Annotated in this window: 101 protein-coding genes, 1 tRNA gene, 1 pseudogene and 1 riboswitch; of the genes and pseudogenes, 66 read left to right on the top strand and 37 right to left on the bottom strand. The window is 71.2% G+C overall.

The genetic code is table 11. The features are described from left to right. Nucleotides 1-226, top strand: a 226-nt coding sequence (locus tag ADK54_RS17170) for a hypothetical protein (RefSeq protein ID WP_420717322.1), incomplete at its 5' end; no start/stop codon positions are given. 82 nt (nt 227-308) lie between these two features. Here ADK54_RS17170 and ADK54_RS17165 read toward each other — a convergent pair. From ADK54_RS17165 to ADK54_RS17150, 4 genes are read right to left on the bottom strand one after another with little or no spacing between them, the layout of a single operon-like run. After that, nucleotides 309-1220, bottom strand: coding sequence for a hypothetical protein (locus ADK54_RS17165; protein ID WP_053726508.1), 912 nt, complete (start codon nt 1218-1220; stop codon nt 309-311). Between the two features lie 27 nt (nt 1221-1247). Continuing rightward, the gene (locus ADK54_RS17160; RefSeq protein ID WP_159047796.1) at nt 1248-1478 is read right to left on the bottom strand and encodes a hypothetical protein; all 231 of its coding nucleotides are present in this window, start codon (nt 1476-1478) and stop codon (nt 1248-1250) included. Nucleotides 1479-1503: 25 nt separating this feature from the next. Then, complete coding sequence (locus ADK54_RS17155) at nt 1504-1830, bottom strand: DUF397 domain-containing protein (RefSeq protein ID WP_078966439.1); 327 nt, start codon at nt 1828-1830, stop codon at nt 1504-1506. After that, the gene (locus tag ADK54_RS17150; RefSeq protein ID WP_053726505.1) at nt 1827-2654 is read right to left on the bottom strand and encodes a helix-turn-helix domain-containing protein; all 828 of its coding nucleotides are present in this window, start codon (nt 2652-2654) and stop codon (nt 1827-1829) included. The genes ADK54_RS17155 and ADK54_RS17150 overlap by 4 nt, the downstream gene beginning before the upstream one ends. A 167-nt stretch (nt 2655-2821) precedes the next feature. Here ADK54_RS17150 and ADK54_RS17145 point away from each other — a divergent pair, with 167 nt between their 5' ends. The 5 genes from ADK54_RS17145 (at nt 2822) to ADK54_RS17125 (ending at nt 9093) form a co-directional block, all read left to right on the top strand. Further along, on the top strand, nt 2822-4753 hold the full coding sequence (locus ADK54_RS17145; RefSeq protein ID WP_053726504.1) for an APC family permease: 1932 nt from the start codon (nt 2822-2824) through the stop codon (nt 4751-4753). Between the two features lie 205 nt (nt 4754-4958). Beyond that, complete coding sequence (locus ADK54_RS17140) at nt 4959-5954, top strand: alpha/beta hydrolase (protein ID WP_053726521.1); 996 nt, start codon at nt 4959-4961, stop codon at nt 5952-5954. Further along, complete coding sequence (locus ADK54_RS17135) at nt 5947-7119, top strand: acyltransferase family protein (protein WP_053726503.1); 1173 nt, start codon at nt 5947-5949, stop codon at nt 7117-7119. Before ADK54_RS17140 ends, ADK54_RS17135 begins: the two co-directional genes overlap by 8 nt. 10 nt (nt 7120-7129) lie before the next feature. After that, nucleotides 7130-8434 (top strand): sensor histidine kinase, encoded by a 1305-nt coding sequence (locus ADK54_RS17130; RefSeq protein WP_234392107.1) that lies wholly within the window; start codon nt 7130-7132, stop codon nt 8432-8434. A 29-nt stretch (nt 8435-8463) separates the two neighbouring features. Continuing rightward, nucleotides 8464-9093 (top strand): response regulator, encoded by a 630-nt coding sequence (locus ADK54_RS17125; protein ID WP_053726519.1) that lies wholly within the window; start codon nt 8464-8466, stop codon nt 9091-9093. Nucleotides 9094-9172: 79 nt separating this feature from the next. On the opposite strand, the gene mgtA is transcribed toward ADK54_RS17125, so the two are convergent. Beyond that, on the bottom strand, nt 9173-11899 hold the full coding sequence (gene mgtA, locus ADK54_RS17120; RefSeq protein ID WP_053726502.1) for a magnesium-translocating P-type ATPase: 2727 nt from the start codon (nt 11897-11899) through the stop codon (nt 9173-9175). 401 nt (nt 11900-12300) lie between these two features. Here mgtA and ADK54_RS17115 point away from each other — a divergent pair, with 401 nt between their 5' ends. Then, nucleotides 12301-12537 carry a hypothetical protein gene (locus ADK54_RS17115; protein WP_159047795.1) on the top strand — a complete coding sequence of 79 codons (237 nt, stop codon included), beginning with the start codon at nt 12301-12303 and terminating at the stop codon, nt 12535-12537. A gap of 70 nt (nt 12538-12607) precedes the next feature. Next, nucleotides 12608-13393 carry a trimeric intracellular cation channel family protein gene (locus ADK54_RS17110; protein ID WP_078966437.1) on the top strand — a complete coding sequence of 262 codons (786 nt, stop codon included), beginning with the start codon at nt 12608-12610 and terminating at the stop codon, nt 13391-13393. On the opposite strand, the gene ADK54_RS17105 is transcribed toward ADK54_RS17110, so the two are convergent. After that, the gene (locus tag ADK54_RS17105) at nt 13289-14143 is read right to left on the bottom strand and encodes a lytic polysaccharide monooxygenase auxiliary activity family 9 protein (protein ID WP_053726500.1); all 855 of its coding nucleotides are present in this window, start codon (nt 14141-14143) and stop codon (nt 13289-13291) included. The two genes, ADK54_RS17110 and ADK54_RS17105, sit on opposite strands and share 105 nt — an antisense overlap. A 375-nt stretch (nt 14144-14518) precedes the next feature. Between ADK54_RS17105 and ADK54_RS17100 the strand changes: the two genes are divergently transcribed. Then, nucleotides 14519-15796, top strand: a complete 1278-nt coding sequence (locus ADK54_RS17100; protein WP_053726499.1) for a bifunctional cobalt-precorrin-7 (C(5))-methyltransferase/cobalt-precorrin-6B (C(15))-methyltransferase — start codon at nt 14519-14521, stop codon at nt 15794-15796. Then, on the top strand, nt 15793-16536 hold the full coding sequence (gene cobM, locus ADK54_RS17095) for a precorrin-4 C(11)-methyltransferase (protein WP_053726498.1): 744 nt from the start codon (nt 15793-15795) through the stop codon (nt 16534-16536). Before ADK54_RS17100 ends, cobM begins: the two co-directional genes overlap by 4 nt. Before the next feature lie 319 nt (nt 16537-16855). Here cobM and ADK54_RS17090 read toward each other — a convergent pair whose 3' ends face one another. Continuing rightward, complete coding sequence (locus tag ADK54_RS17090; protein WP_053726497.1) at nt 16856-17977, bottom strand: cobalt-precorrin-5B (C(1))-methyltransferase; 1122 nt, start codon at nt 17975-17977, stop codon at nt 16856-16858. A 63-nt stretch (nt 17978-18040) separates the two neighbouring features. Here ADK54_RS17090 and ADK54_RS17085 point away from each other — a divergent pair, with 63 nt between their 5' ends. After that, nucleotides 18041-18787, top strand: a complete 747-nt coding sequence (locus ADK54_RS17085) for a cobalt-precorrin-6A reductase (protein WP_053726496.1) — start codon at nt 18041-18043, stop codon at nt 18785-18787. On the opposite strand, the gene ADK54_RS17080 is transcribed toward ADK54_RS17085, so the two are convergent. The 3 genes from ADK54_RS17080 to ADK54_RS17070 form a co-directional block, all read right to left on the bottom strand. Further along, nucleotides 18772-20277 carry a precorrin-2 C(20)-methyltransferase gene (locus ADK54_RS17080; RefSeq protein WP_053726495.1) on the bottom strand — a complete coding sequence of 502 codons (1506 nt, stop codon included), beginning with the start codon at nt 20275-20277 and terminating at the stop codon, nt 18772-18774. The genes ADK54_RS17085 and ADK54_RS17080 overlap by 16 nt on opposite strands. Continuing rightward, nucleotides 20274-20915: a precorrin-8X methylmutase gene (locus ADK54_RS17075; protein WP_053726494.1), complete on the bottom strand. Its 642-nt coding sequence runs from the start codon at nt 20913-20915 to the stop codon at nt 20274-20276. The genes ADK54_RS17080 and ADK54_RS17075 overlap by 4 nt, the downstream gene beginning before the upstream one ends. Nucleotides 20916-21000: 85 nt before the next feature. Next, nucleotides 21001-22359, bottom strand: coding sequence for a cobalamin biosynthesis protein CobG (locus ADK54_RS17070; RefSeq protein ID WP_053726518.1), 1359 nt, complete (start codon nt 22357-22359; stop codon nt 21001-21003). Between the two features lie 505 nt (nt 22360-22864). Beyond that, nucleotides 22865-22958, top strand: a riboswitch (cobalamin riboswitch). A 73-nt stretch (nt 22959-23031) separates the two neighbouring features. Here ADK54_RS17070 and cobN point away from each other — a divergent pair. Next, nucleotides 23032-26661, top strand: a complete 3630-nt coding sequence (cobN, locus tag ADK54_RS17065; protein WP_053726493.1) for a cobaltochelatase subunit CobN — start codon at nt 23032-23034, stop codon at nt 26659-26661. A gap of 59 nt (nt 26662-26720) precedes the next feature. Here cobN and ADK54_RS17060 read toward each other — a convergent pair whose 3' ends face one another. The 3 genes from ADK54_RS17060 to ADK54_RS17050 form a co-directional block, all read right to left on the bottom strand. Further along, on the bottom strand, nt 26721-28373 hold the full coding sequence (locus ADK54_RS17060; protein WP_053726492.1) for a sigma-70 family RNA polymerase sigma factor: 1653 nt from the start codon (nt 28371-28373) through the stop codon (nt 26721-26723). A gap of 509 nt (nt 28374-28882) precedes the next feature. Further along, entirely contained in the window at nt 28883-29707 is an 825-nt protein-coding gene (locus ADK54_RS17055) for a class I SAM-dependent methyltransferase (RefSeq protein WP_053726491.1), read from the bottom strand. Nucleotides 29708-29726: 19 nt separating this feature from the next. Then, nucleotides 29727-31079 (bottom strand): hypothetical protein, encoded by a 1353-nt coding sequence (locus ADK54_RS17050; RefSeq protein WP_053726490.1) that lies wholly within the window; start codon nt 31077-31079, stop codon nt 29727-29729. Nucleotides 31080-31235: 156 nt separating this feature from the next. Between ADK54_RS17050 and ADK54_RS17045 the strand changes: the two genes are divergently transcribed. The 4 genes from ADK54_RS17045 to ADK54_RS17030 all read left to right on the top strand — a co-directional run bounded on the left by ADK54_RS17045 (nt 31236) and on the right by ADK54_RS17030 (nt 34702). Beyond that, nucleotides 31236-31586: a DUF6415 family natural product biosynthesis protein gene (locus ADK54_RS17045; RefSeq protein WP_053726489.1), complete on the top strand. Its 351-nt coding sequence runs from the start codon at nt 31236-31238 to the stop codon at nt 31584-31586. A gap of 232 nt (nt 31587-31818) precedes the next feature. Beyond that, the gene (locus ADK54_RS17040; protein WP_053726488.1) at nt 31819-32922 is read left to right on the top strand and encodes a hypothetical protein; all 1104 of its coding nucleotides are present in this window, start codon (nt 31819-31821) and stop codon (nt 32920-32922) included. Between the two features lie 50 nt (nt 32923-32972). Then, complete coding sequence (locus ADK54_RS17035; protein ID WP_053726517.1) at nt 32973-33215, top strand: hypothetical protein; 243 nt, start codon at nt 32973-32975, stop codon at nt 33213-33215. Nucleotides 33216-33712: 497 nt separating this feature from the next. Then, a complete protein-coding gene (locus ADK54_RS17030; protein ID WP_053726487.1) occupies nt 33713-34702 on the top strand; it encodes a Dyp-type peroxidase in 990 nt (329 codons plus the stop codon). A gap of 327 nt (nt 34703-35029) precedes the next feature. Here the strand turns inward: ADK54_RS17030 and ADK54_RS17025 are convergent, their stop codons facing one another. The 5 genes from ADK54_RS17025 to ADK54_RS17005 are packed head-to-tail and all read right to left on the bottom strand — an operon-like array spanning nt 35030 to nt 40748. Then, nucleotides 35030-36055 (bottom strand): ABC transporter ATP-binding protein, encoded by a 1026-nt coding sequence (locus ADK54_RS17025; protein WP_053726486.1) that lies wholly within the window; start codon nt 36053-36055, stop codon nt 35030-35032. Beyond that, nucleotides 36052-37068 (bottom strand): ABC transporter ATP-binding protein, encoded by a 1017-nt coding sequence (locus ADK54_RS17020; RefSeq protein WP_053726485.1) that lies wholly within the window; start codon nt 37066-37068, stop codon nt 36052-36054. Before ADK54_RS17020 ends, ADK54_RS17025 begins: the two co-directional genes overlap by 4 nt. After that, on the bottom strand, nt 37065-38054 hold the full coding sequence (locus ADK54_RS17015) for an ABC transporter permease (protein WP_053726484.1): 990 nt from the start codon (nt 38052-38054) through the stop codon (nt 37065-37067). Before ADK54_RS17015 ends, ADK54_RS17020 begins: the two co-directional genes overlap by 4 nt. Next, the gene (locus ADK54_RS17010) at nt 38051-38986 is read right to left on the bottom strand and encodes an ABC transporter permease (RefSeq protein ID WP_053726483.1); all 936 of its coding nucleotides are present in this window, start codon (nt 38984-38986) and stop codon (nt 38051-38053) included. The genes ADK54_RS17015 and ADK54_RS17010 overlap by 4 nt, the downstream gene beginning before the upstream one ends. A gap of 13 nt (nt 38987-38999) precedes the next feature. Further along, nucleotides 39000-40748, bottom strand: coding sequence for an ABC transporter substrate-binding protein (locus ADK54_RS17005; protein WP_053726482.1), 1749 nt, complete (start codon nt 40746-40748; stop codon nt 39000-39002). Between the two features lie 176 nt (nt 40749-40924). On the opposite strand from ADK54_RS17005, the gene ADK54_RS17000 reads away from it, so the two are divergent. From ADK54_RS17000 to ADK54_RS16985, 4 genes are all read left to right on the top strand, one after another. Beyond that, on the top strand, nt 40925-42109 hold the full coding sequence (locus ADK54_RS17000; RefSeq protein ID WP_053726481.1) for an NAD(P)/FAD-dependent oxidoreductase: 1185 nt from the start codon (nt 40925-40927) through the stop codon (nt 42107-42109). A gap of 81 nt (nt 42110-42190) precedes the next feature. Continuing rightward, on the top strand, nt 42191-42505 hold the full coding sequence (locus tag ADK54_RS16995; protein ID WP_053726480.1) for a (2Fe-2S)-binding protein: 315 nt from the start codon (nt 42191-42193) through the stop codon (nt 42503-42505). Next, nucleotides 42486-43967 carry an NAD(P)/FAD-dependent oxidoreductase gene (locus tag ADK54_RS16990; RefSeq protein ID WP_053726479.1) on the top strand — a complete coding sequence of 494 codons (1482 nt, stop codon included), beginning with the start codon at nt 42486-42488 and terminating at the stop codon, nt 43965-43967. Before ADK54_RS16995 ends, ADK54_RS16990 begins: the two co-directional genes overlap by 20 nt. A gap of 53 nt (nt 43968-44020) precedes the next feature. Continuing rightward, on the top strand, nt 44021-44728 hold the full coding sequence (locus tag ADK54_RS16985; RefSeq protein ID WP_053726478.1) for a GntR family transcriptional regulator: 708 nt from the start codon (nt 44021-44023) through the stop codon (nt 44726-44728). An 11-nt stretch (nt 44729-44739) separates the two neighbouring features. Here ADK54_RS16985 and ADK54_RS16980 read toward each other — a convergent pair whose 3' ends face one another. Then, a complete protein-coding gene (locus tag ADK54_RS16980) occupies nt 44740-45618 on the bottom strand; it encodes an AraC family transcriptional regulator (protein ID WP_053726477.1) in 879 nt (292 codons plus the stop codon). A 184-nt stretch (nt 45619-45802) separates the two neighbouring features. On the opposite strand from ADK54_RS16980, the gene ADK54_RS16975 reads away from it, so the two are divergent. Beyond that, on the top strand, nt 45803-48961 hold the full coding sequence (locus tag ADK54_RS16975; RefSeq protein ID WP_053726476.1) for an ATP-binding protein: 3159 nt from the start codon (nt 45803-45805) through the stop codon (nt 48959-48961). On the opposite strand, the gene ADK54_RS16970 is transcribed toward ADK54_RS16975, so the two are convergent. From ADK54_RS16970 to ADK54_RS16950, 6 genes are all read right to left on the bottom strand, one after another. Continuing rightward, nucleotides 48939-49733: an ABC transporter permease gene (locus ADK54_RS16970; RefSeq protein WP_053726475.1), complete on the bottom strand. Its 795-nt coding sequence runs from the start codon at nt 49731-49733 to the stop codon at nt 48939-48941. The two genes, ADK54_RS16975 and ADK54_RS16970, sit on opposite strands and share 23 nt — an antisense overlap. Continuing rightward, on the bottom strand, nt 49730-50725 hold the full coding sequence (locus ADK54_RS16965; protein WP_053726516.1) for an ATP-binding cassette domain-containing protein: 996 nt from the start codon (nt 50723-50725) through the stop codon (nt 49730-49732). The genes ADK54_RS16970 and ADK54_RS16965 overlap by 4 nt, the downstream gene beginning before the upstream one ends. A 171-nt stretch (nt 50726-50896) precedes the next feature. Continuing rightward, entirely contained in the window at nt 50897-51316 is a 420-nt protein-coding gene (locus ADK54_RS16960) for a TOBE domain-containing protein (RefSeq protein ID WP_053726474.1), read from the bottom strand. 277 nt (nt 51317-51593) lie between these two features. Beyond that, entirely contained in the window at nt 51594-52235 is a 642-nt protein-coding gene (locus ADK54_RS16955; RefSeq protein WP_053726473.1) for a disulfide bond formation protein B, read from the bottom strand. 14 nt (nt 52236-52249) lie between these two features. Beyond that, complete coding sequence (locus ADK54_RS46015) at nt 52250-52411, bottom strand: hypothetical protein (RefSeq protein ID WP_159047794.1); 162 nt, start codon at nt 52409-52411, stop codon at nt 52250-52252. 107 nt (nt 52412-52518) lie between these two features. Next, nucleotides 52519-53445: a LysR family transcriptional regulator gene (locus ADK54_RS16950; RefSeq protein ID WP_053726472.1), complete on the bottom strand. Its 927-nt coding sequence runs from the start codon at nt 53443-53445 to the stop codon at nt 52519-52521. A 240-nt stretch (nt 53446-53685) separates the two neighbouring features. Between ADK54_RS16950 and ADK54_RS16945 the strand changes: the two genes are divergently transcribed. Further along, complete coding sequence (locus ADK54_RS16945) at nt 53686-53934, top strand: hypothetical protein (RefSeq protein ID WP_053726471.1); 249 nt, start codon at nt 53686-53688, stop codon at nt 53932-53934. A 160-nt stretch (nt 53935-54094) separates the two neighbouring features. On the opposite strand, the gene ADK54_RS16940 is transcribed toward ADK54_RS16945, so the two are convergent. Continuing rightward, complete coding sequence (locus tag ADK54_RS16940) at nt 54095-54721, bottom strand: TetR/AcrR family transcriptional regulator (RefSeq protein WP_078966436.1); 627 nt, start codon at nt 54719-54721, stop codon at nt 54095-54097. A 90-nt stretch (nt 54722-54811) separates the two neighbouring features. On the opposite strand from ADK54_RS16940, the gene ADK54_RS16935 reads away from it, so the two are divergent. Continuing rightward, nucleotides 54812-56026: an alpha/beta hydrolase family protein gene (locus ADK54_RS16935; RefSeq protein ID WP_053726470.1), complete on the top strand. Its 1215-nt coding sequence runs from the start codon at nt 54812-54814 to the stop codon at nt 56024-56026. A gap of 341 nt (nt 56027-56367) precedes the next feature. Further along, nucleotides 56368-57036: a DUF4232 domain-containing protein gene (locus ADK54_RS16930; protein WP_053726469.1), complete on the top strand. Its 669-nt coding sequence runs from the start codon at nt 56368-56370 to the stop codon at nt 57034-57036. A 94-nt stretch (nt 57037-57130) separates the two neighbouring features. Here ADK54_RS16930 and ADK54_RS16925 read toward each other — a convergent pair whose 3' ends face one another. Next, a complete protein-coding gene (locus ADK54_RS16925) occupies nt 57131-57622 on the bottom strand; it encodes a hypothetical protein (protein WP_053726468.1) in 492 nt (163 codons plus the stop codon). 236 nt (nt 57623-57858) lie between these two features. Here ADK54_RS16925 and ADK54_RS16920 point away from each other — a divergent pair, with 236 nt between their 5' ends. Continuing rightward, a complete protein-coding gene (locus tag ADK54_RS16920; RefSeq protein ID WP_053726467.1) occupies nt 57859-58182 on the top strand; it encodes a glycosyltransferase in 324 nt (107 codons plus the stop codon). Nucleotides 58183-58213: 31 nt separating this feature from the next. Beyond that, complete coding sequence (locus ADK54_RS46010) at nt 58214-58369, top strand: hypothetical protein (protein ID WP_159047793.1); 156 nt, start codon at nt 58214-58216, stop codon at nt 58367-58369. 113 nt (nt 58370-58482) lie between these two features. Here the strand turns inward: ADK54_RS46010 and ADK54_RS16915 are convergent, their stop codons facing one another. After that, the gene (locus ADK54_RS16915; protein WP_053726466.1) at nt 58483-58752 is read right to left on the bottom strand and encodes a hypothetical protein; all 270 of its coding nucleotides are present in this window, start codon (nt 58750-58752) and stop codon (nt 58483-58485) included. Between the two features lie 289 nt (nt 58753-59041). Here ADK54_RS16915 and ADK54_RS16910 point away from each other — a divergent pair, with 289 nt between their 5' ends. The 7 genes and pseudogenes from ADK54_RS16910 to ADK54_RS16885 all read left to right on the top strand — a co-directional run bounded on the left by ADK54_RS16910 (nt 59042) and on the right by ADK54_RS16885 (nt 63643). Further along, on the top strand, nt 59042-59491 hold the full coding sequence (locus tag ADK54_RS16910) for a BlaI/MecI/CopY family transcriptional regulator (RefSeq protein ID WP_078966435.1): 450 nt from the start codon (nt 59042-59044) through the stop codon (nt 59489-59491). Nucleotides 59492-59782: 291 nt separating this feature from the next. After that, nucleotides 59783-60421: a hypothetical protein gene (locus ADK54_RS16905; protein WP_159047792.1), complete on the top strand. Its 639-nt coding sequence runs from the start codon at nt 59783-59785 to the stop codon at nt 60419-60421. Between the two features lie 147 nt (nt 60422-60568). Further along, nucleotides 60569-60988 (top strand): annotated as a pseudogene (locus ADK54_RS48805) (ATP-binding cassette domain-containing protein); the annotation flags it as partial. Between the two features lie 52 nt (nt 60989-61040). Beyond that, the gene (locus tag ADK54_RS47540; RefSeq protein WP_234392105.1) at nt 61041-61331 is read left to right on the top strand and encodes an AAA family ATPase; all 291 of its coding nucleotides are present in this window, start codon (nt 61041-61043) and stop codon (nt 61329-61331) included. Next, nucleotides 61328-62827: a hypothetical protein gene (locus ADK54_RS16895; RefSeq protein ID WP_159047791.1), complete on the top strand. Its 1500-nt coding sequence runs from the start codon at nt 61328-61330 to the stop codon at nt 62825-62827. Before ADK54_RS47540 ends, ADK54_RS16895 begins: the two co-directional genes overlap by 4 nt. Next, nucleotides 62824-63249: a hypothetical protein gene (locus ADK54_RS16890; RefSeq protein WP_159047790.1), complete on the top strand. Its 426-nt coding sequence runs from the start codon at nt 62824-62826 to the stop codon at nt 63247-63249. Before ADK54_RS16895 ends, ADK54_RS16890 begins: the two co-directional genes overlap by 4 nt. Nucleotides 63250-63322: 73 nt before the next feature. After that, nucleotides 63323-63643: a hypothetical protein gene (locus ADK54_RS16885; RefSeq protein WP_053726461.1), complete on the top strand. Its 321-nt coding sequence runs from the start codon at nt 63323-63325 to the stop codon at nt 63641-63643. Nucleotides 63644-63734: 91 nt separating this feature from the next. Here ADK54_RS16885 and ADK54_RS16880 read toward each other — a convergent pair. Continuing rightward, nucleotides 63735-63808 (bottom strand) — tRNA-Gly (locus ADK54_RS16880). A gap of 229 nt (nt 63809-64037) precedes the next feature. Here ADK54_RS16880 and ADK54_RS46005 point away from each other — a divergent pair. The 3 genes from ADK54_RS46005 to ADK54_RS16870 all read left to right on the top strand — a co-directional run bounded on the left by ADK54_RS46005 (nt 64038) and on the right by ADK54_RS16870 (nt 65387). Then, on the top strand, nt 64038-64223 hold the full coding sequence (locus ADK54_RS46005; protein ID WP_159047789.1) for a hypothetical protein: 186 nt from the start codon (nt 64038-64040) through the stop codon (nt 64221-64223). 79 nt (nt 64224-64302) lie between these two features. After that, the gene (gene dcd / locus ADK54_RS16875) at nt 64303-64878 is read left to right on the top strand and encodes a dCTP deaminase (RefSeq protein WP_053726460.1); all 576 of its coding nucleotides are present in this window, start codon (nt 64303-64305) and stop codon (nt 64876-64878) included. Nucleotides 64879-64880: 2 nt separating this feature from the next. Next, nucleotides 64881-65387, top strand: a complete 507-nt coding sequence (locus ADK54_RS16870) for a phosphoribosyltransferase (protein ID WP_199826980.1) — start codon at nt 64881-64883, stop codon at nt 65385-65387. A 72-nt stretch (nt 65388-65459) separates the two neighbouring features. Here ADK54_RS16870 and ADK54_RS16865 read toward each other — a convergent pair whose 3' ends face one another. Further along, nucleotides 65460-66422 carry a Yip1 family protein gene (locus ADK54_RS16865; protein ID WP_053726459.1) on the bottom strand — a complete coding sequence of 321 codons (963 nt, stop codon included), beginning with the start codon at nt 66420-66422 and terminating at the stop codon, nt 65460-65462. A 349-nt stretch (nt 66423-66771) separates the two neighbouring features. Here ADK54_RS16865 and ADK54_RS46000 point away from each other — a divergent pair, with 349 nt between their 5' ends. Beyond that, entirely contained in the window at nt 66772-67893 is a 1122-nt protein-coding gene (locus ADK54_RS46000; RefSeq protein WP_053726458.1) for a DNA-directed RNA polymerase I subunit RPA34, read from the top strand. A 124-nt stretch (nt 67894-68017) separates the two neighbouring features. Here ADK54_RS46000 and ADK54_RS16855 read toward each other — a convergent pair whose 3' ends face one another. Further along, nucleotides 68018-70285 (bottom strand): (Fe-S)-binding protein, encoded by a 2268-nt coding sequence (locus ADK54_RS16855; RefSeq protein ID WP_053726457.1) that lies wholly within the window; start codon nt 70283-70285, stop codon nt 68018-68020. 249 nt (nt 70286-70534) lie between these two features. Between ADK54_RS16855 and ADK54_RS16850 the strand changes: the two genes are divergently transcribed. The 9 genes from ADK54_RS16850 to ADK54_RS16810 all read left to right on the top strand — a co-directional run bounded on the left by ADK54_RS16850 (nt 70535) and on the right by ADK54_RS16810 (nt 79713). Next, complete coding sequence (locus ADK54_RS16850) at nt 70535-71389, top strand: NAD-dependent epimerase/dehydratase family protein (protein ID WP_053726456.1); 855 nt, start codon at nt 70535-70537, stop codon at nt 71387-71389. Nucleotides 71390-71402: 13 nt separating this feature from the next. Continuing rightward, nucleotides 71403-72440: an MraY family glycosyltransferase gene (locus ADK54_RS16845; protein ID WP_053726455.1), complete on the top strand. Its 1038-nt coding sequence runs from the start codon at nt 71403-71405 to the stop codon at nt 72438-72440. 37 nt (nt 72441-72477) lie between these two features. Next, nucleotides 72478-73239: an FkbM family methyltransferase gene (locus tag ADK54_RS16840; protein WP_053726454.1), complete on the top strand. Its 762-nt coding sequence runs from the start codon at nt 72478-72480 to the stop codon at nt 73237-73239. 157 nt (nt 73240-73396) lie between these two features. After that, complete coding sequence (gene dnaK, locus ADK54_RS16835; protein ID WP_053726453.1) at nt 73397-75259, top strand: molecular chaperone DnaK; 1863 nt, start codon at nt 73397-73399, stop codon at nt 75257-75259. Further along, on the top strand, nt 75259-75897 hold the full coding sequence (gene grpE, locus ADK54_RS16830; protein WP_053726452.1) for a nucleotide exchange factor GrpE: 639 nt from the start codon (nt 75259-75261) through the stop codon (nt 75895-75897). The genes dnaK and grpE overlap by 1 nt, the downstream gene beginning before the upstream one ends. 45 nt (nt 75898-75942) lie before the next feature. Continuing rightward, the gene (gene dnaJ, locus ADK54_RS16825) at nt 75943-77124 is read left to right on the top strand and encodes a molecular chaperone DnaJ (RefSeq protein WP_053726451.1); all 1182 of its coding nucleotides are present in this window, start codon (nt 75943-75945) and stop codon (nt 77122-77124) included. Nucleotide 77125: 1 nt separating this feature from the next. Beyond that, on the top strand, nt 77126-77593 hold the full coding sequence (locus tag ADK54_RS16820) for a heat shock protein transcriptional repressor HspR (protein WP_053726450.1): 468 nt from the start codon (nt 77126-77128) through the stop codon (nt 77591-77593). 182 nt (nt 77594-77775) lie between these two features. Continuing rightward, on the top strand, nt 77776-78750 hold the full coding sequence (locus ADK54_RS16815) for a LuxR C-terminal-related transcriptional regulator (protein ID WP_053726449.1): 975 nt from the start codon (nt 77776-77778) through the stop codon (nt 78748-78750). 114 nt (nt 78751-78864) lie between these two features. Continuing rightward, nucleotides 78865-79713 (top strand): helix-turn-helix transcriptional regulator, encoded by an 849-nt coding sequence (locus ADK54_RS16810; protein ID WP_053726448.1) that lies wholly within the window; start codon nt 78865-78867, stop codon nt 79711-79713. 5 nt (nt 79714-79718) lie between these two features. On the opposite strand, the gene ADK54_RS16805 is transcribed toward ADK54_RS16810, so the two are convergent. Then, on the bottom strand, nt 79719-80696 hold the full coding sequence (locus tag ADK54_RS16805) for a helix-turn-helix transcriptional regulator (RefSeq protein ID WP_234392104.1): 978 nt from the start codon (nt 80694-80696) through the stop codon (nt 79719-79721). A 340-nt stretch (nt 80697-81036) separates the two neighbouring features. Here ADK54_RS16805 and ADK54_RS16800 point away from each other — a divergent pair, with 340 nt between their 5' ends. Further along, complete coding sequence (locus ADK54_RS16800) at nt 81037-81369, top strand: (2Fe-2S)-binding protein (protein WP_053726447.1); 333 nt, start codon at nt 81037-81039, stop codon at nt 81367-81369. A 112-nt stretch (nt 81370-81481) separates the two neighbouring features. On the opposite strand, the gene ADK54_RS16795 is transcribed toward ADK54_RS16800, so the two are convergent. Further along, entirely contained in the window at nt 81482-81895 is a 414-nt protein-coding gene (locus ADK54_RS16795) for a pyridoxamine 5'-phosphate oxidase family protein (protein WP_053726446.1), read from the bottom strand. Between the two features lie 131 nt (nt 81896-82026). On the opposite strand from ADK54_RS16795, the gene clpB reads away from it, so the two are divergent. Together clpB and ADK54_RS16785 are read left to right on the top strand one after the other, a co-directional pair. Continuing rightward, on the top strand, nt 82027-84618 hold the full coding sequence (gene clpB, locus ADK54_RS16790) for an ATP-dependent chaperone ClpB (RefSeq protein WP_053726445.1): 2592 nt from the start codon (nt 82027-82029) through the stop codon (nt 84616-84618). 122 nt (nt 84619-84740) lie between these two features. After that, a complete protein-coding gene (locus ADK54_RS16785) occupies nt 84741-85283 on the top strand; it encodes a YbjN domain-containing protein (protein ID WP_053726444.1) in 543 nt (180 codons plus the stop codon). 13 nt (nt 85284-85296) lie between these two features. Here the strand turns inward: ADK54_RS16785 and ADK54_RS16780 are convergent, their stop codons facing one another. Both ADK54_RS16780 and ADK54_RS16775 read right to left on the bottom strand, forming a co-directional pair. After that, entirely contained in the window at nt 85297-86589 is a 1293-nt protein-coding gene (locus tag ADK54_RS16780) for a hypothetical protein (protein WP_234392103.1), read from the bottom strand. Between the two features lie 18 nt (nt 86590-86607). Beyond that, complete coding sequence (locus ADK54_RS16775; RefSeq protein WP_053726443.1) at nt 86608-87822, bottom strand: pyridoxal phosphate-dependent aminotransferase; 1215 nt, start codon at nt 87820-87822, stop codon at nt 86608-86610. A gap of 113 nt (nt 87823-87935) precedes the next feature. On the opposite strand from ADK54_RS16775, the gene ADK54_RS16770 reads away from it, so the two are divergent. The 14 genes from ADK54_RS16770 to ADK54_RS16705 all read left to right on the top strand — a co-directional run bounded on the left by ADK54_RS16770 (nt 87936) and on the right by ADK54_RS16705 (nt 102572). Continuing rightward, nucleotides 87936-88256 (top strand): hypothetical protein, encoded by a 321-nt coding sequence (locus tag ADK54_RS16770; protein WP_159047788.1) that lies wholly within the window; start codon nt 87936-87938, stop codon nt 88254-88256. Nucleotides 88257-88646: 390 nt separating this feature from the next. Further along, a complete protein-coding gene (locus ADK54_RS16765; RefSeq protein ID WP_053726442.1) occupies nt 88647-89171 on the top strand; it encodes a DUF2617 family protein in 525 nt (174 codons plus the stop codon). Between the two features lie 84 nt (nt 89172-89255). Next, nucleotides 89256-90833 (top strand): polyamine aminopropyltransferase, encoded by a 1578-nt coding sequence (locus tag ADK54_RS16760; RefSeq protein ID WP_053726441.1) that lies wholly within the window; start codon nt 89256-89258, stop codon nt 90831-90833. Between the two features lie 118 nt (nt 90834-90951). Continuing rightward, on the top strand, nt 90952-91818 hold the full coding sequence (locus tag ADK54_RS16755; RefSeq protein ID WP_053726440.1) for an SRPBCC domain-containing protein: 867 nt from the start codon (nt 90952-90954) through the stop codon (nt 91816-91818). A 77-nt stretch (nt 91819-91895) separates the two neighbouring features. Next, a complete protein-coding gene (locus ADK54_RS16750) occupies nt 91896-92684 on the top strand; it encodes an aldose epimerase (RefSeq protein WP_053726439.1) in 789 nt (262 codons plus the stop codon). 23 nt (nt 92685-92707) lie between these two features. Beyond that, nucleotides 92708-93256, top strand: coding sequence for an orotate phosphoribosyltransferase (gene pyrE / locus ADK54_RS16745; RefSeq protein WP_053726438.1), 549 nt, complete (start codon nt 92708-92710; stop codon nt 93254-93256). A 251-nt stretch (nt 93257-93507) separates the two neighbouring features. Beyond that, on the top strand, nt 93508-94530 hold the full coding sequence (gene fbaA, locus ADK54_RS16740; RefSeq protein WP_053726437.1) for a class II fructose-bisphosphate aldolase: 1023 nt from the start codon (nt 93508-93510) through the stop codon (nt 94528-94530). A 90-nt stretch (nt 94531-94620) separates the two neighbouring features. Beyond that, a complete protein-coding gene (locus ADK54_RS16735) occupies nt 94621-95769 on the top strand; it encodes a MalY/PatB family protein (protein ID WP_053726436.1) in 1149 nt (382 codons plus the stop codon). Between the two features lie 58 nt (nt 95770-95827). Then, nucleotides 95828-97282 carry a DHA2 family efflux MFS transporter permease subunit gene (locus ADK54_RS16730; protein ID WP_053726510.1) on the top strand — a complete coding sequence of 485 codons (1455 nt, stop codon included), beginning with the start codon at nt 95828-95830 and terminating at the stop codon, nt 97280-97282. 385 nt (nt 97283-97667) lie between these two features. Next, nucleotides 97668-98081 (top strand): DUF3151 domain-containing protein, encoded by a 414-nt coding sequence (locus ADK54_RS16725; protein WP_053726435.1) that lies wholly within the window; start codon nt 97668-97670, stop codon nt 98079-98081. A gap of 189 nt (nt 98082-98270) precedes the next feature. Beyond that, entirely contained in the window at nt 98271-99128 is an 858-nt protein-coding gene (locus ADK54_RS16720; RefSeq protein WP_063801992.1) for a DUF3152 domain-containing protein, read from the top strand. Nucleotides 99129-99230: 102 nt separating this feature from the next. Then, nucleotides 99231-100091, top strand: coding sequence for a tryptophan 2,3-dioxygenase family protein (locus ADK54_RS16715; protein ID WP_053726434.1), 861 nt, complete (start codon nt 99231-99233; stop codon nt 100089-100091). Beyond that, on the top strand, nt 100084-101274 hold the full coding sequence (gene kynU, locus ADK54_RS16710) for a kynureninase (protein WP_053726433.1): 1191 nt from the start codon (nt 100084-100086) through the stop codon (nt 101272-101274). Before ADK54_RS16715 ends, kynU begins: the two co-directional genes overlap by 8 nt. A gap of 428 nt (nt 101275-101702) precedes the next feature. After that, nucleotides 101703-102572 carry an alpha/beta hydrolase gene (locus tag ADK54_RS16705; protein ID WP_053726432.1) on the top strand — a complete coding sequence of 290 codons (870 nt, stop codon included), beginning with the start codon at nt 101703-101705 and terminating at the stop codon, nt 102570-102572. Nucleotides 102573-102672: 100 nt separating this feature from the next. On the opposite strand, the gene ADK54_RS16700 is transcribed toward ADK54_RS16705, so the two are convergent. Together ADK54_RS16700 and ADK54_RS16695 are read right to left on the bottom strand one after the other, a co-directional pair. Beyond that, on the bottom strand, nt 102673-103839 hold the full coding sequence (locus ADK54_RS16700) for a GDSL-type esterase/lipase family protein (protein WP_053726431.1): 1167 nt from the start codon (nt 103837-103839) through the stop codon (nt 102673-102675). Beyond that, entirely contained in the window at nt 103836-104405 is a 570-nt protein-coding gene (locus ADK54_RS16695; protein WP_053726430.1) for a TetR/AcrR family transcriptional regulator, read from the bottom strand. Before ADK54_RS16695 ends, ADK54_RS16700 begins: the two co-directional genes overlap by 4 nt. Before the next feature lie 120 nt (nt 104406-104525). On the opposite strand from ADK54_RS16695, the gene ADK54_RS16690 reads away from it, so the two are divergent. The 3 genes from ADK54_RS16690 (at nt 104526) to ADK54_RS16680 (ending at nt 107161) form a co-directional block, all read left to right on the top strand. After that, nucleotides 104526-105020 (top strand): FBP domain-containing protein, encoded by a 495-nt coding sequence (locus ADK54_RS16690; protein ID WP_053726429.1) that lies wholly within the window; start codon nt 104526-104528, stop codon nt 105018-105020. Between the two features lie 189 nt (nt 105021-105209). Next, nucleotides 105210-106496 (top strand): sensor histidine kinase, encoded by a 1287-nt coding sequence (locus tag ADK54_RS16685; RefSeq protein ID WP_053726428.1) that lies wholly within the window; start codon nt 105210-105212, stop codon nt 106494-106496. Then, entirely contained in the window at nt 106493-107161 is a 669-nt protein-coding gene (locus ADK54_RS16680) for a response regulator (protein WP_053726427.1), read from the top strand. Before ADK54_RS16685 ends, ADK54_RS16680 begins: the two co-directional genes overlap by 4 nt. Nucleotides 107162-107306: the final 145 nt, after the last annotated feature.

The following is a 107306-nucleotide window of genomic DNA, read 5'->3' as shown; positions in this document are numbered from 1 at the left end:
GTCGCTGTGGAAGAACAAGCGGACCCGGTTCCTGGCGCTCGGTCTGCTGGCCGTTCGCTTCGTCATCCGGTACGGGCTCGGTGTCGCCGGTCTCGCGCTGGGCGCGGCGGCTGGTCAGCTCACGCTGGGCATCGTGATGGCGGTCATCGGTACGGCGATGGCCTGGGGCGACCAGTGGCTGATCCTGCGCACCCTCAAGCACGCCCAGGCCGCCCAGGCCGCCTAATCACTTCCCCCGCGCCAGTGCCCCCGCTCCTCCAGCCCCCAGGAGGACGGGGGCACTGGCATGTCTCAGTGCTGCTCGGGCTTCAGGCTTCTTCCCAGGGGGCGGGGTCAGGTCGGCGGTGCCACCACCATCCGGTGGGCCGTTGTTCGGAGGCCGGACCCAACAACTGCCTCTGAAGGCCTCCCGCGCTGTCCTCGGCGGTAGCAGCGACGAATCGCCTGTCCAGCTGGTCCAGAGCCTCGTTCAACAAAACGGCCACGTCATGAGGCAGTCGGCCGACGAGGTCCACGAGAGCGTCGCGGGCCTCCAGCCGTTCCCGGTAGAGACCGGCGGGATACCAGCCCGATGGCGCCCACCTCGATTCCATCTGCGTAATGACCCTCTCCCACACCGCCAAGTTGTTCTGCGCGGTCCAGATGGGGCTGCCGGTTTCCTCATCGAGGGAAAGCTGCGCCAGATATGAAGCCGACTCCCGCACTCTCCCCAAGGATGCCTTGAAGCGGTCGGTGACGGGACTGTCGGGCCGCTGCTCCCGCACGATCTCCTCGAAGTGTTCCACCGTGGCCTGCGGGAGCTGGGGCACCGGTGCCTCGACGGCCGTGACCGTGTAGACGGGCGGCTCGTCCTCGGAGGGTTCGAGCCTCGCGCGGGTGATCAGCCCTTGCGGTGTCGCCACCCAGTACGCGCTGGGTGGTGCTTCCTCTGCGGGGAACAGGACGGTCGTGTTCACGGCCTTCGCGAACCTCGCGGCGAGTTCTGATTCGAGCGGTTGGTCGACGACCGTCTCCTGGACGTAGATGTCCAGTGACCACGTCAAGTCGCCGAGAAGCGGCTGGAGTTCGCACGACACGGCCGCGTCCCAGTATCGGAGATCGGGATCTGTGCCGGGGGCTCCGACATCCACCTCGTCCACCGCGACGTCGAGACATTCGGCAAGGGCGACGGTCACGGCGCCGGGGTTGAGGGAGTCGAGGGTAAGGAGGTTGTATGTCACGGATACGTCCCTGAACCCGGCCCGGGGCTACTTCCCCGGTGCCACGATTCCGCGGTTCTCCAGGAACATCAGCACGTGCCCGCATTCACGACAGGCCAGCGACGTCAGGTAGGTCTTGCTGGCGAACATCTTGTCCGGCCGATAGAACTTCGCCGAGACGGGGGCCGCGTTGGACGCGTACAGCTCGACGGTCTCAAGCCCCCCGCCGCACAAAGGACATGACTCCGGGGGCACGGGGGGAAGCTGCGGTATCGCCATGGCGGGATCTTACGTACGACCCCGCTCAGGACGTCTTGACCGTGCTCACGAACTGCGTCCACGCGGCGACGCCCACCACGAGTACTGGCCCGCCCGGGTTCTTGCTGTCCCGGACTGGGACTACCGTCCCGAAGCCGTCCGCCACTTCGAGGCAGTCGCCGCCCTCGTCATTGCTGTACGAGGACTTGCGCCAGGATCCGTCGGCCACCTCGACGCAGTCCCCGCCCTCCGCATTGCTGTAGGACGACCTGCGCCACGCGCCCTCCGCCACTTCGACGCAGCTCCCGCCCTCCGCGTTGCTGTACGAGGATTTCCTCCAGCGGGCAGTGGCCAGGGGGCGCGTTATGTTCATGCTGCGAAGTCCTCCATTGCCGCCCGGATCAAGGACAGGGACGCGTCCGGCGACAATGCCACGGCCCTGCCCAGATCGTAGGTCTTTGCATAGCGGGCTACCAGGGTAGGAGCGTCCAACAGCTGGCCCGAGTGGGAGTTTTCGGTGTATACGGCCGGGGGTGCATCGGTGAAGGACATGAGGGCGAACATGCCGTTCATCAAGGGATGCGCGCCGACGGCCAACGGAAGAACCTGGACCAGGATGCGGTTCCGCTCCGCCAACTCGGCGATGTGGGTTAGTTGTTCGCGCATGACCCTGCTTCCGCCAACCGGAGTGCGCAGCACGATCTCGTGCAGGATGAACCACAGCTCCGGGCACGTTGGATCGTCCAGGAGCCGGGCTCGTTCCTGCCGTGTGGTGACGTTCTTGTCGATGTCCTCTTCGGTGGCCAGCGGCCTCGCAGCTCGGGTGTACGCCCGCGTGTACTCCGGGATCTGAAGCAACCCCGGCACGATCATCGGCGCGTACTCGCAGATCGCGGAGGCCATCGACTCCAGCTCGGCCGCAAGCTGGAAATACTCCGCATGCTGCGAAGCCTGCTCCATCGCGACGCACATCCGGGTCAGGATCCCGTCCGTATTCAGCGCCGCGTCGAGCAGCTTGGCCATTTCCCTCGTCGGGCGCCGGGTCGCCGACTCCATCTGGCCGATGTACGTGCCCGAGCAGAAGACCAGCGCCCCCAGCTCCTCCTGGGACAGCCCCGCCTCCTCGCGTTTGCGGCGCAGCTCGGTGCCGTAGAAGGCGCGGGGCGAGTCCCACGGGTTGAGGTCCTTGGGTCGCATGGGCAACTCCCTTGTGCCACACCAGTGTTGAATGGGTCGGGCGTACCGCCCATCGAGGGTGGCTCCGTACGGTGACCATTCGCGCACGGAACGTGAAATCACCCGTACGGCCCCAGCCGGTGCGGCAAACCATTAGATATGCGGCATTGCGGCTACTTTCCTCAGTTATGGGAGTTTCGAGTTCTGCCAAGCGGATGCTGGTCGGACGGCCGCTGGACACCAGTCGGCTCGGTGAGACGCTGCTGCCCAAGCGGCTCGCGCTGCCGATCTTCTGTAGCGACCCGCTCTCCTCGGTCGCGTACGCCACCGAGGAGATCCTGCTGATCCTCGCGCTCGGCGGAGCCACCCTGCTGCACCTCACCTGGTATGCGGCGGCGGCGATCATTTTTCTGTTGGTGGTCGTGGTGGCCTCGTACCGGCAGACCTGTTACGCCTATCCGGGTGGTGGCGGCGCCTACATCGTCAGCGCCGAGAACCTCGGGCCCACCGCCGCGCTCACCGCGGCCAGCGCGCTGCTCGTCGACTACGTGCTCACCGTCGCCGTGTCCGTGGTGTCCGGTGTTGCTGCCATTACGTCGGCCATCCCCTCGCTCGCCGATCACCAAGTCGCCCTGTCCGTCACGTTCGTGGTGATCCTCACCGTCATGAACCTGCGCGGGGTGAGGGAGTCGGGGCGGGTGTTCGCGATTCCCACGTACGGCTTCGTGTTCGTGATCTACGTGATGTTCGCGTTCGCCGCCGTACGGCTCGCCACCGGCACCACCATCCGTGCCGAGTCCGCCGCGCTGCCCATCCACGCGGCCGGGACGTACGCCGGGATCGCCGTCGTGCTGCTCGCCATGCGAGCCTTCGCCTCCGGGTGTACGGCCCTGACGGGGGTGGAGGCGATCAGCAACGGCGTACCCGCGTTTCAGAAGCCGAAGAGCCGCAACGCCGCCAACACCCTCGCCGCGATGGGCCTGTTGTCGGTCACCATGTTCGCCGGGATCACCGCGCTCGCCATGGTCTACAAGGTCCATGTGGCCGCCGATCCAACGGAGTTGGGGCTGCCGGCCGGGACTGCCATGTCCACCGCGCTCGCGCAGATCGCGCGGGCCACGTTCGGGCACGTGGACATCATGTTCTACCTGGTGCAGGCCTTCACCGCGGGCGTGCTGATCCTTGCCGCGAACACCGCGTTCAACGGGTTCCCGATGCTCGCCTCGATCCTGGCCCGCGACCGGTACGCGCCGCGCCAGCTCTACAACCGGGGCGACCGGCTCGTCTACTCCAACGGTGTCGTGCTGCTCGCGCTCGCCGCGATCGCGCTGATCGTGATGTTCGACGCGGAGCTGTCCCGGCTGATCCAGCTGTACATCATCGGCGTCTTCGTCTCGTTCACGCTGTCGCAGGCCGGCATGGTCAAGCACTGGCGCAAGGAGCTCGCGACCCCGGCGGGCCAGGAGAACCGGCGGCACATCCACCGCTCGCTCGCCATCAACTCGGTCGGCGCGACCATGACCGCGATCGTCCTCGTCATCGTGCTGATCACCAAGTTCACGCACGGGGCATGGCTGGTGATCATCGCGATGCCGCTCCTGTTCGTCGGGATGAAGGGCGTACGGCGGCACTACGACCAGGTGGCCAGGGAGGTCGCCGTCGAGCCGGACGCCAAGCCGCGCAGGCCGTCCCGTCACCACGCGTTCGTCCTCGTCTCCAGCGTGCACGCACCCACCCTGAAGGCGATCGGCTTCGCCCAGGCGCTGCGGCCCGACACCCTGACCGCGCTCACGGCCGCCGCCGACGACGACGCGGTCAAGCTGCGCGAACAGTGGGCCACGCACGACCTGGGCGTACCGCTGAAGATCATCAACTCGCCGTACCGGGAAGTCGTCGGGCCGGTCCTCGCCCATGTGAAGGAGACGGCGGACTCGGATCCGGGCGCGATGGTGTCCGTGGTCATCCCCGAGTACATCGTGGGCCACTGGTGGGAGCAGCCGCTGCACAACCAGAACGCGCTGCGGCTGAAGGCCCGGCTGCTGTTCATGCCGGGGGTGACCGTGATCGACGTGCCGTACCGGTTGCACTCCGCGCGGAAGGACGAGCCGGTCAAGCAGTGAATCCGTAGTGCTCCCGTAGTACTGGGGAGCCACCCCGTAGCACTCGGGAGCTACCCGCGAAGTGGGCTCTCCAGCGCGACGCCGATGACATCGTCCGATTCATAACTTCCTTACCGACAGCGGTGATTCATCGCTGCACTTCACCGGTAAGGAAGGGTCCCTCATGGCGCCGCCCCGCTCTCCGCACGGCCGGCAACCGCACGGCATGCATCCCCGTACCGGCCGGATGCGCCGGACCCTGATCGCGCTGCTCGTCGCCGCGTCGGTGGCGGTGCCGCTGTCGGGTGCGGCTCGGCCGGCCGCGGTGCCCGCCCCCGCTCCGGCCGCGCTCGCCCCGCTGTCGGTGGCCGGTCTCGACGCCCGGTACGCGGCCAACCGCGGCAACATCCTGGCAGCCGAGAAGATGGCCGAGGACTCCGGAAACCGGCGCAGGGCGCGGGCGCTGGACGACATGGCCGGCCCCGGCCGTACCTTCCTCTCCTTCGACGGGCGCGACGGCGGGCGCACGGCAGAGGTCTTCGGCGACCTGGCCCACGCCGAGCGGATCGCGGTCCTGGTCCCGGGCTCGGACACCAACCTCGACCTGTACGCGCGGCTCAGGGACGGCGCGCTGGCCCTGTCGAAGCAGCTCGGCCCGGGCGCGGCGGTCATCGCCTGGATGGGGTACGAGACCCCGGCGACGGTGAGCCCCGAGATCCTCACGCCGGGGCGGGCGGATGACGCTGCATCTCAACTTGCCTTATTTGTAAGAGGGTTGCGATCGGCCAAGCCCTCAGCCCGTACCGCTCTCCTCTGCCACTCCTACGGCTCGGTGGTCTGCGCGAAGGCCGCGTCCGGCGTGGATGTCGCCGACATCGTCCTGTACGGCAGCCCCGGTACGGGCTTCGACACGGCGGCTGCCCTGCACACCCGGGCCACGGTGTGGGCGGGCCGGGGCGGGGCCGACTGGATCGGCGACGTGCCGCACGTCAGCCTCCAACTCCCCTTCATGACGCTCGGGTTCGGAACCGATCCCGTCTCCCGTCACTTCGGGGCCCGTCTCTTCGACGCGGGGCCCGGTGGCCACAGCGACTACTTGAAACCCGGCTCCGTACCGCTGAAGAACATCGCCCGGATCGTGAACGGCCGGCCGCCGGTCGGCCCGCCCCGGATCGGCCAGACCCCGATCGGACCGTCATCGCAGGAGGATCGCCATGCGTGAACTCATCCAGCGCATCGAGGAGGCGACCCCGGCCGGCCGCGACCGTGCCGTGGACGCGCTGCGCGCCTTCGCCATCCTCGGGGTGGTGCTCGGCCACTGGCTGGTCACCGCGCTCGTCTTCGACAGCGGGACGGTGCACGGCGCGAGTCCGCTCCAGCACATGCCCCAACTGGCGCCCATATCCTGGGTGTTCCAGACACTGGCCGTCTTCTTCCTGGTGGGCGGGCAGGTCGCGACGAAGAGTTACGCGTCCGCCCGCGCCCGGGGTGTGACGTACGGGCAGTGGCTGAGAGCACGGCTCGGCAGGCTCTTCCGGCCGGTGGCGGCGGTGCTCGTGGTGTGGCTGGTCGCGGCGGGCGGGATGCTCGCGTCGGGCGTGGGGCTCGACACGCTGCACACCCTGTTCAAGCTGGTCCTGTCGCCGCTGTGGTTCCTGCTCGTCTTCGCGGCCCTGACGGCGGCGACGCCGCTGGTGTCCCGGGTGCATCCGCTGTGGCCGCTCGCGGTCGTCATGTACGTGGACGTGTACCGCTTCGGGAACGGCGGGGCACAGTGGACGGGGTGGCTCAACCTGCCGGCGGGGTGGCTGGTGCCGTACTGCCTGGGGGCGCTGTGGGCCCGGCGGGGCGCGGGCACGTCGCTGCGGACGACGGGGTGGGTGCTGCTGGTCGGGGGTTCCGTGGTCACCGCGCTGCTCGTGCTGTTCGCGGGGTATCCCGCCTCGATGGTCGGGGTGCCGGGGGCCGCGATATCCAACCTGAACCCGCCGACGCTGGCCGCCGTCACGTTCGGGCTCGCGCAGTGCGGCGCCGCGCTGCTGCTGCTCGGCCCGTTGCGCCGGGCGCTGCGGCGGCCGACGCTGTGGGCGGCGGTGGCGCTGGTGAACCTGTCCGCGATGACGATTTTCCTGTGGCACCAGACGTCGATGATCGCGGTCACTTGCCTGGGTCTGCTCGCGGGCGGCGACCTGGCCGGACTGCACACCGTGCCTGACGGCAGTGCCTGGGTGCTGGCCCGGCTGGCCTGGCTGCCGGTGTTCGCGGTGATGCTGGTGGTGTGCTGGGTGACGTTCCGCGCGTACGAACAACCGAGGCGCGGGCGCGGGGGGTCGAGGGTGGTGCGCGCGGGGCGGCCCGCTCGGACGGGGGAGATGGGGCGTGCCTAGGGTGAGCTTCGTGAAACAGGGGGACGGGGAACGGGCGCGGCAGGTGGGGCGGCGGGGCGCGGCGCGACTGCGGGCGGTGCCGCGCGCCCTGCGCGAGGACCTGATTCCGGTCTCGGAGTCGTCGCCGCCCCGGTCGCAGCCGGAGTGGATGATGTGGCGGCCCGCGCTCATGGTTCCGCTGCTGTTCGGCGCGGTGTTCGCGGTCGCCGCCGGCACCGACCAGTATGCCCACCGCTTCCACCTGGGGGTGGAGACGGGTGTGGTGCTGGCCGGGATCCAGGCCGGGGCACTGATCCTCGCGCTCTACCGGCCGCTGGCGGCCTGGTGGGCGGCGACCACCGTCATGCTCGTGGCCGCGTTGTGGGCGGAGTCCCGGGTCGACCTGGACGCCGTGTATCCGTGGAGCGGGCCCGGGATCGCGGTCCAGACCGCGGTGCTCCTCTTCGTCGCGCTGCGACACCGGCCCCGGGTCGCGGTCGAGACGCTGGCGATCAGCCTGGGTACGGGCGTGCTCTGCTCGGTCCTCCACACCCGGCCGCACAGCTCGCCGAGCGCCGGGCTCGCGTTCGTGTTCTTCTCGATCGCCGTCGTGGTCGGGGCGGCGCTGCGCGGCCGCCGGGTGGCCCGTACGCAGCTCGTCGTACAGGAGGAGATCACCGCCGAGGAGCGGGCCCGGCGCACGCTGCTTGAGGAGCGCAGCCGGATCGCGCGCGAGCTGCACGATGTGGTGGCCCACCACATGTCGGTCATCTCCATCCAGGCGCAGGTTGCCCCGCACCTTGTGGAGAACCCGTCGGACGAGCTGAAGGAGAATTTGGCGGGGATACGGCAGAACGCGGTCGAGGCGCTCACCGAGCTGCGGCGGGTGCTGGGCGTACTGCGCTCCGAGGATCCGGCGGCGGAGGGCGCTCGCCATGCCCCTCAGCCGTCGCTCGATCGTCTTGATGAGCTGGTGGCGAACGTGCGGGGGGCGGGGGTGTCGGTGACCGCCGATGTGGTGGGTACGCCGCGCGCGCTCTCGCCCGGGGCGGAACTGTCCGCCTTCCGCATCGTGCAGGAGGCGCTGAGCAATGCGATGCGGCATGCGCCGGGGGCGGCGGTGCGGGTGCTGATCGCGTACCACCGGTCGGGCTTGGTCGTACGGGTCACCAACACCGCGCCGGACCGCCCGGTCGCCCCGTCGCCCGGAGCGGGGCACGGGTTGCTGGGGATGCGGGAGCGGACTGCGATGCTGGGGGGCGAGCTTGCCGCGGGGGCAACGCCGGACGGGGGGTACGAAGTGAGCGCGACGCTTCCGCTGGAGGGCAGGCCGTGACGATCCGGGTGCTGATAGCGGACGACCAGATGATGGTCCGTCAGGGATTCACGGTGCTGCTCAACGCGGAGCCGGACATCGAGGTGGTGGGGCAGGCGGTCAACGGCCTCGAAGCGGTGGCGCTCGCGGCCGAACTCGCCCCCGACGTCGTCCTGATGGACATCCGCATGCCGGAACTGGGCGGCATCGAGGCGACCCGTCGCGTTACGGGGGAGGCCGGGTCGGAGGTGAGGGTGCTTGTTCTCACCACCTTCGACCTCGACGAGTACGTGTACGAGGCGCTGCGCGCGGGGGCGTCGGGGTTCTTGCTGAAGGATGCCTCCGCCGATGAACTCGCCCATGCGGTACGGGTGGTGGCGTCCGGGGATGCCCTGCTCGCCCCGAACATCACCAAGCGCCTGATCGCGGAGTTCTCGCGGCTGACGGAGTCGCCTCGGGCTCCGCTGAAGGAGCGGGTGGGTGTCTTGACGGAGCGCGAGACGGAGGTGCTGTCCCTGATCGCGCAGGGCCTGTCCAACGCGGAGATCGCGGCGGGGCTGGTGCTGGCCGAGCAGACGGTGAAGACGCATGTCAGCCGGGTGCTGGTGAAGCTGGGGTTGCGGGACCGTACGCAGGCGGCGGTGTACGCGTACGAGTCCCGCCTGGTAACCCCGGGCTGACCAACCCCCTGGGAGCTTTCCCACCCTCCCCTCCCTGCTCCTCAAGAGCTTGGGGGAGGGTGGGGAAGAAGGGGCGGGGCTACAGCCACCCGAACCGCCGCGCGTACCACCCCTTCACCACCTGCGTAAGCGTGCAGTACGCCAGCAGCACTCCCACCAGCCACGGGAAGTAGCTCATCGGTACCGGTACGAAGCCGAGCGTCGGGGCCAGTGGGGAGAAGGGGAGGTACAGGCCCGTCGCCACTGCCAGGATCGTCATCACCATCACCGGCCACGTCGCCCGGGACTGGATGAACGGGATCTTACGAGTGCGGATCATGTGGACTATCAGGGTCTGCGACAGCAGGCCCTCGATGAACCAACCCGACTGGAACAGCGCCTGGTTGGATTCGGAATTCGCTCCGAAGACGTTCCACATGATCACGAACATCGCTATGTCGAAGATCGAGCTGATGGGCCCGATCGTCACCATGTAGCGCCCGATCCCCTTCGCGTCCCAGTTGCGCGGCTTGCGCAGGTACTCCTCGTCCATGCGGTCCCACGGCGTGGCCAGCTGGGCGATGTCGTACACCAGGTTCTGGACCAGGAGCATGATCGCGAGCATCGGCTGGAAGGGGATGAAGGCGGAGGCGACCAGGACCGAGAAGACGTTGCCGAAGTTCGACGACGCCGTCATCTTGACGTACTTGATCGTGTTGCCGAAGGTGGTGCGGCCCTGGACCACGCCCTGCTCAAGGACCGTGAGGTCCTTCTCAAGCAGGATGATGTCCGCCGACTCCTTGGCGATGTCGACGGCCGTGTCGACGGAGATGCCGACGTCCGCGTCCCGCAGCGCCGCCGCGTCGTTGATGCCGTCCCCGAGGAAGCCGACCGTGTGCCCGTCGGCCTGCAGAGCCCGTACGATGCGGGCCTTCTGCACCGGGTTGATCTTCGCGAACACCGCGGTGTGCGCGGCCAGTTGGCGCAGGGCCGCGTCGTTCAGGGCGTCCACCTCCGGGCCCGTCACGACCGTGCCGACCTCGATGCCGACGTCCGCGCAGACCCGGGCCGCGACCAGCTCGTTGTCACCGGTGACGACCTTCACCGCGATGCCCTTGTCCGCGAGGCCGCGCAGCGCCGCGGCCGCGTCCGCCTTCGGCGGGTCGAGGAAGGCGAGGAAGCCGACGAGGGTGAGGCCGGACTCGTCCGCGACGGTGTACGTGTCGCGCGCGGTCGGCATCGTGCGGGTGGCGACGGCCAGGACCCTGAGCCCCTGGCGGTTGTTGTCCTCGGCGGTGCGGGTGACGTGCCACCGGAGCTGGTCGGTGAGCTCCACGCGCTCGCCGCGGTCCATCATGTGCGTGCACAGGGCGACGACTTCCTCTACCGCGCCCTTGGTGATGAGTACGTGATCCGCTCGGCCCGCGCCGCCCAGCAGGCCGTTGCGATTGAGAACGACGGACATCCGGCGTCGGGCGAAGTCGAAGGGGATCTCGTCGACCATCGAGAACCGTGCGTCGACGACAACCTCCTCGGCCTCGCCGACGCGGTCGATGACCGCCTGGTCCATGAGGTTGCGCAGGCCGGTCTGGAAGTGGGCGTTCAAGTACCCGTACTCCAGAACCTCGTTGTCCGCCGCGCCGTGCACGTCGAGGTAGCGGTCGAGGACGATGCGGTCCTCGGTGAGGGTGCCCGTCTTGTCGGTGCACAGGACGTCCATCGCGCCCAGGTTCTGGATCGCGTTGAGCCGCTTGACGACGACCTTCTTCTTCGCCATCGCGACGGCGCCGCGCGCGAGGTTCGCCGAGACGACCATCGGCAGCATCTCGGGCGTGAGCCCGACCGCGACGGCGATGGCGAACAGGAACGCCTCGTCCCAGTCGCCCTTCGTGAACCCGTTGATCGCGAACACGACGGGGACCATCACCAGCATGAAGCGGATGAGCAGGAAGCTGACGTTGCGGACCCCGTGGTCGAAGTTGGTCTGCGGCCGCTCCCCGACGAGCGAGCCCGCCATCGACCCGAAGTAGGTGTCCGCGCCGGTGGCGACCACAACTCCCGTCGCCGTACCGGACGTTACGGACGTGCCCATGAGGCAGAGGTTCCCCGCCTCGACGGGGTCGGCCCCCGGGGCGTTCCGGTTGTCCTCCCCGGGGCGTACGTCCGTCTTGGCCACCGGCAGCGACTCGCCCGACAGGGCGGCCTGACTGACCATCAGGTCCTTGGCGGTGACGAGTCGCAGGTCCGCCGGGATCAGGTCGCCGGCCCCGAGCTTGACCATGTCACCCGGGACGACCTGGTCCATCGGGATCTCGACGGTGGTCGTCAGCGCGCCGCGACCGGCCCGGCGCTGAACGGCGGTGGTCGTGGTGACGAGCTTCTTCAGCGCGTCGGCGGCCCGCCCGGAGCGGAACTCCTGCCAGAACCGCAGCAGCCCGCTGATGGCCACCATCACGGACAGGATGATCACGCCGGGGTCGGCCGGGTCCTGCCAGTACATGACTGCGGCGAGGAAGACGAGTACGGCGATGAACGGGTTCGCGTACGCCCTGGCGAGCTGCGCGTACCAGCGCGGGGCGCGCTCCTGGGCGACGGCGTTGAGCCCGTGCCGCTCCTGGCGGTCGAGCGCCTCGGCCTGGCAGAGCCCGTCGCGGTCGACGCCGTACTCCTTGAGGACCTGCGCGGTGGGCTGCGCGGCGATGGCGCCGAGCCGCTCGCCCACGGTGCGGGTGCGGGCCTCCAGCTCGGCGGCCCGCCGCTCGCGACGCCCGCGCCGGCCCGGCGGTGCGAGCTTCTCGGGGGTGGGGGTAGGGGTGAGCGTGGTCATGACGAGACCTCCCTGGGGTCGTCAGAGGTGGCGCCCCCGCGACATGCGGGCACGCGGACATGGGAAAGGCGTGCGCGAAGGGCGCACGCCGCGAGAGGGAGAGGGGCCGGTCGGGTCAGCCGACGGGCAGGGCGCGGCGAGGACTTCGGTCGGGACTCATTCCCGAACACCTCCTCGCTGCGGGCACGGCGGCGCCGAGAAGACGGCGACCGTGCGGTGTGGGCACGGTGATGACGGCTACCGTCATGACGGCCGTGCGGGTATTTGCGTCGATATGAAAGTAACATACTTGCGCGGACGCGAAAGTACTGGTTCCGGGTGCGGGGCTCGTACTTTCGGCGGACCGGGGTCCGGCTCTATGGGCGATCCGAGGCGCCCGCGCGGCCCGGCACGATCGTGGAATGCAATTCTCCCGTCGTACCGCGGTGGGGGCCGCGGTGGGAGTCGCGGTGGCGGGAGCCCTCGCCGTTCCGGCCCTGTGTACCGGACCGGCGCTCGCGGCCGCGCCCGTCGAGCAGCCCCATCCCGTGTCCCGCGCGGCCGAGCAGGCCGACCCGGCGCTCGACGTCGTCGCCGTCTCGATCGCGGCCGTCGCCTCGGCCGGCGGCCTGCTGTACGCCCGCCGCCGCCCGCGCTGACCTTCCGCCGTCTTCGGCGCTTCTTCTGCTTCTTCTTCCGCTTCCTCTGCTCCACCCCGGGGGTGTCCTCATGCTGCACGTGCTGTACCTGATCGGTGTCGCCGCGTTCGCGGCCAGCGGTGTCCTGGCCGCGAACCGGGCGAACATGGACCCCTTCGGCGGTCTGGTCCTGGCCTTCGCCGCGTCGGTGTCCGGCGGCACCCTGCGCGACCTGATCCTCGACCGTCACCCGCTGTACTGGACGCACGACTGGGTCCTGCTGACCGTCATCGCCTGCACGGCCGTCTCCACGATGCTGTACCTGCGGCGCTGGGAGCTGCCGCAGCGTTCCCTGATGGTGGTGGACGCGGTCGGCCTCGCCGTGGTCACGGTGATGGGCGCCCACGCCGCGGTGGACGCCGGGGTCACCCCGGCCGCGGTGGTGATCCTCGCCGTGCTGACCGGCGTCACGGGCGAGGTCGTACGCGACGTACTGTGCGGCCAGTTCCCGCCGCTGCTGCTCCGCGAGGAGGTGTACGCGACCGCCGCGTTGGCCGGCGCGCTCTGCTACCAGCTCCTGCACTGGCTGGAGGCGGGCCCGACCCCGACGACGGTCGTCGCCGCCGGGGTCGTCCTGTCACTGCGGTTGACGGCGGTCTTCCGGGACCTGCACCTGCCGAGGTTGCAGGGCGTGCGTCGAGGCGCGTCCGGTGGCGCCGAGTGCCCTGCCGCACATGCCGGACGCACCGAACACGCCGGACGGGCGCTCCGGTCAGCCGCGGCGGCGGCGCAGGAGGAGGAAGCCGCCGGCCGCGACGCCTGCGGTGGAGACCGCGGCCAGGGCTTGCGGGGCGACGGAGTTGCCGGACGGCGTTGACGGGGCGGGGGTCGGGGTTGCCGGGTCGCCGCCGTGGCCGTGGTGGCTCACCGTGGAGCGGGGTGCGTCCGCGGCGATCTTCTGCTCCGACGGCGCCGCGGCGGCCTTCGCGGTGCTGCCGTACACCACGTCCGAGCAGCTGTAGAAGGCCTCCGGGCTGTCGTCGCGCTGCCAGACCTTGTAGATGATGTGGCGGCCGGTGCGGGCGGGCAGCGTACCGGTGAAGTCGTAGTAGCCGTCCGTCGCCGTTCTGGAGGTCTGGTAGGTGGCTACGGGGGTGTCGTCCAGGTCGGACCACTTCAACGGCTTGGTCGGGTCGAAGCCCTGCTTGGTGATGTACACCGTCATCGTGCCCGAATGGGCCGCCGTGACACGGAACTTGAAGTCGAACTGCCCCGCCGCGACGCTGGTGGACGGCCAGTCGGTACGGGCCCAGTCAAGGGCCCGGTACTTGTCCCGGTTCGCCGAGCACAGCTTGCCGTCCGGGATGAGCTGACGGGACTGGCCGTTGGCGTTGGCGATGTTCACCTCGTTCCAGTCGTACAGCGGCTGGGTGCCCGAGTCCGCGACGAGGTCCTTGCACACCTGCGACACCGGGTGCTCCGGGCCCTCGGCGTAACAGGCGGCGATCCGGCTGACCGGGTTGAACATGGCTCCGTGCGCGGAGGCGGGCGTCGGGGCGAGGCTGAGGAGCGTCAGGGAGGTCGCCCCGAGGACACCCAGGGACGCTGCGGTACGCCGTGCGGACATGCGAGTGCTCCTTGATCGTGGGGAGGCGGGGCGGCTGCGGCGGTTCGCGGGCGCGCCAAGTCGCCCTCTGGTAGCGGTACTTGAGAGACTGGCATTGGTCTGGACCAAGTCGCAAGAGGTGTGCGGGCACCTGTCGGGAGCGGTTGGTGCCGGGAGGCTGGTGGTCGGCGCCGGGGTCGTGGAGGGCGGCGGCGATCCGTGCGAGCGGCCGTCCGACGACGGTGACGGCCTCGGTCTCCTCGACGGCCCAGCCGAGGCGGGCGCAGGGGCAGGAGGGGGGGGGGGGGGGCGCCCGGGCCCCGGTCCCCCCCCCGCCGGCCCGGACAGTAGAGTGCGGCTCCGTCCCCCGCGCGCTCACACCGAGGTACCCACACCGTGACCCCCCACTCTCCGAACCCCCTCCCCGACGTCACCGTCACCGTCATCGGGATCGGGGCCGACGGGTGGGCCGGGCTCGCCCCCCGGTCGCGGGACGCGCTCACCCGTGCCGATGTCGTCATCGGCGGGGCGCGCCAGCTCTCGCTGCTGCCCGACGCGTGCGGCGCGGAACGAGTTCCCTGGCCCAGCCCGCTCCGCCCCGCCGTCCCCGCACTCCTCGAAGCCCACCGCGGGCGTCGCATCGCCGTGCTGGCCAGCGGTGACCCCATGTTCTACGGGATCGGGCGGACCCTCACCGAGCTCCTCGAAACCCCGCCACTCGTCCTGCCGCACCCCTCCTCCCTCTCCTACGCCTGCGCCCGCCTCGGCTGGGCCGTCGAGGAGACCGAGGCCGTCACCGTCGTCGGACGGCCGCTCGCACGGATCGCCGCCGCCCTCCACGACGGGCGCCGGCTGCTCGTGCTCAGCGCCGGTGCCGACACCCCCGCCGACGTCGCAGCCCTCCTGCGCGACCGGGGGTTCGGGCCCAGCCGGATGCGAGTCCTCGAACAGTTGGGGTCCGAGGGCGAAGGCTGCGTCGAAGGGAGCGCCGACGGGTGGGACCTGCCGCCCGGCGACGCCCTCAACGTCATCGCCGTCGACTGCCGCCGCGCCCCCGACACCCTCCGCCTCGGCGGCGTGCCGGGACTCCCCGACGACGCGTACGAGCACGACGGGCAGCTCACCAAGCGGCACGTCCGCGCCGCCACCCTCGGCGCGCTCGCGCCCGCGCCCGGCGAACTGCTCTGGGACATCGGCGGCGGCTCCGGCTCCATCGCGGTCGAGTGGATGCGCACGCACCCCTCCTGCCGGGCCCTCACCGTCGAGCGCGACCCGGTACGGGCCGACCGCATCGCCCGCAACGCCGACCGGCTCGGCGTGCCCGCGCTGCGCGTCGTCACCGGCCCCGCCCCGGCCGCACTGGCTCAACTCCCCACCCCCGACGCCGTGTTCATCGGCGGCGGCCTCACCGCGCCCGGGCTGCTCGCGGCCTGCTGGGACGCGCTTCCCGCCGGCGGACGGCTCGTCGCCAACACCGTCACCCTGGAGTCCGAGGCGCTGCTCGCCGAGTGGTACCGGCGGCACGGCGGCGAACTCGTACGGCTCGCGGTCGCGCACGCCGTGCCGGTCGGCGGGTTCACGGGGTGGCGACAGGCCATGCCCGTCACGCAGTGGTGCGTAACCAAGTCCGATCCTTCGCCGATCAACCACCCCTCATCTGGAGCAGTCACATGACCGTGTACTTCATCGGCGCGGGCCCCGGTGCCGCCGACCTGATCACGGTGCGCGGCGCCCGTACGCTCGCCTCCTGCCAGGTCTGCCTGTACGCGGGGAGCCTCGTCCCGCGCGAGCTCCTCGCGGAATGCCCCGAGGGCGCCCGCCTCGTGGACACCGCGCAGCTCAACCTGGACGAGATCATCGGGGAGTTGGTACGCGCCCACGAGGCGGGGCAGGACGTGGCCCGGCTGCACTCCGGCGACCCTTCGGTGTTCAGCGCCGTTGCCGAGCAGATGCGGCGGCTCGATGCGGCCGGGGTGCCCTACGAGGTCGTGCCGGGGGTGCCCGCGTTCGCCGCGGCCGCGGCCGCCCTCAAGCGGGAGCTCACCGTGCCCACGGTCGGCCAGACCGTCATCCTGACCCGCATCGCCCAGCGCGCCACGGCCATGCCGGAGGGCGAGGACCTCGCGACGCTGGGGCGCAGCGGGGCGCTTCTTGTTCTGCACCTGGCTACGGGGTACGTCGACCGTGTCGTCGAGGAGTTGCTGCCGCACTATGGCGCGGACTGCCCTGCGGCGGTGGTCGCCTTCGCCTCCCGGCCCGATGAGCTCGTCCTGCGCGGGACGCTCGCCGACATCGCGGGGCAGGTCAAGGAGGCGGGTGTCGTGCGTACGGCTGTGATTCTGGTGGGGCGGGTGCTGGGGGCGTCCGAGTTCAGGGACAGCCACCTGTACTCGGCCGACCGGCACCGCTGCTAGGGGGCTGCCCCTGACCCGGGGTTGCTGGGGGCGCTGCCCCCCGCCCCCCGCTCCTCAAACGCCGGAGGGGCTGGTTCGGTTGGCTGCGGGCCGTCGCGGGCTGGCCGCGCCCACGCGGCGGAGCCGCACGATGTCACAGCCCCGCGCCCCTAACAGGACTGGTGTCGGCCCAGTACTGGCATCTTCAGCCTGTCCGGCGCAGGACTGGTGTCGGCCCAGTACTGGCATCTTCAGCCTGTCCGGCGATTGAGGACGAGCGCCCTTGAGGCGCGAACGGGGTCTGGGGCGGAGCCCCAGCACCTGCCGGTCCAGCGTGACGTCACGGCCCAGCCGGCTCGCTTCGGCCCACCACGTTCCCCGCCCGGTCGATGCAGATCACGTCCACCACCACCGGCGCCCCCCGCAGCACCCCCAGCGCTTCGTCCCGGGCCCGTGCCGCCACCAGGTCGCCCAGGGGGACCCCCGCCGCCGTGCACGACTGGAGTGCCGCCAGGCCTGTGTTGGCCTCCGCCACCTCCGCCGCCAGCGACTCCGCCGCGCCGCCCTCGCGGGCCAGTTCCGCCAGGAACTGCTTGTTCACCTGGGAGCGGGCCGAGTGCAGGTCCAGGTGGCCCGCCGCCAGTTTCGACAGTTTCGCGAAGCCGCCGCAGATCGTCAGGCGGTCCACCGGGTGGCGGCGTACGTACTTCAGGACCGCTCCCGCGAAGTCGCCCATGTCCAGGAGGGCGTCCTCCGGCAGGCCGTACTCCGTCACCACCGTCTTCTCCGACGTCGAGCCCGTGCACCCCGCCACATGCGTACGGCCCGCCGCCCTCGCCACGTCCACCCCACGCCGGATCGAGTCGATCCACGCCGAGCAGGAGTAAGGGACGACGATGCCCGTGGTGCCCAGGATCGACAGGCCGCCCAGGATCCCCAGGCGCGGGTTCCACGTGGAGCGGGCGATCTCCTCTCCGTGGTCCACCGAGATCGTGATCTCCACGTCTCCCGGCACGCCGTGCCGGCCCGCCACCAGCGCCACGTGGTCCCGCATCATCTGGCGCGGAACCGGGTTGATCGCCGGTTCGCCCACCGGCAGCGGCAGGCCCGGCAGGGTGATCGTGCCCACCCCCTCGCCCGCCCGGAACACCACGCCCGAGCCCGGCGGAAGCAGCCGCACCGTCGAGCGGATCAGCGCGCCGTGCGTCACGTCCGGGTCGTCGCCCGCGTCCTTCACCACCGCCGCCATCGCCCGCCCGGCCGCCAGCTCCTCCGCCGCCAGCGCGAACGCCGGGGTCTGGCCGCGCGGCAGCGTGATCGTCACCGGGTCGGGGAACTCTCCGGTCAGCAGCGCGGTGTACGCGGCGGTCGTGGCCGCCGTCGCACAGGCACCGGTCGTCCAGCCGGGGCGAAGGCCGGTGTGCTTGAGTTGGGCGCCGCGCCCGCCCTTCGCCTCACTCATCGCCCACGGCCCTGCCCGCCCTGCTCACGCCCTTGGCCTCACTCACGAACGGAACCCGATCCTGTGCACGTCTTGATTCTGGGGGGTACGGGCGAGGCCCGTCGGCTGGCGGGGCTGCTGCACGGCGCCGAGGTCGCCGGGCTGCGCGTGACCAGTTCGCTCGCGGGGCGGGTCGCCGCGCCCCGGATGCCGGACGGGGAGGTCCGCATCGGCGGGTTCGGCGGCGTCGAGGGCCTCGCGCAGTGGCTGCGTACGCACGAGGTGGACGCGCTCATCGACGCCACCCACCCTTTCGCCCGGACGATCAGTTTCAACGCTGCGGCGGCCGCAGCCGCAGCCCATGTTCCCCTGCTCGCGCTGCGCCGGCCCGGCTGGGTCCCCGGCGAAGGCGACCGCTGGCACCCGGTGGACTCCCTCGACGAAGCCGCGGCCCTGCTCCCCGCCCTTGGCCGCCGAGTCTTCCTCACCACCGGACGCATGGGGCTCGCCGCCTTCGCCCACCTCGACGCGTTGTGGTTTCTGATGCGATCCGTGGACGCGCCTGAGCCTCCTTGCCCGGCTCACATGGAGGTGCTGCTCGATCGCGGGCCCTTCACCCTCGACGGGGAGCGGGAAGTGCTGCGGGTGCACGGGATCGACGTACTCGTCACCAAAGACAGCGGAGGCGCCGCCACCTCGCCCAAGCTCACCGCCGCCCGCGAGGCCGGCATTCCCGTCGTCGTCGTGCGGCGGCCGCCCGTGCCGGAAGGGGTGACCGTGGCGGCCACCCCCGAGGAGGCGGCCGCCTGGGTGGGTCAGTTCTCCGGGTAGCGGCGCGGGGTCCAGACGATCTCCTCGCCGTCCCCGCGCCGTACGGTCCGGGTCTGCGACGAGCCGATCAGCAGGATCGTGCGCATGTCGACCTCGGCCGGGTCCAGGTCGGTCAGGCGCACGATGCGGACCCGTTCGGTCGGCCCGCCCACGTCCCGGGCGACCACGACCGGGGTGTCCGGCAAGCGGTGCTCCAGGAGCAGCTCGCGGGCCTTGGCGACCTGCCAAGTGCGGCTCGGGGAGCCGGGGTTGTAGAGCGCGAGTACGAGATCGGCCGAGGCCGCCGCGTGCAGGCGCTCCGCGATGACCTCCCAGGGCTTGAGCCGGTCGGACAGCGAGATCGTCGCGTAGTCGTGGCCGAGCGGGGCGCCCGCGCGGGCGGCGGCCGCGTTCGCGGCGGTCACCCCCGGCAGGACCCGCACGGGGACGTCCGCGTACTCCGGCTGCGAGGCCACCTCAAGGACGGCGGTGGCCATCGCGAAGATGCCCGGGTCGCCGCCCGACACGACAGCAACACGCCTGCCCCGCATGGCCAGTTGGAGGGCGAACTCGGCGCGCTCGGACTCCACCTTGTTGTCCGAGCCGTGCCGCCGCTGCCCGGGGCGCTCCGGCACCCGGTCGACGTACGTGGTGTAGCCGACCACGTCGTCGGCGGCGGCGAGGGCGCCCCGCGTCTGGGGGGTCAGCCACAGCGGGCCCGCCGGACCCGTGCCGACGACCACGACCTCGCCGCGCTCGCGCTCCGGCGGGACGGCGTCGATGCGGCTGGGGAGCACCGCGACGGAGAAGTACGGCACCGACTCGGCGTCGATGTCGGCGAGCCGGCCGGTGCGCTCGCCCTCCATGGTGGCGCGCTCCACGTACCGCGCCTCGTCGAGGCGGCCCGAACGCTCAAGGGCGCGGCGGACCTTGGTGAAGGTGCGGCCCAGCTTCATCACCACCGCCGAGTCGGTCGCCGCCAGGCGCGCGGTGAGCTCCTCCTCCGGCAGCGTGCCGGGCAGGATCGTGAGCACCTCCTCGGCCTCCACCAGCGGCTCCCCGAGCCGGGCGGCCGCCGCGCTCACCGAGGTCACGCCGGGGATCACCTCGGTCGGGTAGCGGTGCGCGAGCCGCTTGTGCATGTGCTGGTACGAGCCGTAGAACAGCGGGTCGCCCTCGGCGAGCACGGCGACCGTGCGGCCCGCGTCGAGGTGCTCGGCGAGCCGGGCCGAGGCCTCCTCGTAGAAGTCGTTCAGGGCACCCCGGTAGCCGCCGGGGTGGTCGGTGGTCTCCACCGTGAGCGGGTAGACCAGCTTCTCCTCGATGTGGTCGGCACGGATGTGCTTCGCCGCGATCGAGCGCGCTATGGACCGGCCGTGACGCGCCGAGTGGTACGCCACCACGTCCGCCTCGGCAATGGCCTCCACCGCGCGTACGGTCATGAGGGACGGGTCGCCGGGCCCGAGCCCGACCCCGAAAAGACGGCCGGGCGTGCTGCTGTTCTCGTTCATTCCGCCTCGCTCGCGATCGCGTTGAGCGCTGCCGCGGCGATCGCGCTGCCGCCGCGCCGCCCCCGCACCACCAGGTGTTCCAGGCCCGAAGGGTGCCCGGCGAGCGCGTCCTTGGACTCGGCGGCGCCTATGAAGCCGACCGGCACGCCGATGACGGCGGCCGGGCGCGGCGCGCCCTCCTCGATCATTTCGAGCAGCCGGAACAGCGCGGTGGGCGCGTTGCCGACGGCCACGACCGCGCCGTCGAGGCGGTCGCGCCACAGCTCCAGGGCGGCGGCGCTGCGCGTCGTGCCCATCTTCGCGGCGAGCTCGGGCACCGACGGGTCGGCCAGCATGCACAGGACCTCGTTGTCGGCGGGCAGCCGCTTGCGGGTCACCCCGCTGGCCACCATCCGCGCGTCGCACAGGATCGGCGCGCCCGCGCGCAGCGCCTCGCGGGCCCGGGCGACGACGCCGGGCGTCCAGCCGAGGTCGCGGGTCAGGTCTGTCATGCCGCAGGCGTGGATCATGCGGACCGCGACCTGGCTCACGTCGGCGGGCAGGCCGGTGAGGTCCGCCTCGGCGCGGATCGTGGCAAAGGACTGGCGGTAGATCTCCGCGCCGTCCTTCTCGTAGTCGAACACTGTGCTCTCGCTCATCTCGTCGTTGTCCCCGATTCCGTTCCGAGTCCGGTGCCGTCGCCGGTGGCCGGTCCGGTTGTCCCGCGTACCGCTCCCGTCGCCGTCATGCCCGGCCGCTCCGTGCCGCGGCCACGGCCGCCGCCAACTCGCCCTCCACCACCGGCACTTGATGCTCCCGTGCGCCTCGTACCGCCACCGTGTAGTGGCCGTCGGGGGTCGCGGTCACGTCCACCCAGTCGCCGTGCGGGTGCCCGCAGCGGCGTTCGCACCCCGACCAGTGGATGGGGAGCGCGCCCGGGTCCGGCAGGGCGTCCCGGCGCACGTCGGCCAGCGCCTTGGCGCAGCCGGGGCGGCCGGTGCACGCCCCGACCCCGGTCCACGGGGCGTCGGGGGCGGTGATGAACCCGGCGTCGTCGAGCCGGCGCAGCTTCTCGTGGGCCGCGCGCTCGTCGAACCCGGGGAGGACGAAGCCGCGCCACGGGGTGATCCTGACCTCGCCGCCGGGGCCGGCGAGCGCCCGCAGTTGCGTGCTGGTCACGCGGCCCAGGACGGGGGCCACGATCACGGCGTACGTCCCGTCGGGGGCGGCAGCGGTGCCGGGTTCCGGGGCGGTCGCGTGCGCGTCCGGTACGGGGGCGGGCTCGGCCGGGATGCCCGCGTGGGCCAGGGCGTCCGCCAGAGCGACCTCGTGGCCCGGGGGGAGTTCGCGTACGCGCCAGGCGCCGGTGTCGGCGGCGGCCGCGGTGGCGAGGAAGGCGCGGGCGGCTTCCAGTGCCGCGCGGGGGGCGTCGGCCGCCGCCACACGCAGCGCGCTCGCCCCGACCCGTACGACGGCGGTGCCCTGCGCCTGTGCGAGCAAGGTCACATCGGCGCCGAGGCCCGCGACGTCGCCGCGGCCGTCGTCCAGGGCGAACAGGAAGCGGCCCGAGAGCGCGGTCGTCCAGTCCCGGCCGCACAGCAGGGTGTCCAGTTCGCGCAGCCAGGGGTGCAGTGTGCCGTGGCCGAGGCCGTCGAGCCCGGCCAGTGGCGAAGCCACGATGTTACGGATCCGCTCGTGCCGCTCGTAGGGCAACAGGGCGGTGTGGCGCAGGAGTTCGGCGAGGCCGGTGCCGCAGCTGTCGCCGATGCCGCGCAACTCGGCGTTGCCGCGCGAGGTGATGCCGAGGTGGCCGTCCCCGTACCGCTCGGCCGCGACGGCCAGCGCTTCGATCTGACGGTTCGTCAAGATGCCGCCGGGGAGCCGGAGTCGGGCCAGCTTGCCGTCGTCGGCGCTGTGCAGGCGGAGGGCGCCGGGGCAGGCGTCGCCGCGGTCCCGTACGACGGGGGCCGGGCGGGCGGGTGCGCGGGTCGCGTCCCGGTCCGTCGCTCGGACGTCGTGCACGACAGCTCCCAAGGGGTCCTCTATGCGGGGTTCGCCCTGGTTGGGGGGTGTTGAGGAGGGGGGCGGCATGGCGGCGAGCATACCCACGAGCGAGCCGGTGGCCACCCTGCGAGGTCTTCTCCACCCCGCCCCTTCCCTAGACCCTCCGGGGGGGGGGGGCGTTCGGCTGCGGCCCAGTGGTCGTCCCCTGGGGCTCCGCCCCAGACCCCGTTCGCGCCTCAAGGGCACTCGTCCTCAATCTCCCCCAAGGCCTCAAGGGCCAGGGGGGACCCCCACGACGGGCTGAAATGCCCCGGTGCGGGCCAGCACCGACCCTGCCAGGGGCGCGGGGCTGTGACATCGTGCGGCTCCGCCGCGCGGGCACGACCAGCAGTACTGGGTGCCCTACAGGGGCGCGGGGAACTGCGCGACCAGCCACAGACGGCCCGCACTGAACCTCCTCACCCCGCGGAAGCGCCCCGCACTGAACCTCACTACCCGCGGAAGCGCCCCGCACAACCCGGCGCGCCCAGGGTCGCCCCCGGCGGGGTCGCTACTATGCAGGCACCGGGCCGCCTGGCCCGGCACGCCGGTGACGGCGTCAGGGGAGGAAGCCCGGTGTGATTCCGGCGCGGTCCCGCCACTGTGAGCCCGGATCCAAGCCCCTCGCGGAGCTTCGGCGCCGGGTGAGTCAGGAACTCCCCCCCTCCCCTCGGGGAGACCCATTCCGACACCACCCGGGGCGCGGACACCCCGAGGAAGGCCTGACGCCGCATGCTGCACACGTCCGGGGAGCCCGCAGAGGACCCCCGCCCCATCCTGCTCCTGTCGACGTCCGACACCGACCTCCTCAGCGCCCGCGCCGCGAACGGCCCGGTGCCCTACCGGTTCGCCAACCCGTCCCGGCTCGCGATGGACGCCCTGCCCGGTCTCATCGACGGCGTCGGGCTCGTCGTCGTACGTCTGCTCGGCGGCGTGCGCGCCTGGCAGGACGGGCTCGACCAGCTCACCGCGAGCGGCCTGCCCGTCGTCGTGCTGACCGGCGAACAGGCCCCGGACGCCCAGCTGATGGCCACCTCCACCGTGCCCGTCGGCATCGCCGCCGAGGCGCACGCCTACCTCGCGCACGGCGGCCCGGCCAACCTCGACCAGCTCGCTCGCTTCCTGTCCGACACCGTGCTGCTCACCGGCCACGGCTTCGAGCCGCCCGCGCCCGCCCCCTCCTGGGGCCCGCTGGAGCGCACGGCCCGTACGGTCGAAGGCCCCACCGTCGCGGTGCTCTACTACCGCGCCCACCACATGAGCGGCAACACCGCCTTCGTGGACGCCCTGTGCGGCGCGATCGAGGACGCCGGGGCCCGCGCGCTCCCGCTGTACGTGTCCTCGCTGCGCTCCCCCGAGCCCGAGCTCATCGACGAACTGGGCGCCGCCGACGCCATCGTGACCACCGTCCTCGCGGCCGGCGGCACCAAGCCGGCCACCGCGTCGGCGGGCGGCGACGACGAATCCTGGGACGCGGGCGCCCTCAGCGGCCTCGACGTGCCGATCCTCCAGGCGCTCTGCCTCACCGGCTCGCGCAGCGCCTGGGAGGAGAACGACGAGGGCGTATCGCCCCTGGACGCGGCCAGCCAGATCGCCGTCCCCGAGTTCGACGGCCGTCTGATCACCGTCCCGTTCTCCTTCAAGGAGATCGACGAGGACGGTCTGCCCGCGTACGTCGCCGACGCCGAGCGCTCGGCGCGCGTCGCCGGGATCGCCGTACGCCACGCCCGCCTCAAGCACATCCCGGCCGCCGACAAGCGCATCGCGCTCGTGCTGTCCGCGTACCCGACCAAGCACTCCCGGATCGGCAACGCGGTCGGCCTCGACACCCCCGCGAGCGCCGTCGCGCTGCTTCGCCGACTGCGCGCCGAGGGCTACGACTTCGGGCCCGAGGACGAGATCCCCAGCCTGGTCTCCGGCGACGGCGACGAGCTGATCCGCGCCCTGATCGACGCGGGCGGCCACGACCAGGACTGGCTCACCGAGGAGCAGCTGGCCGCCAACCCGGTCCGCATCCCGGCCGCCGACTACAAGCGCTGGTACGCGACGCTGCCCGAGGAGCTGCGCAGCGGCGTCGAGGAGCACTGGGGGCCGCCGCCCGGCGAGATGTTCCTCGACCGGTCCCGCAATCCCGAGGGCGACATCGTGCTCGCGGCCCTGCGCCGCGGCAACCTGCTGATCCTCATCCAGCCGCCGCGCGGCTTCGGCGAGAACCCGATCGCGATCTACCACGATCCCGATCTGCCGCCCTCGCACCACTACTTGGCCGCCTACCGCTGGATCGCGGCGTCCGCCGCCGACGGCGGATTCGGCGCCGACGCGATGATCCACCTCGGCAAGCACGGCAACCTGGAGTGGCTGCCCGGCAAGAACGCGGGCCTGTCCGCCGCCTGCGGCCCGGACGCCGCCCTCGGCGACCTCCCGCTGGTGTACCCGTTCCTGGTCAACGACCCCGGCGAGGGCACCCAGGCCAAGCGCCGCGTGCACGCCACGCTGATCGACCACCTGGTGCCGCCGATGGCCCGCGCCGACTCGTACGGCGACATCGCGCGCCTGGAGCAACTCCTCGACGAGCACGCCCAGATCGCGTCCATGGACCCGGCCAAGCTCCCCGCGATCCGCGCCCAGATCTGGACGCTGATCCAGGCCGCGAAGCTCGACCACGACCTGGGACTCGAAGACCGCCCCGAGGACGAGGGCTTCGACGAGTTCATCATGCATCTCGACGGCTGGCTCTGCGAGATCAAGGACGTCCAGATCCGCGACGGCCTGCACGTCCTCGGCAACGCCCCGGCCGGCGCCGACCGCGTCAACCTGGTCCTCGCGATTCTGAGGGCCCGTCAGATCTGGGGCGGCACCACCGCCCTGCCCGGCCTGCGCGAGGCGCTCGGCCTGGACGAGTCCGCTGCCACCCGCACATCCGCCGACGCGGCCGAGGAGCAGGCCCGCGCCCTGGTCCAGTTGATGGACGACGCCGACTGGGACCTGGCCGCGATCCCCGCCGACCAGTCCCAACAGGTCGCCGCCATCCTGGAGTTCGCGGCCCGCGAGGTCGTTCCGCGCCTGGCCGCGACCACCGCCGAACTCGACCACACCGTGCACGCCCTGAACGGCGGCTTCGTCCCGGCAGGCCCGTCGGGCTCCCCCCTCCGCGGCCTTGTCAACGTCCTCCCGACCGGCCGCAACTTCTACTCGGTCGACCCCAAGGCCGTCCCCTCCCGGCTCGCCTGGGAGACGGGCCAGGCCCTCGCCGAGTCCCTCGCCAACCGCTATCGCACCGACAACGGCGACTGGCCGACCTCGGTCGGGCTCTCCCTGTGGGGTACGAGCGCGATGCGCACGGCGGGCGACGACGTGGCCGAGGCGATGGCGCTGCTCGGCGTGCGCCCCGTCTGGGACGACGCCTCGCGCCGGGTCACCGGCCTGGAGCCGGTCCCGCTCGACGAGCTCGGCCGCCCCCGCATCGACGTGACCCTGCGCATCTCGGGCTTCTTCCGCGACGCCTTCCCGCACACCATCGGCCTGTTGGACGACGCCGTGCGCCTGGCGGCCTCGCTCGACGAGCCCGCCGACCAGAACTACGTACGCGCCCACACGCAGGCCGACCTCGCCGAGCACGGCGACGAACGCCGCGCCACCACGCGCATCTTCGGCTCCCGCCCCGGCACCTACGGCGCGGGTCTGCTCCAGCTCATCGACTCCCGCGACTGGCGCACCGACGCCGACCTCGCCGAGGTCTACACGGTGTGGGGCGGCTACGCGTACGGCCGCGAGCTGGACGGCCGTCCGGCTCGGGACGAGATGGAGACGGCGTACAAGCGGATCGCGGTCGCGGCGAAGAACACCGACACCCGCGAGCACGACATCGCCGACTCGGACGACTACTTCCAGTACCACGGCGGCATGGTGGCGACCGTCCGCGCGCTGCGCGGCACCGCCCCCGAGGCGTACATCGGCGACTCGACGCGCCCGGAAACGGTCAAGACCCGCACCCTGGTCGAGGAGACCAGCAGGGTCTTCCGGGCCCGGGTCGTCAACCCCAAGTGGATCGAGGCGATGCGCCGCCACGGCTACAAGGGCGCCTTCGAACTCGCGGCGACGGTGGACTACTTGTTCGGCTACGACGCCACGACGGGCGTGGTCGCCGACTGGATGTACGACAAGTTGACCGAGACGTACGTCCTGGACCCGGCCAACCGCGAGTTCCTCCAGGCCGCCAACCCGTGGGCCCTGCACGGCATCGCGGAGCGCCTGTTGGAGGCCGAGTCCCGCGGCATGTGGGCGAAGCCGGACCCGGCGGTCCTCGAAGCCCTTCGCCAGGTGTACCTGGAGACCGAGGGCGACCTGGAGGACAAGGGCTGAGTTCCCCGCAGGACGGCGGGCCCGGGTTGGAGAACCCGGGCCCGCCGTTGTTCGTGGGCCTATCCCTGGGTGCCGAAGTCCTGGGTCCACCAGGGCCCGCCGGACCCGTAGTGCACTCCGATGCCGATCTCCTTGAACGCGCAGTTCAGGATGTTGGCGCGGTGCCCGGGGCTGTGCATCCAGGAGTCCATGACGGCGGCCGCGTCGGCCTGCCCCCGGGCGATGTTCTCGCCGTACGTACTCCACTTGTACCCGGCGGCGGTGATGCGCTCGCCGGGCCCGGCGCCGCTGGGGTCGGTGTGGTCGAAGAAGTTCTGCGCGGCCATGTTCTCGGAGTGCTTGAGCGCGGCGTCGTACAGCTTGGGGTTGCTGGTGAGCGCGGAGCAACCGGCCTTGGAGCGCTCGGTGTTGACGAGCGCGAGCACGTCCTGGACGGCGGCCGGCTGGCCGGAGTCGGTGCTGGGGGCCGCGCGCTTGGTGCTGGGGCTGGGCTTGGGCGGCGCGGGGCGCGAGGAGGGCTTGGCGGGCGGAGCGGAGTGCTTGGCGCTGGGGGAGGGTGAACTGCCCGGCTTGGTAAGGGAGTTGGAGGCGGAGGGAGACGGCGGAACAGGCTTGGTGGCGACCCCGTCGGCGGCGGCCTCGGTGGTGGTGGCGGGGGCGTCGGCGACGGCGTGCGACGCGTCGGTCCCGGAGTCGGTGAAGAAGCGGAAGGCTCCGCCGAGGGCGGCGACCGCGGCGACCCCGGCGATGACGGCGGCGGCCCGGCGCCGACGCCGCGCCCGCTGGTCGCGCCGGTCACGCCGGGAGGTGGGACCGCGGCGCTTGTGGGCGGCGTGGGTGGCCCGGGGGGCTTGCGGGGCTTGCGGGGCTTGAGGGGTGGGCTGGGTGGTGGCGTGGGCGACGGTCTGCAGATCGGGCGTCTGCCCGTGCAGCGCGGCCAGCAGACCTGCCGTTGCTATGGCCGGTACGAGAGCGAGGCCGACGAGAAGCCCCTCGGCGGGTATGAGCCCGCTCCAGTGCCCGGAGCAGACGGCGCAGGTGCGGGCGTGCCGGGCTATTCGCTTGCGCCAGAGGGCGGAGGGCAGGCCGTCCCAGGAGAGGGCGAGCCCGGAGAGCTCGCCGCAGCGCTCGATCCCGGCGAGCGCGCGGACGACGACGCGGGCGGTCTCCAGCTGGCCCTTCATGCGCTGGATGCGTACGGCGGCGTGCTCGGGGGACAGGTCGAGCGCGGCGGCGACCTCGCCCCGGGTGAGTACGCCGGCCGCCTCCAGCCACCACAGCGAGAGGAGCGCGCGGTCGTCGGTCTCCAGCCAGCGGGTGGCCTCGGTGACCTCCTTGCGCTGCCCGGAAAGTCCGAGCTGGACGATGGTGAGGTCGACGAAGTCGGCGCCGGGGTCGGCGACGTCGTAAGCGTCCTGGAGCCCGCCGTCGACGGGCGTACGACGATGTCCCTGCCAGTACCGCCGGATCTCGTTCATGGTGACGGCGACCAGCCAGGACCGGAAGGCCTCCGGGTCGCGCAGCGAGCCGAGCCCGTCGAGCATGCGCAGCAGGCTCTCCTGCACGACGTCGTCGACGTCGGCGTGCCCGTTCAGGGCGCGGCCGACGATGTTGTACACGAGCGGCAGATACCCGGCGACGAGCTCGTCCCGCGCCCGCTGATCCCCGGCCCGGGCCGCGACGACCACCGCGGCTACCTGTTCACTGATCACGCTCGTCCACTCTCCCCGGCATCGACCGAACCTAACTGGCCCGACGGAGAGGAGAACAGTCCGGCCGTGACCGGATAACAGAAACCTGGTGATGGATGTCGGCTGATGAGTGACAGGTTCTGAGGGGTTCTGGCTGGTGGGGGCCGTGCCCGGGGCGGGGGGTGGTGAGGGGTGTGGGGCTCGTCACGCTTGTTGGGCTGGTCGGGTGAGGGTCGTGGGCGGCGGGTTGCACAGTTCCCCGCGCCCCCGAATGCCATGCGCTGCGCGCATGTGCCTGTCCTTCGGCTGCGGATCGTGGGTGGCTGGTCGCGCAGTTCCCCGCGCCCCTGGCGGGATCGACCCTGACCCGCACCGGAGCATTTCAGCCTGTCCGGCGTTTGAGGACGAGCGCCCTTCAGGCGCGAACGGGGTCTGGGGCGGAGCCCCAGGGGACGACCACTGGGCCGCAGCCGAACGACATCCCCCGGCGGGTTTCGGGAAGGGGCGGGGCGGGGGCCTCACCACCCGGGTCACCCAGGCGCATGCCCCACCGCCAGCATGTGGGAGCTGGCCGACAGGAGCTCGGGGTACGGCTCGGCGAGCCGGGCCGCGGCGAGCGCGGCACGGAACATCGCCGAGTCCCGCAGCGACTCCTTGCCGTGCACCTCGGCCGCCTTCAGCGCGCCCCAGGACGGCCCCTCGATCCCGACCACCCGCACGCCGACGACACCAGCCTCCGTCAGCTCCTCGGCCAGGGATTCGGCGGTGTGGAAGTAGGCGGCCGTGAACCCCTTGCGACCGGGGTCGTGCCGCCCCGTCCTGAGGATGTCGAAGACGGCGTCGTGGACTCGCTCGACATCGAGCAGCGTGGTGGCGACGTGCTCGAAGAGCGAGGCATAGCGCCCGATCGCGGCAGCCGCGACGAGCCCGCCCGGCTTCACGACGCGCAGCGCCTCGCCGATGGCCCGGTCCCGCTCCTCCCGCTCCAGGAGGTGGTAGAGCGGGCCGAGCAGAAGGACGACGTCCTGAGAGTCGTCGTCGGCGGACAACTTGCGGGCGTCACCGACCTCGGCCGTGACACCGAGGGGCGCCTGCGCGACATGGCGGGGCACGGGGTCCACGATGTGCACCGTGTACCCGGCCTCGGCCAGCCACTGGGCATGGATGCCGGGCCCGCCGCCGACATCGAGGACGCCGGCCGGCGCGGGCGGAAGGTGGCGCCGCAGGATCTCCTGGGTGCGGATCAGTTCGAGCGCGCCGTCGGCGCTGGACGTCAGGCGGACCGACTCGTCGATCGTCTCCGTGTAGAAGGCCATGACTTCCGGGGAGAGTACGGGACCGGGCTCAGACGTCATACGGTCATCCCTGCCATCCCTATGCCTTGTGCGCGGCGACGTCCTGCGCCCGCGTCATCAGGTCGCGCACCGCACGCGCCTTCGTGTACGGGGCGAGCCGTTTGCGCATGGTGGCGAAGTGCTCGTCGCCGCGCGCGGTCGACAGGTCCTGGTAGTCGTCGAGGAACCGGCCCCACGTCGAGCATGCCTGCTCCACGTGCCCGAGCTCGAACTGCCGTTGCGCGAGAACACCGTTGGCGTGCACCCGGCCCTGTCGTTCCTGGGGAGGTTGGACACGCAGCGAGTGCTGCATCGCCTTGATCGAACCGTCCAAATCCTTGAACTCGTAAAGGACATGGGCGACATGGAACTGGTAGGCGGCCTGGTCGTACCCGCCGATCGCGTCCCGGTGGTTGTCGGCCTTGGCCAGCGCGGCCTCGGTCTCGCGCAGCCGGTTCATGGCTTGCCGCTTGTCGCCGACCATCGAGGCCGCGTGGGCCTGCTGGCCGCGCAGGAACGCGGTCAGGCGGGGCCCGGCCGAAGGGGCCACCTCGGCCGCGCTGTCGGCGTATTCGAGGGCCTTGGATCCGTAGCGCAGGTTGGAGGCCTGGAGGCTCATGCCGCGCAGGGTGCGGCAGTACGTGACGTGGTCATCGGCCTCACGGGCGAGGTCGAGGGCGCGCAGGTAGTAGGTCTGACCTGTGCCGTGTTCGCGCTCGTACATCGCCATCCACCCGGTCAGGTAGGTGAGGTCGGAGGCGGCCGAGAGCATGTCTGCGTGCACCTTCCCGGTGGCCGTGGCCTTCAGGTAGGGCCCTACGGTGTTCACGAGGAACGCCGCCGCCATCGGCCGGGCGTGACCGGCGCCGAGCTCGTCGAGAATGTCGGCGATCTTGTCCGTCATCCTGCGTACGGTGTCAACTTGCCCTGTCCCGATGCGAGTTGTGGGCCGAGCCGGGGATTTCGCGGCGGCTTTCGCGGGCGTAGCCAGGGCGAATGCGGGGACGGCCAACGCCGCCGAGTACAGGCCACCGGCGAGAACGCCCCGCCGGGACGGGTTCACATCGGCCGTTCCCAGCTCCACCAGGTCCTCGACCGTGTCACCTGCTGCCCCGCCGCGCACGTCCGGAACGGGCGTGAGCCCGGCCTCGGCATGCGTGACCGGCCGCTTCAACTTACGTGCCAGGACCTCGACGACAACCGCCCTGACCTGCGGCTTCGGCTGCGTACCGGCAAGCCAGTGCTTCACCGCCGAATGGTCGTACCGCAGGTCGAGCCCGGCTGCGACGCCCGCGTGATTCACCGCATTCGCGAACTGGGACTGCGTGTATTTCGCCTGTTCAAGCAGGCTCGACAAGCCGGTATTCGGTGTCTTGGGGCTGATCCTTGCCATCTCAACTCCCAACCAACTGCGGGGGTTTCCCAGGTTTCACATTCCCGGGGAGCTTCAACGGTACCCGTGGCCCTGCCGTCGGGGGTTACCTCTTCAGAGCAGCCCCGCTGGAAGAGGTGAATCCGGAAGGGGGCACGGTCAGTGAGGAACGTGAGCATGATCGACCCGAAGCCTTTGACGCCCGCCGAGCGGGAGCTTGCCGCGCTGGACTGCGACCGCGTCCTTGTCGGGTTCCAGTTCAAGCCCAGCCCGCTGGAGATCGGTCGGCTGACCGTGACGATCCGGAGCCACGGCGAGCGCCTGCACGCATCGATGCTGGCCCTGCCGCCGAAGAACCGGACCCGGCGGTCAGACGCGGCGCTGCGCGACTGGGGCGACCTGATTGCGCAGGGCCCCCGGCCCGTCCCGCTCGGCGCGTGGACCTATCTGCGGGCTCTGGCCCGGACGGTGCGGGGTTTCCTGGAAGTCCTGGCCGACGCCGACGCCGCGAAGGGCGGAGTCCGGTGACCGGCGCGGAGCAGGAGCGGCTGGCGCTTCCGGTCCGCATTCCGGGTGCGGCCTTCCCCTGGCCAAGCTCGCAGCATTCAACAGCCGGACATTGCAACGCAGTTGGAGGAAAAATGCCAGGAGGAAAGCACAGCGGGAAGCCGGACACCGCGCCGCAGGACGGGCATCGGGACAGGCCGCCGAACCTGCCCTCTCCGCCCAGCCCGCCGGCCCCGAAGAAATGAGCCCGGCCATGACGAACCCCCAGCACCTCGCGGACGCCCTCGAAGGCGAGGGCGTTCTTCCGCCGCAGTGGGCGAAGACCGTACGGGCCGTCGACCGGGGCCTGTTCATCCCCGGCAGGACCCGCGAGCTCGACCGCCACTCCGCCCCGCAGGCCTGGCTGGACGCGGTGTACTCGGACACCCCGGTCGTCATCCAGTGGGACGACGGCAGGCCGGGCGGCCACGGCTTCCCCACCTCCTCGTCGTCGAAGCCGTCCGTCATGCTGGAGACCCTGGCCCTCGCCGACGTCCGCCCCGGCGACAGGGTGTACGAGCTGGGCACCGGCACCGGCTACAACGCGGCCCTGCTGTCCGAGCAGTGCGGCGACGAGCAGGTGACCACGGCAGAACTGGATGAGGGGCTGCACCTGCGGGCCCGCCGGAACCTCCGCCTCGCCGGGTACCGGCCGTACGCCTTCCACGGCGACGGCCTCCTCGGCCGGCCCCAGCGGGCCCCGTTCGACAAGGTGATCGGGACCTGCACGCTGCGCACGCTCGGGCGCCACCTCCTCGCGCAGACGGCGGACGGAGGCCGGATCGTCACTCCGTACGGCGAGTCGTTCCACTCGTACAGCTTCCTGGTCCTGGACGTCGCCGACGGCGAGGGGCTGGGCCGCTTCACGGGGAACCCGGCGTTCATGTGGGCCCGGCAGCAGCGCGGACGCATGGCGGCGATCGCGGACGTGTACCACCGGGAACAGGGCGACACCGGCACCACCCGCATCAACCCGTACGACCTCGCCCGTGACGCGGATGCCGAGTTCTACCTCTCCCGGAAGGTCCCCGGCGCCTGGCCCCAGCTCGTCCATGGCGGCGAGGAGGCCCCGGCCGAGGCCACGTATTGGCTGCTCGCCGATGACGAGAAGTCGTGGGCGACCGTCGAGTACGTGGACGGACGTGACGAGTTCGAGACCGAGCAGTACGGGCCTCGCCGACTCTGGGACGAAGTCGCCTCTGTGGTAAGGGAGTTCGATCAGTGCGGACGTCCGGCCCGGGAGCGGTTCGGGCTGACCGCCACGCCCGAGGGTGAGTTCGTGTGGCTGGACGACCCCGCCAACAGGATTACGTCCTGACTGGTGAGAACCGCCAGGACCGGGGCGCGGTGCTGGGTACGCTCCGGCGCATGAGCCACATCTCCGGATCCGGGACCGGACGGCCCCGGGCGGCCGGCAGCGCGCCGACGCCGGACATCACGTACACGCAGTGCAAGCGATGCGGTACCGAGCTGGCCGGCCTTGACGGGCGGTATTCGTGCGGGGTGTGCGGCTGGTCCAACCACTGGTCCGAGGGGCATCGGCCCCTCCCCGTCGCCGATGACGACCCGGATGCCCCGCCGCCGCCCGTCAATCCCTTGGGGGAGCAGTAACGGCCGGGCGCATAGCCGGAGTTGGAGGCGGGCGGAGTGCGCTGGGGCTTCGCCCCAGACCCCGGGATGCCCCGCCCCACCCCTTCCCGCTGTGACACTCTGCGGCTCCGCCGCGTGGCCTCCGGGGGTGTGGATGGTCCGGCTGCGGACCGTGGATGGCTGGTCGCGCAGTTCCCCGCGCCCCTTAGGTCGCCGTTCGGCTCGGACCTGGGCGTACGTGTGCCGCTCCCCCCCGGGCGGCCCGCTGCGGCACGCAGAGCTGAGAAAGCAAGGCGGCCCGGCGCCGCAGGTGTATCGTGCGCAGCACCTTTCTCATGGAATGTGCCGTTTTGTACGATGACTTGAGTGCCCCCGGGCCCACCAGGATCCGTCGCCGCACCCTCCTAGCCAGCCTCCCCGTGGCCTCCGTGCTGAGCGGGTGCGACTCCGCACCCCCGCGCGAGCGCCCGCGACGGCCCGCTCAGGGGGCGCCCCGCGGGCCCGTCCGGCAGGCCGGGGTGACCGAGCCGCGGACCCAGCACGCGCTCTTCCTCTCCTACGACCTCACGCCGGGCACTCGCGGAGCCCCCGGGCGGGACGCCGTGCGGCGGCTGCTCGCGCGGTGGAGCGAAGCGCTCTCCGGGCTCGAAGCGGGGGCCACCGCGACCGTCGGCGTCGGGCCCGCGCTGCCGACACGGCTCGGCGTCGGGGCGCCCGAGGGGCTGCGGGAGCTGCCCGCGTTCGACGGGGAGCACCTCGACGCGGGGGCCGGCGGCGGCGAGATCGGGGTCCAGATCTGCGCGGGGGACCCGTGGGCGTGCGAACGGGCCGCCGGGCTGCTCGCGGGCGCCGGCACGGGGGTGCTGCAGCCGCGCTGGCGGCAGGCCGGGTTCCTGCCGGCCGAGCTGCCCGGGCGGCAGTCCAGTCCCTTCACGTCCCTGCGCGACGGCGAGACCCCGCGCGATCTGCTCGGCTTCAAGGACGGGTCGACGAATCCCACCGCCGCGGAGAGCGAGCGCTGGGTGTGGCTGTCGGGGCAGGGTCCGTACGTGGACGGCACCTTCCTCGTCGTACGCCGGGTACGGCTGCGCGCCGATCAGTTCGGGCGGCTGCCCGTCGCCCGGCAGGAGCAGATCATCGGGCGCCGCAGGCGTGGGGGTGAGCCGTTGGGGGGCGGGGCGGAGCGCGTCCAGGCCGACCTGGACGCGCGGACCCCGGAGGGCGGTTACGTCCTGCCCTCCGACGCGCATGTGCGCCTTGCGAACCCCCGGCTCGACGACGGTGCCCGCATGCTGCGGCGCGGCTACTCCTACGAGAACAGCCCCGCTGACCGGGGGCTGCTCTTCCTGGCCTACATGAAGGACCCCGCGCTCTTCGTGCGGGTCCAGCAGCGGCTCGTCGCGGGCGACGCCCTCAACTCCTTTGCCGAACACTACGGTTCGGCGCTGTTTTACGTGCTGCCGGGGGCGGTGCTGCCCAATCGCCCGCTCGGCGCCGGGGTGCTCTGACGCTCCGCTGGGGTGCGGGGGATTCGGCTGCGCCTTTCGGGTGCGGGCCGGTGGGGGCTGGTCGCTCCCCCAAGTTCTCGGCTTCGCTCGAACAGGGGGGACCCCCATCGCGGCGGAGCCGCACGATGTCACAGCCCCGCGCCCCTAACAGCGCCGGGTACAGGCATCTTCAGCCCGTCCGGCGATTGAGGACGAGCGCCCTTCAGGCGCGAACGGGGTCTGGGGCGGAGCCCCAGAAGCACTTTCACCCCCGGCGGGTTTCGGGAAGGGGCCGGGTGGGGCCTCAACGGGGTCTGGGGCGGAGCCCCAGCGCACCCCGGCCCAGGGTCAGCCCGCGCCCGGGAAGTGGCATGCCACTTCCCGGCCCTCCCCCGGCCCCACCACCCGCAGCACCGGCGCCTCCGTACGGCAAACCGCGGCCGCCCGCGCGCAGCGCGGATGGAACGAGCACCCCGACGGCGGCGAAGCCGGGCTCGGTGGATCTCCCAGCAGCGTGATCCGCTCGCGGGCCCGCTCAGCCGCAGGGTCCGGCAACGGCACCGCGGACAGCAGCGCCTGGGTGTACGGGTGGGCCGGCGCCCCGTACACCCGCTCCTTCGCGCCGATCTCCACCACCCGCCCCAGATACATCACCGCCACCCGGTCACACACCCGCTTCACCACCGACAGGTCATGCGCGATGAACAAGTACGCAAGGCCCAGCTCCTTCTGCAACCGCTCCATCAGGTTCACGATCTGGGCCTGGACGGAGACGTCAAGGGCGGAGACCGGCTCGTCCGCCACCACCAGCTTCGGGTCGAGGGCCAGCGCCCGGGCTATGCCGATCCGCTGGGCCTGGCCGCCCGAGAACTCGTGCGGGTAGCGGTCGATGTGCTCGGGGATGAGCCCTACGAGGTCCATCAGCTCGACCGCCCGGGCGCGGGCAGCGGTGGCCGAACGCCCGTGGGCCAGAAGGGGATCGGAGATGATCCGGGCCACCGTCTGGCGCGGGTTCAGGGAGGAGTGCGGGTCCTGGAAGACCATCTGGAGGTCCTTGCGCACCGGTCGCAGCCCGCGCCGGTTCAGGCGGCTGATGTCGCGGCCCTCGTACGCGATCGTCCCCGACGTCGGCTCAAGGAGGCGCACGATCATGCGGCCCGTCGTCGACTTGCCGCAGCCCGACTCCCCGACCAGACCCAGCGTCTCGCCCGCCGCCACGTCGAAACTCACGCCGTCCACCGCCCGGACGGGCGCCGAGCGGCTGCCCCGGCCCGGGAAGTGCATCCTCAACTCCCGTACAGACAGCAGGGGTTGAGAAGTGTCGGTGTCATTAGCCTTAGCAGCAGCAGTAGTAGCAGTGGGGACATCGCTCATGACGCTACGCCTTCGTACGCGGGGAGGTGGCAGGCCACCGGGTGGCCGACGGGGCCGCCCAGCAGGGGGCGCTCGGTCTCGCAGCGCTCCCGCACATCCGGACCGGCGCCCGCCGCGCGCGGGCAGCGGGGTGCGAACGCGCAGCCCGGGGTCGGGTCGAGCAGGGAGGGCGGGCTGCCCGGGATGGCCCGCAGGGGGGCGTCGTCGCTGTCGTCCAGGCGGGGGAGCGAGTCCAGCAGGCCTCGGGTGTAAGGGTGGGCCGGCATGGCGAACAGGTCGTCCACCGGGGCCTGTTCGGCCGCTCGGCCCCCGTACATCACCAGGACCTCGTGAGCCACCCGGGCCACCACCCCCAGGTCGTGGGTGATCATCACGACCGCCAGGCCCCGTTCCTCCTGAAGGCGGGCGAGCAGTTCCAGGATCTGGGCCTGGACGGTCACGTCGAGGGCCGTGGTCGGCTCGTCCGCTATGAGCAGTTCCGGCTCGCACGCAAGGGCCATCGCGATCATCGCGCGCTGGCGCATGCCTCCGCTGAACTGGTGCGGGTACTCGCCCGCCCGTCGCGCCGGCTCCGGGATGCCGACCTCAGCCAGCATCTCCACCGCCCGCTTACGGGCCTGCGCACGGCCGGAGTTGAAGTGCACCCGGTGGTGTTCCGCGATCTGCTCGCCGACCGTGTAGTACGGGTGCAGGCTGGACAGCGGGTCCTGGAAGATCATCGCGATGCGGCGGCCGCGCACCCGGTTCAGGGCGCGTTCGGGCAGGCCCACCAGCTCCTGCCCGTCCAGGGTGATGGAGCCGGTGACCTCGGCGCCGGTGTGCAGGCCGAGCACGGCCATCGAGGTGACGGACTTGCCGGATCCGGACTCGCCGACGATGCCCAGGGTGCGGCCCCGGTGCACGTCGAAGGAGAGCGAGTCCACGGCCCGTACCGGACCCCGGGGGGTGGGGAAGGTTACGCCCAACTCCCGTACGGACAGGAGTGGTTCAGGAGTCGGTTCAGGTGCTGTCATCGCAGCCTCACTCGCGGGTCGACTACCGCGTACAGAAGGTCGACGGCCAGGTTGGCGACGACGATGAAGGTCGCGGCGAGCAGCGTCACGCCGAGGATGACGGGCTGGTCGCCGGTGGACAGGGCGCCGTAGAAGAGCCGGCCGATGCCGGGCAGGCCGAAGATGGACTCGGTGATGACCGCGCCCGCAAGCAGGCCGCCCAGGTCCATGCCGAACAGGGTCAGGATCGGGGTCATCGCGGAGCGCAGGCCGTGTTTGACGACGACCGTGCGGCGCGGCAGGCCCTTGGCGCGGGCGGTGCGGATGTACGGCTCCGCCATCGTCTCGATCATCGAACTGCGGCTCTGCCGGGCGTACATGGCGGCGTACAGGATGGCGAGCGCGATCCAGGGGAGCAGCAGGTTGGACGCCCAGTGCACGGGGTCGGAGGCGAGGGACACGTACTGGGGGTAGGGGAGCAGGCCCGCCACCCGGATCAGGCCGTAGATCAGCATGACCGAGGTGAAGTAGACCGGCATCGAGGCCGCGGCCACCGCGCCGACCATCAGGGCGCGGTCGGTGAAGGTGTCTTTGCGCAGGGCCGCAGCGACCCCCGCGGACAGGCCGAGCAGCAGCCACAGCACCGCCGCGCCGAGCGCGAGTGAGGCGGAGACGGGCAGCCGGTCCATGAGCAGGCTCCACACCGACTCGCTGTTCTCGTACGAGTAGCCCAGGCACGGGAAGTCGCAGTGCAGCGCGTACTGGCCGGTGCCCATGGTGCGGCCGGTGAAGATCCCGGAGGCGAAGTCCCAGAACTGGCGCCACAGCGGCTGGTCCAGGCCCATGTGGGCGCGGATCGCCTCCAGGCGCTCGGCGCTGCACGACTTGCCGCAGGCGGCGGCCGCCGGGTCGGAGGGCAGGACGTAGAAGATGGTGAAGGTGACGGCGGCGATCGCGATGAGCACGCCGATGACGCCGAGGATCCGGCGGGCGAGGTAGCGGGTCATGTGCGGCTGCCCCTCGGGTCGAGGACGTCGCGCAGCGCGTCGCCGAGCAGGGTGAAGGCAAGGACGGTCAGGAACAGGCAGGCGCTCGGGATGACGAAGTACATCGGATCGGTGTCGTAGAACGACACGCTCTCGGCGATCATCTGGCCCCAGGACGGGGTGGGCGGGCGCACGCCGACGCCGAGGTAGCTGAGCGCGGCCTCGGTGGCGATCATGCCGGGGACGATGAGCGTGGTGTACGCGATGACGGGTCCGGCTACCCCGGGCAGGATGTCGCGGGTCAGGATGCGCCAGGGTCCTGAGCCGCCGACGCGGGCGGCGTCCACGTACTCGCGGTGTTTGAGCGAGAGGGTCTGGCCGCGTACGACGCGGGCGATGCCGGGCCAGCCGAACAGGCCGATCACGGCGGTCATCAGCAGGATGCGGTTGACGTCCTTGGCCACCGACATCATCGCGATCATGAAGATGAGGGACGGGAAGGACATGGTGAGGTCCATCAGGCGGGACAGGACCGTGTCGGTGCGGCCGCCGAAGTAGCCGGCCGCGATCCCGGCGGCGGTGCCCGCGACGACGACGATCGCGGTGGCGGTCAGGGCGATGAGCAGGGAGACCTGGGCGCCGTAGACGACGCGGGCGAACAGGTCGCGGCCGGTGACGGGTTCGACGCCGAGCCAGTGGTCGGCGGAGATCCCGCCGAGCGGGCCGAGCGGCTGGCCGCCGAGGTAGGGGTCGATGGCGGTCTTGTCGAACTCGTCGGGCGACCAGCCGCCGAGCGCGCCGAGCAGCGGGGCGCCGGCCGCCATGAGGAGGAAGAGGACGACGACGGCGAGGGAGATCTTCACGGAGGTACGGCGGCGCAGTTCCGCGCGGGCGAGCTGCCACGGCCCCCGGCCGGCCGCGGGGGCCGGCGGTTTCAGCAGAGTGCTGGTCATGGTCGGACGAGCCTCAGTTCCCGCTCTTGGCGGGGTTCTTGAGCCCGACCGTGGCGTAGTCGAGCTGCCCGCCGAAGGACGTCTGGCCGTAGCCGCCCGCGATGTTGGTGCCGAGCACCAGCGGCCAGCGCCGCACCAGGACCGGGACGGCGGGGGCCTTGGTGAGGATCTCGCCGTCGAGCTGCTGCCAGGCCTGGGCCGCGGCCTTGGTGTCGGTCATCGCCGAGATCTCGTCGACCCGCTTCATCGTGGCGTCGTCGCGGAAGATCGACTGATTGCCCTGGTTGCCCTTGTCCTTGATGTAGCGGCCGTCGAAGACGAACGGCAGGAACGTGGAGCCGGACGGGTAGTCCGGGCACCAGCCCGTGTAGACGATGTCGGTGCGGTTCTTGACGTCGCCGATGGTGGCGTAGAACGCGGACGGGTCGACGGTCTCGATGGTGACCTTGATCCCGGCCTTCGCGAGCGACTCCTGGATGGCCTCGGCACGGCCCTTGTCGCCGGTGGAGACGGTCATCTTCGTCTCGAACCCGCCCGGCTTGCCCGCCTCCTTGAGGAGCTCCTTGGCCTTGGCGACGTCACCGGTGGTGGGGATCTTGAGGGTGTCGGGCTGCTTGCCGTCGAAGAGGGTGGCCGGCATGTACGCGGTGGACAGGTCGTTGAACGCGGGGCCGCCGGACGAGGTGAGCACCGCGTCCTTGTCGAGCGCGTACATCACCGCCTGACGCACCTTCACATCGGTGAACGGGGCGCGCCCGGTGTGCATTTGGACCATGTCGGTGCAGTTGGTGGACTCCGCGAGGAGGCGCGAGCGCACGGATGCGTTCGTCAGGACCTTGGGTGCGCTCTCGGGGCGCAGCGCACCCCAGGAGACGGCGGAGGCGTCCGCGCCCTGGCTGGCGATGAGGCGGTCGTCGATCTGGGTGGCCTTGAGTCCCATGGTCACGACGATGCGGTCCGGGTACGCCTTGCGGACCTGGTCGGTGGCGGGGTCCCAGTGGGTGTTGCGGACCAGGGTGAGCTGCTTGTTCCGCTGGTACGACTCGACCTTGTACGGGCCCGACGAGAAGGGTCTGTTGTCGTACTTGGGCCCGTTGTCCTGGGCCTTGGGCACGGGCGCGAAGGTCGGCATGGCGGTGGCGTTGGGGAACTCGGCGAAGGGCTTGCGGAGTTCGAAGACGATCGTGTGGTCGTCGGGTGTCTTGATGGAGTCGAGGTGCTTGCCCTGGGCGGGGCCCTGGTAGCCCTCGGCGCCGGTGAGGTAGCGGGCCGCGTAGTCGGCGCCGCCGGGCAGGTCGGGGGAGAAGGACCGCTCGACGTTGTACTTGACGTCCTGCGCGGTGATGGGTGAGCCGTCCTCGTAGGTGAGGCCCTGTTTGAGGTGGAACGTCCAGGTGCGGGCCCCGTTGGAGGAGGTGCCGAGGTCGGTGGCGAGGTCGGGCGTCAGCTGGTTGCCGCCGGTGCCGGGGACCGCCTTGTAGGTCACCAGGGTGCGGTAGAGCAGCCGGGTGCCGAAGTCCATGTCGCTCATGACCCAGTTGCGGGCCGGGTCGAGGTGGCTGAAGTCCTGGTTGGACAGGACGGTGAGGGTGCCGCCCTTGACCGGGGTGCCACCGACGACCTTGCCCACGTTCGCGACGGCCGGGTTCTTGCCGCCCTCCTCGCCCGCGCCCGTGTGCTTCCCCCCGGAACAGCCGGCCGTGCCGAGGGTGAGCGTCGCCGCGAGGGCGACGGCGAGGGCGGTGCAGGTGCGCTTGTTCATCAGTGGTCACTCACTCCGTGGGCGGTTCGGACAGCCTGAGACGGCTGGAATGTGACCCGTAACATAGTAATGTGAAATTGCACTGACAAGGTGTCGGGAGTTCTTTTATCCGATCCGGGCGAGTCCTTGGCATGCAGGGTGCCATGTGAAATATTACTGACGTGCCCACGGGATCCATGAGTTCCAGGAGATCTGCAAGCTCCGCCAGCTCCACGAGAAGCGCCCCGGACGTCATCGTCGTCGGGGCGGGGGTCGTGGGGGCCGCCTGCGCCTACTACGCGGCCCGGGCCGGCCTGCGCGTCACCGTGCTCGACCGGGGCCCGGTGGCGGGCGGCACCACGGGATCGGGCGAGGGCAACCTCCTCGTCTCCGACAAGGAGCCGGGCCCGGAGCTCGAACTCGCCCTGTTCTCGTCCCAGTTGTGGCAGGAGCTCGCCGAGCTGCTGCCGCGCGGGGTCGAGTACGAGCCCAAGGGGGGCCTCGTCGTCGCCTCCGACGAGGCGGGGCTGGCCGCGCTGCGCACCTTCGCGGCGGGCCAGGAGAAGGCGGGCGTGACCGTACGCGAGGTGGCGGCCGACCGGCTGCCCGACCTGGAGCCACACCTGGCGCCGGGTCTCGCGGGGGGCTTCCACTATCCCCAGGACGCCCAGGTCATGCCCGCCCTCGCCGCCGCCCACCTGCTGCGCGCCTCGGGCGCCGAGGTCCGGCTCGGGCCCGGCGAGGAGGTCACCGGCCTGCTCGCCGGGCCGGGCGGCGCGGTGCGGGGGGTGCGGACCGCCTCCGGTGCGCGGTACGCCCCGCACGTGGTGAACGCGGCCGGCACCTGGGGCGGCGAACTCGCCCGCCTTGCCGGGGTGTTGCTGCCCGTGCTGCCCCGGCGCGGCTTCGTCCTGGTCACCGAGCCGCTGCCGCGCGTGGTGCGGCACAAGGTGTACGCGGCGGACTACGTCGCCGACGTGGCCAGCGGTTCGGCCGCGCTCCAGACCTCGGCCGTGGTCGAGGGCACTCCGGCGGGCCCGGTCCTGATCGGCGCGAGCCGCGAACGCGTCGGCTTCGACCGGACGCTGTCCGTCGAGGTCCTGCGCCGCCTGGCGGCCGGGGCGACGGCGCTCTTCCCCGTCCTCGCCGGCGTCCGGACGATGCGTACGTACGCGGGCTTCCGCCCGTATCTGCCGGACCACCTCCCGGCGATCGGGCCCGACCCGCGGGTGCCCGGACTGCTGCACGCGTGTGGGCACGAGGGTGCGGGGATCGGGCTCGCCCCGGCGACCGGGCGGATCATCGCGGGGTGCCTCACGGGGGCCCAACTCCAGCTGAAAATAGACCAGTTCGACCCAGCGCGCTTCGACGCCGACGCCTGATCCGTCACCGTCACCGTCACCGTCATCCGTTTCAACGCATCGCCAGGAAATTCAACGCATCGCCAGGAAAGGAGGGCCACGGTGGCCCGAACCCCCAGGGAACTCGCTCGGGCGCTGCCGGGCCCGGCGTTCGAGGTCCGGGTCGACGGTCGCCCGGTGTCGGCGCTGCCGGGCCAGACCGTCGCCGCGGCGCTGTGGGCGGCGGGCATCCTGGCCTGGCGCACGACCCGGGAAGGCGGCCGGCCGCGGGGTGCGTTCTGCGGCATCGGTCAGTGTTACGAGTGCCTCGCGGTGATCAACGGGGTGCCCAATCGGAGGGCCTGCCTGGCGACTGCGGGGCCCGGCGACGAGATCACCACGCAGGAAGGGGACGGCCGTGCCGGACTCGCCGTCTGAATCACCCGGGCTCGACGGGGGCCCCGCGGGACGGGGCGACCCGTACGACCTCGCCGTCATCGGGGCCGGGCCCGCCGGGCTGGCCGGGGCTGTTACCGCAGGCGAACTCGGCCTGCGCGTCGCCCTGTTGGACCTCTCCGACCGGATCGGCGGGCAGTTCTACCGGCAGCCCGCTCCCGCCCTGCGAGCCGCACACCCCGAGCGGCTGCACCACGACTGGAACGCGTTCGCGGACATGCGGGGGCGGCTTGAGGCGAGCGACGTCTCGCACCTGTCCGGGCACCACGTCTGGACCGTCGAGCGCGGCGGCGGCGACGCCGAGTGGACGGTGCACGCCGTGACCGGGGCCGACGGCGGCGAAGAGCGGCCGGTACGGGTCCGGGCGCGGGCCGTGCTGCTCGCCACCGGGGCCTACGAGCGGCAACTCCCCTTTCCCGGCTGGACGTTGCCCGGGGTCGTCGGGGCCGGTGGGGCCCAGGCCATGCTCAAGGGCGGGCTCGTGCTGCCCGGGAAGCGGGTGGTCGTCGCGGGGAGCGGGCCGCTGCTCCTCGCCGCCGCCTCCTCGCTCGCCGAGGCCGGTGCCGAGGTCCCGGCCGTGATCGAGGCGTCCGGATATCTGGGGTACGCCCGCCACCCCCGTGCGCTCGCCGCCAACCCGCACAAGCTCGCCGAGGCCGTGACGCACGGCGCGGTACTGCTGCGCCACCGGGTCGCGCTGCGCACCCGCAGTGCGGTGACCGAGGTGCACGGTGCCGAGCGGGTCGAGGCCGTCACCGTCGCGCGCCTCGACGGGCAGTGGCGGCCGGTGCCGGGCACGGGGCGCAGGATCGCCTGCGACGCGCTGGCCGTGGGCCACGGCCTCGTCCCCGGGATCGAACTGGCCACCACCCTCGGCTGCGCCACCCGCCGCACCCCCGACGGCGCCCTCGCTCTCGCCCTGGACGCCCGCCAGGAATCCTCCGTACGCGGACTCTGGGCGGCGGGCGAGCCCGGCGGCATCGGCGGTGCCCAACTCGCCCGTACGGAAGGGGAGTTGGCGGCACGCGCGATCGCGGCCCGGCTGGGCAGGAACCCCGGACCGGGCGGGCGCGTGCGGCAGTTGAAGTCCCGCCGCACCAGACTGCGTGCCTTCGCCGAAGCAATGGCAGCCACCCACGCGCCGGGCCCCGGCTGGGCCGACTGGCTCCCCGACGACGCCGAGGTGTGCCGCTGCGAAGAGGTGACCGCGGGCCGCATCCGCGAGGCGGTCCAGGACTACGGCGCCCGCGACGCCCGTACGGTCAAACTCCTGACCCGGGCCGGCATGGGCTGGTGCCAGGGCCGCACGTGCGGGACGGCGGTGTCCTGCCTGGCGGGCGGCGCCGAACCCCCTTCGGAGCGGCGCCCGTTCGCGACGCCGGTGCCGCTGGGGGTGCTGGCGGGCCTGTCTCCGGAGCCTCCTCCCGACGGGACCGACCCCTAAAAGCAACGTGACATTGTACTCTGGGTCTCCGCTCGGTACGGAGGAACAGCAGCATGGGTCACCTGAAGCAGAGCAAGGTCATCACCACCACCGAGCGGCTGCGCGACCAGGTCGCTCACGCGCTGCGCGCCGCGCTGATCTCCGGCGAGCTCCGCCCCGGCCAGGTCTACTCGGCGCCCGGCCTCGCCGAGGACTTCGGGATCTCCGCGACCCCCGTGCGCGAGGCCATGCTCGACCTCGCGCGCGAGGGGCTGGTGGAGCCCGTCCGCAACAAGGGGTTCCGGGTCACCGAGGTCAACGAGCGCGACCTCGACCAGTACACGGAGATCCGCGCGCTGATCGAGGTCCCCATGGTCGGCCGCATCACCCGCAGCGCCGACCGCGCCGACCTCGAAGCGCTGCGGCCGGTCGCCGAGGAGATCGTGCGGGCCGCCCGCGACCACGACCTCATCGGCTACCTGGAGGCGGACCGGCAATTCCACCTCTCGCTGCTCGCCCTGGGCGGCAACGAGCGCCTGGTCGAGACCGTCGGCGACCTGCGCAAGCGCTCCCGCCTGTACGGTCTGACCGCCCTCGACCAGCGCGACGAGCTCATCCCCTCCGCCGAGGAACACGTCGAGCTCCTCGACCTCATGCTGGCCGGCGACGCCCGTGCCGCCGAGAAGTGCATGACCCGCCACCTCGGCCACGTCCGCTCCCTGTGGGCGCGGAGCGAGGCCGCGGACCCCAAGCCGAAGCGCCGCCTCGGCGCGGGCCGCTGAGTCCGTACCGTTTACGAGTTGCCGGGCCCGGTCCGCTCGACCGGGATCCACAGGACGGCGTCCGTGCTGTCCGAGGTGTCCGCCGACGGGCGGGTGCGCAGGATTTCCGGGCCAGGGCGGCTCTGGTACGGGTTCGACGGGAACCACTGGGTGAACACGTCCCGCCACATGAGCTGGAGCGCCTGAGGGAACGGGCCGGTGTTCTCGAAGACGGCCCACGTGCCGGCGGGCACGAGGAGCGAGTCGAGGTCCTCGGGCGGGTCCGCGCGGGTCAACGCGGCGTGCCAGTAGTCGAGTTCGGTGCCCTCGGCCCGGCTGGGGTCCAGGTTGTCGCAGGCCGAGACGATGCCGTCGGGCTCCTGGTCGGACAGGTGGTGGATGCGCAGCGCCGTCTGAGGCCCGACGCTCCGGATGAACTCGGCGATGGCCGGGTTGACCCCCTCGTGCACGAGCGGAACCCGCGCCTTCCTCCCCACCAGATGGAACGCTTCCTTCTCCACGACCCGGTACCGCATGCTGGTGCTCCCTTCGACGACGAGGCGGAAGGACATCCGGGGCTGGGACCGCAGGGCCGCGCCGGTGCGGCGGGCCTCGCCGGGGCCGACGCCGTGCACGGCACGAAAGGCCCGCGCGAACGCCTCGCCCGACGTGTAGCCGTACCGCACCGCGACATCGAGCAGCGTGCGCTGCCCGGCGAGCACCTCGGCACCCGCGACGGTCAGCCGCCTGCGCCGCACGTACTCCGACAGCGGCATCCCGGCCAGCGCGGAGAACAGCCGCCGGAAGTGGTACTGCGACGTCATCGCGATGCGGGCGAGTTCGCCCACGTCGATCTCTCCGTCGAGCCGGTCCTCGATGTGGTCCATGGCCTGGTTGAGCCGCTTCAGCATCCCGGCCCCCCTTCCTTGCTTACGCGCCCCACGCTAGGAGCGGGCCATCGCGCCCGACCCGACATTCTGTGCCCGCCCCGATCGGGTCGTTGAACGAGCCCGGCGGGCCGGTCAACCACTGCCGAGGCGAGCCGGGACGGCCCGCGAGGGGGCCCGGACCGCCGGCGCTGGCTACTCTGCACGGGTGACCACCGAGTTGACCTTGCTTACGCGCGTCGCCTACCGGGGCCAGGAAGTGACCGCCCCCCGGCTGCGCGGCCTCCTCGCGCTGCTCGCCGAAGACCTTCGGGCGGGCTGCAGCACCGGGCGCCTCGTCGAGGGGCTGTGGCCCGAGGAGCAGCCCGAGCGGCCGGGCAAGGCCGTACAGGTCCTCGTCTCGCGGGTGCGGGCGCAGCTCGGGCCGGATGTCATCGCCAGCACCCCGGCCGGGTACCGGCTCGCGCTCGCCGAGGACCAGGTCGACAGTTCCGCCCTGCTGCTGCACGCCGCGGCGAGCGAGGCGCGGGCCCGGGCCGGCGAGCACGGCGAGGCGCTGGCCGAAGCCGAGGCCGGGCTCGCCCTGTGGGACGGGGTCGTCGTGAGCGCCGACGGGGAGGAGCTGATCGATCCCGTTGCCGCGCTCTGTCTCGCGCGGGCCGCGACGTACCGCTCCCTCGCCCGGGCCCGGGCGCTCGCCCTCGCCCGGGTCGGCAGGAGGGCGGACGCCGTCAAGCCGCTGGTCCAGCTCGCCCGCGAACTGCCCCGGGACGAGGAGGTGTTGGCCGAGCTCATACGCTGCGAGGCCGCTACCGCGGGGCCCGCCGCCGCGCTCACCCGGTACGACTCCTACCGCCGTGCCCTGCGGGACGAGCTCGGGGCCGACCCGGGCGGTGAACTCAAGGAGATTCACCAGGAGTTGCTGCGCGGCGAGGCCCCCGTCGTGCGGCACGGCGTGCTGCACGAGCCGAACCCGCTGCTCGGCCGGGACGCCGACGTCGCCGCGGTCACCGGGCTGCTGCGCAGTGCCCGGGTCGCCACCGTCGTCGGCCCCGGCGGGCTCGGCAAGACCCGGCTCGCCCATGCGGTGGCCCGCGCGGCCGAGCAGCGGGTGGTGCACTTCGTGCCGCTCGCCGGTGTCACCCTCGACGACGACGTGGCTGCCGAGGTCGCCTCGGTGCTCGGCGTCGCCCTGCGCACACCGGGCCCCGCCGGGATCGTCACCGGCATCGTCGGCGCGCTCGGCCAGGGTCCCGCGCTGCTCGTGCTCGACAACTGCGAGCACGTCATCCGGGGCGCCGCCGAGCTGGTGCGGGCCCTGGTGTCGCGCTCGAAGGAGCTGCGGGTGCTCGCCACCAGCCGGGCGCCGCTCGGCCTGACGTCGGAGTCGGTGTACGCGCTGCCGGAGCTCGGCCTCGTCTCCACCGTGGAACTGTTCCGCCAGCGGGCCCGAGCCGCGCGGCCCGACGCGGAGCTGCCCGATGCGGCGGTCCAGGAGCTGTGCCGCCAGCTGGACGGCCTGCCGCTCGCGGTCGAGCTGGCCGCGGCCCGGGTCCGGGTGCTGTCCGTGCCCGAGATCGCCCGCCGGCTGCGGGACCGGTTCGCGCTGCTGCGCGGCGGCGGAAGGGACGTACCGGAACGCCACCGCACCCTGCGCGCCGTCGTCGAGTGGAGCTGGAACCTCCTGGAACCCGAGGCCCAGGCCGCGCTGCGCGCCCTGTCGGTGTTCCCCGGCGGCTTCACCGAGGACGCGGCCGAGCACGTACTGGCCGACGCGGACGCGCTGTTCCTCCTTGAGCAGCTCGCCGACCAGTCGCTGATCAAGGCGGCCGACACCGCGTCCGGGGTGCGCTTCCACATGCTGGAGACCGTACGGGAGTTCAGTGCCGGCCGCCGCGCGGAGGCGGGCGAGGAGGAGCTGGTCACCGACCGGTTCCTCGGCTGGGCACGGGACTTCGGCCGGGAGCACAACGACGCCCTGTTCAGCTCCGACGGCCTGAACGGCTGGGAGCTCATCAGGACCGAGCAGGACAACCTCGTCCTCGCCCTGCGGCACGCGCTGGCCCGTGACGACCGTCCCGCCATCGCGGCCCTCACCGCCGTGCTCGCCTCCCTGTGGGCCACCGACTCCAACTACATGCGCCTGACCGATCTCGCCGCCGACAGCGCCGGGCCGCTCTCCCACTTCCGGCCGGGCCCCGAGGACGTCGAGTCGGCCCGCAGCGCCGCGGTGGTGTGCGCGCTGAGCCTGTTCATGGGCTACGGGCCGCACGCCGTACGCCAGTTGGTGACCCTGCGCAGGCTGCCGGCCGCCGAGCCGGACACCCTGATCAGGGCCCTGGACCGGGTCCTGCGCGTGCTGCCCGAGGTGCGCCCGCCGCACTACACGCAGCTGCTCGAACTGTGCGAGTCCGAGCACCCGCTGCTCGCGGGCGTCGCCGAGTGCATCGCGAGCTACGTGTGGGAGCACGACCACGAGATGGACCGCGCGCTGGACTCGGCCCGCCGGGGTCTCGACGCCCTGACGCAGGTGCGCAACCCGGCAACCGAGATGCTCGGCCACAGCCGCATCAGCGAGCTGTGCCTGCAGAGCGAGCGCGGCGAGGAGGCGCACCAACATCTGATGGCCGCGCTGAACGTCCTGGAGCGGACCGGGGACTGGTCCGACTCGGCCGGCTGGCACGACGCGATCGGCGTGCGCTGGGGGCTCGTACTCGCGTGTCTTCAGCTCGGAGACGTCGACGAGGCGGAGCGCTGGCTGAACCTGGCGACGCTTGAGGCGGAGCCGGAGTCGGTGCGGGCCTTCAGCCCGGATCTCGCGAACCGCGCGGAGATCGCGCTGCTGCGGGGCCTGACCGAACTGGGCCTCGGCCTGTGGCGGCAGGCGGTGGCGCAGCTCCGCGGTGTCGACGCGCTGCACGCCAACGACCCGTTCGTGCAGGCGTGGTCCCTTCAGGTCCAGTCGGCGGCCGTGGCCGCGCACGCCCGGCACGGCCGCCTTGAACCGGCCGCCGAGCTGGCCGCCCAACTGCACGTGCGCGTACTGGAGTTGCTGGCCGGCCCGAGAACCGAGGGCAGCTCCACCGAGCTGCCGGTCGCCGGAACGGTGCTGCTGGCCGTCGGCCTCGTCGAGATCGCGAAGGGCGACACCACCGTGGGCGTACGCCTGCTCGCGCTCTCCGAACGGCTGCGCGTGCACCGGGAGTTCCCGACGATGTCCACCGTCCGGTCCCGCGAGTCCGCCGAGAACGCCGACGGGGCGGCGTACGCCGACGCGGTGTCGGAGTACGCCCCCCTGGGGCGGAGCGACCTGGAGGCGGCCGCCGTGCGGTTGCTGCGCGGCATCAGCGCTGCGGATCCTGATTGAACTTCGCCTTCGACCAGAAGTAGCCGAGCACGGTGAGGCCCACGGCCCAGGCGATGGCGAGCCATCCGTTGTTGCCGATCTCCGTGCCGAGGAGCAGGCCGCGCAGGGTCTCGATGGCCGGGGTGAACGGCTGGTACTGGGCGATCGGCTGGAACCAGCCCGGCATCGAGTGGAGCGGCACGAACGCGCTGGACAGCAGCGGCAGCAGGATCAGCGGCATCGCGTTGTTGCTGGCGGCCTCGGCGTTCGGGCTGATCAGGCCCATGCCGACGGCGATCCAGGTCAGTGACAGGGAGAAGAGCACGAGCAGCCCCAGGGCCGCGAACCACTCCAGGACGGTGGCGTCGGTGGAGCGGAAGCCGATGGCCACGCCGACCGCGCCGACGGCGACCACGCTGAGGATCGATTGCAGGACGCTGCCGATGACGTGTCCGACGATGACCGAGCCGCGGTGGATCGCCATGGTGCGGAAGCGGGCCAGGATGCCCTCGGTCATGTCGTTGGAGACGGAGATCGCGGTGCCGACCACGGTGCTGCCGATGGTCATCAGGAGCAGGCCGGGAACGATGTAGGCGATGTACTTGGCGCGGTCGGGGCTGCCGCCGCCGATGCCCACGCTCATGGTGTCGCCGAAGATGTAGACGAAGAGCAGCAGCAGCATGATCGGCGTGAGCAGCAGGTTCAGGGTGAGCGACGGGTAGCGCCGGGCGTGCAGCAGGTTGCGGCGCAGCATCGTCGAGCAGTCGCGTACGGCGAGGGACAGGGAGCTCATCGGACGGTCTCCTTCTGGGCGGCACCGGCGGCGGCCGGGACGGTGGCGGCGGGGGCGGTGGGGTGGCTGGTCAGGGCGAAGAACACGTCGTCGAGGTCGGGGGTGTGGACGGTCAGCTCGTCCGCCTCGATCGCGGCGGAGTCGAGCCAGTCGAGGATGGCCCGCAGCTCGCGCTGGCTGCCGCCGCTCGGGATCTGGAGCGAGAGCGACTCGTCGTCGCGGGTCGCCTCGCGCAGGGCGACGGCGGCGCTCTGGTACGCGGCCGGGTCGGTGAAGCGGAGCCGGACGTGGCCGCCGGGGACGAGCCGCTTGAGCTCGCTCGCGGTGCCCTGGGCGACGAGCTTGCCGCCGTTCAACACCGCGATCCGGTCGGCGAGTTCGTCGGCCTCGTCCAGGTACTGGGTGGTGAGGAAGACGGTCACGCCGCCCGCGACGAGGCCGCGGATGATGTTCCACATGTTGTGCCGGCTGCGCGGGTCGAGGCCGGTGGTCGGCTCGTCGAGGAAGATGATCCGCGGGCTGCCGACCAGCGTCATGGCGATGTCGAGACGCCTGCGCATGCCACCGGAGTAGGTGGAGGCGGGCTTCTTCGCCGCCTCGACCAGATCGAAGCGTTCGAGGAGCTCGGCGGTCACCCGGCGCCCCTCACGGCGGGACAGGTGGTTCAGGTCCGCCATGAGCAGCATGTTCTCCTCGCCGGTGATCAGGTTGTCCACCGCCGAGAACTGCCCGGTCACTCCGATCGCGGCACGCACCGACTGGGCGTGGGAGGCCAGGTTGTGTCCGGCGACCCACAGCTCGCCGGCGTCGGCGCTGATCAGCGTGGAGAGGATCTGCACGGCGGTGGTCTTGCCCGCGCCGTTCGGGCCGAGCAGCGAGAAGACGGTGCCGGCCGGGACGTGGAGGTCGATGCCGTCGAGGACGGTCTTGTCCCCGTAGGCCTTCCGCAGCCCGGTGGCCGCGATCGCGATTTCGTTCGTCGTTGAGGTCATGCCGCAGAGCTTGCGGCGGACCGGGTTCAACGCGGTTTCAGCCGGGTTTCAGGGGCCCCGGCCGGGTGAGTCCGGCACCTGCGGGCAAGGCGTCCCCCCCTGCCCGCACATGTCGATGGGCCCGGTACCCGGTCGGGTACGAGGCCCATCGGCGTACGTGCGGTGGGGTGATCAGGCGGCGGCGAGGGAGATCTCGGTCGACTTGATCAGTGCGACTACGGAGGTGCCGGCGGTCAGGTTCAGGTCGGTGACGGCGTCCTTGGTGATCGCGGCGGTGAGCTCGCCGCCCTGGACGTCGACCTTGACGGAGGCCATGGCGCCGCCGGTGGTGACGTCGGCGATGGTGCCCGGGATCTGGTTGCGGATGGACAGGCCCTCGACCGGGCCGGTGGCCAGCGAGACCTCGGTGGACTTGATCAGGGTCTTGACCGCGGACCCCTCGGCGAGGCCGAGCTCCTTGACGGCCTCCAGGGTGATCGCCGCGGTGATGTCCTGGCCGCCGTCGAGACGGACCTTGACGGTGGCCATGACCTCGCCGGGGGTGACGGCGGTGACGGTGCCGGCGATCTGGTTGCGGATGCTCAGGCTCATGAAGAAACGCCTCACGTAGATGGTGCCGATTTGTCAGGCTTTGGCCTGCAACATGGTTCACGCTATCGGCGCCCGGGGGCCGCGTTTCGAAGGGTGTCGCATCCGCGAGCCTCATTCGGCGGCGAGGGTGGCAGATTCGACGGTCCCGAACGACCCGAGTTTCTTGGACCGTGCGGCCCGGCGGTAGGGGGGCTTTGGACCCTGTCTCGGCGGTCGGATCCGCCCCACCCCGCCTGGGCGGAGAGGGGCGGGGCGGTGGCACCGGGGCCCCGGGCCGTCAGAGGCCCAGGTCGGTGAAGAGCTGGTAGCTGGTGGGGTCGCCGGACATCTGCCAGTCGATGCCCTGGAGCAGGAAGCAGGCGATCAGGTTGCTGGCGGCGAAGACGGTGATCACGGCCAGGGTGACGGTGGCGGCCCTGCGCAACGCGGGCGAGGCGGCGGTGGCGTTCAGGGGCTCGGACTGGGGAGTGAGGAAGAGGGCGGCCGCGGCGGCCACGGCTGCGCCGAGGAAGGCGATCAGGGCCCAGGTGTACAGGTGCAGGCCGAACAGGGCGCCGGCGTAGCCGGGGTCGGGGGGCACGATGTGCATCAGGACCTGGGCGGCGGAGACGGTGCTGCCGATGAGGGCGGCCACGATGGCCCAGCCCCATCCGGAGGCCCACTCGCGGGTGGTCACCTCGCCCTTGCGGGAGCGGGCGATGATCCAGGCGGGGCCCACCGCGCTGAGCAGGAAGAACATCCGCTGCAGCAGACACATGGGGCAGGGGTACTCCCACAGCCCGAACTGGAAGAAGTAGGCGCCCGCGAGGGTGCCGCACAGCCCGATGACGTAGGCGTGGGCGAACCAGAGGCCCAGCCGGTTGGAGAGCCGGACGGGGCTGGTGGTGGACGCGTCGGTGGTCACGGTGGTGGTTGCCATGAGAACTCTCCCCCTCAGAGGGCGATGTGGAAGGTGTGGGTGATGACGTGGGGGAGGAACGCGATCGCCGTGGCGACCAGGGTCCCGGCCCAGAGCAGGCTGCGGGAGCGGGCCGGCCAGTCGCGGAGCACTGCCATCACACACAGGAAGATGAGGAGGAAGAGGAGGGTGTACATGAGGTCCCAGCTTCATCGGGGGGTCCGTTGTTCTTTTCTTCCTCCACCCTCCGCCCGCCCGCGCGGGGCGGGTAGCCGCAACGGACCGATGCATCCATAGAACCGTTCTATGCCCTGGCCGGGGCGGCCTCCGGGCGGTGCGCGATGGCGTACAGGTCGCGGGCGGGGCCCGTGGGGCGTCGGCCGGTGGGCCAGATGGCGCGGAGCGAGCGGCTCAGGTCGAGGCCGGTGATCGGGACCGCCCTGAGGGTGGCGGAGGCGAGCTCCGCCTGGACCGCGAGGGAGCTGAGCACGGCCGGGCCCGCTCCGGAGGCCGCCGCGGTCTTGATGGCGGTGGTGGAGGACAGCTCCAGGAGGGGAGCGGTCCGCCAGTCGGGGAGCTGCGCGGTGACGGCCCGTTCGAAGGAGGTCCGGGTGCCGGATCCGGCCTCCCGGTGGATCAGCGGGGTCGCGGCCAGCTCGTCGAGAGTGATCGCGGTGCGCCGCGCCCACGCGTGGCCCGGGGCGACCACGACGACGAGCCGGTCGCGGGCCACGAGGCGGCTCTCCAGGCCCTTGGGCGCGCGCGGGCTCTCGATGAACCCGATCTCGGCCCGCCCCTCCAGAACCGCCTGGGCCACCTCCACCGAATTGCCCGACCGCAGCGCGATGGAGGTCCCCGGAGTGCGGGCGCGCAGGGACATCAGCCAGCGCGGGAAGAGGTATTCGGCGATGGTCTGACTGGCCGCCACGTGCAGGTGCGAGTCGCGCTCCGCGCGCAGCGTGTCGATCCCCGCGCCGAGCTGCTGCGCCGCGTCGATCACGGTACGGGCCCATTCGGCGACCAGGGACCCGGCCGGGGTGGGCCGGGAGCCGAGCGTGGTGCGTTCGAGGACGGGCAGTCCGACCAGCTTCTCCAGGTAGCGGATGCGGGAGCTGGCCGAGGGCTGGGTGATCCCGTGCGCCTCGGCGGCCCGCCCGAGGCTGCCCAGTTCGATGACGCTGAGCAGCAGGTCAAGGGCGGTGAGGTCCGGGACGCGGGGCGGGAGGGGCATAGAGCCATTCTATGGGCGCATCGGTTGGCTGCCATTGCTGTCGGTGCCGCCCCTGCCGCCACCCGCCGCGTCGGGGGTGCGGCCGGGCCCCGCGGGACCGCCCTCGCGCCGCCCCTGATTGAGCCTCAGGAACCCATATGGCAGCTTCGATGAGCGCCGCGGGAGATATCGGATTAGCCTCCGGAATGAGCGCAAAGTGGATCTTTTGATGGTGCGCTCCACTCGAACCAAGGAGGAGCAATGCGCAAGCTTCACAAGGCCGCTGTCGCGGCCGCCATGCTCGGGGGCCTGAGCCTCATAGCCAGCGGCACCGCAACCGCCCAAGGTGCAGACGGTGGCCACGGCCACGGCGGCCGTTGGTGCAAGACCCATGACCTGAACATCGACATCCTCGGTCAGGTCGGATTGCTCAACGGCCTTCTGGGCAACGCACTCAACGGTGAGGGCAATCCAGGCGCACAGTTCGACGGTGTCGGCTCCAGCTGCTGACACGGTCATCACTGAGCAACTGGCAATCGTGTAACGCCGCTTACCGATAAAGGGCCCGGCGCCCGGGCGACAAGCCCGGCGCCGGGCCCTGTCCATGCGCACCGCCCGCACCCGTTTTCCGCACGCGGCGCGGCGGTCGGCCCCCGATCCGGCTATCGGGTCAAGTGGCCGCCGCCGTCAGGGTTTTGGTGACGAGGGAGTCGAGGTAGGCGTCGTCGATGCCGGGGACGCGGAAGAGGGTGCGGAGGTAGAGCGGCGCGAGGATCCCGTCCAGGACGTCGGTCATCCGCAGGCGGGGTTCTCCGCGTGACACCGCCCGGTCGAGCATGGCCTGGAGGTCCTGCCCGCGTGATGCCAGGGCGTTCGGGGCACTGTCCGCGTCCGGGGCTTCGGCGCGCGCGGCGATGAGGGCGCGCAGGAGGACGGCCGCGTCCGGCCCCTCCAGCGAGGCGGCCGCCCGGTGGGCGTACGCGAGCAGGTCTCCGCGCAGGCTCCCGGTGTCGGGGATGGCCGACACGGACGAGAGGCGCTCCTGGGAGAGGTCGAGCACGATGGCGTTGGTGGTGCGCCAGCGGCGGTAGATGGATGTCTGGTGGACCCCGGAGCGTTCCGCGATCTCGGCGATCGGGATGCGTTCGTGGCCCTGTTCGGCGATGAGTTCCGCCGTCGCCTTGAGGACAGCCTCCCGCACGCGGGCACTGCGTCCGCCGGTGCGGCGACGCGGCTGGTTCTCCGGCCCGGGCCGGCTGTCGGGCTCGTGCTCGCCGGCGCTGTCGTCCTCGTTCATGGCCAAAACACTAACGCACTGCTTCTTGCGTTTGTTGGTTCGGCCGGGCTACCTTGCTAACGCAATCATTCTCGCGTTAGGGGAGCGGTCATGAAGCCGATGCTGTTCGAGGACGACCCGCAGTTCTGGTACGAGACCCTGCGGGCGCTGGGCCACGCCGCGTACGGCGGCTCCGACTTCGGCGAGGTCGTCGCGACCGCCGAGAAGATCACCGCGGGGGACTACGACAGCTGGTACGAGCAGTGGTCGGCCACCGCGGAGCGCACCGCCACCGAAGCCCGGACGGCGCTCGCGGGCGGGCACCGGGTCACGGCGCGGGACGCCTTCCTGCGGGCGAGCAACTACTTCCGCTCGGCGGAGTTCTTCCTCCACGGCAACCCCGACGACCCGCGCATCGCCGCCTCCTACGAGCGCTCGGTCGACTGCTTCCACGCCGCCGCCCGCCTCTTCGAGCCGAAGATCGAGCCGGTGGAGATCCCGTTCGAGGGCACGGTGCTGCGGGGCTACTTCTACCGGGCCCCCGGCGACGCCCCCGCGCCGACGATCGTCATGCACAACGGCTTCGACGGCTCGGCCGAGGAGATGCACTTCTTCGGCGGCGCGGCGGGCCTGGAGCGCGGCTACCACGTCCTGACGTTCGACGGCCCCGGCCAGCCCGCCGCCCGCTTCCACGACGGGCTGCCCTTCCGCCCGGACTGGGAGAGCGTGATCACCCCGGTCGTGGACTGGCTGACCGACACCCGCCCCGAAGTCGACCCCGAACGCATCAGCCTGCTCGGACTGAGCATGGGAGGCCTCCTCGCCCCCCGCGCGGCCGCCTTCGAACACCGGCTGGCCGCCGTGATCGCCGTCGACGGCGTCTACGACCTCGGCCAGGTCAGCACCAAGAACCTCCCCATGCCCCGCCCCGAGGCCGAGGCGCTGCTGCGGGCCGAGCACGCGCCCGAGATCGACGCGGCGATCGAAGCCCTGATGAAGACGGATTCGACGGCGCGCTGGGCGATCACGCACGGCTCGTACGCCATGGACGTGGCGACCCCGCGTCAGTTCCTGGCGTCCTACCTGGACTACACCCTGGCCGACGGAATCGCCGAGAAGATCACCTGCCCCACCCTGGTGTGCGAGGCCGAGGACGACCTGTTCTTCGCCGGTCAGGCCCAGCAGCTCTACGACCACCTCAGCTGTCCCAAGACCCTCCAGCTCTTCACCGTCGCCGAAGGCGCCGGAGCCCACTGCCACACCGGCGCCCAGCGCCTGGCCATGGGCCGCATCCTCGACTGGCTCGACACCACCCTCAACCACTGAGTCCGGGCCAGGAACCCCGGCCGGCCCCGGCGGCGCCCACCTCACAGCCGCGCCCCCGAGCGCTGCGGCTGTAGCCGATCTCCGCTGCACCAGGTACACCATCTCCCGCCCGGTACAAGGGAGTTCGGCCCTCGGCACTCCAACCCGGGGGCCGGCCAGGCCAGCGCGGAGTTCTCCATGATCGGGCGGCGTCATGGCGACTGCACGGTGGCGCCTCGGCGGACCGTGAAGCCAATAAGGGCCTGTGACAGAACGAAGACGTCGCGGAAGACCGCCTGTAACTCGGTGCGAGATACAAATACTTCCGACCGCACGCACCGCGCCACGTCTGGGGGAACACCATGAAGTACACCCGCGTCGCAGCTCTCGCCGCCATAGGGGTCGCCGCCACCCTCTCGCTCACCGCCTGTGGCAACGACGACGGCTCCGGGAACGACTCGTCGTCCTCCAAGAGCTCCTCGTCCGCGTCCGCGCCTTCTTCGTCCTCGGACGGCGCCTCGACGTCGGACGGCACCTCGAAGCCTCAGGCCGGCAACGCGAAGTCGGGCTCCGGCAAGGGCACCGAGGCCGGCGCCGCCGGCGGCACGGCGAAGTCCGGCGGCAAGGCCACGTTCTGCAAGACGGAGGACCTGGCCATCGACGCCACTGACGCCGCCCCCGACAAGACCTCCGGCAGGATCAACGTCACCATGGTCAACCGGGGTTCGACCACCTGCTCGGCGACGGGCTTCGCGGGCGTCGACATCAAGGACGCCGACAACACCTCGAACCCCATCGGGCGCGGCCCCGCCCAGCCGCGCATCACCACCCTGAAGCCCGGCGACGCCGCCGTCTTCGACCTCGCCTACACCATCGACAACAGCGGCCACAGCCTCTCGAACCCGACCAACCTCCAGGTGACACCCCCGAACGAGACCCACACCGTGACCCTGAACTGGCCTGCGGGCGCGGGGAAGATCAAGGGTGCCTACACCGACGTCGAGGTCTACCCCACGCACACGACCAAGTAGGAGCGAGGGCCACCCCGTCGCCCCGCGAGTGCCGAGGCGCCGGTGCGGTACGACCCGTACAGCTGGTCGTGCTCAGTGAAGTGGGGCCGGTCGTTTACGGGCGTGGACGGGTGATCAGCCAGGTTCCGCCGACGACTAGGAGCGCGAAGATCACGTGGGCGGCGCCCCAGGCGCTGATGAGCAGGAGCCGGTCGTGGAGTGAGAACGAGCCGGTCAGGGTGACCTGGAGAGAGCCCACGGCGAAGGCGATGGCGGCGGTGAAGACGGCGACGAGTTCGACGGACCGGACGTGGTTGGCGCGGGCCGTCTCCTGTCCTTCGCGATGAGCCTTGGCCTGTTCCTCGCCCCGGCGGTGGAGCTCGCCTTCGAGCTGCTGCCACTGCTGACGATGGCGTTCTTCCTGGGCGAGGAGGCGCTGCTCGTGATCGGCGTCCAACTCGGCACGCAGCCTGCCCTCCAGGATGGCATCGCGCTTCGCGAGGTACTGCTCCTGCAGAAGCTTGTGGCTCCCGCGGCTTCCGACGGCGGGGAGCAGGCGCAGGGCGGTGTTGATGCTCTCCAGCGCGGCATCGTGGTCGCGGACCATGTGCTGTCCGGATGCGAGACGGAAATGGAAGTCACCTGAAACGGCGGCTCTGTGTCGTCGGCGTACAGGGCCGCGGCGATCTCCTCGCAGACTCGGTCCAGCTCACGTGAATCCGAGCCCGAGACCTCTCCGAGCCGGGTGGTGTACGACGCGGATTCCATTGCTTCCCCCAAGAGTTGGCAGCCCCGTCCGTGCTTATCACGGCGAGACGTGTCGCGGGGTCATGTGATTCGATCATGCAGGTGGACGTGGTGACGGCGGTGCACGCTCCGTACTCCGCCTTCCTTCCCCTCGCCTGGCAGTCATTGCTTGACCAGAGCCACACCGCCTGGCGGTGGCTGGTCCAGATCGACGGGCCGCCCGCCGACGTGCTGGACGCGCTGACCGGGTGCGGGGCCGCCGCCGACCCGAGGGTCGCCATCGCGTCGCACGGCACCACCGAGGGTCCCGCGGTCACCCGCAATGTGGCCTTGGGCCGCACTACGGCGCCGTTCGTCCAGAACGTCGACGCGGACGACGAGCTCGAACTCGAGGCCCTCTCCGTGTCGGCACGGCGTTGAACCAGGAGCGATACGAATGACCGAGGCTCGCATGAGTACAAACCGAATCAGGGCCCTCGCGATCGTGGCAGCAGCCTGCGCGGCGGGGGTGCTGGTGAATCAGGTAGGCGGCTGGCTCGGATGGGTACTGGCCATCGCCACCGCGGCCGCCATCGGCGGTGTTGCCCGCTGGCGGCAGCGAAGGTGAGTCAATCAACATGAACCGGCAGGGCCCGAATCCGGGCTCCGCCGGCCAACCGCAGCCACCGGCCCACCAAACCCGCGGCCCTCGCCGCGCAGATGGGTCGCTCCCTGGACAACTCAGCCGCCGACGCCCCGAAGCCGCCGGGCGATGTCGATGTCGTTCTGCAGGGCGCTGAGCCGGGGAGGCTCGCGGCTGGGGTCCAGGACGCAAACGTGGAGTTTGTCGCCTGCGCGGGGCGGCGCCACGCTCTCGTCCCACCAAGACGGATGTTTCATCTGGTCGATGAATCCGAACATGCCATTCATTCCATCTACTTCGACCTTCGCGCCCACATGAGCAACAGCGACGACCGTCACATCGAGTTCCTGATTGTCCTGAATCCTCAACTTGGCCCTCCGAAATATCGATCCAACTACGTCGCAGGGCAAGTTCGTTGAATGGGTCGAGCTGGAGATCTGTAATGGCTGGGGTTACGTCGGTTGGAGGTTCAATCCGGTCTTGGCCATGAGGCCCTTGGTGAGACCGGGGCGCCCGATCTCGGTGAATCTGCTGGCTACCCTGGGCAGTGCTGGCGCTGTTGGTCCTCACGCTGGGCAGTTTCGGGCGCGCCGGGCAGGCTCACTCGGTGAATATTGACCTGGCCGACCGCGGAACACAACTGCTATCCTCTGTAGCATGTCATCTTGGCGAAAGACTCAACGCCAAGGCCTGGAAGGTCACTTCGGGCCGCTGGAGCTTGCCATTCTGGACGCCATGTGGGCCAGGGGCAGGATGGACGTAGCCGCCTGCGTCCAGCGGCTCGACGGCGGGCAGGCGTACACCACGGTGAAGACGGTGATGGAGCGTCTGGTGGTGAAGGGACTGCTGGCGCGGGAGAAAGAGGGCCGGCATTACGTCTACTGGCCTGAGCAGACCCGTCGCGAGGTCGAGCAGAGCGTGGCGGCCGAGCAGGTGCGGCGGGTGATGGACGGGTTCGGTGACCTGGCCGTTGCCAACTTCGTGCGGACGGTGAGCGGCGATGCCGACCAGCTCGCACAGGTGCGTGCGCTGCTGGCGGGCATCGCCGATTCGCCGGCCGAATCCGATGGGGAGGAAGCCGGGCGGGTGCCGGAGACGGACGAGTGAGCACGAGCTGGCTGGGCTATCCGCAGGTGGTGCTGGCCTGGTGGTGCCCCGTGGTCGCCATCGGGCTGTGGCACTTACTTCGCAGGCTTTCGGTTCGCCTTCCGGCCAGGGAGCGGTTCGTTCTCGCTGTCGCCGCCGCCATGACTCCCCTCCTGGCGGTGGCGGTTCCCTATCTGCCCGACAGCCCGTTGCGCGAGGCACTGCCGTGGCGGGCACCGATGGCGTGGGGTATCAGCAGCGGAATCACTGGAGTTGACGGGCGGCACGTGCTGTCGGCTCTCGGGACAGCTGATGTTCGCCGCGTCCGCGGCACCGCTGGTGTCGCTGGTGGTGTCGTTCACCATCGGAGTGGTGCAGGTCGTGCGGACGGAACGCGCCGTGGCATTGCTGGCGCCCCAGCAGTGCGGTGACGTCTGGGTAGCGCACGCTCAGGGGGAGGCGGCCCGGAATCTGGCGAGTACCGTCGGCTTGCTGCGCCCCAGGATCGTCCTGAGTTCGGCGGTGGCCGCGTCTGCGGAGGCGCCCGCGATCATGGAGCATGAGCGTGCGCACTCCCGCGCGCGCCACCCCCTGTGGATCTTTCTTGCGACCTGCGCTCTGCGTTCGTGGTGGTGGATCCCCGGGCGCAAGTCGGTGCTGGCGGAAATGCGGCTGGCAGCTGAACTCTGGGCCGATCAGGACGCTCGGGATGCCGAGGGGGCCGCCGCTGTGGCCAAGGCGCTGTGTGCGCAGATCGACGCCAGGGTCCGGCCGGGTGGCCATGGTGGCGCGGCGGGGGGCGGCAGCACCCCTTTCCTTGACCCGGGAATAGAACTCGCCCACCGAGCACGGGCATTGGCTTGTCCGCCCCGGACGATCGCGCCCTGGTGGGCGTGGTCGGTACGCGCGGTGACGGCCGCTGCCACGGTCACTGTGGCGATCCTGCTCTGACCCGCCCCGTATCGGGCGGGGCGATGGACATCTTCAACTGAACGAGAAGACCGAACGCCATAGCAAGATGCGCGCGGAGCTGATCCGCGCGCCCGCAATTGCTACAGCGCATAGCAGACCGATTTGCTACGCGCTGTAGCAGGAAGGATGTTGATGTATTCGCCATCTCCCGATCGGAACACCGAGGACGCGCCGGTCATCGAGACCCGGGGCCTGTCCAAGGCGTTCCGTCGCGCGACCGCCGTCGACTCGGTCGACCTCGCCGTGCGGCCCGGCAGGGTCTACGGCCTGCTGGGGCCCAACGGTGCCGGCAAGTCCACCACCCTGAAGCTGATTCTGGGGCTGTCGGAGCCCACTGCCGGAGAAGTGCGGCTGTTCGGCAGCCCATGGAGCCGACAGGCCCTGTCCCGCATCGGAGCGAGCATCAACGGCCCCAGTTTTTACGGCCATTTGTCCGCCAAGCAGAACCTGATGGTCCACGCGCACCTGCTCGGCATGCCGGGATCCGAAGTGAACCGTGTCCTGGCCGAGGTGGAACTGGACGCCTCGGACCGTAAGAAGACCCGGAGTTTCTCCACGGGGATAAAGGGCCGTCTGGCCCTGGCGATCGCGATGCTGGGTGATCCCGGACGTGCTCATCCTCGACGAGCCGCAGAACGGCCTGGATCCGGAAGGCATCGCCGCGTTGCGTACGATGCTGCGCCGCTTCACGGACACCGGTCGCACGGTCGTGCTCTCCAGCCACCTGCTCGGTGAAGTGGCCTCCGTCGCCGACGACATCGGCCTGATCTCGGCGGGCCGACTGCGCTACCAGGGGCCCCTCGCCGAGCTTGCGCCGGACGGCGACCTGGAACGCGCCTACTTCCAGCTGACCGGTGCCGCCCACGGGGCCGGGGCGGTGGCGTCATGAGCGGTGCAGCCACCGTGGCCGTACCCGGTCTGCCGGCGGTTCTACGGGCCGAGTTCGGCGCCTGGCGGCGCAGCACGGTGTCCTACCTCCCCCTGGGGGGACTGGCGTTCGCGCTCGTCAGCACAGCGATGTTCGTCTCGACTGGTCCGGGGAAGACCTGGGAGGACGTCCTCGGGTACCAGAACCTTTGGGCGATGTTCGTCGGGCCCATGCTGACTGTGCTGCTGGCGGCCACAGCCACCCGCATTGACACCGCAGCCCGCGGCGGCGGCACCTGGTACCGGCCCGTCAAGCCGCGCCACCGTCAGTTCAGCCGGTTCACCGTTCTGGCCACCCGGTCACTGCTGCTCAACCTCCTGGGCGCAGGCGCGCCGCTGCTGATCCTGGGCTTGGCATCCAGCGCGCAACGTGTCCCCATGGGACGCGCGATCGAAGCTGTCGTGGTGCCCTGGGCCTCGCAACTGGGCCTGCTGGCCCTGATGCTGTGGCTGGCCCGACAGATCCCTTGGTCGGCGGTGCTCGGCGTGGGACTCGTCTGGACGTTGCTGAGCGTCGTGAACGCGGAGTCCTCGTCCTGGGCCGTTCTTCCGTTCACCTGGCTCACTCGCGGCGCGCTGCCGGTGATCGGCACGCACGCCAACGGCGTCGCGCTGGAAGCCCATGCCGCGCTCGCCCACGCTTCTCCATGGCCGTCCACCCTCCTCGGCGCACTGCTGGCCGTGCCCTTCCTGCTCCTGTCGCGTCTGCGTCTGCCGTCCCCAGCGGGTGCCAAGCACCGGGCGTCGCCTCAACCCGGCCTGCTCACGCCCAAGGAGGCAGGGGCAGACGGCACGTTCGCGTACGCCCAGGCAGACGCTCCCCGCGTCCTGGCCGCTGTGGCTGGTGTCCTGCGCGGGACCGCGTTGATCTGGTTGTGCCCCGTCACGATCGGTCTGATCGCCTTGTGGCTTTCCTGGCACGACCCGGACACCAGCATCCAGCTCTTCACGCTGCTGATCCTTCCCGTCGGTACGCTCGCGCTCAGCCTGATCGCATGGAGCGCCGCCGGTCAGGGGTGGCGGGCCATTGCCTGCCGCACCACGGGAACGGCCAAGCCGGCTCTGGCGCTCACCGTTATCGCCGCCGGTATCGCGGCTGCCATGTCGGTCGTCATCGCCTTCGTCTACCTCGTGGCGGGGATCCCGGTGGGTCATGCCTGGCCCCTCGCGCTCACTGGTGCGGTGGTTGCGGCGATGCTCACGTCGTTCACCCTCTGGCTGAGCATCCGCGTCTCCCAGTCGGCCGCCCTGGTGGTGGGGATCATCGGCATCCTGTTCGGGGTCCTCGTCGGCGGCACCACCATGCAGCGGACGATGTGGCTGCTCATTCCCTACTCCTGGGCCAACTACCTCGACATGCATCGCATGAGCCTGACTCTCCCGCTCAGCGTCGCGGCGACAGCCCTTTTCACAGTCGGTATCGTCCGCGCGGCACGGAAGGCAGCGGAAAAATCATGATCACTGCGCCCGGCTCGACCAGGACCCGTACTGCGACGACAGCGGCTGTGGGACTGACCGCCCTCCTGCTGCTGACTGGCTGTTCACAGGAGCGCGACGCCGTCGTGAAGTGGCCGCCGGCTACGCACAACCCGCAGTCCATCAGCGCCGACCAGCTCGGCGACGCCTGGCCGATCAAGCCTCAGAGGGGGTCGGTGTCCTGCGTCAAGACGCCTTACAGCGGCTTCGCCATCATCTTCACCACGCCTGAGGGCAAGGCCTACGCGCTTAACAACGTCGCCCAGGACGAGAAGGGCCTGCCCAACGCCGACACCGTCAAGACCTCCCCGAAGACGACGACCATGTGGCGGCTCCGCCTGTTCGGAATGCAGGTCTGCAGCGTCGACCGAGCCAAGCAGATGCAATCCACTCCGACCCCCTGACCAACACTGGCGTGGTGCCCGGCGCGGGCGCCGTGGCCAGACGATCAGACACCCTGGAAAAGGCAGATTTGTCATGACATTCTCAGCCTCGCGTGCCGTTGCCTCCGCAGCCGTTGGAGCCGCCCTGGTTCTTGCGGCCACGCCGGCCTCCGCGGCCTCGTACGACAACGCCACACCGCGGCCGCTCCCTTCGACCGCGTTCCGGGCCAACGACTGGACGGCCCCGCCCGGGTTCGTTTTCGACTCGGCGTTACTCAGTACGCCCGAGGGCTGCAGGGCAAAGGGAGAGAAGGGAATCGCCCAGGGCAAGTGGAGTGCGTACGTGTGCCACGAGCAGCTCGTCCAGGTCACGGACGTGCCCTTGCTGTACCAGTTCCTCTATGTGAAGCGCTGACGGGCCGACCGGGAGGCACGAGGCCGGCCGCCAGCGTGAATTTGGTCTAGCCAACAAACAAACCCCAGGTCGCCAACCTGGGGTTTCGTTATGGAGCGAGTGACGGGAATCGAACCCGCGCTCTAAGCTTGGGAAGCTTATGTTCTACCATTAAACTACACTCGCGTGATCGTTTCCCGTGGGGAAGCGGTCCTCGCTCACTCTACCCCATGCCCGGCCCCCGGTGGATTCACCGGGGGCCGGCGTGCTGGCGGGGGCCGGGATCCCCGTGCGGGCGGGGGGAGTTGGGGCGTACCGTGGAGGGTGTGTGCGTGGGCGGAGTGCCGCGTGGAGTCGCGTCCTGTTCATCCCCTAATGTGGTGTTTTCTCCGTCCAGGCTTGTTGGGGAAGGGACTTGAGCGACTTGATGGACTCGTTGGAGCGCACCGTCGTCCGCTGCGCCGGAGGGCACGTCTTCACCACGGATTCGTTTCCGATGCAGCAACTCGGCACCGGCCGGATCGGGCCCGGCCGGCTGATCCGCTGTCCGCGGTGCGCCCGGCTGCGACATGCCGTGCCCGTGCTGCCCGAACAGCGGTAGCGCCCCTTCAGTACTGGCGCCCACAGGCGCGCGGGCCGTCCGATTGGGGCGGGCCGCGCGCCTTGCGTATCCTCGGGGAGTGCTTCTCTCAGACAAGGACATCCGGGCCGAGATCGACGCCGGGCGGGTACGGCTCGATCCCTACGACGAATCCATGGTGCAGCCGTCCAGCATCGACGTGCGCCTCGACCGCTTCTTCCGGGTGTTCGAGAACCACCGCTACCCGCACATCGACCCCGCCGTCGAGCAGGCTGACCTCACCCGGCTCGTCGAGCCGGAAGGCGACGAGGCGTTCATCCTGCACCCCGGCGAGTTCGTGCTCGCCTCCACGTACGAGGTCATCACGCTTCCCGATGACCTCGCCAGCCGCCTCGAAGGCAAGAGCTCGCTCGGGCGGCTCGGGCTCGTCACGCACTCCACCGCCGGGTTCATCGACCCCGGGTTCTCCGGACACGTAACCCTTGAGCTCTCCAACGTCGCCACGCTGCCGATAAAGCTGTGGCCCGGGATGAAGATCGGGCAGCTGTGTCTGTTCCGGCTCAGCTCGTCCGCCGAGGAGCCTTACGGGTCCCAGCGGTACGGGTCGCGTTACCAGGGCCAGCGGGGGCCGACCGCCTCGCGGTCCTTCCTCAATTTCCATCGGACCCAGGTGTGAGCATGAACGACCAGAACGACGTGCGCGAGAACCTCACCTACGAGAAGTTCGGCGGTGCGATCCGCGAGCTCGCGCAGACCATCGCCGACGACGGCTACGAGCCCGACATCGTGGTCTCCATCGCGCGCGGCGGCGTCTTCGTCGCCGGCGGGCTCGCCTACGCCCTCGACTGCAAGAACATCCACCTGGTGAACGTCGAGTTCTACACCGGTGTCGGCACCACGCTCGAAATGCCGGTCATGCTGGCCCCGGTGCCCAACGCCATCGACTTCTCCGGCAAGAAGGTCCTGATCACGGACGACGTGGCCGACACCGGCAAGACGCTCAAGCTGGTGTACGACTTCTGCCTCGACCACGTCGCCGAGGTCCGCAGCGCCGTCATCTACGAGAAGTCCCACTCCCTCGTGAAGTGCGAGTACGTCTGGAAGCGGACGGATGAGTGGATCAACTTCCCTTGGAGTGTTGAGCCTCCTGTCGTTCGGCGTGAGGGTCAGGTTCTCGACGCCTGATCCCCGGCGCAGGAACTGCGAAGGGCCCCGCCGGGTCGCACAACCCGGCGGGGCCCTTCCGCGTGCGTACGGCTAGATCGTGCCCAGTTTGATCAGCGACAACAGCGCGATCAGCTGGATCGCGGACGCTCCCAGCGCCTTGGGCCACGGCAGGTCGTGGGACTTGCTCACCATCGAGGTGAACAGCGCGCCCGCCGCCAGCCACGTCGCCCAGCCCAGGATCTGGACCACGCCGTTGTTGCCGCCCAGGAACAGGGCGAGCAGCAGGCGCGGGGCGTCCGTCAGGGACATGATCAGCATGGAGAGGCCCACCGTCGGCTGCCACGCGCCGTCGCCGCCCAGCTGGCGGGCCAGCGTGTGCGTGACCGCGCCGAGGATCAGGCCGCCGATCACGAACACGACGCCGGTGGTGAGGACCACCGGGACCGCCTTGGACAGCGCGGTGCTGATGACGTCCTCGCGGGCCTTGTCGAAGCCGAAGATCGCCAGCATTCCGTAGAGGAACGTGACGATCAGCGCCGGGCCCCACACGGGGTAGTCCCGCATCTGCCAGAAGGTCGGGCCCGGCCGCATCACGATGCCGGACAGGAGCTCCTTCCAGTGCAGGCGGGGGCCGCTCGGCGGGGCCGTGACCGCGCCCGCCCGGTAGGTCGCGCCGTCGCCGTACGGGTCCTCGCCGATGCTGAACGCCTGGGTGTGGCCCGGGTTGTTCGCGTACGGGTCCTGGGCGGGGGCGTAGCCCTGCGGCTGGCCCTGGCCCTGGCCCGGGTAGTACGGGTCGCCGAAGTACTCCGGCTCGTCCTGCTGCGGGTAGGGCTGCCGGTACTGCGGCTGCCCGCCCCCGTACTGCGGCGGCTGTCCCTGCCCGTAACTCTGCGGTCGCTGCTGTGCGTGCCCCTGCCCATGCCCGTACTGCGGCTGCTGCCGGTCGTCCGGCCACTGCTGTGCCGGTGCCTGCTGTTGCCCTTGTTGTTGCGGTTGCCGCGGGGGGCGGTTGTTGTCCCGGCCGCCGCGTCCCATCCTGAATCCAGCCACGAATCGAACGTACCTGTTCCGCCGGTACGCCAACCGGGGGCCGCCGGAAACCGGACGCCTTTGCGGCTGAGCTGTGACATCCCCTAGGGGGAGCGGGCGGGGCTTTCCGAGGGGTTCTGCGCATGCCACCGGGTGAGGGGGTGAACGCGGAGAGTGCCGATTTCCGCCCGGTTTGGTTGAATTCCGAGCGATTTACACGGATGCGCCCGAAGCAGGAGGTAGCCGTTACATTGCCTACGCATTACCCAAACATCGCACTCGTAGCTTTGTTGATGTCGCCGCCACAAAGGCCCACAGACACGACATAACGAACAAGCTTCACGCTTCTACGCTACGAGGAAGAGCACCCATGCGCGCCACTCGCCGTACCATCCGCACCGCCGCCATCGCCACCGGAGCCATCGCCGCTCTCGCCCTTCCGGCCGGTGCCGCCTTCGCCGACTCGCCCACCGCCCCGTCCGACCCGCAGACCCAGCCGCAGGTGCTGCCGGGCACCGAGGACCCGAAGCAGGACCAGAAGGACCCCAAGGACCAGGTTCTGCCGGACAAGGACGGCAACAAGAAGGACGACAGCAAGAAGGACGAGTCCAAGAAGGACGAGTCCAAGAAGGACGACTCCGGCAAGGGCGAGAAGAAGGACGAGTCGAAGAAGGACGACACCGAGAAGAAGGACGGCGCTCGCTCCTTCGTGAAGTCCGTCAAGCTCGCGGACGGCTCGGTCGCCAAGGTCTACAAGCTCGGCCAGAACCACTACGAGGCCGAGATCTGGGCCAACGGCAGCAAGCTCGACACCCTCGTCGCCAAGGGCGCCTCCGCCACCGGCCAGAACAACGGCCTGTACGTCGTGCTGAACCCGGACGGCACCGTCACCTCCTGGGTCGACGGCGGCAAGAAGGACGACAAGAGGGACGGCAAGAAGGACGAGCGGAAGGACGAGCGGAAGGACCGGGCCAAGAAGGACGAGCGGAAGAAGGACGACAAGAAGTCCGACGTGATCTCCTCCGTGAAGATCACGATGCCCGACGGCCGCATCGCCAAGCTGATCAAGACCACCAACGGCCCGCGCGTCGAGATCTCCATGCCGAACGGGAACTTCCTCGGCGCGATCGACCTCAAGGACCCGTCGGCCCTCAACGACGGCTGGACCTACAAGATCGTCAACGCCGACAAGGGTGTCTACAAGTTCGTCGTCATCGACGGCAAGAACGGTGGCGACAGCTGGGTCTACGACTTCAACGGCAAGCTGATCGAGAAGTACACCGTCCAGAAGGACGGCAAGAAGAAGCAGGACAAGACCGTCAAGACCGCCACCGGCGTCATCCCCAAGGGCGGCGTCAAGGCCGGTGCCGAGGGCGTCACGGGCGCCTCCTCCGACCAGGCCCCGATGATCGCCGCCGGTGGTGGCCTGGCCGCCGCGGGTGCCGCGGGCCTCGGCTTCGCGATGCTGCGCCGCCGCGGCGACCAGCGCTGACCCCCGGCGCGACTTTGATACGACGGAAGCGGCCGGCTCTGCCTTCGGGCAGAACCGGCCGCTTCCGTGCGCGTATGACAGGCGCGTACGACGTGTGCGTACGGCAGGTGCGTACGAACCGGTGTTACTTCACCGGCTCGGGCTCCGGCTCGCTCTCCGCCTCCGCGGTGCCGGCCGGGTCCACGGGGGTCTTCACCGAGTCGAGGAGCAGCTGCGCCACGTCCACGACCTGGAGGTTCTCCTTGGCCTTCCCGTCGTTCTTCTTGCCGTTGACGGAGTCCGTCAGCATGACGAGGCAGAACGGGCAGGCCGTCGAGACGATGTCCGGGTTGAGGGACAGGGCCTCATCCACGCGCTCGTTGTTGATGCGCTTGCCGATCCGTTCCTCCATCCACATGCGCGCGCCGCCGGCGCCGCAGCAGAAGCCGCGCTCCTTGTGGCGGTGCATCTCCTGCTGGCGCAGGCCCGGGACGGCCGACATGATCTCGCGCGGGGGCGTGTAGACCTTGTTGTGACGGCCCAGGTAGCACGGGTCGTGGTACGTGATCAGACCGTCGACCGGGGTGACCGGGACCAGCTTGCCCTCGTCGATGAGGTGCTGGAGCAACTGCGTGTGGTGGATGACCTCGAACTCGCCGCCCAGCTGCGGGTACTCGTTAGCGATCGTGTTGAAGCAGTGCGGGCAGGTCGCGACGATCTTCTTCGACGACTTGGGCTTGCGCGTCGACGGGTCCTCGTCGTCTTCCCCGTACGCCATGTTCAGCATGGCCACGTTCTCCTGGCCGAGCTGCTGGAACAGCGGTTCGTTGCCGAGGCGGCGGGCCGAGTCACCGGTGCACTTCTCGTCGCCGCCCATGATCGCGAACTTGACGCCCGCCATGTGCAGCAGCTCGGCGAAGGCCTTGGTGGTCTTCTTCGCCCGGTCTTCGAGGGCGCCCGCGCAGCCGACCCAGTACAGGTAGTCGACCTCGGTGAGGTCCTCGATGTCCTTGCCGACGATCGGGACCTCGAAGTCGACCTCCTTGGTCCACTCGACGCGCTGCTTCTTGGCGAGCCCCCAGGGGTTGCCCTTCTTCTCCAGGTTCTTGAGCATCGTGCCCGCCTCGGACGGGAACGCGGACTCGATCATCACCTGGTAGCGGCGCATGTCGACGATGTGGTCGATGTGCTCGATGTCGACCGGGCACTGTTCGACACAGGCGCCGCAGGTGGTGCAGGACCACAGGACGTCCGGGTCGATGACGCCGTTCTCTTCGACGGTGCCGATCAGCGGGCGCTCGGCCTCCGCCAGGGCGGCCGCCGGGACGTCCTTGAGCTGCTCCTCCGTCGCCTTCTCGTTCCCCTCCATGTCCTTGCCGCCGCCCGCGAGCAGGTAAGGGGCCTTGGCGTGCGCGTGGTCGCGCAGGGACATGATCAGGAGCTTGGGGGAGAGCGGCTTGCCCGTGTTCCAGGCGGGGCACTGCGACTGGCAACGCCCGCACTCGGTGCAGGTGGAGAAGTCGAGGATGCCCTTCCAGGAGAAGTGCTCGATCTGCGAGACGCCGTAGACGTCGTCCTCGCCCGGGTCCTCGAAGTCGACGAGCTTGCCGCCGGAGGCCATCGGCTGGAGCGCGCCGAGCGCGACGCCGCCGTCCGACTCGCGCTTGAAGAAGATGTTCGGGAAGGCCAGGAAGCGGTGCCAGGCGACGCCCATGTCGGTCTTGAGCGCGACCGTGATCATCCAGATGAACGACGTCGCGATCTTCAGGCCCGCGAAGAAGTACGTGAGGTTCTGCAGCGTGGACAGGTCCATGCCGCGGAACCAGGCGACCACCGGGTACGAGACGAAGAACGAGGCCTCGTAGCCGTCGACGTGGTGCTGGGCGCCCTCAAGCGCGTGCAGCGTGAAGATGCAGACGCCGACGATGAGGATGACGGCCTCGACGAAGTACGCCTGGCCGGTGTTCGAGCCCGCGAACCGGGACTTGCGGCCCGGCCGGCCCGGCCGGTTCAGCTGCCGGATGACGATCAGGGTGAGGATGCCGAGCGTCGTCATCGTCCCGAGGAACTCGACGAACACGTTGTACGGCGCCCAGCCGCCGATGATCGGCAGGATCCAGTCGGCCTTGAAGAGCTGGCCGATCGCGTTGACGATCGTCAGGAGCAGCGAGAAGAAGCCCACGGCCACGAACCAGTGCGCGACGCCGACGATGCCCCACTTGTTCATGCGGGTGTGGCCGAGGAACTCCTTCACCACGGTGACCGCACGCCGGTAGGGATCGGCCGTGCGGGTACCGGCCGGCACGTTCTGGCCGAGCCGCACGAAGCGGTAGATCTGCACGAGGGCACGGCCGAACAGCGCTACGCCGACCGCGATTAGGACCAGCGACACGATGATCGCGGCGAGTTGCATGAGGGGGCTCCTCGGGCCTGCGAGGTGGGTTACGGGGACGGGCCCGGACGCATTACTAAGCAGTAACTTATCCAGTCCACCTGAGCGTACCCACTTCTACCGCCGCACTGTAGCCGCGCAAGCGGTGATCTGTGTCGCTCAGCGTGCCCTTGGTCGGCGCCGGATATCCATCGTGTTATTCACCACATATGGGGACATAACAAACTAACTTGTTGTCCGCAACATCGGTCGAACCGAATGGGCGTCCCCATGCCAGCTCCCGCCACGTACCTCGTCACCGGTGGTGCCGGATTCATCGGCTCGCACCTTGCCGATGCGCTGCTCGGCCAGGGCCACACCGTGCTCGTGCTCGACGACCTGTCCACCGGCGCCCGCGCCAACCTCGGCGCCGTCTGGTCCGATCCGCGGCTGCGCTTCGTGCGCGGCTCGGTCCTGGACGAGCGCCTGACCGACGAACTCACCGCCCGCTGCGACACCGTGGTCCACCTCGCGCCCGCGGCCGGCGCCATCGGAGCGGCCGCCCTGCGGCACGGCCGACGGCTCCTGATCGCGGCGGCGGACGGCCGCGGCGAGGCGGCCTGCGGCGCCACCGTCGTACGCCACGGCGACACCGTCGGGCCGCGCCAGTCGCCCGGGCACGCGACCCTGCTGACCCGGCTCGTGCGCCGGGCGGTCGCGGGCGATCCCTTGGTGGTGCACGGCGACGGCAACCGTGCGTGCCGCTTCCTCGACGTCGCCGACGCCGTCGACGCGCTGCTCGCCCTGCTCGATCGCCCCGGCGCGGCGGGCGCCGACTTCGACATCGCAGGCAGCGAGGAGATCACCGTGATGGCCCTGGCCGAACGCACCCTGGCCCGCAGCGGCGGGGCGTCCGTCATCCGCCACTACCCCCACGTCGGCGACCGCGTCCCGCACGAGGCGTACCGGAAGGCCGTCCGGCCCCTCGATACGGCGCCGCTGTGCGAGCTGACCGGGTGGCGGCCCGCCCGCTCCCTCGACGACATCCTGGACGCGGCGATCGCCCGCGCCCGGGCCGAAGCCCCCGTCGTCCTGCCCGGCCTGCGAGCGCGCGCCGCGTCGCCGGCCGGGCACCACCTCGGCTGAGGGGGCGGCCGACATGCTGCACGGGCTCGCGGCCGCGACGGCGGCCGTCGTACTGACCGCCCTGCTCGCCGCCCTGATCCGCGCCCTGATGCTGAGGTTCGGCCGCAGGGGCCGCGACACCACCCCGCACCTGGGCGGCATCGCCGTCGCGCTGGTCACGCTCGGGGTGGCCTGCGCGGGGCCGGTGCTCGACGTCGCCGAACTGGGCGAGGGGGTCGCGCCGCTGCTCGCCGCGGCCGGGGCGGTCGCGCTGCTCGGCCTGGTCGGAGACCTGCGGCCACTGGGCGTACGGGTGCGGCTCGCGGTGGAGGTGGCGGCCGCGACCGGCGTCGTCACGCTGGCCGGGCTCTCGCCGGGCGCGGGGGCGCTCGCGGTGCTGTGGATCGTCTTCGTCACCCACGCCTTCCAGCTCCTGGACAGCTCCGACGGCGCGATGGGCGCGGTCGCCGCCGTCACCGCGCTCGGCCTCGCGGTGTGCGCGATCGCCGATGGACACCCCGGCCACGGGCTGCTCCTGAGCGTGCTCGCCGCGGCGCTGACCGGGTTCCTGCTGCACAACTGGTATCCGGCCCGCATCGATCTCGGTGACTGTGGCTCCTTGTTCACCGGGTTCCTGCTCGCCTCCTCGGCGGTCGCCGTGCACACCGGGGCGCCCGGCGCGCAGACCGCCGCCGAGCTCTTCGCGCTCACCCTCGTCGTCCTCACCGACACCCTGCTCGTGCTGGTCTCGCGCCGCCGCGCGGGCCGCCCGGTCCTGGGCGGCGGCGGCGACCACATCGCCCACCGGCTGCGGAAGCTGGGGCTCACCACGCAGGGCTCGGCGGTCGTCCTCGGCGTCGCGGCGCTGACCGCCACGGTCGTCGGGCTCCAGATCCACGACGGGCGCGTCGACCCCGTCGCGGTGCTGCCGCTCGGTCTCGTCGTGCCCGTCGCGGTCGTGCTGCTGCTCCGGGTCCCGGTGTACGGAGATGCCTCGCACCGCCGCGCCCCGCACGCCCGCACGCCCAAGGACAGCGCCGCCGCCGCCGACCTGGCCGGTGGCCGGGGATGAACCCGTTTCCAGCGATTTCGGCAGGAGCAGTACGCACATGACGACGACCCCCCTGCGCCTGACGCACCGCGCGATGCGCTGGTTCGGCATCGACTCGGCCCGCCACCGCCCCGGCGGCCCCGAACTGGTCCGCCTGCTCGCCCGGTACGAGATCGACCTGGTCCTCGACGTCGGCGCGCACCGCGGCGACTTCGGCGCCATGCTGCGCGCGGCCGGCTACCGCGGCCGCATCGTCTCCTTCGAGCCGCTGCGCGAACCCCGCGCCGAACTGCGCCGCCGTGCCGCCCTCGACGACACCTGGACCGTGCTGCCGTACGCGCTCGGCGACCGTACTGGCCAGGCCATCCTCAACGTCTCCGGTGACGCGGGCCCCGCCAGTTCCCTCCTCCCGTTGCTGCCCCGCCACCCCCGCACCGTGCACACGGGCAAGGCCATCGTGGAGACCCGGCGCCTGGACGGGCTCTGGGAGCAGCTCGTCGCCCCCGGCGAGCGGGTCTTCCTCCAGCTGGACGTCCAGGGGTACGAGGCCCAAGTCCTGGGCGGCGTCGGGGAGTTCGCGGACGAGATCTGCGGGGTGCGGATCGGGGCGCCGCTGGTGCCGCTCTTCGAGGGCGGCAAGCTCTTCGACGAGCTGCTCGCGCTCACCCGGGACAAGCTGGGGCTGACCCTGATGTCCCTTGCGCCGGGCCCCGTCGACCCGTGCGACGGCCGCATGCTCCGGTGCGACTTGGTTCTGCTGAGGGAGGGGGCCCTCGACCCGTCGGAACGGGTGCCTGTGCAGGCGGCGCACGCCGTTTAGCCTGCGGCCAGCCACGGACGGCCTGCGGTCGAAGGCCCGCACGCGCATAAGCCGCACATAAAAGTTGAGCCTGCTCGACTCAGCTCTGTTGACCGGCCGGGACGGATGATGCATCCTTGAGCCAGTTCCACTCAAGTAGTCAGCAGGAGGAATCGAAATGGCACGTGCGGTCGGCATCGACCTGGGCACGACTAACTCCGTCGTCAGCGTTCTTGAAGGCGGCGAGCCCACCGTCATCACCAACGCAGAGGGCGCCAGGACCACGCCGTCCGTCGTCGCCTTCGCGAAGAACGGCGAGGTGCTGGTCGGCGAGGTCGCCAAGCGCCAGGCGGTCACCAACGTCGACAGGACCATCCGGTCGGTCAAGCGCCACATGGGCACCGACTGGAAGATCGAGCTCGACGGCAAGAGCTTCAACCCGCAGCAGATGAGCGCCTTCATCCTGCAGAAGCTGAAGCGCGACGCGGAGGCCTACCTCGGCGAGAAGGTCACCGACGCGGTCATCACCGTGCCGGCGTACTTCAACGACTCCGAGCGTCAGGCGACCAAGGAAGCCGGCGAGATCGCGGGCCTCAACGTCCTGCGCATCGTCAACGAGCCGACGGCCGCCGCCCTGGCCTACGGCCTCGACAAGGACGACCAGACCATCCTCGTCTTCGACCTCGGTGGCGGCACCTTCGACGTGTCCCTCCTGGAGATCGGCGACGGCGTCGTCGAGGTGAAGGCCACCAACGGCGACAACCACCTCGGTGGTGACGACTGGGACCAGCGCGTCGTCGACTACCTGGTGAAGCAGTTCCACTCCGGCCACGGCGTGGACCTGTCCAAGGACAAGATGGCCCTCCAGCGCCTCCGCGAGGCCGCCGAGAAGGCCAAGATCGAGCTGTCCTCGTCCACCGAGACCTCGATCAACCTGCCCTACATCACGGCGTCCGCCGAGGGCCCGCTGCACCTGGACGAGAAGCTCACGCGCGCCCAGTTCCAGCAGCTCACCAGCGACCTCCTGGAGCGCTGCAAGACGCCGTTCCACAACGTCATCAAGGACGCGGGCATCAACCTGTCCGAGATCGACCACGTCGTTCTCGTCGGCGGTTCCACCCGCATGCCGGCCGTCGCCGAGCTCGTCAAGGAGCTGACCGGCGGCAACGAGGCCAACAAGGGCGTCAACCCGGACGAGGTCGTCGCCATCGGCGCGGCCCTCCAGGCCGGTGTCCTCAAGGGCGAGGTCAAGGACGTCCTGCTCCTCGACGTCACCCCGCTGTCCCTCGGCATCGAGACCAAGGGAGGGATCATGACCAAGCTCATCGAGCGCAACACCACGATCCCGACCAAGCGGTCCGAGATCTTCACGACGGCCGAGGACAACCAGCCGTCCGTGCAGATCCAGGTCTACCAGGGCGAGCGCGAGATCGCGGCGTACAACAAGAAGCTCGGGATGTTCGAGCTGACCGGTCTGCCGCCGGCCCCGCGCGGTGTCCCGCAGATCGAGGTCGCCTTCGACATCGACGCCAACGGCATCATGCACGTCACGGCCAAGGACCTCGGCACGGGCAAGGAGCAGAAGATGACCGTCACCGGCGGCTCCTCGCTGCCGAAGGACGAGGTCAACCGCATGCGCGAGGAGGCCGAGCAGTACGCGGAGGAGGACCACCGCCGCCGCGAGGCCGCCGAGAGCCGCAACCAGGGCGAGCAGCTCGTCTACCAGACCGAGAAGTTCCTCAAGGACAACGAGGACAAGGTCCCGGGCGAGGTCAAGACCGAGGTCGAGGCCGCCGTCGCCGAGCTGAAGGAGAAGCTCAAGGGCGAGGACTCCGCCGAGATCCGCACCGCCACGGAGAAGGTCGCCGCCGTCTCGCAGAAGCTGGGCCAGGCCATGTACGCCGACGCCCAGGCCGCGCAGGGCGCTGCCGGCGCCGCCGGTGCCGAGGGCGCTCAGCAGCCCAAGGCCGAGGACGACGTGGTCGACGCCGAGATCGTCGACGACGAGAAGCCGCACGACGCGAAGGGCGGCGCCGCCTGATGTCTGAGGAGACCCCGGGCTTCGAGGAGAAGCCCGACGTCCCCTCCGGCGCTCAGGAAGACGCCGAGCCGAAGGCCGCCGACTCCTCCAAGGAGGGGAAGGCGGCCCCGGCCGGGGACGCGGCCAAGGAGATCGCTCTGCAGGCTCAGCTGGACCAGGCCCAGACGGCGCTCACCGAGCGCACCACGGACCTCCAGCGCCTGCAGGCCGAGTACCAGAACTACCGCCGTCGCGTGGAGCGGGACCGCGTCACGGTCAAGGAGATCGCCGTCGCCGGCCTCCTGACCGAGCTGCTGCCCACGCTCGACGACATCGGCCGGGCCCGTGAACACGGCGAGCTGCAGGGCGGCTTCAAGTCGGTGGCCGAGTCTCTTGAGACGGTCGCCGCGAAGATGGGCCTGCAGCAGTTCGGCAAGGAGGGCGAGCCCTTCGACCCGACGGTCCACGAGGCCCTGATGCACAGCTACGCGCCGGACGTCACCGAGACGACCTGCGTGGCGATCCTGCAGCCGGGCTACCGGATCGGCGAGCGTACGATCCGCCCCGCGCGGGTCGCGGTGGCCGAGCCCCAGCCGGGCGCGGCCGCCAAGGAAGAAAAGTCGAGCGATGAGGAGAGCGGTGGCCCCGACAAGGGCTGACGCAGCGGTCATTGAAGAAGTGATCGTCCGAGAGGAGGGACGTCGATGAACACGAAGGACTTCGTCGAGAAGGACTACTACAAGGTTCTCGGCGTCCCCAAGGACGCCACCGACGCCGAGATCAAGAAGGCGTACCGCAAGCTCGCGCGCGAGAACCACCCCGACGCCAACAAGGGCGACACCAAGGCGGAGGAGCGCTTCAAGGAGATCTCCGAGGCCAACGACATCCTCGGCGACCCCAAGAAGCGCAAGGAGTACGACGAGGCGCGCGCCCTGTTCGGCAACGGCGGCTTCCGGGCCGGTCCCGGGGCCGGCGGCGGCAGCTTCAACTTCGACCTGGGCGACCTGTTCGGCGGGCAGCAGCCCGGCGGCGCCGGGGCAGGCGGCTTCGGCGGCGGCCTCGGCGACGTGTTCGGCGGCCTGTTCAACCGGGGCGGCGCCGGCACCGGCACGCGCACCCAGCCGCGCCGGGGGCAGGACCTGGAGTCCGAGGTGACGCTCAGCTTCACCGAGGCGGTCGACGGGGCCACCGTCCCGATCCGGCTGTCCAGCCAGTCCCCCTGCAAGGCCTGTTCGGGCACCGGCGACAAGAACGGCACGCCCCGGGTGTGCCCGACCTGTGTCGGCACCGGCCAGGTCTCGCGCGGCTCGGGCGGCGGCTTCTCGCTGACCGACCCGTGCGTGGACTGCAAGGGCCGCGGCCTGATCGCCGAGAACCCGTGCGACGTCTGCAAGGGCAGCGGCCGGGCGCGTTCCTCGCGCACCATGCAGGTCCGCATCCCGGCGGGCGTCAGCAACAACCAGCGGATCAGGCTGCGCGGCAAGGGCGCGCCGGGCGAGCGGGGCGGCCCCGCGGGCGACCTGTACGTGGTCGTCCACGTCGACGCGCACCCGGTGTTCGGCCGCAAGGACGACAACCTGACCGTCACGGTGCCGGTCACCTTCACGGAGGCCGCCCTCGGCGCCGAGGTCAAGGTGCCCACGCTCAGCGGCCCGCCGGTCACCCTGAAACTCCCCGCGGGCACTCCCAACGGCCGTACGATGCGGGCCCGCGGCAAGGGCGCGGTCCGCAAGGACGGCACCCGGGGCGACCTCCTGGTCACGGTCGAGGTGACCGTGCCGAAGGAACTGGACGACAAGGCCCGCGAGGCCTTGGAGACCTACCGCGAGGCGACTGCGGGCCAGGACCCGCGGGCAGAACTGTTCCAGGCCGCGAAGGGAGCATGAGATGGACCCCCGCCAGCGTCGACAGCCTCAATTTGGCTCTAGGGCTTACGAGTTGAACGAAGAGACGCCGGTGTACGTCATCTCGGTGGCGGCCCAGCTCTCGGGCCTCCACCCGCAGACCCTGCGGCAGTACGACCGCCTCGGCCTGGTCTCGCCCGACCGCACGGCCGGGCGCGGCCGGCGCTACTCGGCCCGTGACATCGAACTGCTGCGTACGGTGCAGCAGTTGTCGCAGGACGAGGGCATCAACCTGGCGGGCATCAAGCGCATCATCGAGCTGGAGCACCAGGTCGCCGCCCTCCAGGCCCGGGTCGCCGAGCTGTCCTCCGCGGTCGAGGGCGCGGCCGTCGCCATGCAGCAGCGCGAGGCCCAGGTGCACGCGTCCTACCGCCGGGACCTGGTCCCGTACCAGGACGTCCAGCAGGCCAGCGCGCTGGTCGTCTGGCGCCCGAAGAGGTCGTCGGAGTAGCCCCGTCGGCTCCGGCCCCCGTACGCGTCCGAAAAGGCCCGCTGCCCCCTTCCGGGGCGGCGGGCCTTTCGCGCCCGGAGCTCACTCGGCGCTCGCCTGGCGCTCACTCGGCGATCACCGTGAACGCGGGGTCCGATGGGGATAAGGTCATCGGGCTCGGTCGCAGGGAGGCGGGGGAGGGCATGTCTGAGCAGGTGGCGCATCCGCATGGCGCGGACCGGCTGTGCGCGGCCGGGGAACGGGCGTACGCGCAGGCGCTGCGCGCCGGACGCCTCGCGCGCGAGGCCGCGGGCGACGCCACCTGCCTGATCGATCTCGGGCTCCTGCACCCCGACCCCGGCGCCCTCGAATGGCTCCTGCCGACCTCCCCGCAGGCGGTGATGGCACGGCTGTTGCGCGGAATCCACGAGGACATCGCGGCGAGCCAGGCCCGAACGGGCGTGGTGGCGGCGGCGTTCGAGCGGTTCGCCGCCCTCGACGCGCCCGCGCCGGCCGGCACCGAGGCCATCCGCGTCCTGGACGGCATCCCCCGCATCAACGCGGCCATCGACGACGCGATCGCCGGCTGCACCACCGAGGCGCTCACCATCCAGCCCCGCGGCATCCGCCCCGAGCACGTCCTGTCGCAGGCGCTGCCGCGGGCCCTGGACATGGTGGAGCGCGGGGTGCGGATGCGCACCCTGTACACCCACGTCGCCCGCTACGGCACCGGTCTCGCCGACTACCTGCACCAGCTGGAGGGCCGCGCGGTCGAGGTGCGCACCCTCGACGAAGTCACCGACCGGCTCCTCCTGTTCGACCGTACGGTGGCGATCATCCCGGCCGCCGCGGACGACAGCAGCGCCCTGGAGCTGCGCCACCCGGCGCTCGTCGAGTACCTGGCGACCGTCTTCGAGCGGCTGTGGCGGCTCGCGGTGCCGCTGACCGAGGCCGTGCCCGCGGCCACCGACATCGAGGGCGTCACGCACCGCGAGCGGGTCATCGCGGCGCTGCTCGCCGAGGGCCACCAGGACGCGGTGATCGCGCAGCGGCTCGGCATCAGCGTGCGCACCTGCCGCCACCACATCAGCCGCCTCGCCGACGTCCTCGGCAGCTCCAGCCGCACCCAACTCGGCGTCCGCATCGCACAGTTGGGCCTGGACGCGCACCCTCGGTAATCCGCGACGCGCGCAACATGCGGACATGTCGAGCTTTATTCCACCTCCAGTTGATGCAGTGCAGCAACATGACGGTGGTGGCCGGGCGGCTCGGGATGCATCGTGGTGTTCAGTATGAGCAGCTCGACTCACGGGGACGCGGGGCCGGGGGGCGGCGAGGTGGACGCCGCTGCCGTGGCTCTGCTGGTGCGCGGCATCCACGACGGCCTCGCCGACACGCGGCGCAGGGCGGGCTGGATCGCCGAGGCCTTCGAGCGGTACGCGTCGATCGGCACGCGCGCCCCCGAGCCCTGCGCGGCCGTCCGGGTGCTCGACGGCTTCGACGAGATCGACGCGGCCATCGCCTCGGCCTCGGCCGCCTGCGCCACCGAGATGCTGACCGTGCAGCCCGACGGGATCCGCTCGCCGAGCATCCTGGCGCAGGCCTCGACGCGGGACCCGGCGCTCGTGGCCCGCGGCGCGCGGATGCGCACCCTGTACACGCACGTGGCCCGCTACGGGCCCGCCCTGAACGCCTACTTGGAGCGGCTCGGCGACGGCGCCGAGGTGCGCACCCTGGACGAGGTCACCGACCGGATGATGGTCTTCGACCGCACGGTGGCGTTCCTGCCCGCCAACCCGGAGCGCACCAGCGCCCTGGAGCTGCGCCAGCCCGCCCTCGTCGGCCACCTGGTGACGGTCTTCGAGTGCCTGTGGAACCGGGCCGTCCCGCTCGCCGAACCCGTACCGGCGGCGACCGGCATCGCCGGCATCACGCACCGCGAGCGCGTCATCGCGGCGCTGCTCGCCGAGGGCCACCAGGACGCGGCCGTCGCGCAGCGGCTCGGCATCAGCGTGCGCACCTGCCGCCACCACATCGGCCGCCTCGCCGAGGCGCTCGGCTCCTCCAGCCGCGCACAGCTCGGCGTCCGCATCGCCCGGGCCGGCCTCGGCGGCCCCGCGCACCCGGTCGCCCCGCGGTGACGGTTTCAGGCGTCCTTGTCCAGGATGCCGGACTGTGCGATGAGGAAGCCGAGTTGGGCACGGCTCCCGCTGCCGAGCGCGGCCGCCAGCTTGGCGATGTGCGCGCGGCAGGTGCGTACGTTCATGCCGAGGCGGCGGGCGATCGCCTCGTCCACGTGGCCCTCCACCAGGAGCTTGGCGATGGAGCGCTGGACGCCGGTGATGCCGGCCGTCTCCAGGTGGTAGGGCACCTCGTCGTCCCACGGGGTGGCGTACTGCCAGAACTGGTCGAAGACGCCCACCAGGTACTGCACGAGCCCCTCGTGCCGCAGTTCCAGGGCGACTTGACGGTCGCTGCGGGCGGGTATGAAGGCGATCTTGCGGTCCATGATGATGAGCCGGTCGATGATCTCCTCAAGGGTGCGCACCTCCAGACCGTACGGAGCGATCCGTTCCACGTAGCCGATGGTGGCGGAGTGGTGGCGGGCGGTGTGCTGGTAGAGGGTGCGCATCTCCACGCCGCGGGCGAGCAGCGGCTCGATGCGGCGCAGGCCCGCCTCGAAGCTCTCGGGCCTGCGGCCGCTGCCGGGCTGGATGACGAGCAGTTCCTCGGTGCATTCGTTGATGACGCGGTCGAGGGTCGCGTTGATCAGTTCGAGGCCTTCGAGGACCGTGATCGCGTGCGTGCCGGTGGTCGCCGGCGTCGCGATCGACATGAATGGCTCGAAGGTGTCGGCGAGGGCGACCGAGAGCTTTCTGCGCTCCTGGATCTCGCGTTCCAGCGGCTGGGTCAGCAGGTTGAGCACCACCGTGGGCGGAACCGGGCGCAGCAGCTGGGCGTCGTCGGGATCGGGGCGGAGCAGGGTGAGGTCGACCAGGCACGGGGCGGAGTCGGCCTCTGAGCGGGATATCCCGCCTGTACGCAGGGCAAGGGCGTACAGAGCCGTTCCTGTCTCGCACAGATCAACCGGGCCGTGATCGTGTCCTATGTGCCCTTGTTTCAACCTAGTTGCACCCCCCTCATCCTTTTGAATTACAGGAACATGATGCCTGGCTGCGCTGGTGCAAGTGGCCGGAGTGGGCCATCGTCGTATCCGCGGGGGGAGGTAATGATCAAAAGAGGTGGAGATCGGCCATGAGCAGGATGGTTCGAGCACTAAGCACGACAGCCGTTGTGGCGGCTGCTCTCTGCGCTCTCTCGGCGCCTGGGGACGTCACTTGGGAGACCCACCCCGCGAAGTCCGGAGCAACGACCGCACAGGACGTCACCTGGGAGATCGCACCGAAGGTCGTGGCGATAGGTGGCGACGTCACCTGGGAGACCGCTCCCAAGGGTGCCGTCGCATGAGCTTCCCGCCCGACGACCGCACCTTCCGTCGCGAAATGGCCACGGCCTACCGCTCGGGGTGGCACTTCATCGACCTCGCCACAGCAGTTCCTTTTCGTGGCGATTCGTTGATGGTCACCCTGCTCGGTGAGCCGATCCTGATCGCCCGTGAGGACGACGAGGACGTCCGTGCCTACCGGTGCCTGCGCCGGCCGCGCGGGGCACCGCAGCCCATTCGCTGTGTTGTCCGGTACGGCATGGTCTTCGTGAATCTCGACCAACGTGACCACCAGCTTTTCGAGTCGGAGGCTCAACCCGATTCATCCACCGCCACCCCCCGCAGTGCCTGACGCGATCCCCCGTCGTTGTACATCGCGCAGGTGCTTCCCCCACACAGCGGCGCCATCGTGGACCTGAACACGATGGCGCCGTTGTGCTGTCCGGGTGCCGGCGGCAGGCGTCTCAGGCGTTGCCCATCGCCCTGGTCAGCCTGATCTCGATCAGCACCCGGTCCGGGTTCGGGGCCGGGGTCCGCTGATAGCGCTCCGCATAGCGCTCCACCGCGTCCGCGATCAGCTCGGGTTCCGTGCGCACGACCGCGCGGCCCTCCAGCGTCGCCCAGCGCTTGCCCGCCAGCTGGCAGACCGCGACCCGCGCGCCCGCCGGGTCCGCCGCGAGCGCCGCGAGGACGTTGGCGACCTTCCGGCTGTTCTTGTTGCAGATGATCCGCGCGAGCCCCGCCTCCGGGTCGTACGTCACTCCCACCGGCGTCACGTGCGGCGAGCCGTCCGGCCGCGGCGTCGTCAAGGTGCAGATGTGGCGCTCGCGCCAGAAGCTGAGATAGGCGTCGTCGGGCTTGCGTACGTCTGTGGCCATGGCCAAGAAACCTAGCCCTCGCCTTCCCTTCCCAACACCTTGAGCGGAATGCACTCAAGTTTGTGTACGTTGGAAGGGTCATAGGTGGTGAAGCCATTGCCAGGGCGTACGACGAGGAGGAGCGAACGCACGTGGATGCCGAGCTGACCAACAAGAGCCGGGACGCGATCAACGCGGCAAGCGACCGGGCCGTCGCCGGGGGCCACCCGGATCTGACCCCCGCGCATCTGCTGCTCGCGCTCCTGGAGGGCCAGGACAACGAGAACATCACCGACCTGCTGGCCGCCGTGGACGCGGACCAGGCCGCCGTGCGCTCCGGCGCCGAGCGGCTCCTCGGCGCGCTCCCGAGCGTGACCGGCTCCACCGTGGCCCCGCCCCAGCCCAACCGCGAACTGCTCGCCGTCATCGCGGACGCGGCCCAGCGTGCCAAGGAGCTGGGCGACGCCTACCTCTCCACCGAGCACCTGCTGATCGGCCTGGCGGCCAAGGGCGGGCAGGCCGGTGAGATCCTCTCCCAGCAGGGAGCGAGCGCGAAGAAGCTCCTTGACGCGTTCGAGACGAGCAGGGGAGGGCGCCGGGTGACCACACCCGACCCGGAGGGTCAGTACAAGGCGCTGGAGAAGTTCGGTACGGACTTCACGGCGGCCGCCCGCGAGGGCAAGCTCGACCCGGTCATCGGCCGGGATCAGGAGATCCGCCGGGTCGTCCAGGTGCTTTCGCGGCGTACGAAGAACAACCCGGTGCTGATCGGCGAGCCCGGCGTCGGCAAGACCGCCGTCGTCGAAGGGCTCGCGCAGCGCATCGTGAAGGGCGACGTGCCGGAGTCGCTGAAGAACAAGAAGCTGGTCTCGCTCGACCTCGGCGCGATGGTCGCGGGCGCGAAGTACCGGGGCGAGTTCGAGGAACGCCTCAAGACCGTCCTCTCGGAGATCAAGGAGAGCGACGGCCAGATCATCACGTTCATCGACGAGCTGCACACCGTGGTCGGCGCGGGCGCGGGCGGCGACTCGGCGATGGACGCGGGCAACATGCTCAAGCCCATGCTGGCCCGCGGCGAGCTCCGCATGGTCGGCGCGACCACGCTCGACGAGTACCGCGAGCGCATCGAGAAGGACCCGGCCCTTGAGCGCCGCTTCCAGCAGGTCCTGGTCGCCGAGCCGTCCGTCGAGGACACCATCGCGATCCTGCGCGGCCTGAAGGGCCGTTACGAGGCGCACCACAAGGTGCAGATCGCGGACAGCGCCCTGGTCGCCGCCGCCACCCTCTCCGACCGGTACATCACCTCGCGCTTCCTGCCCGACAAGGCCATCGACCTCGTGGACGAGGCCGCCTCCCGGCTCCGCATGGAGATCGACTCCTCGCCCGTCGAGATCGATGAACTCCAGCGCGCCGTCGACCGGTTGCGCATGGAGGAGCTGGCCCTGAAGAACGAGACCGACGCCGGCTCGCTCCAGCGCCTCGACAAGCTCCGCAAGGACCTCGCCGACAAGGAGGAGGAGCTGCGCGGCCTCACCGCCCGCTGGGAGAAGGAGAAGCAGGGCCTCAACCGGGTCGGTGAGCTGAAGGAGCGGCTCGACGATCTGCGCGGCCAGGCCGAACGCGCCCAGCGCGACGGCGACTTCGACTCCGCCTCCAAGCTTCTGTACGGCGAAATCCCGGGCCTGGAACGGGAGTTGGAGGAGGCCGCCGAAGCGGAGGCCGAGCAGGAGAAGTCCAAGGACACCATGGTGAAGGAGGAGGTCGGCCCGGACGACATCGCGGACGTGGTCGGCGCCTGGACCGGCATCCCCGCCGGGCGCCTCCTGGAGGGCGAGACGCAGAAGCTGCTCCGCATGGAGGACGAGCTGGGCAAGCGCCTGATCGGCCAGTCCGAAGCGGTGCAGGCCGTCTCGGACGCGGTGCGCCGCACCCGGGCCGGCATCGCCGACCCCGACCGGCCGACCGGCTCGTTCCTCTTCCTCGGCCCGACGGGCGTCGGCAAGACCGAGCTCGCCAAGGCCCTCGCCGACTTCCTCTTCGACGACGAGCGGGCGATGGTCCGCATCGACATGTCGGAGTACAGCGAGAAGCACAGCGTGGCCCGCCTGGTCGGCGCGCCTCCCGGCTACGTCGGCTACGAGGAGGGCGGCCAGCTCACCGAGGCCGTCCGCCGCCGCCCGTACAGCGTCGTGCTCCTGGACGAGGTGGAGAAGGCGCACCCCGAAGTCTTCGACATCCTGCTCCAGGTCCTCGACGACGGGCGCCTCACCGACGGCCAGGGCCGCACGGTCGACTTCCGCAACACCATCCTGATCCTCACCTCCAACCTGGGCAGCCAGTACCTCGTCGAGCCGCTGACCAGCACGGAAGAGAAGAAGCAGCAGGTGCTGGAAGTGGTGCGGGCCTCCTTCAAGCCCGAGTTCCTCAACCGCCTCGACGACCTCGTGGTCTTCTCGGCCCTCACCAAGGACGAGCTGTCCCACATCGCCAGGCTCCAGATCGACCGCCTGGCCAAGCGCCTGGCCGACCGCCGCCTCACCCTGGACGTCACCCCCGAGGCCCTTCAGTGGCTCGCCGACGAGGGCAACGACCCGGCGTACGGAGCGCGCCCGCTGCGCCGCCTGATCCAGACCGCCATCGGTGACCGGCTCGCCAAGGAGATCCTGGCGGGCGAAGTGACCGACGGTGACACGGTTCGGGTGGACCGATTCGGGGAGGGGCTGATCGTGGGGGCCGCGAAGTAGGGCCGATCCACGCCACTCGGGCCCGATTCGGTCAGCCCGCAGCGGATACCCGGGGGCAGGGGTTGCCAGCCCTGCCCCGGCATGGGGGAGGATGACCGGAACCGTACGAAGGAAGATTCACGATGAGCATCGACCCGTCCTCGATTCCGAATTTCGGGGCTCAGCAGGGCCCGCAGTCCGGCGGTGCGCCGTCCGGGCCCGTCGTCCCCGACCAGGACCTGGTGAAGCAGCTCCTGGACCAGATGGAGCTCAAGTACGTCGTGGACGACGAGGGCGACCTCGCCGCGCCGTGGGAGGATTTCCGTACGTACTTCATGTTCCGCGGTGAGGACGACCAGCAGGTCTTCTCGGTGCGGACGTTCTACGACCGGCCGCACAGCATCGACGACAAGGTCCAGATCCTGGAGTCGATCGACGACTGGAACCGCCGCACCCTGTGGCCCAAGGTCTACACGCACACGCACGACGACGGCACCGTCCGCCTCATCGGCGAGGCGCAGATGCTGATCGGCACCGGGGTCGCCCTGGAGCACTTCGTGTCCTCCACGGTGAGCTGGGTCCGTGCCTCGATCGAGTTCGACAAGTGGCTGCTCGAACAGCTCGGCCTGGAGAAGGACGTCGAGTCCGGCGAGGGCGACGAGTCCGGCGAGTCCGACTCCGAGTGACCCCTCGGGTGATTCAGAGCGCCATGGTGGCCAGCGTCAGCAGATAGGCCCCGTAGCAGAACGAGAGCCCGGCCAGGGCGACGGTCACCGCGACCGCCGCCCGGGGCCGGGCTTTCGTCAGTGCGAGCGCGAGCGGGACGAGCAGCGGGAACGCGGGCAGCAGGAAGCGCGGCTTCGACTCGAAGAACCCCGACCCGCCGACCGTGATCAGCACCAGGACGGCCGTGTAGATCAGCAGGGGCATCGGCGGCCGGTCAAGGACGAAAAGGACGAAAAGCACCACCATCGCCGCGGTCAGCAGCGCGGCCATCGTGAATCCCAGGTCGTACGGGGCCGTCGCGAGCCTCTTCACGAACTCCAGCGAGCCCTCGCCGAAGTCGAACCGGGACGTCCAGCCGGCCTGCACCGCGAAGTAGCCGCCGAGCAGATCGCCCTTGCGCACCCCGACCCACAGGACGTAGCCGCACCAGCCGAGCGGCGCGAGCAGCGCGCCCGCCCAGGGCCGCCAGGAACGCCGCCCGCCGCGCCAGATCTCGTATCCCGCCGCCGCCAGCACCGCCGCGGTCACCGCGACGGCGTTCGGCCGGGAGAGCCCGGCGAGCAGCGCGAGCGAGCCCGCCCACAGCCAGCGCCGCTCCAGGACCGCCCACAGCGACCAGGCCGCGAGCGCCGTCATGACGGGCTCGGTGTACGCCATCGTCAGGACGACGGAGTGCGGAAGCAGCCCCCACAGCAGCACCAGCAGGGTGCCCACCGGGCGGCCGTGGAGGCGCTCCCCGATCAGGTAGATCCCGGGGGCCGCGGCCGCCGCCGCCGTCCACGAGACGATCAGGCCCGCGGTGCCGCCGGTGACCGGCAGGACGGTGGTCACCGCGCGGATCAGGCCCGGGTAGAGCGGGAAGAACGCCAGGTCGCTCTGGACCGAGCCGTCCGGCCAGGACAGCGTGCGGCCGTAGCCGTGGGCTGCGATCCGGGCGTACCAGTCGGCGTCCCAGGAGGTCGCGAGCCGCACGCGCGGCGAGAACCCCCGGTGCCAGGCCGCGACCGCGACCATCAGGAGCCCGGTCAGCCGCGCGGCCGCGAACAGGCCGAGCGCGGGGGCCGCCCGGCGCAGCGCGCCGGTCCAGGGCGGGGCGCTCGTGATGCTCCCCGCCCGGCGGCCGCGGGCGGGAACGGTGATCTCGGCGGACAGGGGACACCTCCGGTCGCGCGTTGGTCGTTCAGACCGACCATCAGCGCGGATCCGGCTTCCCGCGACCGGTGCGCCCCCGACCGGGTAGAACTCCGCCCACCCGGCGGTGCGCACGGGGGTCGCAGCGCTGCCCTAGCCCGCCAGGGCCTTGAGCCGGGTGACCGCCTCTTCGAGTACGGCCGTCCGCTTGCAGAAGGCGAACCGGACGAAGGGGGCGCCCTCTTCGCGGTGGTCGTAGAAGACCGCGTTGGGGATCGCCACGACGCCGACGCGCTCGGGCAGCGCACGGCAGAACGCGAAGCCGTCGCTCTCGCCCAGCGGGCGGATGTCGGTGGTCACGAAGTACGTGCCGGCCGGGCGGAACACCTCGAACCCGGCCGCCGCGAGCCCCTCGCTCAGCAGGTCCCGCTTGGCCTGGTGCTCCGCGCGGAACCCGTCGAAGTAGGAGTCCGGCAGCCGCAGCGCCTCGGCCACCGCGTACTGGAAGGGCCCCGAGGCCACGTACGTCAGGAACTGCTTGGCGGAGCGGACGGCTGCCACCAGCTCGGGGGCCGCCGTCACCCAGCCGACCTTCCAGCCCGTGAACGAGAACGTCTTGCCCGCCGAGCCGATGGTGACCGTGCGCTCGCGCATGCCCGGCAGGGAGGCGAGCGGGACGTGCTCGGCGCCGTCGAAGACGAGGTGCTCGTACACCTCGTCGGTGATCACCAGGAGGTCGCGCTCGCAGGCGAGTTCGGCGACCGCGGTGAGCTCGGCGCGGGTCAGGACCGTGCCGGTCGGGTTGTGCGGGGTGTTGAGGAGGATCAGCCGGGTGCGCGGGGTGACGGCCGCGCGCAGCTCGTCGAGGTCGAGGACGAAGTGTCCATGCGCGGCTCCGCCGCGCGGGCCCCCGGACGGGCGCAGGGTGACCGGCACGCGGGTGGCGCCCGCCATCGCGATGCACGCGGCGTACGAGTCGTAGTACGGCTCCAGGGCGATGACCTCGTCGCCGGGTTCGAGCAGCGCGAGCAGGGAGGCGGCGATGGCCTCCGTGGCGCCCGCGGTGACCAGGACCTCGCGGTCCGGGTCGAAGGCGAGGCCGTACCGGCGCTCCTGGTGGTCGGCGATCGCGGTGCGCAGCTCGGGGACGCCGGGGCCCGGCGGGTACTGGTTGCCCCGGCCGTCGAGCAGGGCACGGACCGCCGCTTCCCGTACGGCCTCGGGGCCGTCGGTGTCGGGGAAGCCCTGGCCGAGGTTGATGGACCCGGTCCGCTGGGCGAGGGCGGACATCTCGGCGAAGATCGTCGTCCCGAACTCGGCGAGGCGACGGTTGAGGAGAGGGCGTGCGCTGGAGGTCATGACCGCCATCCTGCGGGCAACCTCTGGAGTTGCTCAAGTGTGCTTTGGCGTCCGGCAGCCGCGGGCATCCCCCCTCCACGCGGGACAACGGGGGACCGCGGGAGACAAGGACGGTGGGGGGAATGGACATCGCCATCGAGATGGGGATCGTCGTAGCGGTGCTGCTGATCATCGTGGCCAGCCCGGGGGCACGGCGGCGGCGCAAGGCCATGGCGGCGCGCAAGCGGTCGAGGTGGTCGTCCTCCTCCGGAAGCTCCGGAAGCTCCGGAAGCTCCGGGAGCTCCGGCAGCTGGTGGGCCGGGGGCGGGGACGGCGGATCGTCGGGCGGTGGCGGGCATCACGGCGGCCACCACGGGGGCGGCGGCCACCACTCCTGCGGTGGCGGGCACTCCTCGTGCGGCGGCCACTCGTCCTGCGGCGGCGGAGGCTGCGGGTCGAGCTGAGAGCCGGCACCCGAACTCCCCTCGGCGCAGGCGCAGTTCGGGCCAATGGGCCACGGGGCGACCGGCTCGGACGTGGTCGCGGCTGTCACGGGGCAGCCGATTCCACCGCCGGTCGTGCCCGTTGTGCGCCCGGTCGGTTCCGGCCGGCCGGGCGCCCTCTTGCACGCCTGTAGTTGAACGTTTGAACCGAGTGGCCCCCGAGGGGATGGAAACCCCATCAAGTTGGGTAAAAAAGCTGTGAGCGCCGCGCACTTCATGATTCCCTCGCAGATGAGAAACGACGCAGCCCTCGGACCCCGGGCGATCACAGAGCGGTCCCCCGTCCTTCGTTGCGGTCCGAGGCGGCCTCGGTCACCCACCCGCCACATGTGTGTTTTGCGGAGCCCACCCATGCTCACGACCCTCAAGACCGCCTACACCGACACGCGTGCCGCCGACCTCGCCTGGGCGCTGGGCCGCGAGCCGCTGCCCGCCCTCGCCGTACTCGACCTCGAACTGACCGGCGCCAAGCTCCAGTTGAGACTTCTGGGCGCCTCGCACCAGGTGCTCCTCGACGAGGAGCGCGGAACCTGCTCGGAGACCGTCGCCTGCATGCCCGGCAGCAGTACGCCGCTGCCGCTCGGCGTGGCGAAACGTCTCGGGGAGTGGGACTACGAGTTCGCCGCGCGCGTCGAAACGCTCTCGCGCGGCTCGTTCGCGGGGCGCGCGCAGGAACTCCTCGCGCTCGTCGCCGACCATCCCAACGGACTGGCGGGAACGTTTCCCGGCTCGCCGCACGCGTTCACGGCGATGCTCGCGCAGCGCGGCGACGGCCAGGTGTGGTGGCGCACCTGGCACGCCTACCCGCAGGAAGGGCAGTTGGTGGTGACCCGGACCCGGGTCGGCGTGCGGGCGCCCGTGCCCGCCTGGCTCTGAGGCGCTCGATCCCCCGATGGTTGGCTCCAGTTGAACCCGTGTGGGTGACAGGATGCGAACGGAGTGTGACGTAGCGTTCGCATCATGATCGAACCGCTCCCCGCTCCCGTGAGGAGGCCGCGGTCGGGTCGGTTCCTCGTCCTGGCCGTCGTGTTCATCTGCGCCGCCTGCGGCCTGGTGTACGAGCTCGAACTGGTCGCCCTCGCCTCGTACTTGATCGGAGACTCGGTCACCCAGGCCTCGGTGGTCCTCTCGGTGATGGTCTTCGCGATGGGTGTCGGCTCGCTGCTCGCCAAACGGCTGCGCTGCCGGGCCGCCGTCGGCTTCGGGCTCATCGAGGCCGCGCTCGCCCTGGTCGGCGGCTGCTCCGCGATGGCGCTGTACGCGACGTTCGCCTGGTTCGGCGGCTCGCGGTACGCCCTGGTCGCGTTCTCGCTCGCGATCGGCATGCTGATCGGCGCCGAGATCCCGCTCCTGATGACGCTCATCCAGCGCGTCTCGCGGCGAGCCGAGGGCGACGCGAGCGGCACGGTGGCCGACCTGTTCGCCGCGGACTACGTGGGCGCGCTCGTGGGCGGCCTGGCGTTCCCCTTCCTGCTCCTGCCCCAACTCGGCCAGCTGACCAGCGCGTTGCTCACCGGCGCGGTCAACGCGGTCGCGGGCGGCTCCCTCGTCCTGCTCCTCTTCGGCCGCGACCTGTCGCCGCGCGCCCGCTGGGTGCTGCTCGGCGCCAACGCGGTCGTCCTGGCCGTGCTCGCGCTGACCACCGCCATGGTCGGCGACTTCGAACAGGCCGCGCGCCGCGCCGTGTACGGGGGCCAGGTGCGGGTCGCCGTGCAGACCCGCGTCCAGGAGATCGTCCTGACCGGCAGGCGCGGCGCCCCCCTCGACCTGTTCCTCGACGGGCGCCTTCGCATCAACGGCCGCGACGAGTCCCGCTACCACGCGGCCCTGGTGGGGCCCGCGCTCGACGGCGGCCCGCACGGCCGCGTCCTGATCCTGGGCGGCGGCGACGGCCTGGCCGCCCGCGAAGTCCTGCACCGCCCCGGAGTGCGCTCGGTGACCCTCGTCGAGCTCGACCCGGGACTCGTCCAACTGGCCCGCGAAGACCCGGAGTTGGCGGCCCTGAACGCGCATGCCTACCAGGACCCCCGGCTGCGTCCGGTGATCGCCGACCCCTTCCGCTGGCTGCGCGGCGACGGCTACGGCTCGGGAACGTACGACGTGATCGTCTCCGATCTGCCCGACCCCGGCATCACCGCGAGCACCAAGCTGTACTCACAGGAGTTCTACGGGCTCGCCTCGCGCGTGCTCGCACCCGGCGGGCGGCTCGTGGTGCACGCGGGGCCGGTGAAGGGCCGGCCGCGCACGTTCTGGACGGTCGCCTCGACGGTCCGCGCGGCGGGCCTGTCGACGTTCGCGTACCGGGCGACGGGGAGGAGCGCCGGGTTCACCGCGGGCCCCGACCGCGCCCTGGACTCGGCGAAGTCCCCGCACGACTGGGGCTTCGTCCTGGCCGCGAGGCCCGCCCCGCATCCGTTCTCGGCGGGGGGAGCGCCATCGGGCGTGCGGCTGCCCGCGGGTACGGAGTCGCTGACACCACCCTCGGGCGCGGCCGGCTTCCCGCCGTCGACGCTGGTGCATCCGCGATACGCGGATTGAGGAGGCCCTTGGGCGGCCCCGCTCCGGTGGGCGACCGCACTCCGCGAGCGGGCCGGGTCCGGCATCGGTGCCGCGTTGGCGCAGACGTGACGGCCGGTGCTGAGTAGGCTCGGTGGCTATGGAGCATGAGGTGTTCGTTCCGGTTGAGGCCCAGTCACTCCGGCAGACGCTGCGCGATCCCGCCCGGGTCGCGCGCTGTGTGCCGGGGCTCCAGCAGGATGCGGGCGAGCCGCCCATCGCGGGCCGGCTGAAGGTCCGCCTCGGCGGGAGCACCATCACCTATCGAGGCGCCCTGCGCATCACCGAGCAGAACGGCGGCGTGTTCGCCTTCGAGGGCGAGGGGGTCGAGGTCCGCGGCGCGGGCGCGGCCAAGCTCACCCTGACCGTACGGCTGGAACCGGCCCCGGGCGGCACCACCCTCGCCTTCGCGGGCACGGCACTCGCGGAGGGCCGGGCGACCGACGTACCGGCCGACGCGGCCCAGGCCTCGGCCCTGCGCCTGCTCGACCGGTTCGCGGCGGAGCTGGCGCGGCCGGTACGGGAGGAGCCGGGCCGCGCGGCCGGCGGGGCGGCGGAGGTCGCCGACACGGACCTGAACACGGATCTGGCCGACGGGCCCAAGGACCGGGCGGCCCCCCTCGACCCCGAGCTCGACACGGACCTCAACACCGACCTGGACTCAGAGAGCCTCGCCTCCGTCTTCGACGCCGAGGTGCCGCCGCCGGCCCTGGACCCGCTCGCCGACGAGGAGTTCGCCATCGAGGTCGGCGAGCCGGTGCCCGCCGAGGCCGCGCACGCCCGCCGCACCATGATCGGCCGCAGCGCCGAGGAGGTCGACCACGCACCGCCGCGCGGCCGGTACGCCCCGGTGCCCGCGCCCTCGGGCGGCAACGCCGGGGCCACGCTGCGCTGGGTCGCCCCGGCCGCCGCCCTCGCGTTGGCGTCCGCGGTGGTCGTCGGCCGCGCGCTGAGGCGCCGGCGCTGAGATCCCGCCCGACCTGTCCGGATCTCGGGTACGGGCGCTGACGCCACATCCGGGGCCCACCGGCTAGGGTCGACGGCGTGAGCAGTGACCAGATCAAATTGGGCGTCGGCGCCGTGGAATTGACCGTCGACGCGGGCCACGGCTGCCGGATCAGCAGCCTGCGGATCGACGGCACCGAGGTGCTGCGCCAGGGCGACAAGTACGGCTGCTTCCCGATGGTGCCGTGGTGCGGCCGCGTCGAGAACGGCCAGTTCCGCGACGGCGGCGTGAAGTACCAGCTGCCGCTCAACTCGCCCCCGCACGCCATCCACGGCACCGCCCGCGACCACGCCTGGAAGACCGCGCGGGTCTCCGACACCGAGGCCGTGTTCACCTACGAGCTGGCCGAGCCCTGGCCGTTCACCGGCAGGGTCACCCAGATCTTCGAGCTGACGCCGGACGCGCTGACGGTGACGATGGGCGTCGAGACGTACGACAACTCCTTCCCCGCGCAGGTCGGCTGGCACCCCTGGTTCGTGCGGGAGCTCGACGGCAGCCGCGTCGAGCTCGCCTTCGACGCCGAGTGGCAGGAGGAGCGCGGCGACGACCACCTGCCCACCGGTCGGCGCATCGAGCCGCTGCCGGGTCCCTGGGACGACTGCTTCGGGATGCCCGACGGCGTCGACGTCACCCTGACCTGGCCCGAGCGGCTCGAACTGAAGGTGACCAGCCCCACCGAGTGGGTCGTCGTCTACGACGAGCAGGACGAGGCCGTGTGCGTGGAGCCGCAGTCGGGCCCGCCCAACGGCCTCAACACCCTGCCCCGCCAGGTCACCCCGATCGACCCGCTGGAACTGTCGACGACCTGGACCTGGCGACGGCTGTGAGCAGGGCCCTTAAGCTCATGGGTATGACTGATGTACGCGCAGACCTGCTCCAGCAGATCAAGGACAAGGCCGTGGTGCACGGCAAGGTGACCCTCTCCTCGGGGATCGAGGCCGACTACTACGTCGACCTGCGCCGGGTCACCCTTGACGGCGTCGCCGCGCCGCTGGTCGGCCAGGTGATGCTCGACGTGACGGCCGAGTTCGACTTCGACGCGGTCGGCGGCCTGACCATGGGCGCGGACCCGGTGGCCGGCGCGATGCTTCACGCGGCCGCCGCCCGGGGCCGCACCCTTGACGCGTTCGTCGTCCGCAAGGCCGCCAAGGCGCACGGCATGCAGCGCCAGGTCGAGGGCCCGGACATCAAGGGCCGCCGGGTCCTGGTCGTCGAGGACACCTCCACCACCGGCGGCTCCCCGCTGACCGCCGTCGAGGCGGTCCGCGCGGCCGGTGCCGAGGTCGTCGCCGTCGCGACGATCGTGGACCGGGCGACCGGCGCCGCCGAGAAGATCACCGAGGGCGCGGGAGTGCCGTACGTCTTCGCGTTCTCCTCGACGGAACTGGGCCTCGCGTAAACCTGGTAGCGAGTTCCTAGACTCGTACGGGGTGCGAAACTCGTGACCTAGGTCCCGGGACGGGCGCGCTCAACCCGTTGACCTGCACGTTCTTGAAGGGGCGGGCTGTTTCACGTGAAACGGCCCGCCCCTGGTGCGTCCGCCGGGTGGAGCCACGGCCAGAGTCTGGAAAGATGGGCCGCGACGATGACGTCGCCCCCAGGTCAGGGCCAGCACCTATCGCACACCCGCACATCACAAGGAGCGGACAGATGCCCATCGCAACCCCCGAGGTCTACAACGAGATGCTCGACCGGGCGAAGGCAGGCAAGTTCGCCTACCCGGCCATCAACGTGACCTCGACCCAGACCCTGCACGCTGCGCTGCGCGGCTTCGCGGAGGCCGAGAGCGACGGCATCATCCAGATCTCCACCGGTGGTGCGGAGTTCCTGGGTGGCCAGTACAACAAGGACATGGTCACCGGCGCGGTCGCCCTGGCCGAGTTCGCGCACGTCGTCGCCGCCAAGTACGACATCACGGTCGCGCTGCACACCGACCACTGCCCGAAGGACAAGCTGGACGGCTACGTCCGCCCGCTGATCGAGGTCTCCGCCGAGCGCGTGGCCAAGGGTCTGAACCCGCTGTTCCAGTCCCACATGTGGGACGGCTCCGCCGAGACCCTCGCGGACAACCTGGCCATCGGCCAGGAGCTGCTCGCCAAGGCCGCCGCCGCGAAGATCATCCTTGAGGTCGAGATCACCCCGACCGGCGGCGAGGAGGACGGCGTCAGCCACGAGATCAACGACGAGCTGTACACGACCGTCGACGACGCGCTGCGCACCGCCGAGGCCCTGGGCCTGGGCGAGAAGGGCCGCTACCTGCTCGCCGCGTCCTTCGGCAACGTCCACGGCGTCTACAAGCCGGGCAACGTCGTGCTCCGCCCCGAGCTGCTCAAGGACCTCCAGGCGGGCGTCGGCGAGAAGTACGGCAAGGCCTCGCCGTTCGACTTCGTCTTCCACGGCGGCTCGGGCTCCACGGCCGAGGAGATCGCGACCGCCCTGGAGAACGGCGTCGTGAAGATGAACCTCGACACCGACACCCAGTACGCCTTCACCCGCCCGGTCGCCGACCACATGTTCCGCAACTACGACGGTGTCCTGAAGGTGGACGGCGAGGTCGGCAAGAAGTCGACGTACGACCCGCGCACGTGGGGCAAGCTGGCCGAGGCCGGCATGGCCAAGCGCGTGACCGAGGCGTGCGCGAACCTGCGCTCGACCGGTACGAAGCTGAAGTAAGCACTGCTCGTAGGTTCGCTTACGTACGGCTCGGGCCCGGTGTCCCCTCGCGGGGGTGCCGGGCCCGAGCCATGTCCTGGGGAGGCCCGCATGACTTCGTACGACTTCGACATACCCGTTGACCGGCGCGGTACCTGGAGCATCCAGTGGGACGGGGTGGCCGCCCGGTTCGGGGCCGAGGGGCTGCTCCCCTTCACCATCTCCGACATGGACTTCCCCTCCCCGCCGGAGGTGCTCGCGGCGCTCCAGGAGCGGGTGGCGCACGGGGTGTTCGGTTACACGGACTGGCAGAACGAGGAGTTCCGGGGTGCGGTGCGCGACTGGTACCGCACCCGGCACGACACGGAGATAGACACCGACCGCCTCGTGTACGCCCCCTCCGTCCTGAACCAGCTCTCCCAGCTCCTGCGCATGTGGACGGAGCCGGGGGACGCGGTCGTCGTCCACACCCCTGTGTACGACGGCTTCCGCAAGGCGGTCGACGGGCTCGGCCGCGAACTGCGCGGCGTCCCGCTCGGCGACGGGGCGGCGCTTGAGGCGGCGCTGGCGGGGCCGCGGAGCCGGGTGCTCCTCCTGTGCTCGCCGCACAACCCGACGGGCCGGGTGTGGACGGAGGCCGAACTGGCGTCGTTCGCGTCGCTGGCCCAGCGGCACGGGGTCGCGGTGATCAGCGACGAGATCCACGCGGACTTCGTCCACGACGGCCACCGCCACCTGCCGTGGACCCGGTTCGGCCAGGGCCGCTGGGCCCTGATCACCTCCGGCACGAAGTCGTTCAACTTCCCCGCGCTGACGGGTTCGTACGGGATCGTCGGCGACGCCGCGGACCATGCGGAGTTCGTACGCCGCATGGAGACGGGCGAGGGCCTGGGCTCGCCCGCCGTCCTCTCCCTGACCGCCCATGTCGCGGCGTACCGGAAGGGGGCGGGGTGGTTGGACGCGCTGCGGACGTATGTGGCAGGAAACCTGGAGCTGGTGGCCACGTCTCTCAACTCGGCTTTCCCCAGCCTGAGTTGGACCCCTCCGCAGGCGGGATACCTGGCGTGGATCGACTTGCGGCCGCTGGGGGTGGACGAGGCCGCGCTTCAGCGGGAGCTGGTCGAGGTGGAGGGGGTGGCGATCATGCCGGGCGGGGTTTACGGGGCGCCGGGGTTCGTTCGGCTGAACGTGGGGTGCGGGAGAGGGAAGGCGCGGGCGGGGGTGGAGGCGCTGACCCGGGCGCTGGGCCGACTGACCTGAGGGGGTTTCGGGGAGGGGCGGGGCGGGGGACAGTTTCGCTGTGGCGGACAACGTACGCATGGGCACCACCCCCGGCCGCTGGGTCCTGCTCACCACCGTCCTCGGCTCGGGCATGGCCCTCCTCGATTCCACCGTCGTCAACGTCGCCCTGCCCCATATCGGCGCCGACCTCGACACGGACATGGCCGTACTCCAGTGGACCGTCAACGCCTACATGCTCACCCTGGCCGGCCTGATCCTGCTCGGCGGCGCCCTGGGCGACCGGTACGGGCGGCGGAAGGTGTTCGTGATCGGGGTGGTGTGGTTCGCCGCCGGATCACTGCTGTGCGGGCTCGCCCCGAACGCCGGGGTGCTCATCGCCGCCCGCGCCCTCCAGGGCATCGGCGGCGCGCTGCTCACCCCCGGCTCCCTCGCGATCATCCAGTCGGGCTTCCACCCGGACGACCGGGCCCGCGCGGTCGGCGTGTGGTCGGGGCTCGGCGGGGTCGGGGCGGCCGTGGGCCCGTTCCTCGGGGGCTGGCTGGTGGACGGCCCCGGCTGGCGCTGGGTGTTCCTGATCAACGTGCCGCTGGCCGCGCTGTGCGTGTCCGTCGCCCTGCGCCACGTACCGGAGTCCCGCGACCCGCGCACGCACACCGGCCGTTTCGACGTGCTGGGCGCGGCGCTCGGCGCGCTGACCCTGGCCCTGGTGACGTACGCGCTGATCGAGGCGCCCGGGCAGGGTTCGTCGCGGCTGGTCGTCGGGGCGGCGGTGGCCGGGCTCGGCCTGGGCGCGGCCTTCGTACGACGCGAGCGGCACCTGCCGGACCCCATGCTGCCGCCGGACATCTTCCGCTCGCGGATCTTCACCGCGGTGAACCTGGTGACGGTGTGCGTGTACGCCGCCTTCGGCGGATTCTTCTTCCTCGCCGCCCTCCAGCTCCAGGTCGTCGTCGGGTACTCGGCACTCGGCGCAGGCGCCGCGCTGCTGCCGACGACGGTGCTGATGCTGCTGCTTTCGGCGCGTTCGGGCGAGCTGGGGCAGCGGATCGGGCCGCGCATCCCGCTGACCGTCGGGCCGCTGCTGTGCGCGGCCGGGATGCTGCTGATGCTGCGGGCCGGCGAGCACGCGTCGTACGTACGTGACGTCCTGCCCGCGCTGCTCGTGCTCGGCCTCGGCATGGTCACCCTGGTGGCGCCGCTCACCGCGACGGTGCTCGGGTCGGTCGACGAGGGGCGGGCGGGGCTTGCCAGCGGCATCAACAACGCGGCCGCGCGGGCCGCGGGCCTGATCGCGGTGGCGGCGTTGCCGCTGGCCGCGGGGATGGGGCCGGAGGCGTACCGCTCGGCGGCGGAATTCGGGGCGACGTTCCGGCGGGCCATGCCGATGTGCGCGGGGGCGCTGGCGCTGGCCTCCCTGGTTGCGTTCCTGACCGTACGGCGGCCTGCGGAGGGGGTTGTGCCGGCCTGCCGGATGCAGTGCGGGGTGTCCGGCCCGGCCATCGAACCCGACCGGGGCGAGCGGAGCCCGTGAGCCCTGGGCCCCGGGGGGGTGCCCGCCCTCCCTCCCGTGACGGGGGTTGGGATGGCCGAGCCCTGGGGCTGCGCCCCAGACCCCCTGCGGGGGACTCCGTCCCCTGCACCCCTGCTCGCGCCTGCCTTCGGCTGCAGACCGTGGGTGGTTGCTCGCGCAGTTCCCCGCGCCCCTAGCAGCACTGGCCCTGGCAGGTTCGAGCATCTTCAGCCCGTCATGGGGGTCCCCCCTGGCCCTTGAGGCCTTGGGGGAGTTTGAGGACGAGCGCCCTTCAGGCGCGAACGGGGTCTAGGGCGGAGCTCCGGAAGCCGGGGCATCCAGGGTCTGGGGCGGAGCCCCAGTGCAGCCCAGAGGGCCGGGCCCCCGCGGTGGCAGACTTGGCCGCATGTCCATTCACGAGAACCTCCTCGGGGGCCCCGCCCCGACGCTCCTGCCCGACGACCCGGAGCCGCGCGAGCTGCTCGCCGGCGGCACCGCCCCCGCCGACGTCGCCGCGAAGTACCCCACCTCCTCCCTCGCCTGGGCGCAGCTCGCCGACGACGCGTTCGACGGCGGCCGCACCGTCGAGTCGTACGCCTACGCCCGCACCGGATACCACCGTGGCCTGGACTCGCTGCGACGTGCCGGGTGGAAGGGGCACGGCCCCGTGCCGTGGGAGCACGAGCCCAACCGCGGGTTCCTGCGGGCCCTGCACGGCCTCGCCCGCGCCGCGCAGGCGATCGGCGAGGACGCCGAGTACGAGCGCTGCACCACCTTCCTGCGGGACTCCTCGCCGCTCGCCGCCGACACCCTGGGCTGACCCGCCCGGAGTGATCCGCTCCCGCCCGATCGGGAACGTTCCGGCCGTCCGTGCCATCTGTATGGCTGACACGGACGGTTCGGGCACGCGGGCGGCACCATCGCGCGCGTCCGGCCGCATGGACAGGCTGGCGCAGAGGCCCCACTCCTCTCCCCCCAACCCCAGCCGGGAGCAGGGGAGAACTCCGTCTTGGGCAAGCGAGGCGCCCGCAGCGCAGTCAGTCACGGCCGGAAACGGGCGGACCACCAGGCGTCCCGGAGCAGACGGCGGCGCTCCCGCTCCCGCGTCCTGCTCGTCACCGGGTGTCTGCTCGGCGGCACGCTCGTCGGCGGGGTCGCTCTCGCCCAGTGGCCCGGCGACGCGCACAAGCCCGCGGTCGAACCCGGCAACATCTCGGCCAGCCCCATGGAGGAGCGCTCCCCGCTGCCCCTCGCACCGCCGCCCGCGAAGCCGTCACCGTCCGGCGGCGCGAAGGTGGACGTACCCGCCTCCGGGCCCGGCACCTTCACCACCGCGCAGGCCTCCGGCAAGGTCGTCGGCACCGCCGGGCCGCTGCGCCGCTACGAGGTGCAGGTCGAGGACGGCGTGGACGTCTCCGCCAAGCAGGCCGCCCTCGACGTGCAGACGATCCTGGCCGACCCGCGCAGCTGGGCCGCGCACGGCAAGGGCCGCTTCCAGCTGGTGTCCGGCGGCGGCGACGTCGTCATCAAGATCGCGACCCCGAAGACCACCGACAAGCTGTGCGCCGCCAACGGCGACACCGGCGGCGAGCTGAACTGCGAGGTCACCGGCGGTGTCATCGTCAACCTCAAGCGGTGGGTGACCGGTTCGCCGCAGTACGACGGGCCGGCCGCCGAGTACCGGCACCTGATCATCAACCACGAGATAGGCCACATGATCGGCTACCACCAGCACATGGCCTGCCCGGGCCCCGAAAAGCCCGCCCCGGTGATGATGCAGCAGATCAAGGGCCTGAACGGCTGCAAGTCCAACGCCTGGCCGTACACCGCGGACGGGACGTTCGTCACGGGCCCCTCGGTGCCCTGACGAACCGCGCGGAACCGTGCTTATGATGCCGGTGGGGACCGGGGCTCCGATGCCGACCAAGGAAGGGGCGGACCGCTACCCGGACACATCGAGGAGACAGCGATGTCATCAAAGATGTCCGAACCGGTCACGCCGCCCGAACAGGGCGACGAGCCGGAGACCCCGAATCTGGACTTCGAGGGCACGACACCGTACGAGGACTACGTCCAGGCGGACGTCCTCACCCACCTGCAGCAGCTGCGCTCGGACGACCCGGGCGAGATGGTCTTCCTGGTCACCACCCAGGTCATGGAGCTGTGGTTCACGGTCATCGTGCACGAGTGGGAGACCGCCTCGCGGGCGCTGCGCGCGGACCGGGTGCCGGTCGCGATCGACGCCCTGAAGCGTTCGGTACGGGAGCTGGAGGCGCTCAACGCCTCGTGGACGCCGCTGGCGCAGCTGACCCCGGCCCAGTTCAACTCCTACCGGGCCGCGCTCGGCGAGGGCTCCGGGTTCCAGTCGGCGATGTACCGGCGGATGGAGTTCCTGCTCGGCGACAAGTCGGCGTCGATGCTGGTGCCGCACCGGGGCGCGCCCCGCGTGCACGCCGAGCTGGAGAAGGCGCTCGGTGAGCCGAGCCTGTACGACGAGGTCCTCGCGCTGCTCGCGCGGCGCGGGTACGCCGTGCCGTTCTCGGTTCTCCAGCGCGACCTGACCCGCAAGTACGAGCCGAACCCGGGGGTCGAGGCGGTCTGGGCCGAGCTGTACGCGGGCGACCAGAACGGTGAACTGGTGCGCCTGGGCGAGGCGTTGACCGATGTCGGCGAACTCGTGTGGCGATGGCGCAACGACCATCTCGTGGCGACCCGGCGGGCCATGGGCGCCAAGGCCGGCACCGGCGGTTCGGCCGGGGTGGCGTGGCTGGAGAAGCGGGCCACCAAGCACGTGTTCCCCGAGCTGTGGACGGCGCGCAGCCATGTCTGAGGCACTGGCCAAGAAGGCCGCGGCGCTGGACGCCGCAGACGAACTCGCCCCGCACCGCGAGCTGTTCGCCCTCGACGACGGCGTGGTCTACCTCGACGGGAACTCGCTGGGCGCGCTGCCCCGGCACGTTCCGGCCCGTATGCAGGACGTCATCGCCCGCGAGTGGGGACAACTGCGCATCCGGTCCTGGGAGGAGAGCGGCTGGTGGACGGCGCCGGAACGCATCGGCGACCGGATCGCCCCGCTCGTCGGCGCGGCGCCGGGCACGGTCGTGGTCGGCGACTCGACGAGCGTGAACGTCTTCAAGGCGCTGGTGGCGGCGGTGCGCCTCGCGGGCGAGGGCCGGGACGAGATCCTGGTCGACGCCTCGACGTTCCCCACGGACGGGTACGTCGCCGAGTCGGCGGCCCGGATGACGGGCCGTCAGATCCGGGCCCTGGCACCGGACGAGATCGGGTCCGCGCTCGGCCCGCGCACGGCGGCGGTCCTGGTCAACCACGTGGACTACCGCACCGGCCGCCTCAACGACCTGCCCGGCATGACGGCGGCGATCCGGTCCGCCGGCGCCCTGGCCGTCTGGGACCTGTGCCACAGCGCGGGCGCGCTGCCGGTCGGCCTGGGCGCGCACGGCGTCGACTTCGCGGTGGGCTGCACCTACAAGTACCTGAACGGCGGCCCGGGTTCACCGGCGTACCTGTACGTGCGCGGCGACCACCAGCCCCGCTTCGACACCCCGCTGCCCGGCTGGAACTCGCACGAGGACCCCTTCGGGATGCGGCCGGCGTACGTGCCGGGCGACGGCGCGGTACGGGGCCGGGTCGGCACCCCGGACATCCTGTCGATGCTGGCGCTTGAGTCGGCGCTCGACGTGTGGGACGGGGTCTCGATCGAGGCGGTGCGGGCCAAGTCCCTCGCCCTGACCGACTTCTTCCTGGAGTGCGTCGAGGCGTACGTTCCGGCCGGGCGGGTGTCGTCGGTGACCCCGGCCGCGCACGCGGAACGCGGCAGCCAGGTGTCCCTCGCCTGCGCGGAGGCGGGCGAGGTGATGCGCGCCCTCACCGCGCGGGGAGTGGTGGGCGACTTCCGCCGCCCCGACGTCCTGCGCTTCGGCTTCACACCGCTGTACGTGGGCTTCGCCGATGCGGAGCGGGCGGCGACGGAACTCGCGGCGCTGGCGGGCTGAGCCCCGGGCCCCGGGGGGGGGTTGCCCATGCGGGGACTCCGTCCCCTGCACCCCTTCCGGGGGCTCTGCCCCCGGGCCCCCGTTCGTGCCTGTCGTTCGGCTGCGGACCGTGCGTGGCCGGTCGCGCAGTTCCCCGCGCCCCTAGCAGGATCGGTGCTGGCCCGCACGGGGCATTTCAGCCCGTCCGGCGATTGAGGACGAGCGCCCTTAAGGCGCGATACGGGGTCTGGGGCGGAGCCCCAGGAACTCAGCTTCCCCCTTCCCTACCCCCGGCGGGTTTCGGGAAGGGGTGGGGTGGGGGCTCAATGGGGTCTGGGGCGGAGCCCCAGGGCGCTCCGGGGGCCGCCCCGGGTTGTGAGGGTGGGCGTCCTGGTAGCGTCCCTCGCGCCCGGGTGATCAACCGGCTTGGCCTGGCGAAAGGTTGGGGAATGACGGATCCCGCAGAGCGTGACGCGGCCGAAGAGGCATCCGCCTTCTCCCATCCCGCCGTCGCCCCCGACGCCAGCGCCGCGTACGGCGACCACCCCGACCAGGTGATCGACTTCTACGCCCCCCGGGGCGACCGCGCCGGCGCCCCCCTGGTCGTGCTGCTGCACGGCGGCGCCTGGCGGGCCCCGTACGACCGCATGCACTTCACCCCGCTCGCGGACTTCCTGGCCCGGCGCGGGTTCGCCGTGGCCAACGTCGAGTACCGGCGCGGGAGTCTGCTGCCGCAGCAGGGTGGGGACGGGCCCGTGGCCGGGCGCTGGCCCGACACCTTCGACGACGTGGCGGCGGCCCTGGACGCGCTGCCCGTCCTCGTACGCGATGCCGTGCCGCAGGCCGACCCGCGCCGCACCGTCCTGGCCGGGCATTCGGCCGGCGGCCACCTCGCCCTGTGGGCGGCCGCCCGGCACGTACTGCCGCCCGGCTCCCCGTGGCGCACCCCCGGCCCCGCGGCGCTGCGCGGCGTCGTGGCGCTGGCCCCCATCGCCGACTTCGCCACGGCCGTGGAGCTGGGTGTCTGCTCGGGGGCTGTCCTTCAACTCCTGGGTGGAGAAGGGGAGTTGAGGTCTCGTGGTCCGCATGCCGACCCCGCCGCCCTGCTGCCCACCGGGATCGCCACGGCCGTCGTGCAGGGCCGGGACGACATCGTCGTGCCGCAGGCCGTGGCGGAGGCGTATGTCGATGCGGCGGCCAAGGCGGGGGAGATGGTGGGACTCACCCTGCTGGAGGGCGTGGGCCACTTCCCGCTGATCGACCCCGCGGCTGACGCGTGCGCCGTGGTGGCGGAGGAGATCGCTCAGCTGGCGTACTGAGGCTCCGCGGGGTGCGGTTCATTACGTGCGGGCCGTGGGTGGCTGGTCGTGCCCGCGCGGCGGAGCCGCACAATGTCACAGCCCCGCGCCCCTTCGGGGCTCACCCCGCCGTCCCGCTGAACACCCCGTCCCTGAAGGCCAGTTCAGCAAATCGCTCCCCCATTCGGCGATGCGTCACCGCATCCGGATGCAGCGCGTCGGGCAGCGGCAGCTCGGTCGTGTCTTCCTCCCCGTAGAGCGAACGGCCGTCCAGGTAGTGCACGTTGGGGTCGTCGGCCGAGCGTTGCGCCACGATCCCGGCCAGTTCGTCGCGGATGGCGGCCAGCGTGAGGCGGGTCGGGTCCGTCGCGTCGCCCGTCGCGCGGAACCGCAGTCGGCCGGAGGCCAGTTCCGTGAGGTCGGGGGCGCAGGGGCCCGGGGTGTTCTCGTGGATGGGACACAGGATCGGGGAGATCACAAGGAGCGGGGTGGTGGGGTGGCCGTCCCGGATGGTGTCCAGGAAGCCGTGCACCGCCGGCACGAACGCCCGCAGCCGCATCAGATCGTGGTTGACCAGGTTGATGCCGATCTTGACGCTGATCAGGTCCGCGGCGGTGTCCCGCATGGTGCGTGCGGTGAACGGGTCGAGCAGGGCGCTGCCGCCGAAGCCCAGGTTGATGAGTTCCGCGCCGCCGAGCGAGGCGGCAAGCGCCGGCCAGGTGGTCGTGGGGCTCGCGGCGTCCGAGCCGTGGCTGATCGAACTGCCGTGGTGCAGCCACACCTTGCGGCCCGAGTCCGGCACCGGCTCGACAGGGGCGTCGGTGCGCAGGGCGACCAGTTCGGTCCTCTCGTTGTACGGCAGCCAGATCTCGACGTCCTTCACGTCGGCGGGCAGGTCGGTGAAGCGGAGGGTGCCGACCGGGCCGGAGGCGTGCGTGACGGACCCGGTCGTCATGTCGATGGTTACGGTGTTGCCGCCCGCCACGCCGCCCTGGCCTGTCAGGCGGCCGTTGACCAGCAGGTCGTACACGCCGTCCGGCCGGGGCGGGGCCCCGACGTACACGCGCTTGGTCGGCAGCGTGTCCAGCTCGACGGTCGTGGCCCGGGTGCGGAAGGCGAGGCGTATGCCGGAGGGCTGGGCCTCGGCCATGGCGAGCTGCGCGTCGGCGCCCCGGGTGCGGGCCCGGGCGGGCAGCCGGTGCGGCAGCACGCCGTGCTCGGTGAGCTCCAACTCGATTGCCCCGCGCAGGAGTTGAGCGGTGATGGGGGTTGTTGTCAGTGGGATCATGATGTCGGCCAGTTCCGTAGCAGGGCGTCGAGAGCGTCCAGGGTGCGCTCCCAGGTCTCCTGGGTGTCGGGCGCGCTGTGGCTGAACCCGCCGCCCATCTCCAGGCTGATGTAGCCGTGGAAGACGCTGCCGAGCAGCCGTACCGCGTGCGTCTGGTCAGGCTCCGGCAGGTCGTAGCCGCGCAGGATCGCCCGCGTCATCTGCGAGTGCCTGCGGCCCGCGCTCGCGGCCGCCGCCTCCGCGTCGAGCCGCAGCTGGGTCGCGGCGTAGCGGCCGGGGTGCTTGTGGGCGTAGTCGCGGTAGACGTTGCCGAGCGCGGCCAGGGCGTCCTTGCCGGACCGGCCGGCCACGGCGTCGGCGGCCAGGTCCGCGAGTTCCTCCAGGCCGAGCAGGGCGATCCGCGTCTTGAGGTCCTGGGAGTTCTTCACGTGCGAGTACAGGCTCGCGACCTTGACGTCGAACCGTCTGGCCAGCGCCGAGACGGTCACCTGGTCGAAGCCGACCTCGTCGGCCAGCTCCGCGCCCGCCAGGACCAGGCGCTCGGTGGTCAGTCCTACCCGTGCCATGCCCTGCCCTTCCTCTCCCTCGCCTCGATCGCGCTGTCCTCGATCGCTCTGTTGGCCCGAAGCCTACCTTAACTAGATATCCATTTGCCTAAAGGCTTTAGGCAATCTACCGTGAGATTTATGAAGCCGCTGACCGAACAAGAGATCCGTGCCGCCTTCGTGAACTGCACCAAGGGCGAGGCCAAGCGCCTGGCCGTCCCGCGTGACCTGGCCGAACGGCCCTGGGACGACCTGGACTACCTCGGCTGGCGCGACCCGCAGGCGCCCGACCGGGGCTACCTCGTCGTCGAGCTGGACGGCCGTCCCCACGGCGTCGCCCTGCGCTGTTCCAGCGCCGCCGTCGGGCAGCAGCGGCGCAGCATGTGCTCGCTGTGCCTGACCACCCACTCCGGCGGCGTCGCGCTGATGGTCGCGCCGAAGGCGGGCAAGCCGGGCAAGCAGGGGAACTCGGTCGGCGCGTACATCTGCGGCGACCTCGACTGCTCGCTCTACGTACGCGGCAAGAAGGACGCGGGCATGGGGGCGCGGCTGCACGAGACGCTCACCGTGGAGGAGAAGATCCGGCGGACGGTGGGGAACATCGCCTCGTTCGTCGCCAAGGTGACGGCCGAGTGAGGGGGAACCCCTCGGGGCCCACCGCGTAGTCCCTGAGGCGGATCCCGCAGGATCCCCATCTGGCCGGACGCCCGCGCGCGGCCCGCCGCCTACCTTGGGGGTGTGAACGAGACGGCCAGGCCCCGGCAGGGGAGCGGCACCACAGCAGCGGGCGGCGGCACCGAGCGCAGCCCTGAATTCCGGCTGGCGATGGACGCGTACGGAGGGCTGCGCAGGGACCTGTTCCACGACGCGTTCGCCTACCGGCCGCTCCCGCCCATGCGGACCGACGGCCCGATCACCCGCCGGCTACCGGGCCGCATACGCGAGGCCGCGGCCTGGACCCCGCACGCGGTGGTCTGCTTCCTCGCGTTCTGCTCGCTGCTGTTCGGGTACACGCGGGGTGGCAGCGGCGGGCCGGCCTGGCTGCTCAGCGGGGTGATGCTGGCCGTGCCCGTGATCACGACGCTGGTGCGCCCCATCGGAGCGTTCTGGCTGTCGTGCGCGGCGACAGTGTTCACGGGGGTGGTGGGGAGCCACGGCGGCCTCGGCCCCTGGACACCCGGCGCCGTCTTCATGCACCTGAGCGTCCTCACCGTGGTGGCCCTGCGCACCCGCCCCCGCGTGGCGGCCTGGATGTGGGTGGTCACCGTCACCCTCAGCGCGGTCCTCGGCTCGGTCCGCAGCTCGTACGGCGACAACACCCTGCAGCTGGCGACCGTCTACGGCATCGTCCTGCTGGTCATCTCCGTCGTGCACATCCGCAAGGACGCCGAGCGGCAGGTCAGCGCGGAGAAGTCGGTCACCGCGGTGGAACGCGACAAGCGGACGGTCCTGGAGGAGCGCACCAACATCGCGCGCGAGCTGCACGATGTGGTGGCGCACCACATGTCGGTGGTCGCCATCCAGGCCGAGGCCGCGCCGTACCGGGTGGAGAACCCGCCGCCCGAGCTCGCCCAGGCCTTCGCGACGATCCGCGAGAACGCGGTGGCGGCGCTCACGGAACTGCGCCGGGTGCTCGGCGTCGTACGCGCGGAGGACTACGAGGCGCCGGACGCCCCCCAGCCCACCCTCGCCGACCTGGAGGGCCTGCTCGCGAACGTCCGCGAGGCCGGCCTCCCGGTGGAGAAGGTGATCACCGGTGCGGTACGGGAACTCCCGCAGGGCGTCGAACTCTCGGCGTACCGGATCATCCAGGAGGCCCTCAGCAACACCCTGCGGCACGCCCCGGGGGCGGGGGCGCGGGTGGAGATCGGATACGTTCTGGGCGGGCTCGGCCTGCGCATCGTGAACGGCCCCGCGACCTCCGAGGCGGGCCCTTCGCAGGGTTCCGGGCACGGGCTCACGGGCATGGCGGAGCGGGTGGCGATGCTCGGCGGCGTGATGACAGCGGAGCGGACGGGGGAGGGCGGGTACGAGGTGACGGTCTTCATCCCGGTCGAGCCGGGCGAGGCGACCCAGGCGGCCGAGGCGACGGAAACGGAAGAAAAGGCATGACGATCAAGGTCCTGATCGTCGACGACCAGATGATGGTGCGCGAGGGCTTCTCCGTGCTGCTCGGCGCGCAGCCGGACATCGAGGTCGTCGGCGAGGCGGTCGACGGCCGCGAGGCGGTCGCCCAGGTGCGGACGCTGCGTCCCGACGTGGTCCTGATGGACATCCGGATGCCCGGCATGAACGGCATCGAGGCGACGCGGGAGATCGTGGCGTCGGACGACTCCTCGAAGGTGCTCGTCCTGACCACGTTCGACCTCGACGAGTACGTGTACCAGGCGCTGCGGGCGGGGGCGTCGGGCTTCCTCCTGAAGGACGCGTCGGCGCGTCAACTCGCCGAGGGCGTACGGGTGGTGGCGTCCGGAGAGGCGCTGCTCGCCCCCTCGGTGACCCGGCGGCTGATCAACGAGTTCGCGCGGGTCGTGCCGGTGCAGCGGGCGGGTTCCTCCGCGCCGCCCGGCCAGGTGGAGGAGCTGACCGACCGCGAGACGGAGGTGCTCGTCCTGATCGCCCAGGGCCTCTCGAACCAGGAGATCGCGGACCGCCTTGTCGTGGCGGAATCGACGATCAAGACCCACGTGAGCCGGGTCCTGGTGAAGCTGGGCTTGCGGGACCGGACGCAGGCGGCGGTATACGCGTACGAAACCCGCCTGGTAACCCCGGGTTAGCCCCCACCCCGCCCCTTCCCCAAACCCGCCGGGGGTGAAAGTGCTTCTGGGGCTCCGCCCCAGACCCCGTTCGCGCCTGAAGGGCGCTCGTCCTCAAACTCCCCCAAGGCCTCAAGGGCCAGGGGGGACCCCCATGACGGGCTGA

This window comes from Streptomyces sp. WM6378 (assembly GCF_001279695.1).
GTDB lineage: Bacteria > Actinomycetota > Actinomycetes > Streptomycetales > Streptomycetaceae > Streptomyces.
This window is presented reverse-complemented; position numbering and strand designations above follow the sequence as displayed.

Excerpts from the sequence above, each read along its gene's own strand:
- ADK54_RS17140 (WP_053726521.1), top strand. The coding sequence starts at position 4,959 with ATGCATCCCCGTACCGGCCGGATGCGCCGGACCCTGATCGCGCTGCTC.
- mgtA (WP_053726502.1), bottom strand. The coding sequence starts at position 11,899 with ATGACCACGCTCACCCCTACCCCCACCCCCGAGAAGCTCGCACCGCCG.
- ADK54_RS17010 (WP_053726483.1), bottom strand. The coding sequence starts at position 38,986 with ATGACCAGCACTCTGCTGAAACCGCCGGCCCCCGCGGCCGGCCGGGGG.
- ADK54_RS17135 (WP_053726503.1), top strand. The coding sequence starts at position 5,947 with ATGCGTGAACTCATCCAGCGCATCGAGGAGGCGACCCCGGCCGGCCGC.
- dnaJ (WP_053726451.1), top strand. The coding sequence starts at position 75,943 with ATGAACACGAAGGACTTCGTCGAGAAGGACTACTACAAGGTTCTCGGC.
- ADK54_RS17125 (WP_053726519.1), top strand. The coding sequence starts at position 8,464 with ATGATGGTCCGTCAGGGATTCACGGTGCTGCTCAACGCGGAGCCGGAC.
- ADK54_RS46000 (WP_053726458.1), top strand. The coding sequence starts at position 66,772 with ATGCGCGCCACTCGCCGTACCATCCGCACCGCCGCCATCGCCACCGGA.
- ADK54_RS16770 (WP_159047788.1), top strand. The coding sequence starts at position 87,936 with ATGGACATCGCCATCGAGATGGGGATCGTCGTAGCGGTGCTGCTGATC.
- ADK54_RS16695 (WP_053726430.1), bottom strand. The coding sequence starts at position 104,405 with ATGGCACGGGTAGGACTGACCACCGAGCGCCTGGTCCTGGCGGGCGCG.
- ADK54_RS17070 (WP_053726518.1), bottom strand. The coding sequence starts at position 22,359 with ATGCTCGCCGCCATGCCGCCCCCCTCCTCAACACCCCCCAACCAGGGC.
- ADK54_RS16925 (WP_053726468.1), bottom strand. The coding sequence starts at position 57,622 with ATGGTCCGCGACCACGATGCCGCGCTGGAGAGCATCAACACCGCCCTG.
- ADK54_RS16795 (WP_053726446.1), bottom strand. The coding sequence starts at position 81,895 with ATGGCCACAGACGTACGCAAGCCCGACGACGCCTATCTCAGCTTCTGG.
- ADK54_RS16775 (WP_053726443.1), bottom strand. The coding sequence starts at position 87,822 with ATGGCGGTCATGACCTCCAGCGCACGCCCTCTCCTCAACCGTCGCCTC.
- pyrE (WP_053726438.1), top strand. The coding sequence starts at position 92,708 with ATGACTGATGTACGCGCAGACCTGCTCCAGCAGATCAAGGACAAGGCC.
- ADK54_RS16725 (WP_053726435.1), top strand. The coding sequence starts at position 97,668 with ATGTCCATTCACGAGAACCTCCTCGGGGGCCCCGCCCCGACGCTCCTG.
- cobM (WP_053726498.1), top strand. The coding sequence starts at position 15,793 with ATGACCGTGTACTTCATCGGCGCGGGCCCCGGTGCCGCCGACCTGATC.
- ADK54_RS16760 (WP_053726441.1), top strand. The coding sequence starts at position 89,256 with ATGATCGAACCGCTCCCCGCTCCCGTGAGGAGGCCGCGGTCGGGTCGG.
- ADK54_RS16980 (WP_053726477.1), bottom strand. The coding sequence starts at position 45,618 with ATGCTGAAGCGGCTCAACCAGGCCATGGACCACATCGAGGACCGGCTC.
- ADK54_RS16855 (WP_053726457.1), bottom strand. The coding sequence starts at position 70,285 with ATGCAACTCGCCGCGATCATCGTGTCGCTGGTCCTAATCGCGGTCGGC.
- cobN (WP_053726493.1), top strand. The coding sequence starts at position 23,032 with ATGCTGCACACGTCCGGGGAGCCCGCAGAGGACCCCCGCCCCATCCTG.
- ADK54_RS46015 (WP_159047794.1), bottom strand. The coding sequence starts at position 52,411 with ATGTACACCCTCCTCTTCCTCCTCATCTTCCTGTGTGTGATGGCAGTG.
- dnaK (WP_053726453.1), top strand. The coding sequence starts at position 73,397 with ATGGCACGTGCGGTCGGCATCGACCTGGGCACGACTAACTCCGTCGTC.
- ADK54_RS16715 (WP_053726434.1), top strand. The coding sequence starts at position 99,231 with ATGTCATCAAAGATGTCCGAACCGGTCACGCCGCCCGAACAGGGCGAC.
- ADK54_RS16820 (WP_053726450.1), top strand. The coding sequence starts at position 77,126 with ATGGACCCCCGCCAGCGTCGACAGCCTCAATTTGGCTCTAGGGCTTAC.
- ADK54_RS16680 (WP_053726427.1), top strand. The coding sequence starts at position 106,493 with ATGACGATCAAGGTCCTGATCGTCGACGACCAGATGATGGTGCGCGAG.
- ADK54_RS16940 (WP_078966436.1), bottom strand. The coding sequence starts at position 54,721 with ATGAACGAGGACGACAGCGCCGGCGAGCACGAGCCCGACAGCCGGCCC.
- ADK54_RS16905 (WP_159047792.1), top strand. The coding sequence starts at position 59,783 with ATGTTCGCCGCGTCCGCGGCACCGCTGGTGTCGCTGGTGGTGTCGTTC.
- ADK54_RS17105 (WP_053726500.1), bottom strand. The coding sequence starts at position 14,143 with ATGTCCGCACGGCGTACCGCAGCGTCCCTGGGTGTCCTCGGGGCGACC.
- ADK54_RS16690 (WP_053726429.1), top strand. The coding sequence starts at position 104,526 with ATGAAGCCGCTGACCGAACAAGAGATCCGTGCCGCCTTCGTGAACTGC.
- ADK54_RS16840 (WP_053726454.1), top strand. The coding sequence starts at position 72,478 with ATGACGACGACCCCCCTGCGCCTGACGCACCGCGCGATGCGCTGGTTC.
- ADK54_RS17150 (WP_053726505.1), bottom strand. The coding sequence starts at position 2,654 with ATGCGACCCAAGGACCTCAACCCGTGGGACTCGCCCCGCGCCTTCTAC.
- ADK54_RS16950 (WP_053726472.1), bottom strand. The coding sequence starts at position 53,445 with ATGCCCCTCCCGCCCCGCGTCCCGGACCTCACCGCCCTTGACCTGCTG.
- ADK54_RS17005 (WP_053726482.1), bottom strand. The coding sequence starts at position 40,748 with ATGAACAAGCGCACCTGCACCGCCCTCGCCGTCGCCCTCGCGGCGACG.
- ADK54_RS16895 (WP_159047791.1), top strand. The coding sequence starts at position 61,328 with ATGAGCGGTGCAGCCACCGTGGCCGTACCCGGTCTGCCGGCGGTTCTA.
- ADK54_RS16970 (WP_053726475.1), bottom strand. The coding sequence starts at position 49,733 with ATGAGCTCCCTGTCCCTCGCCGTACGCGACTGCTCGACGATGCTGCGC.
- ADK54_RS17045 (WP_053726489.1), top strand. The coding sequence starts at position 31,236 with ATGATCGACCCGAAGCCTTTGACGCCCGCCGAGCGGGAGCTTGCCGCG.
- ADK54_RS16815 (WP_053726449.1), top strand. The coding sequence starts at position 77,776 with ATGTCTGAGCAGGTGGCGCATCCGCATGGCGCGGACCGGCTGTGCGCG.
- ADK54_RS16810 (WP_053726448.1), top strand. The coding sequence starts at position 78,865 with ATGAGCAGCTCGACTCACGGGGACGCGGGGCCGGGGGGCGGCGAGGTG.
- ADK54_RS16850 (WP_053726456.1), top strand. The coding sequence starts at position 70,535 with ATGCCAGCTCCCGCCACGTACCTCGTCACCGGTGGTGCCGGATTCATC.
- ADK54_RS16885 (WP_053726461.1), top strand. The coding sequence starts at position 63,323 with ATGACATTCTCAGCCTCGCGTGCCGTTGCCTCCGCAGCCGTTGGAGCC.
- ADK54_RS16705 (WP_053726432.1), top strand. The coding sequence starts at position 101,703 with ATGACGGATCCCGCAGAGCGTGACGCGGCCGAAGAGGCATCCGCCTTC.
- ADK54_RS16960 (WP_053726474.1), bottom strand. The coding sequence starts at position 51,316 with ATGAGCCTGAGCATCCGCAACCAGATCGCCGGCACCGTCACCGCCGTC.
- fbaA (WP_053726437.1), top strand. The coding sequence starts at position 93,508 with ATGCCCATCGCAACCCCCGAGGTCTACAACGAGATGCTCGACCGGGCG.
- ADK54_RS17025 (WP_053726486.1), bottom strand. The coding sequence starts at position 36,055 with ATGAGCGATGTCCCCACTGCTACTACTGCTGCTGCTAAGGCTAATGAC.
- ADK54_RS17075 (WP_053726494.1), bottom strand. The coding sequence starts at position 20,915 with ATGAGCGAGAGCACAGTGTTCGACTACGAGAAGGACGGCGCGGAGATC.
- ADK54_RS16685 (WP_053726428.1), top strand. The coding sequence starts at position 105,210 with ATGGACGCGTACGGAGGGCTGCGCAGGGACCTGTTCCACGACGCGTTC.
- ADK54_RS17155 (WP_078966439.1), bottom strand. The coding sequence starts at position 1,830 with ATGAACATAACGCGCCCCCTGGCCACTGCCCGCTGGAGGAAATCCTCG.
- ADK54_RS17145 (WP_053726504.1), top strand. The coding sequence starts at position 2,822 with ATGGGAGTTTCGAGTTCTGCCAAGCGGATGCTGGTCGGACGGCCGCTG.
- ADK54_RS16910 (WP_078966435.1), top strand. The coding sequence starts at position 59,042 with ATGTCATCTTGGCGAAAGACTCAACGCCAAGGCCTGGAAGGTCACTTC.
- ADK54_RS16955 (WP_053726473.1), bottom strand. The coding sequence starts at position 52,235 with ATGGCAACCACCACCGTGACCACCGACGCGTCCACCACCAGCCCCGTC.
- ADK54_RS17080 (WP_053726495.1), bottom strand. The coding sequence starts at position 20,277 with ATGAACGAGAACAGCAGCACGCCCGGCCGTCTTTTCGGGGTCGGGCTC.
- ADK54_RS17110 (WP_078966437.1), top strand. The coding sequence starts at position 12,608 with ATGCTGCACGTGCTGTACCTGATCGGTGTCGCCGCGTTCGCGGCCAGC.
- ADK54_RS16920 (WP_053726467.1), top strand. The coding sequence starts at position 57,859 with ATGCAGGTGGACGTGGTGACGGCGGTGCACGCTCCGTACTCCGCCTTC.
- ADK54_RS16965 (WP_053726516.1), bottom strand. The coding sequence starts at position 50,725 with ATGACCTCAACGACGAACGAAATCGCGATCGCGGCCACCGGGCTGCGG.
- ADK54_RS17000 (WP_053726481.1), top strand. The coding sequence starts at position 40,925 with ATGAGTTCCAGGAGATCTGCAAGCTCCGCCAGCTCCACGAGAAGCGCC.
- ADK54_RS17035 (WP_053726517.1), top strand. The coding sequence starts at position 32,973 with ATGAGCCACATCTCCGGATCCGGGACCGGACGGCCCCGGGCGGCCGGC.
- ADK54_RS16800 (WP_053726447.1), top strand. The coding sequence starts at position 81,037 with ATGAGCTTCCCGCCCGACGACCGCACCTTCCGTCGCGAAATGGCCACG.
- ADK54_RS16945 (WP_053726471.1), top strand. The coding sequence starts at position 53,686 with ATGCGCAAGCTTCACAAGGCCGCTGTCGCGGCCGCCATGCTCGGGGGC.
- ADK54_RS16845 (WP_053726455.1), top strand. The coding sequence starts at position 71,403 with ATGCTGCACGGGCTCGCGGCCGCGACGGCGGCCGTCGTACTGACCGCC.
- ADK54_RS16985 (WP_053726478.1), top strand. The coding sequence starts at position 44,021 with ATGGGTCACCTGAAGCAGAGCAAGGTCATCACCACCACCGAGCGGCTG.
- ADK54_RS17050 (WP_053726490.1), bottom strand. The coding sequence starts at position 31,079 with ATGGCAAGGATCAGCCCCAAGACACCGAATACCGGCTTGTCGAGCCTG.
- ADK54_RS17020 (WP_053726485.1), bottom strand. The coding sequence starts at position 37,068 with ATGACAGCACCTGAACCGACTCCTGAACCACTCCTGTCCGTACGGGAG.
- ADK54_RS16930 (WP_053726469.1), top strand. The coding sequence starts at position 56,368 with ATGAAGTACACCCGCGTCGCAGCTCTCGCCGCCATAGGGGTCGCCGCC.
- grpE (WP_053726452.1), top strand. The coding sequence starts at position 75,259 with ATGTCTGAGGAGACCCCGGGCTTCGAGGAGAAGCCCGACGTCCCCTCC.
- ADK54_RS17160 (WP_159047796.1), bottom strand. The coding sequence starts at position 1,478 with ATGGCGATACCGCAGCTTCCCCCCGTGCCCCCGGAGTCATGTCCTTTG.
- ADK54_RS16700 (WP_053726431.1), bottom strand. The coding sequence starts at position 103,839 with ATGATCCCACTGACAACAACCCCCATCACCGCTCAACTCCTGCGCGGG.
- ADK54_RS16890 (WP_159047790.1), top strand. The coding sequence starts at position 62,824 with ATGATCACTGCGCCCGGCTCGACCAGGACCCGTACTGCGACGACAGCG.
- ADK54_RS16735 (WP_053726436.1), top strand. The coding sequence starts at position 94,621 with ATGACTTCGTACGACTTCGACATACCCGTTGACCGGCGCGGTACCTGG.
- ADK54_RS17040 (WP_053726488.1), top strand. The coding sequence starts at position 31,819 with ATGACGAACCCCCAGCACCTCGCGGACGCCCTCGAAGGCGAGGGCGTT.
- kynU (WP_053726433.1), top strand. The coding sequence starts at position 100,084 with ATGTCTGAGGCACTGGCCAAGAAGGCCGCGGCGCTGGACGCCGCAGAC.
- ADK54_RS16730 (WP_053726510.1), top strand. The coding sequence starts at position 95,828 with ATGGGCACCACCCCCGGCCGCTGGGTCCTGCTCACCACCGTCCTCGGC.
- ADK54_RS17015 (WP_053726484.1), bottom strand. The coding sequence starts at position 38,054 with ATGACCCGCTACCTCGCCCGCCGGATCCTCGGCGTCATCGGCGTGCTC.
- ADK54_RS16755 (WP_053726440.1), top strand. The coding sequence starts at position 90,952 with ATGGAGCATGAGGTGTTCGTTCCGGTTGAGGCCCAGTCACTCCGGCAG.
- ADK54_RS17055 (WP_053726491.1), bottom strand. The coding sequence starts at position 29,707 with ATGACGTCTGAGCCCGGTCCCGTACTCTCCCCGGAAGTCATGGCCTTC.
- ADK54_RS16785 (WP_053726444.1), top strand. The coding sequence starts at position 84,741 with ATGAGCATCGACCCGTCCTCGATTCCGAATTTCGGGGCTCAGCAGGGC.
- ADK54_RS17090 (WP_053726497.1), bottom strand. The coding sequence starts at position 17,977 with ATGAGTGAGGCGAAGGGCGGGCGCGGCGCCCAACTCAAGCACACCGGC.
- ADK54_RS17115 (WP_159047795.1), top strand. The coding sequence starts at position 12,301 with ATGCAATTCTCCCGTCGTACCGCGGTGGGGGCCGCGGTGGGAGTCGCG.
- ADK54_RS16935 (WP_053726470.1), top strand. The coding sequence starts at position 54,812 with ATGAAGCCGATGCTGTTCGAGGACGACCCGCAGTTCTGGTACGAGACC.
- ADK54_RS16870 (WP_199826980.1), top strand. The coding sequence starts at position 64,881 with ATGAACGACCAGAACGACGTGCGCGAGAACCTCACCTACGAGAAGTTC.
- ADK54_RS16765 (WP_053726442.1), top strand. The coding sequence starts at position 88,647 with ATGCTCACGACCCTCAAGACCGCCTACACCGACACGCGTGCCGCCGAC.
- ADK54_RS46010 (WP_159047793.1), top strand. The coding sequence starts at position 58,214 with ATGAGTACAAACCGAATCAGGGCCCTCGCGATCGTGGCAGCAGCCTGC.